This window comes from Rhodovibrio sodomensis, assembly GCF_016583645.1.
Classification (GTDB): domain Bacteria; phylum Pseudomonadota; class Alphaproteobacteria; order Kiloniellales; family Rhodovibrionaceae; genus Rhodovibrio; species Rhodovibrio sodomensis.
In genome coordinates this window covers 1-84,374 of the sequence record NZ_NRRL01000009.1, presented here as the reverse complement: position 1 = coordinate 84,374, position 84,374 = coordinate 1, and the positions used below count along the sequence as shown (strand labels likewise).

The following is an 84,374-nucleotide window of genomic DNA, read 5'->3' as shown; positions in this document are numbered from 1 at the left end:
GGATGGACAGCCCCTCGGCGCCGCGTCGCGGCGCCATGCAGGGGGACGATCCGGTCCTGCGCGGGGTGGTGGAGATGGACGAAACCTACGTTGGCGGCGACCCGCGCCCCCGGAACACCGGCGACGATGATGCCGGTGACGACAGCGCGTCTGGCAGGGGCGGCGGATCGCGCCCGAAAGGGCGTGGAACGGCAAAGCCGCTGCTACTGACCGCCGTCGAGCTCGGCGGCTCGGTCCATGCCCGCCGCATCAAAAGCCATCGTACAGACGCGATCGCACCCGCCTGGCGGGCCTGGATCGATCCGACGGCACAACTGATGATGGATGCTTTGCCGGCCTACCGGCGGATCGGCCAGGCGCATCCGAGCCATCTGACGGTCAACCATTCCAAGCGCCAGTACGCCCGGACCGACGTTGACAGCGGCGAGCGCGTTCACGTCAACACGGCGGAGTCGTATCACGCGTTGTTGCGGCGCATGGTCGTGGGCGTGCATCACTGGATCAGTGGGAAACACCTCGACCGCTATGCCGCGCAAGCGGCGCACGCGTGGGATCACCGGACGCGTGATGCGGCGACGCTGATGTCGCTGCTTGCGCGACCGGCAGAGCCGCTGCCGTTCCGGGCACTGACGACATGACGGAGTTAGCTATCCACCGCACCGACCTGCTGCCAACGGCGATGAACCCCGGCAAGGAAGCCGCCGTGCGCGACTTGCTACGCGTGTGGCGCCGGGCGGCGCGGGCCGTCGCCGCCGACCAGTGGGTGCGCTTTTTCCGCGACGGCCGGTTCCAGAAGAACATCCCGGCGGCCCAGGAGGCCGCCGTGCCCGGCGTGGCCGGCGCCAAGGCGGAAATCGGTGCCCAGCGGATCCAGATGGTGCGCTATCAGGTCGTCGGCACGCTGACGTCGTTCCTCTCCAACCGCCAGAACGACTTCGCCGAGATCGTGGGGCGGCACGAGAAGTTCGACGATCGCACGAAGCACATGCTTCGGGTTGTGAACAAGGCGCAAGCCTCGTTCGACCGCCGTCGCGAGATCGCTATGCCCGACACCGGCGAGCCGGTCCCCGACGACGTCCGCGATCTGGCGCGCCGGATCATGAAGCACGTGCTGAAGCAGCATCGCAAGCCGTCATTCAAGCGCGCCAACATGGTCGTCGACCGCCGCCAGGCGACGCTGGCCGACGCGGCGAGCGCGTCGGCGTTCCCGCTCTGGCTACGCCTGGGCACGCTGGATAAGGGGCGACGCATCGAGATCCCACTCAGCACCTACCCGTACTTCGATGAACGGAAGGGCCAGCGCTGCCAGACAGTCCAGATCAACGAGAGCGACGACGGCACGCTCCGGGTCGGCGTGATCACGGACGTCGCGGAGCCTTTCGCCGAGGCGCGCGCGACCTACACGCCGTTGCGCGACAACCTTTCGATCGACTTCGGCCTGTCGACCTTGATCTCCACCGACGCGGGCGACCTGATGGGCCGCGACGCGCTGCGCCATCTGGAAAATCTCGACAAGCGCATTTCCACGATCGCCCGGCACCGGCAGAAGGCCGGCCTTAAGGTCCGCTCGCCCCGGTATAACCGCGCGGTACGCCAGCTGCGGGGCTGGCTGAAGACCGAGATCAACCGGATCCTGAACCGGATCGTGCTGCTGCGAAAGCCGGCGCATCTGACCGTGGAACGGCTGGACTTCCGGCATCCCGGCCTGTCGAAGCGGATGAACCGGATCCTGACCAACTGCGGTCGCGCGGCGTTCCGGGCCAAGCTGCAGGACCTGGGAGAACGCTACGGCGTGACGCACACCGAAGTGCACGCCGCCTACAGCTCGCAAAGCTGTTCACACTGCGGCTGGGTCCAGAAGAAGAACCGCCGCAGCCAATCGGAATTCCGGTGCCGCTGCTGCGGCACTCGGATGCATGCCGACGTCAACGCGGCGCGGAACCTGGGGGCACGACGTTCGTGTTCCGTGATGGGGAACCCGCGCCGAAGCCGGCGTGCCGTCCTCGACGAAGCGCTCAGGCGCTTTGCCGAGCGAAAGCCGTGTCGACCGCCGCCGGCGGCGTCGCGGCGACCCCCTGGGCGGGGCTCCAGGGGTGACCCGGATCGACCTGAACCTCAGGTCGGTTTGGGGATCATGTTGCCGAGCGCGCAGCCACAAGATCTCGTGGCTGCAAGCGCAAAGCAATAATGCCCAACCCGGCAGCTGTGCGCGGCCATGAGTACCCGTCACGGTCTCGGTCGCGGGCGACGGGGACAGCCCGACCGGCGCCCAGCGCTGGCGATACCGAGACCCTAGGCCGGGAGACCCTCATGACGCAGATCGCGTTCGATCACCGATTCCCCTCCGCGCTCGCCAAGCGCCTGCGCCAGCGCCTGAAGCACCGCGGCGTCGAGCTGAAGCAGACCGAAGTCCTCGAGGATATCGCCGGCGCGCTTGGCTGGCGATCCGACGCCCTGATGCATGCCCTCAAGACCCAGACGCCCGCCAAGGCAGAAAGCCCGGCCGGCGCGAGCGGGGATACCAGCGCGAAGGACAACGCGGGCCGATCTCCGGAGGTCGAGAAAACGCTCGAGGTGCTACTGCGCGCGTGCCCGGAAAACACCGCCCGCGAGGTCGTGGACCGCCTACTTGTCGACGGCTGGGAGCTCGGGATCGGCGACGACCTCCAGTTCTGGCGGAAAACCCTGGTGCCGGATGACGCACAAGGCCCCGAGGTCGAGGTGGTTCTGACTTTCGGAGAGCGCCTCGCCGTGGGGGACCCCTCCGAGGCCAAGTGGGAGTTGATCGAACAGGTCTGGTGGAGCGGCGATAGCACGGCCCAGACCTGGGCGAACAACACCCTGGATGAAGCTCTGAAGATGGCCTCGGGCGTCGCCGACCGTGCGCAGCGGACGCGCGGACGTGGCCGCGCCAAACTGTCGGACAACGCCACGCCACCGGGCTTCTACAGCCGCGGCATCCTCGATCACGACGGCGAGCAGCACGCCGGCGTGGTCTATGGCACGCCCGTGCGCACCGACGATGGCAGCATTCTGCTTGAGGAGAACTTCGTGATCCTCGATCTCGCACCGGACGACAAGTCCGCGCCCGAGCGCGGACGCTGGCTGCTGATCATCGGCAACCAGCAGCATCAAAGCGACGAACTCACGCAGCTTGAGCCGCTTCTGGCCGAGTTCCTGCGCGAGGAGTGGGGCCACTAGGCAGGTGTGAGGCGGGCGGCCGTGTAGCCCGACATCGGGCCGGACACCGGCCGCCCGCCACCTGCGTTACTGGCCGGTCATGCGCTCCGCCAGACCGTCCTGCATCCAGGTTGTCATGGCGCGGCCCTCGGCATTGCGACGGGCATCGCGCCACGCCTGGGACTCAAGCCGCGCATCGAGCCGCTGCATCAGCTGCCGGGCCGCGCGGCTGCCCGAGGCCGAGGCAAGGCTGGCCCAGTAGTGCGCGGTCTTGTAGCTGCGGGCGACACCGCGGCCGTCCGCCGCCCGGCGGGCGCGGCTCAGCAGGTCGCGCGTCGAGGGATCCGCAAGACTGGCCGCGCTCTCCCGACCGTCATCGGGCGCATCGTCGCGGACCTGTTCCTGCGCCTTCAGGATGTCGCCGGCCGACAGGCGCCGCTCCAGCGTATCGGCGATCGCCATGCCGTCGGTGCGGCCGCCGCGCTGGGCGCGCAACGCGTAACGGTACGCCGGCAGGTTCATGTCCTCCTGGGCGAGCGCCTCCGCGAGCACGGCCGCCGCCTCGCCGTCGCCGTTCCGGGCCATCGGCCCCAGGAGCTGCCGTCCGGTCGCGAGATCACGCGGGGCGCCGACGCCCGTCACGAGCGCCCGGCCGACACGCTTCTGGACCGCCGGGTTCGATGGCGATTCGCCGCCCAGGACCGCTTTCAGCGTCTTCGGGCTGACGGGGCGGGTATCGGTGACGGCCGCGCTCCCCGCGGTCGACTGAAGGGCGGCGAAGGTGCTCTGCGGCGTCTCGAAAAGCTCCTCGGTCAACCAGATCGGTTGTTCGGGCTGAATTCGGACCGTCACGCGATCGCCGCCGCGGAAGAGATCGGCGGTCGCCCGGGAGAGCTGCTTGGCGAAGCGGGCGACATCGGGTCCCGGGTCGCGCTGCCCGCCATCGGATAGACCGGCCATGACGCCCTGCCGGACCTTGAGCTCGATGTCGTCGGGACCCTGGGTGTTGCGCTGGATCATCGGCTGCAGGCGCTCGACAAGCCCCTGGTCGGTGAAGCTCATACTCGCGCGCGAGAGCTTCGCCTTCGGCTGCGGATCATCCAGCGGACCGTCATCGCCGCCCTGCAGCCAGAGGTAGGCGAGGTCCGCGGTGAAGCTGAGCCGCCCGGCGTTCGCCAGCTGCGTGGTCATGTCGATGCGCGCGCTCGATGTCGGGAAGCTGTAGTTCACGTCCGCGTCGACCGTATCGACCGTGACCGTGTCGTAGCCGAGCGTGCGGAGCTGGCCAGCAGCCTGCTCGGGAAGGCAGGCGAGGGGCACCTGCACATCGCTGATCCGCAAGCTGCCGCGCGTGGCCGCGCCAAGCTCGCCACCCAGGCTGGATACCCGTGCGGCTGTGATGGTGCAGGCGCCGGAGCGCGCATACGGCAGCTCCGGGGTCAGGGTCACGTCCGTGATCACCAGGTCCTCGCTCACGGTGTCGGTGCGGATCGCGTCGTATGTCAGGGGGACCGCGGACCGAACGAAGGCGAGCGCGAAGCGGACGAAGCCCTCCTGCGCGCTCGCGATCACCTCGCTCGCCTGCCGATTCGTGGACGCCGGCGTTGTCGGCTGGGCGTTCGCCTGCTGGACGCCCGCCACCGTCCAGGCAAGCACGAGTGCCGCTGCGCCCAGACGCGCGATTGTCTGCGCCATCAAGCCTCCTCTGCGGTTGGTGTTCGCCCTGGCCGAGTTCGCGTGAGCCCCCACCTTGTCGACCAGGGCTGTTCGGAAAAGCGTGATTGCGCCGCGAGGCTAACGCGAGGCGAGTGGTGTGCCCAGACACGAGCGACAGCTATCCTGGCCGCAGCAGCGCGTGCATAAACGGGCCTCGCATCTCGCCCGCTCTGCGCTTACGCTGCTGTGAACACTTCAAGAACGATCGGATGTGATGACCAACGTCGAGCTGGCCAGCGGCAATAGCCCCTTCGACAGCCTCAACCAGGCGCAGCGCGAGGCCGTGGAGCATGGTCTCGATCAGGTTCAGCAGGGCCGCCTGCCAGGCCCCGTGCTGATCATCGCGGGTGCGGGATCCGGCAAGACACGCACGCTGACCGCGCGGGTCGCGCGATTGATCTTGGCCGGCGCCGATCCGAACCGCATCCTGATGATGACCTTCACCCGGCGCGCGGCCGCGGAGATGACCCGGCGCGCGCTCGGGATCGTCTCCGATGCGCTGGGCACGAGCGCGAGCACGCGCGAGCTGTCCTGGAGCGGGACGTTCCACGCGATCGCCCAGCGGCTGCTGCGCTTGCACGCCGAGCAGATCGGGCTCTCGCAGGACTTTAGCGTGCTCGATCGCTCAGATGCCGAGGACCTCATGAACGTGGTCCGGGAGGACCTTGAATTCTCGAAGAGTGAGAAGCGGTTCCCGAAGAAGGGGCAGTGCCTTGCGATCTATTCCCACACGATCAACGCGCGCCAGCCGCTGCAGGCTGTCCTGGACGACCATTTCCCGCAGTACGCCGAGTGGGCGGATGAGCTGAAGCAGCTGTTCCGGGCCTACGTCGAGGCCAAGCAGGATCGCGACCTGCTGGATTACGACGACCTACTGCTCTACTGGGCGGACATGATGCACGCCGAGGGTGTCGGGGCCGAGGTGCGGAAGCGCTTCGATTACGTCCTGGTCGACGAGTACCAGGACACGAACGTGGTCCAGGCCGACATCCTGCGCGGTCTCGCGCCCAACGGGGACGGCCTCACGGTGGTCGGCGACGACGCGCAATCGATCTACTCGTTCAGGGCAGCAACGATCCGCAACATCCTGGATTTTCCGCAAATGTTCGATCCGCCGGCGCGGGTCATCGCGCTCGAGGAGAACTACCGCTCGACCCAGCCGATCCTGGATGCGTCGAACCACGTTATCGCCCAGTCGAGCCAGCGGTACGCCAAGCAGTTGTTCTCGCGCCGGGAGAGCAGCGACCTGCCGAAGATGGTGACGACGCGCGACGAGCAGAGCCAGGTCGACTACGTGGTGGAGCGCGTCATGGCCAACCGCGAGGCCGGGATCGACCTGCGCGAACAGGCCGTGCTGGTGCGCGCCGGCTATCACTCGGGGGCGCTGGAGATCGAGCTCGCGCGCCGCAACATCCCGTTCGTCAAGTACGGCGGCCTGAAGTTCATGGAAGCCGCGCACATCAAGGACGTCATCTCCCTGCTGCGCTGGGCCGAGAACATCCGCGATCAGGTGGCGGGCTTCCGGGTGTTGCAGCTGCTGCCCGGCATCGGTCCCGGAAACGCCCGGCGGGCGTTCGCTCAGATCGAACGCGCCCAGAACCCGGTGGCGGCGATGGCTGGCTACAAGCCGCCGAAGGGGGCACAGGCCGAATGGCAGCCGCTGGTCGAGGTCATGGGCCAGCTGCGTGACCGTCAAACCGACTGGACCGACCAGCCAGGTCTCGGGCGCCGCTGGTATGGCCGGTACATCGAGCGGCTGCACGAGAACCCGCGGGCGCGCATGAACGATCTCGAGCAGATGGAGCGGATCGCACAGACCTACCCAAACCGGGCCCGATTCCTGAGCGAGGTGGCGCTCGATCCACCGGACACCTCCGGCGACGAGGCCGGCGAGCCGCTGATCGACGACGACTGGCTGATCATCTCCACGATCCACTCGTCCAAGGGCCAGGAGTACCAGGCCGTCTATGTCCTGAACGTGGTGGACGGGTGCATCCCCTCGGACATGGCGACGGGCTCGGACGAGGGCGTCGAGGAGGAGCGGCGGCTTCTCTACGTCGCGATGACGCGGGCAAAGGACCAGTTGCACCTGATCCAGCCGCAGCGATTCTACCGCCACAATCAGCCGCGCCACGGTGACGGCCATGTCGTGTCGCCGACGAGCCGCTTCCTGCCGCCGGATGTGCTGGATAATTTCGAGCAAGTGGGCTACGGCGCGCCGGCCGGCCAGGGCGATGCGCCGGCGACCGGCACCGAGCGCGTCGATCTGAAAAGCCGGATGCGCGGGATGTGGGACTAGGGCTCACCCGGGCGCCGGAACTGACCCCAGCCGGCGGATCTCGACCGGCTGGCCGGCCGTGTACTCGATCGTGAACGCGCCCGTGTGGTCGAAGGCCCAGATGTCGACGAAGGTCACGCCGCGGGCCTCCGAGATGCCTTCCGCCATGGCGGCCAGCTCGCTGTCCGAGGCCCGCCCCATCACCTCGAGCAGATAGCCCATTCGATCGTCCTGTGCGGGCTTGTGCAGCTTCGGGGAGACCGCGAAGAGACGGGCGATGCGGGTCTGCACCATTTTGACCCGGCCCTTTGTGCGCTCCTTGAAACCGACCCCGATGTGGTGGACCTGCACCTCGCGGCGAACCATGTCCTCGGCGTGCCAGGTTTCGCTCGACAGCGGGCGAGGTTCTTCGGCATCCGGATCGAAGAAGACCGGGTCCTCGGGAGCCGGTTCGCGGCCGAACTTGGCCCGGAACAGACGGAGCTGCTGGTCGAGCAAGTTCGCCGCGTCAGGCGTCATCGGTATGCGATCGGAGGGCATGCGCGGTTTCCAGGGAGGTGGGTTACCTTTTGACGTTCCTGCTACATCCGCCGATATGTACGGTCGTCCCAACTAGCTATACAGGCCTCGACAGAAAAAGCGACCTCAAAATCCAGCGACCAATCGTGTAGTATCGCGTCCCCCTTCACGCTAGCAGCAGGGACAGGGTCCTCGATGCGGATAATGCCGGGCGAAAAGATCGCAGGGATAAGGGTTTCCCGGATCAAGGCGGCGCTTCGGGAGAGCAGGCGCTACATCACGAGCGCGGAGCTCGGATACCGCCTGGGCCTGCTGGAGCCGAGCTTGAGCCGCGTTTGCGGCGAGCTGGCCGATCGGGGGATCATCCAGTTCGACGAGACCTACGTTGGGGTGGATCAGTGGGAGATCGGCCCCGCCGGGCAGCGCCTACTGGCAAGCCCGATCCAGAAGCCGATGAGCCGCGATCAGGCGCGCGATCTGCTCGCCCAGACGATTGAACGCGGTCAGGCGATCAACGCCGATGCCGGACTCGCTTTCCGGGTGACGGAGATCGTTGTGTTCGGCAGCTACATCACGAACGCCGAGGATCTCGGTGATCTCGACATCGGCGTGCGGCTGGACCGGCGCCGCAATCCCGCCGGTCGCGACCTCATGGAGGAAGCCAGCGCTCGCGCGCCGGCGAGCCTGGGTCCGTTCCGGCATGGCTGGGGTCAGCAGGAGGTCTTGAAGGCGCTCACCGTCGATGAGAAGCGTGTCTCGCTGCACGGGATCGACGAGGTCGAGCGGATGGGCGCGCGCCATCAGGTCGTGTACGGGCTCGATCCGGTGACTGGGAGCGAGAACAAGCTGCCGGGTGACGTGCGTTGCCCGACACCCGAGCAAGGGGTGGGGAACGACGGCGGGGGTGCTGCCGCCGCGCGGTCCAATGCTTGCACGGATCCGGCGCCGCCGCCCTACGATCCGGCGGCTGCGCCGCGGAGACCGCGGCGGATCGCGGCAAGCGCGCGCCGGGACTCGCGCGCCAGCGAGTCTGAGATCGCCGTCCAGCACGCCTGGGCGAACGGACTTACGCCCGAGGAAATCATCGAGCAGCAGCACATCGAGCATCAGAGCCCGCGCTCTCTGCGTGATCTGATCGCTGCGCTCTACGCCTGGCACGACGACCCCGATCGCAGCGTGTTGCCGCCCAATTGCTCGCACGTCTGCGACGACGCCTGGTGGGACCCCGCGATTGACGGGCTCCGGCTCCAGGACGGACGTGCATGGCCGATCCAGAAGCAGCTGGGGCGCGCGGGGTATCGCTGGCCCCGCGACTGTCGGGAGATCGGGCGGCCGCGTAATCTCGAGACCCTGGATCAGGCGATCGCCCGGGTGCTCGGTGACGCGGCGGATCGTGTCTGCGTGCGGGTCCGGGCGGAGCCGCCGGCCGCCAAGGGCGCGAACTGGCGTCTCGACTTCGAGGTCCGCGAGGATAGCAACGAAGGGATCCTGTTCGCGACCAACCGGAGAGCGCCGAACGGCCGCCTGACCTATGCGCAGGCTGTCAACGACGCCTGGAAGGAGCTTGGCGCATCGCTCAACAAGGGGCTGGTTGATTGGTGCGAGCGCCTGCATGCCGCGCTCGACGGTACGCCGTTTCTGATGCGCCACTGGGTCGACGGCGACCGCCTGGCGGCCGCACGAGACGACGGACCGATCCCCACCGGCGCGCTGCGCACCGCAGTCCTCTACCAGGGCCTCCGGAACGCCGTGACGCTTTACCCGAACGTCTTGAAGAAGGTGTGCGCCGGTGAAGTGCTGGCGGCGATCGCGCCCGTGACGGGCGTGGGCGTGCGTTTCCTGGCGTTGCGACCGGAGACCAGGGTCGAGGACAGCCTGAACCCTGGCGTCGGGCACGCCGCGCTATCGATTTGCCTGGAGCCCGACCTACAGTCCTGGCGCGCGCGTCTGCCCGAGCGCTTCCTTGCCATCGGTGACCTCAAGATCGTGATCACGCTGGATCCCGAGGATCTCCGCAAGGAGGTCGGACAGAAGGGCGCGAACCGGTCGGGTGGCAAGGCACCACCGTCGTCGGTTACTTGAAGTTCGCCGCCGCCGCGCCGGCCCTGATATCGAGGGTAGCCTTGTGCGCAAGGCGCATGACGACGATGCTCTCCAGGCGCGCAAACGCCGGCTGGAAGGAAGCTTGAGGATCGTGCGTTGGCTTGCAGCCGGCGCCTGGCTGTAGGCGTTGGGCGTCTTCTTTTCACTGATCGCAAGCGTGAGCGGGTCAGCGGAAACCCATACGCTGAACCAGGATATCTTCCTGCACCTGGGCAGCGGCATCGTATACGCACTACTGATGGCCGGCGGGTTTGCGGTTTTCCGACTCATCCTGCCGGGCCCGAGGCACAAGGGCGCGGCCAGGGACGCCGCCGTGGTGTTTGATCAACCCGACACCGAGTCGGCGGGTGCGCATCCGCCAGACCCCGAAACCGGTGCCAGGCCTGGGTCAGCTGCCGCGATGTCGGGAGATCAGGGGGGTCCAGTGGAAATGATCCGCGCCGTGTCACCCGGCGATGCGGACCTGTGTGAGCAACGCCTCCAGCCGGAGATGTCCCTGGAAGAGAGGATCTCGGCCGTCGTCCAGCTATACGATGAGGTCTCGGCGCCGGCGCGTGAGAAGGAACTGACCTATGTTGAGTTGCGCGAAAACGGCGGACTCAAGAACCTGGACGCTTACCACCTCGACGCGCTGTTCGAGGGGTATCGGGTTGCATCGAAGGTCGATCCGACAGCCAAGCAGCGCCTGTTCACGGTTGTCGATCAGGACGGCCACGCCGCGGTCGACGCGTTCTACCGGACGCACGAGGCCGCCGGCCTGGCGGGTGTCCGTCGGATACTGGGGTTGCATGGCACCTGACCCGCGCCCCTTGGACCGGTCGAGTAGTGAAATCCAGGACCTGGAAACACGGTAAACAAGGCGTTACTTTCGGTGCTTGGTTCTGCGAATACAGGACAGGCGTTGATCTTCTTTCTTGCTGGTTGTAGGAAAGTCGACGCTGCAATCTCACCGACGCGACTTCGGTAGCTATCCAGGGCGCGGCTGGGCGGGTTGGGAGTCTGGTTGATCATCGAGCGGGGAAGATGGGGTCCATGAACGATCGGGTGCTGGGCTACTGGGAGGCAATTGAGCTCGCGAAGCCTTCGAAGATCCAGGGCGGGGACGCGCCTTTCTGGCCCGAGCACCGAACGCGTCCCGTTGCCTTCCAGCGCGATGTCAGTGATGATGGTGAGCTGCCCTGGAACGACCCCGAGACACCGGCGCCGCAGAGTGGCCGGGAAATCCTGAGCACCGTCTTCGTGGGTGTTTATGACCTGAGGGCCTATCTCGACGCTGCGGGTGAGGACGAGTCCGGCCGCCAAAAGTCCGCCGACATCTACGCGACAGTATCCTTCATGGCGACGGGCGACGGCCGGATGCTGCCGCACTCCCTGCAGATCTCAGCAACGCCCTGGGCTCTTGGCCTATTGCAGCGGGAGGGCGCCGGGTCGCTGGACTCCGAGGGATGGGTCGGACTTGAGGCCGGTATCCGAGACACCATCCAATCGCGCTGGGCCGGGCGCCATCTCAGCGTCCGCGATCTTCACGGCATCCAGCGCACGGTGAGCGAGGAGTCCGGTGGGACGCTCGCGTTCAAACCCTGGTTCCGTATCCAGGCCCGGGAGCGTCGGGTCCCGTCCGAGCTCTCGCTGGATGAATGGATGTCGGCGTTGCTGGAATGGGACGACGATCTCGAGCAGCTATTCACCTCCCGCATGTACCCTGACCTGAAACAGGCCCGCGGCATCCAGAAGCATCCTGCCTTGCAGGAGTACCTCAGCTCCGGGACCGTCCCCTTGCAGGCCGATGCGGTGCATGATCGCCATGCGGTGTTCCAGGGTCTGAACCCGGATGAGATGCCGCTCGGCACCTGGCCGTCGCCCGGCCACCGGGCCCTGAACCTCGCCCAACGCTTCGCGCTCGCACGCACGCGGCGCGACCTGGCGGATGGCGGGCTGTTCGCGGTCAACGGACCGCCCGGCACCGGCAAGACGACGATGATCCGGGAGTTGGCCGCCGATCTGATCGTGCAGCGCGCACAGGCGATGGTGCGGATCGGCGATCCCGAGGCGGCTTTGCGCGAGGGCGTGCCCGAGGAGATCGCGGGTTACGAGCTGATTGTCTGCACGCACTCGAACAAGGCCGCGCAGCGGGTCAGCACCGAGCTACCCCGGCTGAGCGAAGTCGATCCCTACTGGCACGATCGGATCGGGCTCTTCCGCCAGACGACACCTCAGGTCGTCCGAAGCTATCAACGCAGCGCCGAGATCGACCTGCAGGGGCTGTTCGGGACACTCGCCCTGCCGCTCGGCAACCTCAAGATGCGGCAGGCATGTTGTGATGGGCTGTGGCCGGATCCCAGGCGGCTGCGGGAAGAGAACCTCTGGAGCCTCGGTCGCCTTCTTCACCATGACTTGGAAGATGTGGAGCCGCCGGCGGTGGCTGACTGGCCAACGGCGTGCCGGCGTTTTCGCGAGGCGGTGGCGCGGGCTGAGCGCGAGCGCGCCGCGGCTGTGCAGGCCTATCGCGTGCCACACCAGGAGCACAGGCTGCGGCTCCTGCGCGAGCGGGATGAGCAGGGGCCGATTGGTCTGATGGCCAAGCTGGAGCGGCTGGAGAAGCCCGACAGCGACCCGGATGCGCTGGCGCGTGAGATTCGGCAGCTCGAGGAGAGGCTGCTGGCCCAGCAGGAAGCGGTCCGTTCCCGGGTGATCGAGGCGCGCAAGGGGGCGGCGCAAGAAGTCCGTGAGATCGCCGCTGAAAAGCGCGCTCTGACCCCGGAAGGCGGACGCGAGGAGCGGATGCGATGGCAGGATGCAGGAACCCGGCTCGCGAGCGCCCAAGGCAGGCTGGGGGCGCTGGAATCCTTGGAGACCCATCTGATCCGCTCGTACCGCTATCTGCTCGGCCTCGGGGGGGGGCGTGCGCTTTCCAAAGACGATCAGAGCCACATCGCGACGTTGCGGGAGTTACTTGATCCGGAGTCTCAAGCTGCAGCAGACCGACTGCGCAGCCTGCGCCAGCAGCACATCGACGCGCAGTCTGAGTGGTCGGCCTATACGCGGGCGCATGCTGAACTGAGCGAGGCAATCGACGTTCAGCGGCGGGAGGTTCGCAAGGAAATCCGGGACATCGAGGCGCATCTTGAGGAGCGGCGCAAGGCGGCCCGGGAGCGTTTCGGTGAGAATGCGGTCGATGCGGAGCAGTGGGACGCCGGCGGCCCCGATCTCGAGCGCCTTTCGCCTTGGGTTGGAGAGACGGCGACCGACGGCAATCCGGGGGGCCTGCAGGCGGCGCGGGCCGAGGTGTTCCTGGCTGCCTTGGCGCTGCATGAAGCCTTCGCGGTGGCCGGCCGGAAGGCGTTACGGCGCAAGCTGAGTGCCTTCTTCGCCATGCTGCGTCGGGACACCGGCTGGCGGGAACAACACGGCCATCAAGGGGGTCCGGCCGATCTCTGGCGGGCGTTCTTCCTGGTCGTTCCGGTGGTGTCCACGACCTTTCATTCGGTCCGGAAGCTGTTCGCGGGCGTGGGCTCTCAGGAGTTCGGGTGGACGGTTGTTGATGAGGCAGGTCAGGCCGAGCCGCAGTCCGCGGTCGGCGCGATGCTGCGGTCCCGGCGTGCCGTGATCCTGGGCGACCCGATGCAGTTGGAGCCGATCCTGGATCTTCCGGACGCCGTCGCCGATCGGATCGCGACGCGGCTTCACGATACTCCGGCCTGGGACCCGCGGAGGCAGTCGGTTCAGACGCTTGCCGACCGGCGCTGTCCTGTGGGGAGCAAGATCGAGACCGGATCGATGCACGGTCAGCGGGTCGGCTGTCCGTTGCGTGTTCATTGGCGATGCGACGAGCCGATGGTGTCGATCTCGGCCGGCCTCGCCTACGGCGACCTGATGGTGAAGGGCACAATCGAGCGCGCCGACGTGGCGCTGCCACAAAGCGGATGGCTGCATGTGCCGCGGACAGGCCCGGCAGATCAGGGCCATTTCGTCGCCGACGAGATGCCGGCGCTCATACACCTGCTGGACCAGATCGACCGGGCCGGACTGAGTGTATACGTGATCACGCCGTACCGGGATGTGGTGGCCGGTCTTAACCGGACTCTTCGGCCGACAGCGCATGCACGACTTTTGACCGAGGGCCGTGTTGGGACCGTCCACACTTTCCAGGGTCGCGAAGAGGACGTGGTGATTATCGTGCTGGGCGGGACCGGCTCGATGAAGGCGCGCGAGTTCACCCACGAGAAGCCGAACTTCCTGAACGTCGCGGTGACCCGCGCGCGTCGGCGATTGTACGTGATCGGCGACCGTGACAGCTGGGGCAAGCTGCCCTTCTATAAAGTGCTGGCCCAGCAGCTGCCAGAGCCGGAGGCCGGCGCCGCCGCATGAGATGGAGAGAGGCCTAGGACCGGTCGTGCCGGCCGCTGCCGGCCGGTCGTCCGGTGCGACGGCATCGCCGACATGCAGGCGGTAGGCCGGTCCCGGCGAAGGCGGCCCGGGTGCCGCGGATCAGGCGCTCATTGGCTCGCTGTCTTCGTGCGTGGTCTTCCCGGCATCGATCCGGCTGGTGCGCACCCGGCGATTGATGATGAACGGCTGGCGCTCGGCATTGGTCCGGCGGACCTCGGTTGCGCGCTCGCGCCAGACCTCGAAGACCTGGGCCAGGTCCTTCACCACGGCTTGCTCCTCCGGGAAGCGGGTCGTAACCTCCCGCGAGGCCGCGCGGCTCATGAACTCGCTCATGTGACGCGTCTCAGCGTCATAAGGGTTGTTGCGCCGGAGCACCTGGCAGAGGTGCCGGCGCAGCTCGCCGGCGGCCAGCTCGGGATCGTCGTGACGCGGGACATGACGGAAGATGCCGCGGCCGGGCTCGACGCGCAGGCGGGCCGTCTCGTGGCCGATTTCCTTCACCACCCGGTCCGGCACCCGCCAGCTCTCGCCGTCCCAGCGCAGGTTCATCCGGCCGCGCTCGGCGATCTCGGCGGACAGCGCCTGGATCGCGTCGACGTCTTCGAACGCCGGCGTCTTGCCCCGGCGCATTTCCAGCTTCAGCGGCGCCCAACGATGGCCGTCGAAGACCCGCGGCTGGATGGCGCCGTCCTGGGTGCGGTTGAGCCGGATGTCGCCGTGCACGCCCAGGTCATGGGGGCTCACGTGCCCGATCGTGTTGACGCCGGCCTGCACGGTCAGGGTTTTACGGTCGGGCCGGGTGCCAAGCTGGGAGAGCTGCAGCTCGGTGCGAAGCTGCTCGGCGCCGGCAAGGAACTCGTTGTGCGCCTCGGCGATCGGAATCCGCAGAGCCGGATCGGTTTGCGCGGTGTGGGCGACCCGCACGTGCTCGCGCACCCGGGAGATCTCCTTCCAGACACCACGGTAGAGCTCCATCGACTCGCGTGGGTCGGGCGGGATCTCACCTTCGGCGATCCCCATCATCGTGCACAGGCGCGTCAGGCCGGCGTGGCGGATCGCCTCCGGGCTGCGGCGGTCGGGCAGGGAGGTGGCCGTGTGCTGGCGGCCCTCGTCGACGAGGTGTGCTGCGTGGGGGCCGTCGACGGTGCGGCCGGCACGATGGGCGAGCACGGCCTCGACCAGGCTCAGACCCTCGCGCATGCCCTGCAGGCGCGGATCGTTGGGTGCGGCCTCCAGGGTGGCCTGCGTGCGCTCGCGCATCGCCCGCAGCGCGCGCGTGGAGTGGTTCTGCAGCTTGCGGGCGACCTCGGCCGGATCGTGCGCCTCGCGCGCGGAGTCGTCCTGGATGTCGAAGAGGTGGTCGTGGTGTGGCCGGCCCTCGGGGAGAACGATGCCGTGCTCCTGCTCGAGGTAGGCGTTCATCTCCTCGTCCCTGAGCCCATTGCCCTGGCCGGTGCGCACCCGCTCGTGCAGCGATCGCTTGGGCTGGCCGGCGGTTTCGTGCAGGTAGTCGGCGTCCGGCCGGACCTCCTTCAGGATGTCGGTGAAGGTCGGCGTGCGATCCTCGAGCTCGCCGGTCTCGTATTTCCGCTCCGGCTCTTTCAGCGTTTGCTCGTCGGCGAACTCGATCGGCAGGTAAAGCGCCGGGTCCTGGTGGACCATCTCCTTGAAGCGGGCGACCGATCCGCCCGGATCGATCAGGGTATGATCCCGCTTGCCCTCCGCGGCGGCGGAGCCGTGCCGGAGCACCCGCAGCATCGTCAGCGGATCCATATCGGCACGGGCGAGGACGGTCGTCTGGGTGGCGGAGAGCGGCGGCCGGTCCATCAGGATCTTCGCGGTCGCCACCAGGTTCGGCACGTCACCGTTCTGGAAGGCCGCGAAAGCAGCCTCGGTCTGGCCGGCGGTGATACCGGCACGCTTGGCGGCCGGCGACATGTCGCCGACGGCCACGGACACGTTGTCATCGCCATACACTGCCTGAAGACGCTGGGTCAGGATGATCGCATCCTCGGGGCGCGAGGTGACGAACAGCGTTTGCTTGCGCCCCGCGCTGCCATGCGCCTCGTGCAGCTGGACGAGGGTTTCGGCCGCCTCGTTGCCGAGATCGAAGCGCAGGGAGCCGTTCTCCGAGCGCGGCAGCAGGCTCTTTTTCTGGCTGTGCACCGCGCGCGTCGGGACGAGTGCCTTGTCGGCGAGGCCCTGCTCGAAGGACAGGCGGCCGATCTCGACCGGCGTGCGCGGGCCGGCGAAAGCGGAGGAGAAGTCACGGCCATCCGTACGCGATGGCACGTCGGAGATACCGATCACGCTGGTATCGGGGTTGGCCTGACAGAGACGCTGCAGCGCCTTTCGGCCGTATGCCGTGGCGGCCCACGGCGCGTGTCCGACCACAATCGCGCCGATCCCGTCCGGGATGTCGCCCTCGACGAGGGAGCGCCAGCCCCGCACTTCCGTTGCCGCCTGGTCCTGAGGCGAGAGATGTCCGCCGAGGTCCGCGCGGTCTTCTCGATCGATCACGAGCACGCGGCCTGGCGCGCTGATGGCGAGCCCTTCGATCAGATCCGCGTAGCCGCGGCCGGCGGGCACGAAGACGAGCCCATTGTCGCCGCTGGCGACGCGATTGGCGATCCGGTTGCGCAGCTCGTCGCGCAGCGAGAGGGGCTCGGTCATGACGGGTTCAGCTCCCTGGTCGGGCGGTGGCGATCAGATCGCCGGTGTTCAGGTTGGAGGTCTCTGCGCGCACGATTGCGACGTCGTCGACCGGGCCGGATTGCTCGGACACCAGCATCACGCAGGCGCGGCCGTCCTCGATCTCGGGGGCGACCAGCGCCAGCTCGCCGGCCGAGACGGCCGCCGAGGCCATCTCCAGCGGGATCAGGCCGATCGTGACCGACATCTCGCCGTCCAGATGCTCGCAGACGGCGTCGACGTGCGGCTTGAGCCAGGTCGTGAGTGCGTCGATCGGCAAGGAGGAGGCGCCGACCGGGGTGATCTCCAGGCTGCGACGGGTGCCGGCGACGGTGTGGACGGTGGTGGTCATCTCGGTTCCTTCTCGTTCCTGAGCCATATCAGGAACTTGGGGTCGTTTTCTTGATCCGGCGAATGATCAGGCGCAGGAGGCGTACCCCTCGCCATCGAGGGCGCGATCGGATCGCCGGACGGCCATTTCCATCAAGGCCTCTCGCAGAGTGATCTCCTCACCCTGGGCGCGAAGCTCGCGTTGCTCAACGACGGCAGCCACCACATCGCGATAGGCTTCCGCCTCGGCCTTGGTGAAGCCGACGATATGCTTGTCGGCCTTCATAGCGAGGCTGGCGCGCAGGAAGGAGTTCTCGCGCATATGGTTGACGAGCATGTCCTCGATCTTCTCGCTGGCCCTGTAAGGGGTGAGGCCGACCGGCTTTCCGTCGTCCTCGCGGCTGAAGTTCAGGCCGCGCAGAGTCCCCTCGCCGGGCAGCGCGAAGAAGACGTCCTTGGTGCCCGGGCGGCGTTCCTCGGGGATCGACAGGTACTCGTCGAGCGACATCGCGTCCGAGGCCTTCGCTTTCGGATCGGTCTCGGCGTTCGCCTTGATCTTTCGGGCGATCGAGACGTTGTACTCCCGCGCGGCGTCCTCGCTCTGGGCGCGCTCCAGCTCGGAGGCGCGCTTGTAGATCTTGGCGTCGATCGCCTCCTGCATGCCGGCGGCGGCGAGAAAGGCGGCGGGTGTCTCGGCCTTGCGGCCGGGCCCAATCATGCTCTCGCGGTAGATCTCGAAGACCTTCTGGCGCACCTCGGCGTTCTCGGGATCGAAGCCGATCTGCGCCTGCAGGCCGGTCTTGCTATCGAGCACCCGGCGCGCTTCCTGGCGCTGGCTGTCGATCGCCTCCCAGTCAGGGGTATTCTGACCCAGGTGCTCGAGGTAGCCTTTGAGCGCTGCCTCGCGCTCCACGAAGCGGTAATCGACACCCTCGGCCTCGTCGTTGTCGTAGCCCTGGTGCTGGCGCACCGACAGGTAGCGCTCGCCGACCCGGATCCGATCATGGCCGGCGTGCCGGCCGCGGTCGATGTCGTCCTGGGTCAACTCGGCGAGCTCGACCGTACTGACGTGCTTGCCCGCCTCGTCCTTGATCGAGAGGATGTGGGTGTCGTGGCGGACGCAGTCGGCCGCGTAGCCGCCCACGCAGTGGCTGAGGGCATCGCCCTCGGCCTGCAGCTCCGCCTGGGTTACGAGCGGCGTGACGGTCCAGCCCTCGGGCGTGGTGAAGGACGCGCTGAGCGCGCCCCAGCGGAGTTCCTGCTCTTCGGCCTGGCCGCGGGAGACGGCGTCGTCGATCCGGGGGAGGGAGCGGTGCCAACGGTCGCTCGCCTGCAGGATCTTGGAGAGCGACTTGTCGCCGAGCGCGCCCGCGGATGTCATCGATCGCTGATCGTTACGCAGGGCCTCCTGCATGATCGACCGCGCGCTGCACTGGTCATCCGCCCAGTCGAGGCCGGCTTCGCTCATCCGACGGGCGACCTCGGGCAGAATGACCTGTTTCTCGATCCGGCTGAGCATATCCCGCGCGCCGACGAGCCGGCGTTCCGAGGCTGCCAACGCGCTCGCGAACTCGACCCATTTGCCGCCGGATGACTTGATGATCGCCTCCTCGCTGCGGCCGACCTGCCGGCTTACGGTCTTCGCCGAGCCGGTCGCGGCGTGGAAGGCGGCCCACTCAGCGCGCGCGTGCGGGGTCCAGTTGCCGGGTACCTTGGTCAGGGCGCTGAGCACCTCGCCAGGATTGTGCGAGGCATGGCGCCCGGCGCGCTGCCAGTGAACGCCTTGCAGGCGCTTGAGAGCGGACTCCGGGCAGCGGAGCGCCGTTGCCAGGACTGGCGCCAGCGGCTCCCCCGCGTCGATTGCGCGGGAAACGTCGGACCCGAGCTTCTTGCCGGACATTGCGCCGAACAGAAGCGGGTAGGCGCGCGCGGCCTGCTGGCGGCGCTTGGCCTTTTCGGGCTCGCCGTCACCGACCAGCCAGTTGTATCGCTTGGTCCCCATGATGCCCGTCTGATGAAGGATCTTCAGGGCGTCCGGGTCGAGATAGCTGTTGAAGCGCATCAGGCTGGCGCCGAGCCGCTTGCGCTCGAACGAACTCTGGATCTTGTGGAAAGCGATCTTCGACTTGTTCACCGCCGCCATGCGGTCGTTGTAGCGATCGCGATTGAGGTTAACGTCATGGGCGCCCAGCCGCATCTCGGCGTAGACGTGATGCGCCATCTCGCTGGCGAACCGGGTGCCGGAGGCGCTGTGCGCGGAGAGTGAGGCGCCCTTGTCGCGCCGGGTCGGGGCGCGCTGCGCGGCCGCTTTGCGCAGGTAGGCTTCGTTCGCCCGCAGCGACGGCTCGGCATCGTCCCCCAGCTCGAATCGGCCGAAGCCGACGCATCCATCGTCGGCCTGCCAGAACAGATGGACGAGCTTCTGGCCGTGATCCGTCGTGCTGATCGCGAGCATCGCCTCGGACACGCCTTCCGTTTCCGGACTTGGCGGGAAGACCACATGTCGGCTGTGGGCCCGGGCGTGCGCGAAACCCTCGGCGGCACCCTGGACGGTGACCTCGTCCACCTCGCCGAAGCGACGGAGGAGATCGCCGACGAAGTCGTAGGTCTCGGGGCTATAGGCGGTGGCGTAGGAGTTCTCGCTCATCGCGCCACCTCCTGCGCGATCGCCCGCTCGCTCAGCAGGTCCTTTTGGGTATCCGTGATGAGGTCCCAGAGCGTGACCTGGTCGATGTCCCGTGCCTCTCCGACGCCGTGGGTGAGGTGCAGGACCTTCAGCGTGAGGTGCTGGTCGGCATCTTCGGCCTCGGCGTACCAGGACTCAGGCCGACCCAGGACAACCGTGATCTCGGAAGGCCCGGCGCGGCGCACGCGCTCCCGGACGATGCCGGAGAAAAGCTGCCCGAGCCGGCTTGCGCCGTCGAACGTCGCACCATTGCGCTGGAAGGTGATGTCGATTGGGTAGGCCGGGGCGCCGTCGCCCTCCGCCATGTGGATCTCGGCGGGTGCCGAGACGACCACGTCCCCGTCACAAAGGACTTCGAAGTGGGCCTGCACGCGTCTTGCTCCGGATCAACGGGTCGAACACGACAGGGAATTGGTGGCCTCTGGATCGTCGCGCACCCGAATACCGTGAGAAAAGCGCGAACGCAGACCTGCCAGCCTGGACCGGCAGCCTTGTCGACCCGGACGCGCGCCGTCTACGCGGCGTCTTTGCTGTCTGAAGGCCGCTTGATGTAAGCGCGCCGCGCGTGCTCGCTGCAGTAGGGACGCCCCTCTTCGGCCGGCTCGCCGCAGAAGTGGAAGTCGGAGTCTCCGGGATCGCCGATCGGCCAGGCGCACGCGCGGGTAGCGCCGTCCGAGCGGGTCCGGCGCTCGATCTCGGTCGCGCGCCGCGTACCGGAATTGCGCCCGTCGCCAGCCGTTGTACGCTCAACGGGCTGGGTAGCGTTCGAACGTGTGTCGCGGCGATCACCCGTGCTCGGGGTTCCTGGTGTCGAGCTGTTGGCAGCATGAGTCCGGTTGCCCGATGACGCGGAGGCACGGACACCGTGCCGCGCGCTCGGGCTACCGGACGGCTGAGCACGGCCCGAAGATTGGGGTTGTGCGGTTGAGGATCCGTAACGGGCGGACTGGTTGGTAGATGAGGAGTGCGTTGGTGACTGGGGTGACGTCGCGGCTGGTGACGCCGCGTCGCTCGCCCCCGGTGCGGAGGTTTGGGATGGCGATGCGGCGGCGGGCTTCTGCGCGCCCTGTTGTGATGAATGGGAGCCCGTGGACGCCGACTTACTCGCCGCGACGGCCGACTTCTTGGCCGCGGTGGCCGGCGACGCGCCTGTGTTCGTCTTGCCGGCGCGCGCAGAGCACCGTGGCCTCTTCGTCTCACCTTCCGCGCGGTGGATGATCGGCGACGCGCGACCCGGTAACTTCAGGCGATGCGCCTTGCCGATGACCGAGTTCTTGCTGATGCCAAGCTCGCTGCCGATCTGCGAGGCCGACGCGCCCTCTTGCCACCGCTGCTTCAGGACTTCGATCTGCTCGTCGGTCCAGGCCATGTTCCCCTTCCCATTTCGTGAGTGCCGTGTCCTGTAGATCACTGCAGCGAACGGCAAGCGGCGGACGCGACACCGCCCAGGGACCCCTCGGGCGCACGCCTTTGATCGCCCAGCGACGCCCGTTGCGGCCACCTCAAGCGGCCGCGGTGTGCAGCGGGAGTGTGGCGCGCGTATGGCGGTGCACGTGCTGCGGCAGTCAGGCGGTACCGCGGGGTCGGCCGATCTGCCGCACCGTCAGGATAAGCATTTGAGCCGCGTGGCCCAACCGGGATCCGGGGTTGGTGCGACCGATCTCTTCGAGATCGTTCACCAGCCCCTCGACGGATCCAGGGTTTGCTTTCGCCGCAGCGATCATGCGGCTCTGCAGACCGTACACGGGGTCTTGCTCCGCGCGGGCGGCACGGTTCCGAGTGAGCTTCGCCTGCACTTCTTCACCCGTGAGGCCCGCGAACTCGGGGGCGACATCCAGGTTGCCGACACCGGCCTCCGAGGTCTGCTGGCTGGATTCCAGCGGTTGACCGCTTGCTAACTGCATTGCTTGCCTCATCGGCAGGTTTTAACGGGTATGTTCCTGGACGCATGCCCAAGCGCGGGCGGTCTGGAGATAATGCTTACAGGCCATAGCTGAAGGGGTTCCGGCGTTGTTACATCGCAACCCGGTCCGAAATGCTCCTGCCATCGACCGTAAGCGCCTCGATTATGTCGGTCAGTGCGCCTAGCGGCCGGACCCGCGATGTCCCGCATACGCTACGCTTCGACTGTAAAAAGATCGTATAGGGCGGCATGGAGTACACTCTCAGCGACCGCCGGCGCAGTGGACCATGACGAATTTCCAGGCTAAGGTCGCGCTGTGATGGGGGCGTCAGCGAAGGGATGTGGTGATAGATGACTGGGTTTTTGTATGTCTTGGCCGGGATCGTGGCGCTGGTAGGCCTGTTTGGGACGATCGGCGTTTGGCCAGAAAGCAGCCGGGCGCCAGCTATTCAGTATGCAATCCCCCTGGGCCTGCTGCTGAATTCGGCCATCATGGCCGGGATCCTTGCGGGTCTTGGGCTTCTCATAGAGCACGTCGCTGCTATTCGGGGGCGCCTTTCTGCTGGCGCCGGCTCGACCGGGACAGCGGCCTCGGCCGCCACCCACTTGAGTCGTGCGCCTGGCGGCGAGCAAACTGGACGGCTGGAGCCGTCTCTCGCCCGCGCTAGCCAGACCACGCACGAGGATGGCGTGATGTTCAGCGCCGAGGACGTCGATGGCCGCGGTATGACCGCGGATGGAAGGTGCCAGGTCTTCGAGACCTATCAGGTTCGCCAGCGCGAGGACGGATGTTGGTGGATCGAGACGCGTGATGGCGAACTTCACCCAGAGTTCAAGGACGGCTTCACGAACCTTGGGCAAGCCAAGCGCTCTGCGTCGGGCCGGCTGTAGGCCGCAAGCGCGCGGATGCGGTTGGCGAGCTCTGGGATCAGGCGGCGTTCGCGACCCGTGCGGACGCCTGCCAGTTCCCGAAACCCGTCTTCGCGATCATTCCCTGGCGGTGCATGCGCTTGAGTGCGGCCAGGGCGCGGCAGCGCGCGTCTGAATCTGGAAGTGGGTCGATGATCTCGCGGGTGGTGTGAACGCGCCCGTCGCGCAGAATCGCCTTAACGCGGGCAACTGGATCCGCGCTGTCGGCCCGCGTTGTCGATGGCTTGCCGGGCGCGAGGCGCGGTGCGCGAGCGAGCAAGTTGTGCGTCACCCGCTCGATCGGGCCTAGGCTCGCCGTGTGCCGCATGATGTAACCTCCTGGCACCCGTCATGAGCGCCCCACATCACAAGTGGAGCGGTGAGCATACCAGGTCAAGGCTGGCCTGAAGTTCGAAGCCTGCTAGCCACTTTTCAGGAGGGTATTTGATCTAGCCGATCAGGATCAGGGCCAGGATCAGGATGAGGGTCATGGCCACCGCGCAAGCCCAGTGAGCGATCTTGTGCCGCCGCTGTGCCCGGAGGTTGCGTTCGAAGCGAGATTGTCCGCAGTGATCGACGTCGGTCCACGTCTCATGACATCCGTTGCAGCGCCAGGCACGGGTCTCCGGGAGCCAGACCTGATCGAGCTCGCTGGCGAAGCAACCCTTTCGGCCGCACAGCCCGAGACGCCGTCGCCATCTCGGCCGTGTCGTTGGCGCGGCGGAGCGAGGCCGATCAAGGTCATTCACAGCCTTGGCCGTTGGCGGCCGGCGAAGACGGGTTCTTACCGATTGCAGCTCGCGCGTGACCCGGCGATCCTTATCGTGGTGCTGCATGCTCGGACCTCAGACCCCGTAAGACTGCACCAGCGAGCCGGCGATCAGGTACCAGCCGTCGACCATGACGAAGAAGATCAGCTTGAAGGGCAGGGAGATCATCACCGGCGGCAGCATCATCATGCCCATCGCCATCAAGATCGAGGCGACGGTCATGTCGATGATCAGAAACGGTAGGAACAAGAGGAAGCCGATCTCGAACGCGCGCTTCAGCTCGGAGATCATAAAGGCCGGGATCAGGGCGCGCATCGGCGTGTCCTGCGGGTCCTCGGTCAACTCGACCTTTGCCATGTCCATGAACAGCCGCAGGTCCTGCTCGCGCACGTGACCGAGCATGAACGTCCGCACCGGGGCCGAGGCGGCGTCGAGGGCCTCCATCTCGTCGATCTGCTGATCCACCAGCGGCACCACGGCCTCGTCGTACACCTGCTCCAGGGTGGGCATCATGATGAACAGGGTCAGGAACAGCGCCAGGCTGATCAGCACCGAGTTGGGCGGCGTCTGCTGGATGCCCAGCGCCGAGCGCAGGAACGACAGCACCACCACGATCCGGGTGAACGAGGTCACCATCACAAGGATCGAGGGCGCCAGCGACAGCACGGTCACCAGCGCGATCAGCTGGATCATGGTGGAGGCCGTACTGGCCCCACCCTCGCCGCCAAAGTCGAGACTGAGCGACTGCGCCATCGCGGGATCTGCAACCAGGGCTGCAAGCGCTGCAGCGAACACCGCTAGGGTACTTGCGATCCCGCTTGTGCGCTCGTTCTGGCTGAGTTGCCGGCTGGGGAGTTTGGGAAGGCACGCTAGCCTGCGAAGGCGCCCGGTCATGCGGGGTTGTCTGCTTTCGGCTCGAGGTCTGGTGAGCCGCAGCCTGAGGCCTTTATGCTTAATGTGCCGTAAAGGACGGTGGCGATGACCGTAATCCTCGCCACGCCATCAGCCGGACGCTCTCTGTGCCGTGTGCACCTGCTTCGGGATCGCGCGAGGGAGCGGGGGCGTTCCGCCCATTCGAGCGCACCTCGTCATAGGGAAGGAGGTTACGGGCGATGGATATGGGCATTCGGTTGTGGCACCAAAATGATGGTGATTTGAACGTATCAGGACCGTATTTACTCTCGGCCATGAACGACTGGCGCGGCCGAATACAAGCTCTGTGGCGATTATGTCGGCACAGGGTCAGAACATGAAAAAAGCCCCACTTCCAAAGCTGAGAAGGTAAGAGCGGTCTACACTTGGCCCGGTAAACTGGTTATGCTGGTTGCAGTGGGGCTTCTCTGTGCAGCCGATCGGGGTGGAGAGCAATACGTTGAGCCGGAACCGACCGTACGCTTCAAGCGGCGTGCAGGCGCTGGAGCGCTTGGCCGACACCGATGACGTGACCCAGCTCACAGCGGTGCGTGACGAACTCCTGCACCGCAAGACCGATCGCGCCCGGCGACTGCGCGCTCGGGTTGATGCCCGGATCAGCAAGGTGCGGAAGCAACGCCCGGCCGGCACCACGAGCCAGGCAAGCGACACGACGGACACCAATCAGGAAGGACGGGCCTCCGTGAGTGAACAGCAGAGCGAAGAGCAGGCTCAGAAACGGGGTTCCGGCGGAGCGCCTAGCGTGATCCCGCGTGTGGAGGAAGGGCTCAGTTCGGAGGCGGCGAGGTCCGCGATCGAGAAGCTGCGGATGAGCCTGCTTGACATCTCCAACAAGAACAGCCTGGTGCGGATGCGCCACTCGGACAAGTCGAAGACTCATGCTCGGGTGATCGACGAACTCCCCGACGAACTGCTGTCGCGCCTCGAGAATGACCGCAAGCTGACCTTCAAGGCGCTGCCGCCGCCTCCTGACGTGCCGGAGGACGAGAAGACCGACGCCTTCCTGATGGCGCTGGAGGAGGCCCGGCAGGCCGATCCGACCTACCGGGAGGCGGTCGCGAAGCTGGACGATGATCGCCTGGAATCGAAAAAGGGGCAGGAGATCGAGCGCCGCCTGAAAGACCGGGTGCGTGAGCAGCTCGGCCTTGGTCCGCGGCCCCACACGGACGTCATGTCGATCGGGGAGTACGCGCGCTCTCGGGGCTTCGAGCCCAGCTACGATCTTCCGGAGCCGGATCCCACGGGCAATCCCGCGCACCATGAGGACGACGAGATTCAGACGCTGATGCTGCCGGAGGCGATGCAGCGCAGCCTATCCGGCGTGCTGGAGCAGGCGAAGTCCGCGCTGCGCGAGATGGGCACGAACACCCTCTATGTCGCGCTCGGCTTTCTGGAGTGGTACGAGAGCTCGGACTCGAGCACCAAGCTGCACGCCCCGCTCTTGCTTCACCCGGTCGAGATCACGAAGGAGCTGGTCGCCGGCGAGTACCGCTTCTCGATCCAGTCGACTGGCGAGGAAACCGAAGTCAACCTGACGATCTCGGAGCGGCTGGCCCGCGACTTCAATCTTCGTCTGCCGGAGTACGAGGAGGGGGACACGCCGGAGAGCTACTTCGCGAAGGTCGAGGAGCACTTCGGACCCAAGCAGCCACGCTGGCGCGTCCGTCGCTTTGTCACCGTCGGGCATTTCTCCTTCTCGCGATTGGTCATGTTCCGTGACCTCGACCCGGCGAACTGGCCGGAAGGCCAGGAGATGCACACGCATGCGGGCGTCGCGGCCCTGCTGGGCGGCACGAACGTCGAAGGGGGAACGTCGGCCGAGCCCTATCCGATCGACGATCCGCAGATCGCGAAGAAGATCCCGATGCTGATCGCCGACGCCGATTCCTCTCAGATGTCCGCGATCGTCGACGTTATGGACGGGCAGAATCTCGCAATCGAGGGGCCGCCCGGCACCGGCAAGTCGCAGACGATCACCAACATCATCGGCGCGGCGATGGGGCAGGGAAAGCGTGTCCTGTTCATCGCCGAGAAGATGGCGGCACTGCAGGTCGTGAAGTCCCGTCTCGACGCGGCCGGCCTGGGCGAGTTCGCGCTCGAGATGCACTCGACCAAGGCACGCAAGCAAGACGTCCTGCAAGGTCTGTCGGACCGCCTGGAGGTCCAGGGGCGGGAGCGGGCGCCCGAGCGCCTGGAAGAGGCCCGCGAGACCCTGTGGCAGCTGAAGGAGCAGCTGACCAACTACGTCGATCTGCTGAACAAGCGCTACGGCAAGCTCGGCATGACGATCCAGGAAATTCTCTGGGCCGAGCAGCGCACGCGCGACGAGGCTGATCTACCGGATGGCCTGGGCGACGCGCGCATCCAGGACGCCGAAGAGGTGACGGCCTACGCGATGGATGAGGCCAAGGGTCACCTGCGCGTGATCGAGGACCACGTCGCCGACTTCGTCCAGGCGTATGGCGCGCTTCAGCAGCACCCCTGGTACGGTGTCGACAAGCCGGATATCAGCCCGTTCGAGCGGGACAGCCTGATCCGCGCGTTTTCCGAGTGGCGCAAGGCCGCCGAAGCGCTCGACGCGCTTCTCGCGACCATGGGCGGTCGCCCCACGACCCGCGGCGACGTTCAGCGCCTGCTGGCGGCCCGCGACGCCTATCCGGAGGCGCCCGATCTTCCGCGCGTGCTGGCGCAGCTCGTGGACCCTGCGGACGTCGATCGGCTGTCGGACCTTCTGGACGCCCTGGATCGCTGGGAAACGGCACAGACGTCTCTGCGCGAGGAGTGCGGGGACCCCGAAGCCCTGGCCGATCAGCAGGAGGAGCTCGCGCACGTCGGTCAAGCGGCGCGGCGCCTGGATCTCGAAGACCAGGCCCTCGGCGCGTTGCCAGACCTGATCGAGCAGGAGCGCATGGCGGCCGGGCGATGGCGCGAGCTGGTTGAACTGGCGGACCAGCTGATCGGGGCCGTCGGCCTCGAAGGGACGGCTACCGTGCGGCGCATCGCGCCGTTGGTCCGCGCAGGCCGGATCCTGAACGAGACGGACCGGCGGCTGCTCCTGCTACGGACCTCTCATCTGGTCGATGAAGGGGCAGCCGAGGATCTGGCGCGCGGCCGGCGCAAGCGCGACGAGTTGCTGGGGCGCAAGCAGGAGATCGAGCGGTTCGTCCGGGTGCCCGTGACCCGCGATGGTGCTGCGGCTGAAATGCGCCGCCACGCGGCACCCCTGAAAAAGACCGGACTGTTCGCGGGCCTCGCGTCCGACGTTCGTGCGGCCAAGCGCTATTACCGGGAGCTCGGACAGGAGCGCCGAACGCCCAACCGAGGTCAGATGGCGAGCCGGCTCGAAGACGCCGCCCGCCTCCTGGAGGATATCGACACCTTCGCGAGCGACCAGATTCTGAAGGAGATCTGCGGCTCGCGTTTCGAAGGCCTGGAGACGGACTTCGACGCGCTCCAGGGGGTCAACGCGTTTGCGAGCCGGGTTGGCCGCGATCTTGGCGGCATGGACGCTGAGACGCGAACCGTGCGCAAGCTGTTGCTGCGCGGGGACATCGAAGATCTCGATACGCTGATCGGCTTCGCCCGCGAACCGCGCTTCTCCGAATTGGCCCAGGCGTTCGATGGGATCGGCGCCAGCGGGGAGACGCCGCTTGCCGACCTGGCCGACCGCCTGGATGCCCGTGCTTCGGAGATCGAGGCACTGAAAGAGCGCGCCGATCGCCTCGGGCTTTCCGAGAACGCGCAGATCGAGGCGATTCCGAGCATGCTCGAGGCCACCGAGACGCTCAGCGAGGCGCGCGATGCCGTTGCGCGCAGCACGGACGCGCACGCACTCCTGGCGGCGGCGGGCGAGCAGGAGAGGTGCGCGCCGTCGGCCGAACGCGGCGCCTTGCGGGTGGCCGTTGAGGCTGCGCGCACGCTGCATGCGACCGATCTGCCCGAGCAGACCCGGGCCCATCTGTTCGCGCCCGATTACGCCGAGCGTCGTGACCGCCTGATCGAGCAGACGGATCAGGCGGCCGAGCGGCTGCATGGCTACGACAGCGCCTGGACGGAAGCAGCTTCCGCGGGCGATCTCAACAGCGCCGCCTTCCTTCAGGGCGCGCCCAACGACGTTGCGGCCGCCGAGGTCGCGGCACGGATCGCGCGGGCCGAGGACAATCCGGGCACCCTGCAGGGCTGGGCGACCTATGTAAGTGCGCGACACGGCGTGTACCGCGCCGGCCTCGGGGACGTCCTGGAGGCCTACGATGCCGCGGGTGCGCGCTACGCGAACCTGGAAGTGGCCTATGAAAGGGCCCTCTACCGCAGCCTGGCGCATGGCGCCTACAGCCAGCACCCTGAGCTTAATCGATTCTCCGGCCTCAGCCAGGAGGAGGCGCGGCGCCGGTTCAAGCAGACCGATAAGGAGATCATTCAGCTGGAGCGCCAGGCGTTGCGGGCGCAGCTCAGTCAGGCCCAGATCCCGCGCGGCAACGCCGAAGGCAGGGTCAAGGACAAGACGGAGCTCGGGCTGATCAAGTCGATGCTCCAGGTCAAGAAGCCGCGGACGCCGCTGCGCGATCTGCTCGACCGTTCCGGCCGTGCGATCCAGCAGATGAAGCCGTGCTTCATGATGAGCCCGCTGTCGGTTGCTCAGTACCTGAAGCCAGGGCAGTGCGAGTTCGACCTCGTGGTGATCGACGAGGCATCGCAGATGAAGCCGGAGGATGCGATCGGCGGTCTTGTCCGCGCCGGGCAGATCGTCGTGGTGGGGGATCCCAAGCAGCTGCCACCAACCTCGTTCTTCGACCGGATCGGTGCGGATAACAACGACGACGAAGACGAGGACACCGAGGCCGCGAACGTCGAGAGCATCCTCGGAATGGCGATGCACTGCTGGCACCCCTACCGTCGTCTGCTCTGGCACTACCGTTCCCGCCACGGGTCGCTGATCGCGTTCTCGAACGAGAAGTTCTACGACCGCGAACTCATCGTGTTCCCGGCCCCGATCAAGGATAACCCGGAATACGGCGTGCGACTGGAGCGCGTGGAGGGGCGCTGCCGGCGCGGCGGCACCAACACGATCGAGGCGCAACAGGTCGCCGAGGTCGCGATGGAATTCATGCGGCGGGAGGCGCAAAAGCCCGAAGAGGCGATGCGATCGCTGGGCGTCGTCGCGATGAACCGCTCCCAGACCGAGCTGATCCTCGACGAGATCAATCGCCTGCTTCAGCGCACCCCGGAGGCATACGGCTACACCGAGGCCATGGATAGCCGGGCCGGCGGCCTGGAGAGCTTCTTCGTCAAGAACCTCGAGAACGTGCAGGGCGACGAGCGCGACGTGATCTTCATCTCCGTGACCTACGGACCGGATCCTGACTCAGGCCTGGTCAAGCAGCATTTCGGGCCGATCAACACGGACCTGGGATGGCGTCGATTGAACGTGCTGTTCACCCGCGCCAAGCAGCAGATCAGGGTGTTCAGCTCAATGACCGCGGCCGATGTGAAGGTCAGCGATCCGAACGTCAAACGTGGCCGCCGGGCGCTGCACGACTACCTCGAGTATGCCGCGCACGGTCGACTGCATGGCGGCTCCGCTAGCGGTGCCGCGCCCGACAACGACTTCGAGCGGTTTGTGAAGAACAGGCTCGAAGCGCGCGGTTTCGACGTAGACTGCCAGGTCGGCGTGGCCGGTTACTTCCTGGACCTGGCGGTATCGCACCCCGCCTTCCCGGATGGCTACATCTGCGGGGTCGAGTGTGACGGTGCGACCTATCATTCCGCCCATTCGGCGCGCGACCGGGATCGTCTGCGACAGGAGGTGCTGGAGAACCTCGGCTGGAACATCTTCCGGGTGTGGTCAACGGACTGGTTTGCCGACCCCGACACCGAGACCGATAGGATGGAGCGGCACCTGCGCGAACTCCTGCGCCAGCAGGCCCCGGTCACCAAGCAAGACGGGGATGCCAATGTCGTCGGGCTGTTCCGCGATCAGCAGGCCGGACAGGGCGGCAGCTAGGCCCGGAGTGCCGTCAGCAAGACTGACTTGCCGGCCTTGAGCGAGACCCGGGTTCGCATCAAGGTCGGCGCGCCGGTTTGAGCTGGAAGGCATGGCGTGGAATGCGTGGAATGGCCCGAGGGTGCCGGTGACACGCGGTGCCACGACCTGATGGCGCTGTCTTGCGTTCGCAGCTTGCGCCTGACGGACGCTCGGCATCCGCGGTCGCTTTCGAAATTGACCCGAATGTCAGCACTGGCATATCCGGGGCCGGTTATTGGCACAACGGCGATGCGACCGATACTGGTTGATCGCTGGTATCAATTGTAAGCTGGAGGCCAGCGCTTAACTATGAGTGACAAGATCAAGCGATGCGGGGACTGCAAGACGCCGGTAAAAAAGTTCAAGACGATCGCGAAAGAAGGCTCGTCCAGGGTTAGCGAATGCCCCTCTTGTGGACATAGATACAGCCTTTTCTTCATGTCCCCGACCAGCATGCCAATGCTTCTGGAAGATCTGGGAAAACCGAAGGAGGAGGCGGGAACGTCGCGGCAGGCCGGCGGGCGCCAGGGCGATGGTTCGGAATCATGGGGCGAGGAATCTGCTGACCGCGAGGCCCGGCGTCACGACTCCGAGACTGCGGTTTCCGAGCTTGCCTCGGGGGTAAGTAGGGATGCTACTCCGGACCCTGAGACGGACGAGAGCGCCTCTTCGACCGTCGCGAGCGAACCCCATGAGCAGGAAGCCGATTCAATGACGCGAGAGACCACCGCCGCGACCACATCCCTTGTCGTGGCTGAACCAGATCCGATCAATGTCGCCGCAGGGCAGCGGCTGAAGGAAGCGCGCAAGCTGCAGGGCCTGTCGCAGCAGAAGCTTGCTCAGCGCCTCGGGATCACGTTCCAGCAGATCCAGAAGTACGAGCGTGGCGCGAACCGGATGACCGCCGATCGCATGTTCAATCTGTCCCGTGTCCTCCAGGTCCCGGTCAGCTATTTCTTCCAGGACTTCGAGCAGCCCGACACCGACCATCTCAGCCTGTCCTCCCGCGAGCTAGACCTCGTGACCGACTACCGGGTTCTCACCGACGCCGAACGGGACCGGGTGTTCCAGCTGGTGCGCGCGATCCGCAATAGCCGTGCGCAGGCGGACGAGGCAGTTGGTCAGGGCGGTTTGCCGGAAGGTAGCACCCCAAAGCCGGCACTGAGCGCCGCGGGTGACTAGAGACAGGCGACGCGCGGTGCCTCAGTCGAGGTATCCCGTGATCTCAGCCTCGACGAGGCGTTCGGACTGGCTGGACGGTTCGTCGCGCAGCTGAGTCAGGAACTCCTGAAACGTTGGCGCGACCGGGTAGAACGGCTCGGCGCCGTCCGCCGTCGCGGAATGGTCCAGGTAAACAACGCCCGGCATGGATTCCTCGAATCCGTCCCCGAAGTCCAGGCAGAGCAGGTTCTGGCGGAGGTCGCGTGCGAACGGGATCAGGCCGCGGCCGTTTTGCTCGGGCGCGTGGCGCCGGAGGGTGCGCTTCAGCTCGACCAGCTGCTGGCGCATCGCCAACGGTGCGTCTTGGGGACCGCAGAACATCAGCATGGACTATCCGCTGCGCGGTCTCGGAGTCCGGCCACGACCACACCGGAAAGCTCGGCCGAACCGGCACCGCGCCCTGGATCTCGGGGATGGCCTCCTTGAAGTCCGCTGGCAGGGTTATGCCGTAGCCTGATTCGATGCGGGAGAGCAGCTCGCGCGCCGCCGTCGCGCCGGACAGGCGGTTGAAGGTGAAGACGTCTCGCCAGCTGTGGCCTGCGATCGTGCGGATCTCGAGCATTTAATTGAAAATCCAGGAATCTGTGGGATGGGCTTGATCCATCAGATCAGCAGATAGGTGAGGTAGGCGCCGTAGGTGGCCAAGAGCACGGCGCCCTCGCGACGGCTGATCCTGAGGCCGGTCATGGCGATCGGGACCAGCACGAGCGCCGCGGCGGCCATCAGGCCGACGTCGACCAGCGACAGGTCGGCCGGGGTGGTGATCGGTGCAACGACCCCGGTGGCGCCCAGGATTAGCAGCAGGTTGTAGATGTTGCTGCCCAGCACGTTGCCGAGTGCGACGGCCGCATGGCCGCGCAGTGCGGCGATGATGCCGGCGGTCAGCTCAGGCAGGGACGTGCCGATCGCGACGACGGTCAGGCCGATCACGGCGTCCGACATGCCGAGGCTGCTGGCGAGCCAGATGGCACCGCTGACCAGCCAGTTCGCGCCCAGCAGGGTCAGGGCGAGGCCCGCGGCGGTGAGCCCGAGCGCGGCCATGAGCCCCATGGTCGGGGTGTTTTGCTCAACCTCCTGGGCTTCGAGCGTATGGACCTCGCTCGCGGGGTCCGGATCGCGGGTCTCGGCGCGGTAGGCGACGATCAGGTAGGCCGCGAGCGCGAGGAGAAAGCCGATGCCGACCCCACGCCCGATCCCGTCGAGCCCGAGCAGGGCGAAGCTTGCGAGCGCGGTTGCGATCAGCATCGCGCCGGCGTCGCGCTTGAGGCTGGCCAGGTTCACGGCGATCGGTGCGACCAGTGCGGTAGTCCCCAGGATCAGCAGAACGTTAGCGATGTTGGAGCCGACCACGTTGCCGACCGCCAGTCCCGGTGCGCCGGACAGCGCGGCCTTGATGCTGGTGACGAGTTCCGGGGCGGAGGTGCCCAGGCCGACCAGGACCAGGCCGATCAAGAGCGGTGAGACGCCGAGGCGGTTCGCGGCCGCGACGGCACCGCGCACGAGGATCTCGCCCCCGGCGACGAGGACGATCAGGCCGAGGCCAAGTTCGATGAGCGGCGGCATCTGGTTACCTGGGATAGGGGGTGGTCGGTGAGGAGAACGTGGGGTCGCTGGGCTGGATCGGGTGCGCCGAGCAAGCCCACGCGCTAACACGCCGGACAGCGGGCGATCGGGAGTTTGGGATAGGAGTCAGCCGCAGGCGGCCTCGGCAGGCGTGCCGTGGGGCCAAAGGAGGGATCGGGCGGTCTGTATCGCCCGCTCCGGAGCTCCCATCAAGTCCTCCGTGTCCCAGGCCGGCACGTCATCACGTTTCGCGCCTTCGTTAGACGATGGATGTTGTCGGCTGTTGCGCGCTGCGCCTCGCGCCCGGCGGTATCGAGGCGGTCGGTGAAGGGTCTGGGGTATCCGCGCGCAAGGCAGGGCGAGAGGTCCATGCGATCCGAAACCGAGCAGGGAATTACGGTCTTCGGATGTGGTAGCAAGAGGCGGCGGCCGACCGCACCCCGGGCGACAGGATGTCGGTTTGCTTATCGGTTGGGTTGCGGCGGGGTTGGCTATATTCTGGGTGGCAGGGAAGAGCCGGTTCGGGGGAGACGTATGCGCCGCCAGACATTGATCGTGGACTCCGCTTTCGCCGCACACGAGGCGCGGACGCGGGCCGCGCGGGAGGGCCGGCACGGCCTTCAGGTCATGTCGATCGAGCAGGTCGCGGCGCGGCTGGCCGGCGGCTTTGCCCAGCCGATCCCACGAGAATTCCTGCAGGAAGTGGTGCAGGACATCGTCCAGACGGAGGATATGGAGGACCTCTCCCCGATCCAGGGCTTGCCCGGCATGGCCCGGGCGGTGACGACGACCCTGATGCGTGCCTGGGACGCGGCGATCGATCCTGAGGAAGACGACGCGCCGAGGTTGGAGGCGCTTGGGCTGGTCCAAAGAGAGGTCATCCAGCGCCTGAGGCCGTCGATGGCGACCCCTTTGCTGCTCGTCGAGGCGGCGGTCCGGCGCGCGCACCATGCCCCGGCTGTCCTGGGCGACGTGGAGGTGCACGCCGTCCCGGACATCGCGCCCGTGTGGCTGCGTCTCATCTCGGCCCTGCGCGAGCACGTCGACGTGGCCTGGCGGCCGCACAGCCGTCCGGTCCCGGAGTGGCTGGTGCATGCAGGCATCGATGCCGAGGATCGGGTCGTCCATAGCCCCGAGGTGCGTGGCGCCAGCTGCGCCAACCCACGCCACGAGGCGATCGAAGCGATGCGCTGGGCGCGGCAGTTGATCGCGGAGGGCCGGGCAGCGCCGCAGGAGATCGCGATCGCCGCGGCGAGCACCGCCGAGTTCGATGCGCACCTGATGGCGATGAGCCGGGACGCCAGCATCCCGATCCACTTCGCCCATGGGCGTCCGGTGGTGTCGCGGCCGGAAGGCCAGTTGTGCGCCGCCCTGGCGGAGGTCGTGCTGAACGGCGTCACCCAGGACCGCGTCCGCCGCCTCGTGCCGCTTCTGCGCAGCCAGTGCGGCCGCCTGCAGGGCCTGCCGGCAGGCTGGACGCGGGTGCTGCCGCGCGACGCGCCCCTGACCTCCTACGAGCTCTGGTCCCGACACCTGGGTCAGGTGGAAGACTGGCCGGAAGATGTCGACTTCTCGGAGCCGCTGCTGGCGGTGATCGAAGAGGTCGTGAAGGGGCCGGAGCATGCTCAGGAGATCGGCAACGCCCTGCTGACCGGTGTTAGCCGCTCGATCTGGCGTCAGGCGCTGACCGACGGGCCGCCGCATGCGCTCGACGTGACGCTGCAGGGGCTCCGGCTGGCCGACGACATCGATCCCTCGGCGGCGATCGTCTGGGGCCCGGCGGCCAGCGTGGCTGGCGCGCCGCGCGCTCGCATGCGGCTCCTGGGTCTCACCAGCCGGTCATGGCCGCGGACCGAGGCCGAGGACCCGCTGCTGCCGAACCATATCGTGCCGCAGGACCGCCTCGACCCGGTTCCGGTGCCGATGCGCGACCGGCGCGACTTCCGGGCGCTGATCGACGGCGCCGAGCGGGAGGTCGTGCTGTCGCACAGCCGGCGCGATGCCGACGGCCGGCAGCTCGGGACGAGCCCGCTCTGGCCCGAAGGGCTGGAACCGGCCTACCTCGAGCGCTCGCGGATCGCCCGGCATGTGATGAGCGAGTCGGACCGGCTGCTGGCGCGCCGGCAGGAGTTCGGCCACACGGCGCTTGCCGCGAGCACGCGGAGCTGCTGGATCGACTGGCACACGGAGCAGGTCACCGCGCACGATGGGCTGATCCGCGCGAACCATCCGCTGATCGCCGAGCGGCTGGATCGGCCCCAGTCGACAGGCGCCCTGCAGCGCCTGATCCGAGATCCGATCGGCTACGTCTGGGCGGATGTGCTGGGCTGGCGCGAGCCCAGCGAGGACGAGGAGCCGATCACGCTCGACGCGCTCCAGTTCGGCTCGCTCGTGCACGGCGTCTTCGAGGAGGCAACACGGCGCCTTGAGGCCGCCCCCGGGATCGCCCGGGCCTCTGAAGACGAGATCCGCGCAGCGGCCCGCGCGGCGGCGGAGGCGGTTGCGGAAGCGTGGGAGTACAGCATGCCGGTGCCGCCACGGCTGATCTGGCGGCGCCTGCTGCGGCGCGCCGAGGAGGCGGTCCCAGACGGCTTCCTGGCCGAGTTCGGTCAGGACGGTTCGGGCGCGCTTCCCGACCAGCGCAGCCTGGCCGAGGTCCCGTTCGGCCAGGCCGGTTGGCAAAGCGCGCGGCAGATCGATCAGGACCTGCCGTGGGAAGTCGATCAGCCGGTGACGATCCCGGGCACCTCGCTACTGATCACCGGTCGGATCGACCGGCTGGACATCGCTGGCGACACCAGCGCGGCCGCGGTTGTCGACTACAAGACCGGCAAGAACCCGCCGGTGAAGAAACCCCCGCAGCTGCGGGGTGGCCGCGAGCTGCAGCGGTGCCTCTACGCCTTCACCGTGAAGTCGCTGCTGGGCGGCATTCCGGTCGATGCCCGGCTGGTGTTCCCGCTGGGCGGCCGGGTGGTGCCGCTGGAGGATCCGGAGGCGACGCTGGAGCAGCTGGCGCAGTACCTGCAGCTGGGCCGCGACCAGCTGCTCGCCGGCAACGCGATCCCGGGCGAGGGCACCGAGGACGACTTCAACGACATGAGCTTCGCGCTGCCGGGCGATGCGAAGGATCGCTACTTCCGGCAGAAGCGCGCGCACTTCAACGCACGGCATGGCTCATTGGCGGATGTCTGGGGGATGCAGTGACCGACACCCTGATCGATCAGGAGGCGCGCACGCGCGCGCTCACGGATGCGTCCAGCACGCTGCTGGTGGAGGCCGGTGCCGGCACCGGCAAGACAGCGATCATGGCGGGTCGCCTGGTCAAGTTGCTGGCGGACGGGACCGATCCCGAGAACATCGCTGCGATCACCTTCACCGAGCTGGCGGCCGGCGAGCTGCAGCAGCGCGTCGCGCGGTTCGTCGACCGGGTGATCGCAGGCGACATGCCGGTGCAGATCGCCTCGGCCTTCCCGGGCGGGCCGAGTGCGCAACAGGTCGCGGCGCTACGCGAGGCGCGGGGAAAGCTGGACCGCCTGACCTGCACCACGATCCACGGCTGGTGCAAGCAGATGATCGGGCCCTATCCGGTGGAAACCGGAATGGATCCGGGCGCCAAGATGATCGACCCGGCGAACGCGGACTTGATCTTCCAAGACATCAAGGAACGCTGGCTGCGCGAGCACCTGTCCGGCGCCGCGGCGGAAGATGGGGAGAGTGCTGGCGACGACTTGCTGGCCCAGATGCTGCTTGCCGACCCGGATCATGCTCTTCGCAAGATCGACGAGGCGGCCGACCAGTTGCGTGGAAACCGCACGGCCGGCGCGCCGGCGGCTGAGTTGACTCGCGCGGACCTTGCCGATCTCGAGGCGGCCGTCGATGAGTTCGTCGAGCTGGCCGGCCGCGCCAGCGAGCCCAGTGTCGATCAGATCGCCGAGGAGTTCGGCGCACTCCGCGACAGCCTGATCGCCGCGCTGCAGTCGGGTCCCGACGCGGCCGGGCTGCTCGCGTGTGCGGAGCCGATGCGGATCTCGCGGATGCTTCAGGGCAAGGTCGCGCTCAAGAAGTGGGACAAGAAGGGCGTCTACGTGAAGGCGGCTTCGGGCCGCGGTGCCTCGAAGGCCGAGGCGGAACGGCTGAACGATGAGGCCCAAGCCGCCTACGATCGTGTCAGCGGGGCCCTGGAGGCGTTCGCCGAGAAGGCGGCCCGGGTGCTCAACCACCGTTTCATGCAGGCGATGCAGACGCTGGTCGAGCGCTATGAGGCGTACAAGAGCGACGCCGCGCTGATGGACTTCGACGACCTCCTGTTCGGCGCGCGTGCTCTGCTGCGCGATCACCCGGAGGTCCGCGACGCCCTTGCGCGACGCTACCGGGTCGTTCTCGTCGACGAGTTCCAGGACACGGATCCCGTCCAGGCGGAGATCCTGTGGCGGCTCTGCGAGGCGGAACCGCGGCAGCCGGCGGACAGGCCCTGGACCGACCGCCAGCCGGAGCCCGGTCGGTTGTTCCTGGTCGGCGATCCAAAGCAGGCGATCTACCGTTTTCGCGGCGCCGACGTCGGCTGCTACATGCAGGCGCGGTCGGCACTCCATGCGAGCGCCGGCGATCAGGTCTCGATCCAGGCCAACTTCCGCTCGCAGCAGGGCCTGATCGAGTGGGTCAACGGGACGTTCGACGCGGCGCTGTCCGCCGAGGACCAGCCGGGTTTCGAGGCGCTCTCCTGGACCAAGGCTGACGGCAGCAACGAGGCGCGGGTGCGGGCGCTCGACGTGCCGGTCGAGGCGAGCAATCCCGACAAGGGGTCAAGCGTCGACGACATGCGCCGGGCCGAGGCGGCGTCGATCGCCGATCTCTGCCGCAGGCTGGTCGACAGCTACACGGTCCTGGATGAGGACGCGACCGGGGGCGAGCGGCCTTGCCGGCCGGGCGACATTGCCCTGATCGCGCCGGCGGGCACGTCGCTGTGGATTTACGAGAGCGCGCTCGAGAACGCGGGCCTGCCGATCGCGACGCAGGCCGGCAAAGGGGCCTTCCGGCGGCAGGAGATTCTGGACCTGATCGCGGTCACCCGCACGCTCGCGGACACGCGGGACACGCTGGCGCTGGGCGCGCTGCTGCGTGGTCCGCTGGTGGGGGCGACAGAGGAGCAGCTGCTGGACTGCGTCGCGGCGCTGCCGCGCGATCCCGACCGCCCGGACCGGATCCCGGTGCTGAACCTCAACGCGGACCCCGACGTGCTGCCCAACGAGACCGTCAAGCACGTCTTGCATGTCTTGCGCGGCTTGCGGAAGCGGGCGGCCTACGTGACCCCGTTCGAGCTGCTGGCCGAGGCGGTCGAGGAGCTGCGGGTGCGGCCGATCCTGGAGCAGCGCCATCCGCGGTCAGCCGAGCGCGCGCTGTCGAACGTCGACCTGTTCCTGGAGCTGGCGCGCCCTTACGCGGTGCGCGGGCTGAAGGCGTTCGCGAGCGACATGCGCAAGAAGTGGGAGGCGAGCACAAGCCAGGCCGAGGGCCGCCCGGACGCCCAGGAGCAGGCGGTGCAGGTGATCACGATGCACTCGGCCAAGGGCCTGGAGTGGCCGGTGGTGATCCCGGTGAACGCGATGGGCGAGCCGATGGGCCAGAACGGTCCGCAGCTGCGCCGCAGCGATAACACCCTGCATCTGCACCTGACCAAGACGGGGCCGCGGACGGAGGCGCATGAGGCGGCGAAGGCGGAGAACGAGGCGGCGGTCGCGGCCGAGCGCGCCCGGCTCTGGTATGTGACCTGCACCCGGGCGAAGCAGCTTCTGGTGCTGCCGCGGTTGGAGGCGCCGGTGGCCGACGGCGCCTGGATCAACCTGGTCGACCTGGGGCTGCCAGAGCTGGACGCGCTCGATCCCCAGCAGTGGCCGTCCGAGGTCGGGTCGCGGGAGACTGCGGAGCGAAATGAGCAGGACGCAGCGACCTTCGCGGCCGAGGCCGGGCGGGTGGCGTGCGCGCATCCGGTGATCCGCCGGCGCACGCCGAGCCGGCACGAGGCGGAGCAAGGCGACGCGGCGGGTTCGAGCGTGGCTGACGCGCCGCAGGTCTTCGCCGAGATCGATGGGCCGACGGTGGCCGGTGCGGGCGTCGCGGGCTCGCCGACCCGCGGGCTGGTCATTCACAAGCTGCTGGAGGAGGTGCTGACCGGCGAGCTGGACGAGGCGGACGTGGAGTGCAGGGCCGGCGTGCTGCTGCAGGAGCTGGGCGTGGATCCGGCGCCGGACCCGGCGGACGGGCCCTGCGGCCGGGAGATGGCCGAGGTGGTAGCGCGCGCGCTGGCGCTGGGGGAGGTCGCGTCACGGCGATCCCAGCTGATCCCGGAGACGACGGTTCAGGCGAGCACGGTTTCGGATGCCGGCGAGGAGATCGTGAGCGGCCTTGCGGACGCCGTATCGGTCGACCCGAGCGGGGCGATCGAGGCGGTGATCGACTGGAAGTCGGACGTGGCAGCGGATCCGGGCCAGCGGACGCGGTATCGCGAGCAGATGCGCGACTATCTGAAGGCGCTGGGCTGCGAGACCGGACTGCTGGTCTATGTCACGGACGGGACCGTGGAGCGGGTGACGCCCGCCTGAGCGGGTACGGGCGCGCGTGGCAGGAAAAGGAAAGGGGCGGCCGCTGAGGGCCACCCGTCTTTAGCCGGCGACCGCGCGAAGGGTCACGCGACCCGGCGGCTCGCGGCGTGCTGGTTCATGCGCGCGGTCGCAAGCGCACGCTCGATCCCGCCCAGGCTGTCGGCGGCTGCCTCGACATCGACGCTCAGGGAGGCGGCCTCCGCGGCGTTGGCGTCCATCAGCTGCTGGATGTGTCCGCGGATCTCGTGGCCCTTGGTGGTGCAGGCCAGGTAGGTGGCGCGGCGATCGTGGTCGGCGCGCTGCTGGGTCAGGTAGCCGAGCTCGACGAGCTTCTTGACGTTGTAGGAGACGTTCGAGCCCTGGTAGCAGCCCCGGTGGGTCAGGTCGCCGACGGTCATCTGCTCGCCGCCCAGGTTGAACAGGATCATGGCCTGGACCGCGTTGAGGTCACGGATGCCCAGGCGGTCCAGCTCGTCCTTGATGGTCTCGAGGAACTGGCGGTGGAGGCGCTCGATGCGCTGGATGGTCTCGATGTAGGCGGTGCTCATGGCGGTCCTTGTCGTCCGGATTGGTCTGTGGGTGATGGTGGGCGCGGTGCGGGGCCCACTATCTGGGATTTGGGGTGAAAAAACGGTTATTGCCGCGCGTATACGGTCGATATCATGTGTTGAGGCCGGACGACTCTCGGTGGCTATCCGCACTAGCGTGCGGATCGGCCTCCGATAAGCGCCGCTACAGACCACTTTCCGGCGCTCCGACAATCACATTTTGAAGAATGCCCCAATTCCCCGGTGCCTGCAGCGGGACGACCAAAGCGAGCAATGCTCGTAATCCCGGATCGTGCTGCCCGGGAATCTCGGTCGATATCGAGGGCCTGTTTCGAAACGACTTGCTCTGCTGAGATCAGCCTAGAACTGGAAGTATTTGAGCCGACGCATCCGACTGATGTTCATCGTTGCTTGACGAAATTCGATGAGACTTGATTATTGAACTCTTTTGGGTCATACCAGAAACATCCAACACACGAACCCTTATATTCTTTCGGACCGATCCATTGACTTACAGAATAACCGAGTTGGGTCGCATCAAAACGTTGTCCGGTTTGCTTGCAGACCTTACAGTGCTGGCGCTTCGCGTCATTGGCTGGCTTACTGAGAGGTTGAAAGGCCTCCTTCTCTGCGCCGACGTCGACATCTTTCCTGCCATCTTTGTGATCAATCTCACATTTTCTAGAGTGTGTAGCCAAAATACGGCAGACTTCCTTTCGATAGGCCTCGTACACTTCCTTTGGAATTGATCCTGAAACTGCGCTTTTCCGAAAACCAACCAATTGAATATGAGAGATGCGTCCGCGCTTCTTTTCCCGATGGATATTGAAGTACCTACCTAAGCTACCGTCGGTCCTAGCCCAATCTGCGCCATTACCAAATTGCATATCGGGATCAAGCTCGTCTACGGAAACACACCGAGAGTAGCCAGTGCTCCAGCATACGTCGGCGATCTCAAGAAAGCGCCGCGGGGCCGTTCCCTTCGTGAACTTCTCTATATCTATGTTTTGCCAATTCATGCCGCAGGCCGTTGTGTCGCCATCTCAAGAGTGCGGCGCTTCTTGATATCGGCCTTCAGTTGGGCGACACGCTGGGTGTCGCCGGACACCCGCGCCTGCGCGAAATCGGTAAACAATGGGTCAAGGTCACAACCGATAAAGTTGCGACGGGCTGCTGCTGCGGCCACTGCAGTTGTGCCGGAGCCCAGGTAAGGATCTAGGACAGTGTCTCCCGGGTTCGTGTGAATGGCTACCAATTCTGCAAATAATTGGGTCGGCTTTTGGGTTGTGTGAGCTCGATCTTTCCCATGGTAAATTGGACGCATTGTCTGCAACGCGTGTTGGCGCTTGCGTTGATCCCTAGATCTGCTATCCAGAGTGCTCTTGGAAAACCAAATCGGCGGGAGCGGTCCGGTGTCTGGAAGGCTTTCGGAGATCAGCGCGGCGCTGGACCGGCTATCGGTTCACGAGCTTCAACAGCTCGTGGCCACGGCGCAGTCGCGCCTGGAGCGGCGTGAGACCGAGGCGCTGCTGGAGGAACGTAGCGGCCTGGAGAAGCACTGCTGCCACTGCGGCTCGACGGCCGTCCGGCGGTGGGGCAAGACCCGCACACAGCTCCAACGGTGGCGCTGCAGCGATTGCGGCAAGACGTTCAGCAGCGCGACCGGCACGCTGGTGGAGCGGGTGCATCGCCGTGACGGGATGGCGGCAGTCGCGAAGGACATGATGGCCCGACAGCCGCAGCCTTGCCGTGCCCTCGCGGCTGCCCTCGGGGTCGACAAGATGACGGTCTGGCGCTGGCGGACCAGGCTTCTCGCCGCCCTCGGCGACGTCGGCCAATCGGGACTGAAGGGCATCGTCGAAGCGGACGAGACGTACTTCCGGGAGTCCCGGAAAGGCTCGCGGGAATGGGTCCGCCACCAGCGGGCGCCGTCGCGCCATCCCAAGCCGCCGCGCCTGCGGTGGCGGGACTACGATAGGCAGGGCATCCCGCTGCCGCGCGGCCTTTCCCGTTGGCAGATCCCGGTCCTTGTGACGCGCGACCGCGGCGGCGCGACGGCCGCCAATCGGCTGCGGTCGACCCGTTTGCGGGAGATCGCCCAATCGCTGACGCCGCGTCTGGCACGCGATGCGATGCTCTGCACGGATGCCGCCGGCGTGTACCGGACCTACGCCAATCGCACCGGGCGCGCGATCGAGCAGGTCAACACGAGCCTGAACCAGCGCGTGCGCGCCAATGGCGTCTATCACATCCAGAACGTCAACGCCTTCCATGCCCGGTTCAAGGAGTTCATGCAGCCGTTCCGCGGACCCGCCACGAAGTACCTCGACGGCTACGTCGCCTGGATGCTGATGCGCGATGCGAACGCGCAATCGTCCGACGGCGCCAATCCGATCTTCGTGCGTGCCCTATGACCTCACTACCGGTCGTGGGTCAGCAGCGCGCCAACACGCTTTGTAGACAATGCGAAATTGGATGCCTGAAAATCCCATTGTGATACGTTGCATTAAAGGTGCTATTGGAGCCTTTCACGCCCAATACAGCAATTTCTCGGGAGTTCGTCAGATAGTTGCGTGATGAATTGATTGGCACCGGGTTCGTTTTTACCCACTCTATAAAGCGAATTTGCTTAAAGCCGGCGTTGGCCATGATGTCGCGAAGAATTGACAGCTTCCAAAGGTCAAACCAAATAATGCAAACACCACCCTGGCGAAGCACTCGATAAAACGCCTTTACAGACGTGTCGAGGTCTCCGACAGTGAATTCGTGATCCCAGGCGCCGAAGTCCATGGACATCGCGAACCGGCTCTCCCCGTCGACCACTGACGAAAAGCCAGTCTCTCGACTGATGACATAGGGTGGGTCAGTCAGAACAAGATCGATCGTTTTGTCTTCTAGAGACTGAAGCAGTTGCTGACAGGGAGTGTTCTCGATCCTGATTGTCGGCTTCGTTGGAGACGTTTGCCCTGAAGAACGGGCGTGCTCAAATTTCGGCATGACAGGACCTCGACGACCGTAATCAGGATCAGACAATGAGGGAAATAGGGTCAGGGCAGGCGGGCGCAACGGTCACCAGAAGCGAAAGACGGTGGCGATACGAGTTTTACGGTTGGCCTGTGTGCGTAATGGGCGGAAACGCCTGAGAGCGGGGGCTTCGCCAGCAAGCGCGCAAGAGGTCATGCGGGCCAATGAATCAGCGACCGTGTCGATCTGTTTCTGTGATAGGAAATTCGGTAACGGTGTTGTGTCGTCGTGCCAAAAGTCGCGAGTGCGACCCATCTCCGGCTCATGAACAACCGAAACGCCGGGAGATGGATGTGTTTGGCGACCTGTTCGAAGCGCTGCGCCTAAAGGAGCCGACCGAACCGTCGGCGACCGATACCGAAGCGGACGCGGCTGGCCCCAGCATTCCTGACGTCGCGCTTGATGTGGGTCAGGTTGACTCGACCGGCGGCGACCTCGGCGATCGCTTCCATGTGGAGCCGCACGGCCCGGCGGCCAGCCAGAGCTCCATGGACGAGGCATACGTCCTTGGCAGTGAGATCGACGCCGAGGGGCTCATGCGCGAGGTTCTCCAGAACACGCTGGACGCGGTGCTGGACCCGGCGCAGCCCGCGCGCCTGCGCGTGCAACTGATCGACCTGGATCCTGCGCTGGTGCGCCGCTTGGTCGCCGGACGCATGGCTCACTGGCATGCGTCCGACATCCCGCTCGAAGAGATGCTCGCCGGCCCGGTCCGCACCCTGGTCCTGGAGGACTTCAATACGCGCGGCCTCGAGGGCGAGATTGAGACCTCGCAGACCCGCCACAGCGCGTTCGTGAACTTCTGGCGCCGGTTCGGCGACAGCACGAAGAAGAACGGGGAGGGCGGTAGCCACGGGATTGGCGGGCGCATGGCGCTGGCCGGCGCCAGTTATGGCCGGCTGTTCTTCGGCCTGACCGAGCGTGCTGAGGACGGCCGTGTGGCGCTGATGGGCCAGGGGCACCTCAAGTCACACAAGCTCAGCGATGACCCAGAGGCCCCGGAGTACACGAAGTACGCGATCTTCGCCGAGGAAATCGAAGTCCGCGGCCACGCTGCGATCTGCCATCCCTTCAAGGGCGCGCAGGCCAGGGAGATCGGCCGGAGCCTCGGGATGTCCCGGCAGCCGGGCGAGACCGGCTTTTCGATCGCGCTGCCCTTCGTGAAAGACCGGATCACGATCGCCGCGCTGCGGACCGCCCTGCTCCGGAACTTCTACTACCAGATCGCCGCCGGCAAGCTGATCGTCGACTTCCCGGACGAGACCGTCGATGCCAGCAACATCCGGCAGGTCATCGTCTCCAGCAGCGAGGCGTCCGACCGGCTCGGATACCTGTCACTCGCACTGGCCGAGCAGGCCGGCGACATCCCGACCTTCCAGGCGAACACGGGAAAGACCCCGCTGGATGAGTCGGCGTTCGGCGCCGCGGAGGCCGCCGCGATGCGCCAGATCTGGGAGGAGGGGCGTCCGTTCAGGGCGTGGATACCGTTCAACTACCAGCGCAGCGACCTGCCGGGCTGGCAGAACGGCTGGATCAAGGTCCTGATGCGCCAGGTCGAGGAGAACGAGGCCCCTGGGGCGGCCTTCTTCCGCCAGGGCTGCATGCTGAGCAAATACCGCGTGCCGATCCGCCAGAGCGTCGTGATCGTTGAGGCGATGCCGGGCGCGGCGTCGGCGTTCTTCGCCAACGCGGAGCCGCCGGCCCATGACGCATGGAGCCGCTCCCTGCTGGATGACAAGCGCGTCTTCAAGAACATCGATGGGCGGCTGCGCACGATGCGTCACTGCGCGCCGGACATCGAGGCGATCTGCGCGCCCGAGGACAGCGCAGGGGTGATCCGCTCCGTGTTCGACGCGGTGTTCGCCGCGCCGGAGATGGACCGCGTGCGCTCCTCGCGAAGCCAGCCGAAGGCTATCGACGCCAAGCGCGACGGCAAGCGTGACGCGCGCACCAACCAGAACCCGGATCACGACTTCGGCGAGGAAGAGGAGGTCGAGGCGGGCGGTGGCACGCCCCTCGTGCGCGCGATCTCCATGAAGGTCCTGGAGGATGGCTTCGTATTGCGACTGCGCGATCCGAGCGTGCTGCTGACCTCGGCCGGCAAGCTTGAGCTCAAGGTTGCCTACGCGACGCGCAAAGGGAACGCCTTCAAGCGGCACAGCCCACTGGACTTCTCGTTCGCGCCCAAGGCCCGCCGGCCGGTGTCCTATTCGGTCCGCGGCGCAGTGGTCGAGGTCGAGGCAGCCAACCTGCTGAGCCTGGAGCTCACAGGGGCGGAGTTCACCCTGGAAGCACGTGGTTACGATCCGCGCCGCGACCTGGAGATCAACCTGATCGATGTCGAGGCCCGCGAGGCCGCGCAGTCCGGAGACGCCTGAAATGCCCTCGGATACGCTCGAACGAAAGCTCCCGTCCAAGCGCGCGCTGCGCGTGAGCCGGGCCAAGCCGATTCCCAACCGGCGGATCGAAGTGAATACCCGGGTGGGCCGCGACGGCCGCGCCGAGGTCCAGATCGCTGGCTGCGAGATGGACATGGCGGCCTTCGGGGAGGACGCTCTGGTTTACCTTGAGGCGAGCCGTGCCCGCACGTCGAGCTTCGAGCGCATAGAGCTTGGATCAGCAGATCGCTTCCAGGCGCCCACCGGATGGATCCGACTCGGCGAGTTCGAGAGCGACGTCGACGTGCGCTTCCGTTTCCTCGTCATGAACAACTCGACCTACCGGATCCTGGCAGCGGCCGACGGCATCCGTATTCGCTCGGACGCTGAGGGCGAGCGGAACTCGGGCAACCTGATCACCCTCCGGCGTGACCCGAACATGGGCGAGGAACTGTTGCGAGCTGAAGTGCACCCGTGCAACGGCGCCCTGATCTTCGTCAACGCGCGCATCCCGGACCTGGATCGCCGGCTGAACGCGGACGCGGTCTTTTACGCGGCCGTGATGCATGGCGCGCTCCTACAGATCGTGACGGACGTCGTGCTTCGCGGCGAGGAGCTTCAGATCGACCCGGAGATCACTGAACAATGGCGCAAGCTCCTGGCCGAGTGTGGCGTCGACGCCAGCGAGTGCGAGGAATTCGTCAGTGGTGAACGTGGTCTGGAGACGCGCGAGGTCCGTGACTGGATCGAGACTGCGGCCGGACGGGTGATCTCCCGGGGCCGGTTCGTTTCAACCGCTCTACATGCAGCGAGCAAGCAGAAGGAAGCCGCGGAATGACCGCCCAGACCACCACCAAGAGCGGGCCGATCTCCCGGTTCACGACGGAGGGCCTGAACGAGTTCCACGGCTGGGTCGCGGCCGGTGGGCATGCGCCGGCGCCGACATGGCTTCTGTTCGACCGCGCATACGCGACCCCGGTCGATCTCGCCGGCCAGCCGGTCGAGATCTCCGCCCACAAGCTCGGCACCCGTAAGAACATGGCCGAGAGGGTGTGCGACGCCCTGGGCGCGGACATGGTTCGCCTTCGGCTGGCCGACGTCGAGCTGTGGTCGTGGCTCAGTCTGTTCTTCCACCGCGACCTGTTCGTCCTCACCGGTGAGAGCGGGCCGGCTGGCGCCGTGCAGCGCCACGTCCTCGATCCGGGCCGCGGCGGCCGCCACGTCGTGCAGTCGGCCGCGGAGTTCTACGCCCGGTACGGGGAAGAGGCCCGGTATCTGCTCGGCGGCGCGCCGGCGAAGATCACGCGCGCGGAGTACGAGATCGCCAAACGCCGCGGCGATCTCTCGTACCTGCGGTCGATCGAGGTGATCCGCCTGATCAACGGGCTTTACGGCAAGACCAACGGCCAGACGTTCAGCATGGGCAACGCGATCGCCTCGCTGTCGCCGGATGTCCCTGGCCTGAACCGCCTCATCACGACCCTGACCAGCCTGGACACGAACTTCGCGATCGGCCTGATGCCCTACGACATGCTGGCGGAGCTGCTCGGGCCGGAGTTCGACGATCTGAAGCGCAACATGGAAATCCGCGAGGAGAAGCGCGGCCGCAAGAGCCGGGACTGGCGCCCACGCATCCGGGACCTGATTGACGCCGACTACCTGCGCACGGGCATGGAGGTCTGGCACAAGGACAACCCTGACTCTCGGGGTACACTGACGCGTGGTGGTAAGGTCAACTACCAGAACGAGGTCCTGGCCGCTCACCGGTTTGCCGGGCTGTTCACTGGCAGCGACGTCAACAACGTCTACAACGTGCTGGTGGTCGAGCCCGGCGAGCTCCTCGGGAATGTGCGCGCCATTTGCGAGGCATCGATTTCGGCGGAGAAGGATGGGGCCTGACCTGTTCTGTGGCGATCAGGCCGAGCGCCGCGCGCCGGCGGCAGGGATCGAGTTTGTTCCAGCAGGATAGGCGCCGGATGCGTCCCCGGACCGCTTGATCTTCGCTGTCGCAGCGGACCTTCTCAGCCGCCTGTCCGGCGGCCGACGGCTTCGTGGATCAGCTCCACGCTGACCCGATCTTCTCAGCGGCCTGTCCGGCGGCCGACGTTCGTCGCCGTCATGACGATCTCCTGTCTCACTTCTCAGCCGCCTGTCCGGCGGCCGACCAGATGGAGCGCTTCGACGACGACGGCCGCGACTTCTCAGCCGCCTGTCCGGCGGCCGACGGTTCTGGCCGTAGGTCTCGGTTTTGTGGAACCTTCTCAGCCGCCTGTCCGGCGGCCGACCACGCTCTCCCTGCGAATCCTATCCTCGAAAACTTCTCAGCCGCCTGTCCGGCGGCCGACTGCCGACCGACACGGCGCTGCGGATTTTCCAGCTTCTCAGCCGCCTGTCCGGCGGCCGACTGCTGCTCGTGCGCGGCGATGACCTCGGCGATCTTCTCAGCCGCCTGTCCGGCGGCCGACTCTGCCAGCGTGTCCGCGCGCTTCTTCTGCCGCTTCTCAGCCGCCTGTCCGGCGGCCGACGGGAGGTGAAGATCAGCGATCCGGCGGATGTGCTTCTCAGCCGCCTGTCCGGCGGCCGACCGGGCGCGACGTATTTCCACTCGCTCACTATCTCTTCTCAGCCGCCTGTCCGGCGGCCGACCTCGACTCCCGCCTCCTCGAGCGCTTCGCACACTTCTCAGCCGCCTGTCCGGCGGCCGACGGGTCTTTTTGAATACTTGTCTGGGATATATCAGTAGCCTAGCAGCTAGAAACGTACTCCTGGCTTCGTTTTTCGGTCTGACGCGTAAGTCATTGCTTTTTCCAAGAACGCTGACCGACCCTTTCGCACGAAGGGTCGGCCAGCGTCGTGCGGTTAGATCTCAGGAACGGCGATGCAGGCGTCTGCGCGCGACAACCCGTATGTGTTCAGCAGGCCCTCAGCTGGCGCCTCACGGACCTCCCGCCTGATCACGAGCGAGAACGGGTTGTCCGTTGAGCGAGAGCGCATTGGAACGAAGATTTTCGGTCCGAGCTTCCGATCATCCCGGTTCTTCTGTGCGAGCCGCCCGCAGCGAGCCCTCACGATCTCCTCGGACGCGCGCTCGAGGCCCCTCGCTTTCGCACGCCTGGCATAGCGCCGCTCCTCGCGATCGATCGCCGCGGGCGTCAGCTGGTCGGCCGCGCGGTCGCGGGTGTAGACCGCGAACTCGGTGTCGTCGTCGATCTCGACCTCTCTGACACGGGGCCGCTTGATCATCCCCGTCTCAACCAGCCGGCCAATGCGATGGTCAGCGAGGAACGCATCAAGATGCGCTTCTTCGCGCCCGAAGACCCGCACGAGCCCCAGGCAGTCAGCGAGGTCCTTGATGCGCCCGTCATCGGCCGTTTCGATGAGAGTCATGCGGGGCAGGCTGCCGGCAATGCGCTGATCGTCCGCCTTCACGGCGGTGTTCCAGCCGTGAAGGGCGGCGAAAACGCCCTGCGCCAGCGCAGGGCTGTTCTCGTCAATCAGCAGCTTGGCCTGCCGGCTGTATCGGATATCGGCATAGCAGGAAAACATGATCTACTCCTTCCCGCCGAAGACGCCGCCGCGAACCAGGTTGGCGACAACATAATGCGCGTCGCCAAAGGCGGGCTCGCTCGGAGCCGCCTGCTCCATGCCAGTGAGCATGCGCTCCTGAAAGCCCTTCTTGGTCAGGAAGTCGTACAGGCAGCCGCCCGCCGGGCTGCGCAGCGCGATCGCACGGGTCGTCTGCGCCGCGTAGGGATCGGCGGCGACAGCGCCGAAGTCCTCGTGGCCGTGCCACTCGTCCACGCAGCGTATGGCGTTTCCGATCTTCTGCGGATGGAAGGTGGCCTGCCGTACGCGGCGGCCGCGGTGGTCGACCTCGATGGACGAGAGCACCTTGCCGGCGCCGTTCTTGCTGCCGCGCCGGCGCTGGATCGCGTCTGCGGCCTCGCCGGAAAGGTACTCCTCGCTCGGGAAGATCTCGCTGCCCTCGGGCAGGGAGCCCACGGTCATGATCTCCACCGAGACAACTGGCCCGTTGCCGGAAAAGGCCGCGGCGACGCGGTCCACCAGGCTTATGAAATCGCCGTCGCACGCCTGGGAGATGTCGTCGACGCCGGGGAAGGTCTCCTGCTCGATCTCGTCGGGCTTCGCCGTGAGCAGGACCTGATCGCCTTCCATCACGTAGACCTTCTTGTCGGTCATGATCAGGAGGTTGCGCCACATCCAGCGCGCGTTGACGAGGTTCCACAGGTACCGCGCGGCCAGCTCCGAGAAGCCGCCCTTGGCGGCGTAGCTCGAAACGAAGTCGGACAGGTTGGCGATCGCCTCGCTGTCGTCCGACGCGTGCGCCTTCATGGCGTTCGGCAGGAACTGCACGGCCGCCTTGACCGCCAGGCGGTCGCAGCCGGCCGGAAGGGTGGCGCGGTCGACCGTCTGCAGGTTCGCCTGCTTGATGTCGTGCTTGCCGAAAGCCTTCTCGCTCATGTAGTTGCCGATCGTCCCGCGGACGGAGATCTCCTGGACCTCCGCCGGCACGAGGGCACTGCGGTTGAGCGCGCCATCGATGATGATATCGGCGCCCTGTGTGGCGCCAAAGAACAGGCCCTCGCCGGTCTGGATGGACCGTGCGAACGCGAGCATGCTTGCATGGAGCTTCTTCATGCGGGGATCCCTTCGCTAGAAATGGCCGCGAACGAACGGCCGGTTAGATGGATGACGGCCGTGTCCGGATGACTGGACCATGACCAGAAGGCGGGTAGCGCCGCTGGGCCGTTCGCCGACCGAGAGACTTTCCGGGAAGACCGGGCCTCAGCGACGCTGACGATGCCTTCAGCGAAAACGTGCGGCGTGGTAGGGCAGCGGGTGCCGGAGCGGGTAGTGGCGTCCTCGAGGGGCTCAAGGCACTGGTAGCCCACGGACACCGGCAGAAGCGCCTGGAACTCGCCATCTTCGGAGAAGCTGTAGGCCGACTGCCAGCGCTCCTGGTCGTCCTTCTGCAGCGCGAAGACGTCGAGCAGGGCATCCAGGGGGTCGCGTGCGATGGCAAGCGCGCGGTCGAGAATATCGCCGCGGTCGAGGATCAGGTGCCCCGGAGCTAGCGCGCGCAGCGCTTTCCCGAGATCGTCGAATTCCCGGACCCGAACTTCCGGTCGCTTGCCGACAGCCTGCATCACGCTACCCGCGAAGCGCAGACCGGGCAGGGCATCCTGAATCTGGCTGGTGAGCCAGGCATCTTCAGGATCGAGCATCAGCAGGGTCGCGCGCATGCGTCCGCGCGTGCGCTCGACCGCTTCCGTCGGTTCCGCTTTGCTGTCCGCTTTGGGCTTAGGCCGGCCGGGATGAACCTGCAGATCGTGGACGACGATCGCGAATGGTGCGTTGGCTGCGGGGGTGCCGCAGCGGTTGGTGAGTGCATCGACGAGCCCGGCGATCGCCGTCATCGACGGAAATCCCGTCGCGATATAGGCGCCGTCGAGAGCAACAGTCGGGCAATCGAAAGGCCCGATAGAGAACCCCTTCATCGGATAAACGTCTCCTCGACGAGCTGCTCGGCAGCGTCACTGAGATCGCGCAGCAGCGAGTCGTTGCGGGAAGCGGCGCCTGCAAAGCGCCGGTCGGCACGGGCCAGTGCGTCGGCCATCGCGGTCGACATTTCCTGAGCGATCTGGGCGCGCTCCGCCGGCGACCAGGATCCGGTCTCGCCGGCCACAATGCGACGCACCCAGGCAGGACCATGGAACGCCTCGTCGTTGAGCGCGGTGTGGGTCGAGCAGAAGTCCTGGAAATCACGCAGATTCTCGATGAGCTGCGCCGCCATCGATCGCGCGTGGTATTCGAGAGCGCTTCGGATGTCGCGATTGCTGTACGCGTCGTCTGGTGTGCTCAAAAACGGGTGAACCAGGCTCGCGTAGTTCGTCACACACTCTTCGTCGCGAAGCATGGAAGCGGTGAAGAAGGGCGCGCCGTGTGCGACAGCCTTGAGCTTGCGCCAGTGCTGGCTCGTGTTGATCGGACGGTAGGCGGCGTCGATCCTTCGGATCTTGCCGCCCTCATAGCTGGCGTGTAGCCCGGCGTTCTGTGGTTTCGAGGAAAGCGTGGCGTCATGGTCCTTGATCCATTGCTTGCCCGCCCGGCGCTCGCGCAGGCGCTGCGGAACTTCGGTGAAGAGGGCGGCGGAGGGCGTCGGGGTGACCTGGAGGTAGCCACCGCCGTGCGGAACGAAGACGCACTTCATTCTGTCGCCGTCGATCGCCGAGACCTCGCCAAGCCCAACCAGGCGACGCTGCAAATACACGGAGGAAGCGGCCTCGAGCCCCTTCGTGTTTGCGCCGAGGCTGCCGAAGGCGCGGAAGAGCGCGCCGTCCGTATCCGCGAGGAGCTCGATGACGTGGGCCGCCTCGCCACCCTCTATCTCAACTCGGGCCATCAGGACCTTGGCAACCCGAGTGAGTTCCGCATTGCCGCAGAACGTCATGCGGATCCGAGCGTCGGTCGTCAACGCGCTAGCGTAGCGCCCGTCACCGGTGCCGACCAGGCCAAGCCCGAGCGCGGAGGGCATCTTGCCGTCAATCTTGCTCGTCTTGGGTTCGAGATATTTGGGGGCGAGCGCTCCCATTGACTGAACCGCGGAAATCCACCTGGCGGCAGTCACGGTCGACAGGAACGCGCGCGCAGCCTCTTGCGAAGTCAAATCGTCCCAGGTCTTCGGGACCTTCTTGCCCTTCTCGCCCGAAGTGTCCCCCTCCTGCTTATGGGGCGCGCTCGCTGTAGCGGGTTTCTTCGCTCCGCCGGTGCTGTTGAGCAGGACGGTGCAATAGGCAACCACATCCTGTTGGGCGACCTGCAGCGGACGATCCTGGGCGCGCAACGCCATGACCGCGGCCGGCACATGCGCTAGCGCCTGTTGCTCGGTGGTCTTTTTGCCGGTGTCTTCGGAGATCTGGATGGCCAGATCCCGGTGGAGGGTGTCGGGGTTGAACTTCATGGGGTCCTCTGCTTGCTCGCAGAGGATGTGGTATCGCCTTTACGGTCATGGCCACGGGACGACCGTAAAAAAGTGCCTACGGGTCAGCGAGTACGGTCGGCGCCGAGAAGCCAGTCGTGCTCGATACGGGTGTGCCGCTGACCGGGTAGGTCAAACGACAGAAGTGCCTGAGAGAACCGTTCATCCCGGCAGTTCCGGAAAAGGCCGCGCAAACGGGCGATCGAGCTCTGAATGCAGATGTCGATCAGCGGGAATACGTCGCGTTCGGGCGCGCCGCGCCACGGCTCAACGTCGGCGGCAAAGCTTCCGTCCACAGGGTGGCAGCCGGTGTCATCGACAGCCCACCAGGTCGAGCGGGTGTTGTCCGGGAGCATGTAGTAGGTGGTGGATGCTTCGGACCGGCGGAAGCGGCGGTTGATCGGGAGCCAGGTCGCGAATGGCGCACTGGGGTCGGTCACGAACCTGATGCCGCCCGACGAGGGGTTCAGCAGGAAGTCGCGCAAGAGCTTGTGCTCTTTGCAGGAGAGTTCGTTGATCGGTTCGTCGGGCTCGGCCAGGCAGAGCGTTGCGTCAATCCCGCGTTCGAAGGCCGCGATGTCGACCAGATCGGGTAGCTTTACGGCGTCCAGAACCGGGGCCTGGATCCGGCTGGCGCGGACAGGTGTCTCCACGCCGGGATAGACCCAGAAGGGGGCTGTGTCCCCGCGCCAGTAGGCCATCGGCGCGGACAGCACAGCGAAGTTGGGCTTAGCAGGTGTCACGTCTCGGTGCCGTAGTACGCGGCCTGCGAGCTGGATCAGTGAGCGGATGGAGCTCGGCTCGGCGACCGCGTAGTCGAAGTCGTGGTCGCGACCGGTCTCCTCGACGGGTGTCGTTGCGACGATCGCCATGACGTGCTGTTTGCCGGAAGCGCGAGCTGCGTCCACCAGTCTGCGCATCCTGGGATGTTGGCGGATCTTGCCGTCCGGGTCGGAGCCTTTGCGCACCAGGAGCTCGTTCAGCAGCCGTTCGGTTTCGAACCGGATAACCCCGACCAGTCGGGCGTGATAGCAGGCAATGCCAATGACGGAATCGGAGACGCCCGTGCGCGTCACATACCGCGTGAAGGCGCGGGCAGAGCGCACATTGGAGAAGCGCACCACGCCGAGGGACACGCAGATACCATCGAGCTCGAAGTGGTGGCGTTCGTGCATTTGGCGGGCGCTGTCCAGCATGGCCCCGTAGGCTGCCTCTTCGCTCCGCTCATCCGGCTCGATCACCTCCATGCGGCGGCGCGATGGCTCTGCAGCGAGGCCGCCCGTGATCCGATCAGCGATCGTCCGGTGCATGGCGGCGAAAGTACTGCGATCGACGACCCTGAACTCGGAGAGGTCGGGATTGTCGTATATCCAGGCCGTCGTGACTTTGTCGGGGACCGCGTGCATGCGCGCGTAGGCGCTGTATCCTTGCGTGTATGCCTCGTGAAGGGCCTCCGCGACGGCCGGTGGGATCGTCGCCGAGGCGATGATGACGCGTCTGCCGAAGGCGCCGGCGAGCGCGACAAGGCGCAGGATCGCGGCGACGTCCTCGGGTTCGTAGCAATCGATCTCGTCCAGGATCAGATCGCTCGTGGCGACGCGGAGTGTGCGGTAGAGGTGTCCTCCGCGCCGGGCATCGGCGCAAGCCATCACCTGGTCCACCGTGGCCGCAACCACTGGGGTTCGGAGCAGCTTGTCGTTTCCGGTTTGGCCAGTGTCGGCGAGAGCTCGCTCGAGCTGGTGAGGGAGCTGTCGCTGCGGATCGTCCAGGGGGCGGCCTCCGAGCGCGGCCAATTCCGCCGCAGATGGTTCGTCGCTCTCGGGGCCGGCCATCGAAAGCGAGTCCTGTGCTCCCACGACAATGTCGTCGAAGACCTGCGGCTCGGCGCTGGTCCCGTGCTCTTCGGGTTGGTCCTGGCCGATCTCGTGAAGCCGTCGGCTGGCGAAGTCGCCGACGATCGTTGCAACGTCGTCGGGGGCAAAGCCGACATCGCGAACATACTCGGCACCCGATTGCAGGGTCAGGCTGCGCAACCCCAGACCCAGAAAGAAGCGACAACGGGGTGCGGCCGCAAGAAGTGCTGCGGGGCACCCCCGGGTTTTGCCACCGCCGGTGCGCACCAGAACGATCCCGAAGAACCCACCCGCTTTGGCATCGCACTCGAGTAGCCGCGTTACGGCATGGCCTTGCCAGCCAAAGCGGCCGCGCGCACTCGGCGCCGTCAGCGCATCCGGCACCCCATCCGCTGGCACCGCGGGGAATGCGTCCTGGGCGCGCCTGAGCATGCGGACAAAGCCGTTCGCTTCGCGGGAGACGGAGATCAGGTGGTTGCCAAGGCGCTCTCCCAGCTTGACCTGCCCGTCGATCTCCAGACTGTTCGCAGCGAGTTCATGGTCTTCGGCCTCCGCGACTTTTCGTGCGGAGGCGTGTTGATCGCCAAGCATCAGCGCAAGGCGCCCGTACGCATAGACGGTGAGGGAATCGAGCGCCCAATCATGTTGGAGTGCCGAGGCTAGCTGCCGAGCTTCCCGCTGAAGTGCGGAGCGGAGCTTCTCGCTATCGAAAAGCGAGCCGTACGGCGCGTGCTCGCACCCATGTGTTCCGAACTCGCTCCGGGATGCCGTTCTGACGTGCTGCGCCGCGGTGAACCGAACCTCGGATCGAGAGATCTCGGCTTCCAGGAGTCGGTGGTGGGTGGCGATCAGGAGCGTGATGGACGATGCGACCGGGTCCTCCACTCGCCATGCAATCCGAGTGAGCGAGCTGTCATCGACCAAGCGGTCGGCCTCTCGCGCAGCTTCCGCGTAGGCCTTTTGAAGCTGCCCCTTGCTCACCCCCGCGGACAGATCGGCTAGGAGGTGCTCGAGGCCGCCGGCCTGGCCCATCAGCGCCTGGAAAAACAACGTAGAGATCAGTTCGTGGCGAACTGGGTCCGCGAGAGGACGCTTGCCGCGGAGCTTCCACTGGAAGGCCGCGCTCGCTTTCCCAACGTCATGCAGCAGGGCCGCCAGAGACACAATACATCGGAGTTGCTCGAAGCCGGCGGTCTCAACGCGCGGCTGCGCCCCGAGTGACTGTGTCTGAACAGCGTATTGGCCGGAGCGATTAAAGCGGGCGCGGGAGCCGATGATGAAAGCGGGCTCGCGCATGCTGCGGCTGGCCACGAAGCAGGAGATTGAGGTGTTCCTGCTGGCGGTTTTTCGAAGCCGGTCGGAGATGACGCGTAGGGCTTCGCTCGAGGTATGGCCGGTCCAGGTCGCTGGCCCGACCCGTGGGAGATATCTGTCCAGAGTTTGCCGGACGCGCTTTCGCGCAACCTTCTTGGAGTGATCGACAAAGGTGACGATCATGGTTGGGCGCACTCCGCGATGATGTCGTCGATCGTTCGGAAGGTGCGCTCCATCAATTTCCTGTCGTCGAAGGCGCCGATGACGCGGCCGCGGAGATCCTTTTCCGACGCGTTTGGATTTCGGGTGGCAATATCGCATGCCAGGACAAGGACAAACGCGTCCTTGAAGCTATCAGCGATGTCGAAGACGAGGCCTCCGGCTCGCGAGCGCCCGTGCAGCACAGACAAAGCCGGCGGAATTCCGTAGGCCCAAAGCGCTACAGCAGCGATCCCGTAGGCCAGATAGTTTCCGTGATCGAGGAAAGCGTTGATGGTCTGGATGCGCTCAGGGAGATGCGACCGGTCGGACTCGCGCCCATGGACGCGTTTGAACCCTTTAATTCGATACCCGGAGGCGATCGCGTGGTAGATTGATTTGCAAAATGTCCCTTCGGCGCCCAGAAGTGAATCTGCGGTGTTGGTCGTCTTTATGGTCTTTCGGAAGCGATCTGCGGCGTCGTCGATCCAGTCGGGGTCAAAGCGATTGCTGTTTTTCTGAGCCAGCTTTTCCAGGGCTTCGATCCGTCTAAGCTGGATGATCTTGGCGGCCTCAAGTGAACGCCTCTCGTCCTGATAGATTGTCAGCCATTTTTGGAACCGGTCGGTAGGCCTGCTCAAATCCCCGAACGAAGCCATCAGGAGCGGCGTGGCACCGCTGCCGGTGGCAGCCAGCATCACGTTCTCTTCGCAGAGTTTCCGCATGGCGGCCTGGGTGATCGATGTTCCCTGGCCGAGCAGAAGCGCTGACAGGTTGGCATGCGGAACGTTGAAGGAGCGGATCAGGCTGTCATCGGCGACGTCGTAAACAACACGATCCTCGTCGACCCGGACGCGGCTGCGCTCGAGGTAGAGTAGTGACTGGCGATGGGTGTGGAGTAGGCGTGTGTCGGGCATATCGGTCCGGTGTCTGAGGTCGAGATCGGTAATATGGGTGCACCATCTGCGGGCCGGCTTCCGATTCCGGATGACAAAGGCTGTGTACGGTCTCCGCCGGCCGTTGCGACGCCTCAATACGGACATACCCTCTTTTTGTAGGGTCGCCGCACCATTACCCGGAAAGCTACTGAGGGGGCAAGCGGCCCTCTCTGCCATCCATCGGCCATAGCCGGATTGGCCGTTTGGCGCTCTTTCTCACCTGTGAATAAGACCTAGAGCGGCATTAGCTGGTTCGGGTGACTGATCAGGATTAAATGTCGAGGGCGCCCCTTCGGCCCATCTGACCCTTGAGCGGGCTTCCTTCGCGCCAAGAATTTGAAGGTTGTGGAAGCTCAGAGGGTTAGCCGCGACGCACATAAACGAAGGTGGGTACGGCCAATTTTAGGGCAAAGTCCACAAAACTGCGCCATATCCGCCCTCAAACACCCGTGAGCTGCCGGGCAGGCAGCTGAGAATCACATTGTCACGAGCACCAGACGCTCGACTGGGTGAGCTGCCGGGCAGGCAGCTGAGAATTACAACACGGACGCGGCGTCGCAGAACGCTGAGTGAGCTGCCGGGCAGGCAGCTGAGAATAGCCGCGGGGGCCGGGGGCGAGTTGCTCCTGCGTGAGCTGCCGGGCAGGCAGCTGAGAATACCACCCGGTCGCCAGATAGCGGGATTGGGTCGTGAGCTGCCGGGCAGGCAGCTGAGAATGAGCGGATACCAGGTCGAGCCGTCGTCTGTGTGTGAGCTGCCGGGCAGGCAGCTGAGAATTCGGTGTGGCGGGCGGCGCCCGCGGTGTCGCAGTGAGCTGCCGGGCAGGCAGCTGAGAATTCGGCCATCTGCCGTGGCAGGCCGGCCATCCAGTGAGCTGCCGGGCAGGCAGCTGAGAATAATGGGGACCTGGCAGCTCCTGATCGCACAGCGTGAGCTGCCGGGCAGGCAGCTGAGAATAGACAGCGCGCGCAGCTTGGCGCTGGACTGAAAGTGAGCTGCCGGGCAGGCAGCTGAGAATTACCACGTACTCAAGAGCCATCCCGGCGAGAGGTGAGCTGCCGGGCAGGCAGCTGAGAATATCATTGGGTCGCAAGCCAAAAGTCTTGGTAAGTGAGCTGCCGGGCAGGCAGCTGAGAATTGGCTGGCGCCCGATACCCTGCAGTTCATCGAGTGAGCTGCCGGGCAGGCAGCTGAGAATCGGCACCGTCCAGTCGCACGCGACCGCTGTCTGTGAGCTGCCGGGCAGGCAGCTGAGAATTCCCGTATCCGCGCCGTCGAGGCGAATGTCCAGTGAGCTGCCGGGCAGGCAGCTGAGGTGTCCCGGCTTTCTCGGAGGCTGTGGTGTTTGGACGATCAGGCCGCCATGGCGGCCTGATCGTCCAAATCGAAAAATTTCGCCTCGGCCTCCGCCGGCGGGATATGGCCAAGCGGTTCCAGCAGGCGCCGGTTGTTGAACCAGTCGACCCACTCCAGGGTCGTCAGTTCCAGCTGTTCCAGGCCGCGCCACGGACCCAGGCGGCGGATCACCTCCGTCTTGTACAGCCCGATCACGGTCTCCGCGAGGGCGTTGTCGTAGCTGTCGCCGACGCTGCCCACCGACGGCTGAATGCCCGCGTCCTGCAGCCGCTCGGTGTACTTGATCGAGACGTACTGAACGCCCCTGTCGCTGTGATGCACCAGCTGGCCGTTTGAGACCGGCTGACGGGCGTGCAGCGCCTGCTCCAGGGCATCCAGCACAAAGCCGGTCTCCGCGCTGTGCGAGGCTCGCCAGCCGACGATCCGCCGCGCGAACGCGTCGATCACGAAGGCCACGTAGGCGAAGCCGTGCCAGGTGGCCACGTAGGTGAAGTCGGAGAGCCACAAAGCGTTGGGCCGGGCCGGCTGAAAGTCCCGGTTCACGTGGTCGCGCGGGCACGGCTGAGCCTTGTCGCTCACCGTCGTCCGCTTGACCTTGCCGCGCACCGCGCCTTGCAGGTCCATCTCGTGCATCAGGCGTTCGACCGTGCAGCGAGCGACCTCGAAGCCATCCCGGCGAAGCTGCTGCCAGACCTTGCGCACACCGTAGACCTGGAAGTTCTCGTCCCAGACCCGGCGAATCTCCGTGCGCAGTCGCGCATCGCGTTGGATACGCGCCGGCGCCGTCGACGGCGCCGCCTGGCGGGCCGCGTGGAGACGGTAGGTCGACGGGGCGATCGGCAGCTGCCGGCAGATCGGCTCGACCCCGTAGACCGTGCGGTGATCGTCGATGAACGCGATCATGACTTGTTGCGGCGGTCGAGCTCCGCCTGAGCAAAATAAGCCGAAGCTTTGCGCAGGATCTCGTTCGCCCGCCGGAGCTCCTTGTTCTCCCGCTCCAGCTCCTTGAGGCGCTCCTGCTCATCGCTCGTCATGCCAGCGGCTGTTCCCTCATCACGCTCCGCCTGCCGCAGCCAGTTGCGCAGCGTCTCAGGGTTGCAGCCGAACTTCTCGGCGATCGAGGTGAGCGCCGCCCATCGTGAGGCGTACTCGCCCTCATGCTCGCGCACCATCCGAACGGCGCGCTCGCGTAGTTCCCGCGGATACGGCTTCCGGTTCGTCGTCTTTCCCATGGGCTCCAGTCTCCCAGACGTTGGAGCCTCCGGAAAGCTCGGGGCGGTTCAAGCTGAGAATTGTGCCGGCCGCTAGGGACGGCTCTCAAACTCGTGAGCTGCCGGGCAGGCAGCTGAGAATCGTCAAAGACGATGCCCGTGCGTCACGCCTTGGTGAGCTGCCGGGCAGGCAGCTGAGAATAGCGAATTGGGCGTTCGGGACCACGAATTCATGTGAGCTGCCGGGCAGGCAGCTGAGAAGGACGGCGGCACCTACCGCCCGTTCACAATGAGGTGGGCTGCCGGTCAGGCAGCTGAGAAGCGTTATAAGAAAGTTGAGAAACGCTTATAACCGTGGGCTGCCGGGCAGGCAGCTGAGAAGCTTCGCGTCCTTCTGATCTCTCTCTGTCCGCGGTGGGCTGCCGGGCAGGCAGCTGAGCAGTTGGCGCCCAGTCCGAGGAGCAACGATCTGCGGTGAGCTGCCGGGCAGGCAGCTGAGAAGTACTCGGTCACGTCGAAGGCTCGCGGGCGACTGTGAGCTGCCGGTCAGGTAGCTGAGAAGGGGATCGCCGTCCTGTGTGAGACCGACGCCCCGTGAGCTGCCGGGCAGGCAGTTGAGAAGATTCCGGCAACCGGTGAGCATCCGGATGAGCCGTGGGCTGCCGCGCAGGGAGCTGGGAAGAACGCGCGCCGACCCTCCAACTATACGCGGGCGTGGGCCGGCAGATGGGCGGCTGAGAGGATCTTTTTGAAGCCCTCGGCCAGGGCCATGGCGTTGGCCAATGGACAAGCGGATCGGAATACGACCGTTATCCATGTGATCCAGGCCGGTAGGTGGACTGTGGCAAAAGTCCGGCCGAACCTGATCAAGCGAGCGGGGCGCCGCCGCAGCAGGGATCGACGTTGTTGCCGCAGCTCAGGCACTGGACGTGGCCGTGAACCTCGACCATGCCGCGGTCGCTCAGACAGAGCGGGCAGCGCGGGTCGCGCGGACAACTGGCGCCCTCGACAGTGTGTTCGCGGCTCTGAGACTCCATGCGATCGGTCATGCCCTGAATATAGCGGCTCGCCTCGCTGGACGCGACATCGAGATCCAGGGCGGCGACCCGATTCCGGTCATCGGTGTCGGTATATCAGGTCGCGATTACCGCCACTCCACGCGCGACCTGCACGATTTGTTAACGCTTTCTGGTCAGAAGCTTATCAGTGGAATGGGGTGGGGGTCACTGCACTCTCAGATCGTGCATCGCGCCGCCGCGCAGGCGGCCAGGGCAAAGGACAGGTAGGATGCGTAAGATCATGGCTCTCGGGCTGGCCGCGCTGCTGCTGAGCGCGTGCGGCGAGGACAACGACCTGCTCGGCAAGTGGGAGCTCGACCGAGAGTCCACGACGGAGCGGATGAAGGGCAACATCATGGCCGCGTTCCTGGTCCCGGTGCTGAAGCGGCTCGACGAGAGCGGGCTGGAGTTCACCAAGGATAGCCTGATCGGGCCCGATGGCGCCGAGGCGGTCATCTACGATCGGATGGACGACGGCCGCATGCGCGTGACCCGCGTCGACCAGAACGGCCAGCCGCTCGGCCGCAGCCTCGTCCTCGACCCCTCCGACGACCGCATCGACATGCCGATCCCGATGGTGGGGCGGGTCACCTTCGTGCGCGGGTAAGCGCGCCGCGGACGGCCTACCGGGACGCAAAGCGCCGGGCGACGGTTTCCCGTCACCCGGCACGATCGCGCGGGATACGCCGCCGGCCGGGTTACGCGGCCTCGGGCGACTGCGTTCGCAGTCCCCACAGGATCCGGCGCATGAAGACGCGATCGAAGCCACACTCCTCGGCATCCAAGCCGGCTTCTTCTTCGTTGAAAACGAAGTCCTCGAGGTAGTCGGGATCGCACGTCACCGGGGACAGTGGCTGATCCTGTTCATCCACCGGCACTGTCGCCAGCCTGGGCTTGCACCATTCGCTTGATTCGATCATCGCCAGCGACCAGCTCCGGGTCTGCTCCGCGGCGTCACGGTCCTGTTCGCTCGCGGTCAGGGCAGGCAGGTACCAGCCGAGGGTCAGATAGCCCGGCTCATCTTCGGAGACGATCTCCGGCCGGGCTTGCGCCCCAAGGATCAGGATCGCGTTCTTGCTCATCATCCGGTGACGCGCGCCCCAGCTAGAGATCGCCACGTCGCTGTCCGGATGGACCGAGGCCGGATCGCCGTCCTCGACGGTGAAGACGTCGACCTCGCCGAGCTGCGGGTCGTTCAGGTGGAAGCTCGGTAGGCGCGGGTCACCTTCCGACAGCAACGCGTTCACGCTCCAGCCCGCGCTCCGGAACACGCCGTACCAGCGCGCGTCGAGATAGTCTGCGAGGCCGGAGAGCTCCGCTCCGTCTTCGCAGAGCTCATAGAGGCTATACGCGGAGACATCACACACCGGCTCTGGGGTCAGTCCGGCGGCGTCGGAATCGAACGGCTCCGTGAAGGTGGCTCCCCCTCCTTCGATGATCTCCCTCAGCCGTTTGCGTAAACGAGCCTCGTGGTCGCCATCAGCCGCGGCCTCCGCCTCTGACTCAGCCTCAGCCTCCAGGTCGATCTCGGCCAACTCCCGCTGATAGGCGTCCTGGCGCGCGGCGGCCTCGGGGTCGACCGCGTGATGGACGTGGAAGGCCGCGCACCGGGTGAGGTACTGCGCGGCACGGTGGTGGCCGAGGGCCTCGGTGATCAAACTCTGACCCCGGGAGATCAGGGTGGCCCCGACCTGGTGCGCCGGCTGCTCGTCCAGTAGCGCATCGATCTCGAGATCGAGCGCTCCGGTCTTCATGACCGAGGCGTAGCCGAAGATGCTCTCGAAGTCGTCGCGACCGCCCGCCTCGCGATCCAGCGCTTCGGCGTAGGTATCGATGCGCCGCTGGAACGGAACCATGATCCGGGCCGCTTCCTGCAGGCTCACCTCGGGCTCGGGTGGGGTGTTGGCGGCCAGGATCGACATGACGCCGCCCATACCCACCAGGGAGATGTCGTCGTCGTCATCCGCGTTCGTGTAACCGTAGGACATGACCGCGTGCCGGAAGAAGGCCGATGAGACCAGCGTGGGGCTCCCTGTGGCCGTCAGCGCGGCGATCCCGAGCTTGGCGAAGAGGGCGTCGACGAACTCTTTCTGCTGCTCAGGAGACATCGCGCTGACGTCAGGCAGCGAGTCCAACGCGCGCTTGATCTCTTGAATACGGTCCTGCATGCCGGCATCGGTTCCATAACGGTTGAAAATGGTTCTGCGACGGATGTGGGATCGGGGCGAAGAATTTGGGTCCAGATCGTCGTAATATCCGCGAGATACTCGTGCGCGAGCGGCGTCGACCGGGACGGCCAGCCGCGCGGACGCAGCCGCGTCCTCGATCCCGCCGGCGAATCGCATCGACATGCCGATCCCGATGGTGCGGCGTGTCACCTTCGTCCGCAGCTGACGCAACCCAGCTCTGGATCTAGGCGCGAAACGCCGGGCGCCGGGAAACCCCGCCGCCCGGCATCACGCAACGCAACACACAGCAAAGCCGGTCCAGCCGCATCCGGCCAGACCACCGCGTAACCCCGCGGCGCGGGGCTGGATCAGGCCCCCAGCGAGACAGCAGAGCCCTCCAGCTGCCGGTGTTATTCGCGCGACCGCCGGCTGCGCGCATCCTGTTGCTAGGCCGCGTGAGCCGGCTCCAACGGCCAGTCGCGCGCAAGCTTGTCGAGCATCTCTGCCCGCTCCCGGGCCACCCGGACCATGCGGCCCTGCCACTTCGGATGCGTGCTGGCCTCGCTCGGGTCCACGAAGGGGCGCGAGTCCATCCGGTTACCGGGCGAGGGATGCTGCATGCCGTAGTAGACCCGCTCATGGCTCAGGACGTCGTGCGCCACCAGATGCTCGACGGCGGCACGCGCCGGCTGACCCATCGGAAAAACGCGCGCGTTCGGCAGAGCCTGGAGCTCATCGGCGAGCAGCGTCTCGACCATCTGGCGCATCCATGGCGTCTTCATCATGCTCGCAGCGCCGCGATAGCCCTCGCGCTCGCCGTCACCGGCGTCCCTAGCCACCTTGAAGACGGGATAACGCAACGCCGAGGTCAGGTGCACGCGCATGCCGTGCCGGTCCAGCAGGCTCGCGGCATCGCGCACGCCCATTCGCCTCGGGATCTCCATGAAGTTCAGCATCCGCTCCAGCGGATCTCGGATGTCGCCCGCGAACGCACCGGCCATCTTCGCCTCGACAAGCGCCCGGGACGACGACATCCCACGCCGAAGGCCGCCGCGCAGCGAGCGCAACGCCTTGAGCGCCTGCGAATAGCCGGGCGTGAGGCCGACGAGAACGATCTCGGCCTGCGTGTTGAGCGGCTCGAAGGGCGCCCAGTGAACCTCCCAGTCGCCCTCGCGGTGCAGCAGCAGGCGATCGTAGCCAGGGGCCAGCAGCCTGGCGGGTTCCACCTCGCGGACGGCCTTGAGGAATGACGCCTTCTGTGTATCGTTGATCTGCATGTCGGTCGATCCTGTATGAAATAGGGTCAGGAGGTCTGCTCGCGGAGCGCCAGCGTGACGGCGTGGCCGATCAGAGCGGCCGGGTCGGGCGCCTCCAGGTAGTCCGCCGCACGACCGAGCGTGTCGACATCCGCGCCGAACGCACCCTTGCGCACATCTTCGAAGTGCCGGGGAACCGAGGACTCCTCGAGCTCGTCGGTTAGCTGGGCGACGATCCGGGCGAACTCGCGCCGGCTGCGCGTCTGCAGCAGGTCCTGGTGGAGCTGGCGCCGCCGCTGGTCCGGACTCGGCCAAGGCACGAAGGCCCGCCGGCTGGTCAGCCACTTGTAGGCGTCCTCGGGACGGTAATAGGGCTCATCGCCGGCGCCGCCGGTCGGTTTCAGCTCGCCCCGGCTCACCGCGTTGCGCACGCTGCGCTCCGAGACCTGGCCGATGGCCGCGATCATTCCGACCGTCAGGGCGCCGCCGAAGTCCTCGAAGTCGCCCGCGCTACCGGGGCACTCGAGGTGCAGGATGTGCGCCCGCGCGTCGGCCGCCAGGCGGACCTGCTTGAGCATGTCGGCCTTCACCGGCTCGCCGGCGTTGTTGATCGGCGGTAGCGCCTCGACGTAGCAGATGATGTCCTGCAGATCCGCCGCGTCGAAATTGGCCGCGCGTGGTGAGCCGGGCTGGAAGGCGAAGTCCCGGGCGGCCAACAGCTGGCTGGTAATCTCCGCCCGCGTCGGATCGACCTCCGACACCTCGCTGTCGAACGCCGGCAACGCCCCGGTCCGGTCGCTGCTCTTCTGCGCCAGCTGCGCGACCGCCAGGATCACATGGCGCATCTCGTTGTGGATCTCCGTGTCCTCGATCATGATGTGGCTCCATAATGTGATTATGTGACGCATATCGACACACTGTTGGTGTGGCGTCAAGGAGAAAAATGAATGTGTGACGCATATACGCACACTCCCTGCCACGCGTGACGGCGAGGCAGCCCGGGCACGGACGGGGGCGGTCAGTGTGCAGGCGGATTGAAGATGCTAGGCTGCCGGGCATTGCGGGGCTCCACCGCAGGAACTGGTGAAGGCGCACTGCGGGGCGTGTGTGCGCTTGCTAGGGGGATGGTCGACGTGCTGCCGCTCTTCCGATTCCAGATGGGATCGCAGAACAGCTACTTTCCCGAGGCGCGGGCCGACCGCGTGGTGGTCAAGCATCTGCCGATCGACTTCCGGACGCGCTACGAGGCGGGGGAGGTCGGGGCGTTACGCGCAGAGTTCCGCCGGATCTTCCAGGCCCGCTTCCCACACGTCGCCGAGCTGCTCACCGAGGGCTGGGCAACCCGGTATATCAACGATGCGCTGCGCTTCTGCGATACCGAACGGATGCGGGTGATTACCGCCTACAAGAGCGACCTGTTCTGGGCGGAAACAGGGTCCCCGCCGCGCACCTGGAAGACCGTGACCGAAGGCGAGGGCGAGGCGCAGGTGACGTTTGAGCTGGCCGCGCGCGATCTCTCCCCAACCTGGCGCAACGCCCTGCCGGACGGTCGGCGGTTGGTCGATGCCCTGCACCCCAGGGCCCGAAACTCGCTGGGCTGGAATCGCGCCGAGATCGGGCAGGCGAGCCAGGAATACGCCGCGTATCTCGATGCGGCCATTCGCGGCGACAGCCTTCAGCCCTGGCACAGCAAACCCGACTGGATCGAGGCCGATGCTCAGGAGTACCGGCGGCCGGCCCGGCCCAGGACCGGCACCACTCTGCAGGACCGGATCCTCGACTACCTCGACGAGCGCAAGCTCGAAGTGAGCGCGATCCGCAACGGCGACACGGCCGGCCTGGTCTACGCGATCACCACCGAGCAGCACCCGGAGTGGATCAAGATCGGCTACACGATCGGCGAGAGCGCCGAGGCGCGCCGTGACACACTACAGCAGGGCAATCCGTTCAATCTCAAGATCCTGCACACCGAGCCCTCGGACGTGGCACGGTTCGCCGAGCGCCTGGCGCACGAGGCCCTGCAGAACGAGAGGCGGGGCGAAAGCGAGTGGTTCAAGATCACCCCGCAAAAGGCCCGGGAAGCGATGTGGCAGGGGGCGAGTGCCACGCAGACAGCACTCAAGACCCTCCCCGAGACGCAATCCGGCGAGGGTCAGGCGGGGAACAAGCAGTCGATCTCCGCGTGACGACGGGAACCGACGACCGCTCCGCTGGTGATTGCAGCGGCCCGCGGGTTGTTGATCGCGGCTGGTTCAGGGACGCTGGTGGGTCTGTGTGTCACTCGGGAGGATGGCCGGGATTTGGGGAGCAATGCGCACTGGGTTGAGGCCAGGCGGTCAACCACCCCGATGTTTTTGACCAGTCGGTTCCGGGCTACTCGCCCACGTTGCGCAACGCCAGGGTGATTGCGGTGCCGACGAAGGCAGCCCGGTCGGGCGCGTGCAGGTGAGCCGCAACCCCTCGCAGCAGCATGACGTCATCTGTAAAGTAGCGTCCGCTGCGGACGGACTCCAGATCACCCGGATCGTCCCAGGCGCTGTCGTCGATCATGTTTGTATCCGATCAGGAAGAAAGGGGATCTCGGCGTACCGTTCATGCGCCGGTCGCCGACATCAATTCGGCCCGTCCAGGAGGGCATGCAAAAAGTTTCGGAGCGATTGACGGGCGTATGCATTCGGTCGATACAGGCGGACAGCGCGGGTGCGCCCTTGCCGCTCGGCGTCCGAGCCGCGGAACAATCGCGCGAGGCGCGCATGTCAAACTGGCGAAAGAAGCTCGACGACCTGGCCGGCGGAAGCCTGGACTTCTTCAATCTCGCCGTGGCCCTGATCCTCTTCGGCCTCGGATCCCTGGCCGTCGCCGGCATGCTGGCGGTGGTCGCCCGGGAACAGGGTCTGCCAGGCTATGTCGGTTTGCTGGTGGTGATCGCTGGATGGGTCGTCTTTGTCCTATACCGCCGCAACGCGAAGGACGGGTGACGCGCCGACCAGCCGCGGCCGAGAAGCCCATGATCGCCCGGCAGCCGTCGCTCAGATCACCGGTGCGCCGGCCTCCGCGACCCGCTCGTCATCGTGTCCACTCATCTCGGCTTCCGAAAGGCCGTCCAGCCAGGCGGCCAGCCGGTCCGCGGCCGCCATCTGCTGGGCCGGCGGCAACGCCTGTAAGCGAGTCATCTGGGCGGCCAGTCCGGTCGACGGCCGATCGGGGCGATGCGGCGGCTCGGCGATCGCCACCTCGCGCGTCAGCGTCGCTGGAGGGTTGGTGTCGGCCACCGCGACGTAGAGCGCGTTGGAAAGACCGGTCAGCCCCGTCGCCGCCAGGTGCGAGGCCGCGTCGCGTAATGCGCGGGGCGCGTGGAAGGGGCTCGTCACCAGGGTCATGCCGTGACAGGCCATGCCGTTGAAGGTCGTCGCCGCCCGGGCGATCTCCTCGCGCGTTTTGGTCGCCTGCTCGTCCAGGATCACGCGATCGACAAGATGCGCGCGCAAGCCCGTGAGGTCGGCGTCCGCCAGCGCCTGGAAGTCGGCCAGCAGCCCCCAGCGCGACCAGAGCAGATCGATCGCCCAGGCTGCCTCGCTGTAGCCATCGGCCGCACTCGCGCCGGAGCCCACCACCATCGTCCGCACACCGAGTTGCGACGCGGCCAGGATCGCCCGCGGCAGTCGGCCCATCCGATAGGGCGGCTCACCCCACATGACTGTCGCCCAGCCGGGCGCGTGCAGGTGATAGCCGTGGACGAGGATGCCTGGACCGTTGCGCATAGCGTGCTCTCCGGCGTTGATTGACGTGTCTGCCTCGGAGGTGGCAGCGCAGATCGGCCGATGTCGGGTTTGGAGCGAGGGTCCGGTTGCGAAGAACCCATCCAGACGAAAAACGGCCGGACACGCGCTCTAGCGGGCTGGAGCCCCGGAAAATGCGGGCACATCTGTGCCTTTCGTCACACGGCCGGGTGAAGGCCGTTCCGATGCGCACGGGAGGCTGCTAAGGAAAGCGGACCGCCGCTTTTCGGGGAGAGTTGCTGTGTCGAATGTCGTGGAACTCAATCAATACCGCCGGCCGGCCGGACCGCTGCCGACGGGACATCTCGACCCCTGTCAGGTCATCGGGGATGAAGAACGGCCGGCTGAGAGCATCGCCCGGGCCTCCCAGCAAGCGACCAGCGAGCTGACGCGCGTCGCCCGCGATGCCGGCGAACTCGCAGAGAACGCCACCTCCGCCCGGCAGGCGTGTCAGGAGATCGCCGCAGCAGGCCGACTTCTGGGGGACGCGATCGACCGGCTGCGCGCGATGCCAGCCCAGATCCGCGACGCCGCGCTGTCCTGAGGCGGGCTGGACCGAATCAGCCGGACGCGTGGAGCGACGGGCTCAGCCCCCAGGACCGCGACCAGGATGCGGCCGTCGCCGCGGCGGCTTGTTCGACCCGGTAGGCGTCCAGGTCGATGCGATAGTGATACTCGTAGTCCCAGGTTCCGTCGAACCACTGCTCGTGGGTGATCTTGTAGAGCCGGAAGCCGGCGCGCAGGATCGCGTTCTGGGAGGCATGGTTGCCGCGGCGATGGGAGCAGGAGGACCAGCGATAGCCTGTCTGCTCGATCGCCCAAGAGAGCCGCGTCTCGTGGAACAGACGCGCGAGCCCGTGTCCGCGATGGGCGGGCGCGATCCAGGTGCCGCCGAAGATCACCGTGTCGGCCTGGTCGGGATCGCGCTTGGCGTAGGTCATGCCGGCCGGCCGATGGCCTGCCATCAGTGCCCAGGTCGCGCCGCTGTCCGGAGCGGCCATGCGCCGCCAGGTGTCGGGATCGTAGTGGCGCTCGATCTCGAAGTCGCCACCCATCAGGCTCGGGGCGTCGGCGAGTGCGGCCAGGCGGAGGCTGCGGAAAATCGACCAGTCATCGCGTGTCAGCTGCCGCATCCGGTAGGTCGGACGGGGCCGCGCGGTAAGGGCAGGCACAAGCTGCAGCATGATGTTGTCTCCACCACAACGGGTCGGGCCGGCGCTGACGCCAGTCCTCCTGGAACGCCGGGGGATGTGGTGGCGTCCGGAAGGGCGTGTCGTGCAAGCTTGGCGCGGTGGACGGGCGACACCGTCCGTCGGCTGATCGCGGCCAGGCGCCGGTCGGGTTCAGACGACCTCGAAATGCGCCATCATTCCAGAAGCCGCGTGCTCCAGCATGTGGCAGTGCAGTGCCCACTTGCCCGGATTGTCGGCGACGAAGGCCAGGGTCAGCCGCTCGCCGCGCGGCACCAGCTCGGTGTCCCGCCACGGTTCGGCCCGCACCGACTGGCCGTTGCGGGCGATCACCCGGAAATGATGCCCATGAAGATGCATGGCATGGGCAAAGGCCGTGTCGTTGTGGATGGTCAGGTGCACCGTCCGGCCCAGCGCGACCGTCCCGAGTGAGGTGCCCAGAGTGCCGATCTCGCCGTTGAAGGCCCAGAACTGTCCCGCGTCCGCGAGGGCGCGCATGCTCTGCATCTGTCCCTGGTAGCGTGCCTGACGCATCCCGCCCATCGCGCCGCCCTCCATCACGAGATCGATGACATGGCCGTCGAGCGGGTTGGGTTCGGGGAGCGGGTTTGCGGGCAGCGCCAGTTTGCTGGTGGGCGCGCGCTCCCGCAGCGGCGTGTCCGCGTAGTCGAGGTGGGCGGCCAGCATCGCCTGGCCGGTCGACACTTCGTGGATCTGGGCGGAGCTGCCGTCCGGGCCGTTGCAGTCAAGCAGCAGATCGGCGCGCTGGCCGGGGGCGAGCGCGATCTCCGCGCCGAGCAGCTCCTCGGGGGCGACGGGCTGGCCGTCCAGCGCGAGCAGCGTGACGTCGTGGCCCGGGAAGGCGAAGGTCATCGGGCGGGCGTTCGCCGTGTTGCACATCCGCACCCGGGCGCGCTCGCCGCGGCGCAGCTGGAAGCGCGGGCGGATCTCGCCGTTGACCGTCAGCATGTTGCCGAACCGGCCACCGTGGCTGCGGTCGCCGAGCGATCCGAAGCTGTCGGTGTCGAGCAGTCCCTGCGGTGTCACCCGCCAGTCGTCGACCACGAGAAGGATTTCCCGGTCGACCGGCAGTGGATCCCGCTCGTCCACGATCAGCAGGCCGTAGAGACCGCGCGCGACCTGCTCGGAGCTCTGGTAGTGCGGGTGGTACCAGAACGTTCCGGCATCCGGTGCAGTGATCTCGTAATCGAAGGTCTCGCCAGGGGCCGTGGGGCTCTGGGTGAGGCCCGGCACACCGTCCATGGCGTTCCGCAGTCTCAGACCGTGGCAATGCAGTGTGGTGGCCTGCGATAGCCCGTTGGTCAGGCGAACGCGGAACGGCTGGCCCTGATCGACCCGGATGATCGGACCCGGGATGCTGGCGTTGTAGGCCCACAGGGTGCTTTCGCCGTACTCGGGGCCGGCGAGCTGGCGCGATATCGGCCCGGGACTCAGGTCCCAGTGCGGAATCCCTGCCCGCGCGGCGGCGCGCAGCGGAGCCGGCAGGGCCGCGGAAGCGGCGAGGGCGCCCGCGCCCGTCAGGAACCGGCGGCGGGTTGTCCCGGGGGAGCGCTGGATCATGCGGATGTCCTTCATTGGCGTGCGCGGGCCGATATGGCCGTTCGGCGGACTTGGCGGCGCACGCGAGTAGCTTGTCTGCCGGAAATGGGTTCGCGGCGGATGCCCGGCACAGGTGTCAGGCCGTCACCAAATCCGTACGCGACCCCATCCGCGGACGGAGACCCAGATGTCGCGAGAGACCCTCAGGCGCATCCGCAGTGCCTGGCTGCTGCGCCAGCCCTTCCAGCCCGGTGATCCCGAGCACGATCACCTGTTCGCCCTCGCCGAGATCGCGGAGCGCGGCAACGAAGTCCGGCTGAAGGTGCCGGCGTGGGTGCCGACGCTCGCGCTCAACGCGGAGGTGGCGCAACGCTACGCCGCCGGCGTGCCGATCAGCGAGCGGTTCTTCGCCGGCTACGGCAGCCCCGGGCTGCTCTCCGTCTCTGCGGGGTTGTTCCTGTGGGAGCCGGGCTGCAGCGAGTACCCGCGCGGACGCATGCTGCTGCTGGAGCGCGACGCGGACGCGCCGATCTACCCTGGGCATCTGACCGAGCCCGCCGGGCGAATGGGGGAATTGCCGCACCTGACCATCGAGGAGGAGATGAACCAGGAACTCCTCCTGGTCGCGAGCGGCCCCGACCCGGTCACCGGCGCCTGGTGTCAGCGCCCGCTACTGCTGGCGACGAGCTATGAGACCGGCCTGGACCCGTCTGCGATCGCGCGCAAACGCGCGCAGGTGGCCGAGCGGGCGGGTGATCTGCGGGCCGAACTGATCGACGCCGAGAAGTGCCTCGAGCGCGATCCGCTCGTGGTGTCGTTGGCGCCGCGGGCGGCCGATGCGGAGCATCACCGAACCGTCGTGGTGACGATCGAGGGCGCCGAGGTCACGCGTTTCCAGGCGCTTGTGTTCGTCCAGCCGGAACTGCGGTGCGTCGAGATCCGCCGGTCGGGTGAACTGGTCCTGCCGGCATGGGTGGAGCGCCTGACCGCGATCGACGGCGAAGCCTTCGGCCGCCGGGTGGCGCGCCTCAGCCTGGAGGCGCTCGGGCAGGCGCAATCCTGCCTGACCCCCTCGATCGGCGCCTATCGTCGCCTGCACACCCGGCCCGTGCTTCGGGTGGTGACGTCAGCGAGTTGAGCGGACGCGGGGTAGGGCGGGAAGTCCCGGCATCGGAACCGGCAGATACCCGGCCTCGCGCGCGTCGAACTCCGCGTCGATCCAGCCGATCGCCGGCATCCGGTCGTTGATGACGCTGTCCAGCAGCTCTGGATCGTTGCTGTCGTAGGGGCTGTCAGCCGATACAGGGGCTGGGTCCGCGGCGCCGTGGTATTCTGGACGCCGTAGCAGCATCAGGCACCAGTCGCGGGGATCGGCCTTATCGCCGGCGTCGATCTCCTCGGGAAGCGGCGGCAGGTACCAGCCCAGCACCGCGGCATTGGCGGCGTTGAAACGAGCGGGCAGACGCAGGTTTCCGGTCTGCGGTCGGTCCGGCAGCAAAAGCGTGCCGTCAGCCGTGATGTCGCGGTAGAGACGCCCCCAGCGATCCCGGGCCTCGGTGGAATCCGGATGGAGGTCCATCAGCTTGTGGTCGGGGATCGCGTAGACCGCTGTCGCCGGCAACGGCTTGCCAACCCACAACGCGGGGGCGTCGGGGGCGAGGTCGCCGCCGAAATGGGTATAGGACCAGCCGAGGCGACCGAAAAAGGCGCCCCAGATAGCGCCGTGCCAGACGCGGTAGGCGTCGAAGGCAGAGCTGTCGCCACTGCCGGGGAGATGGGTTGTCTTCATGGCCCGTCCATGTGTCGATCCCGCCAGCAGGCAATCTAGCCGGAGCTGGTGAAGGAGTGGTTGAGGCGCGCGGTTTCGCCGGAGCGCGCCCGCGAAGAGTCTGATGTGCCCCCAGGTTCGGGGGTATGGCCGCGGCGGATCGCGAGCTCGATTAGTTCCGAACCCGTCAGGCGCCGCCGACCGTCCACGATCCACTCCTGACCGCTCGGCACCACGCAGTAGTCGCGCCGGCGCAGGTAGGTCGCGGCGGCCTCCGCCGGCGCTTCCTCGGGTCGGGTGACGCCGTTGCGCGCGATGAACGCCTCGATCGCACGGTCAGCGCCCGGCGAGCGCGGGGGTTCGGTGCGCTTGGCCCGACGCGGCTGGCCACGCCGGGGTTTCCGCGGCATGGCGCGGGTCGTTGTCTCCGCCGCGCCGCCCTTGGTCTGGCGGTAAGGGCAGCCGGCGGATCCTTGGTGGCGGCTGAGCTGCAGCCGGTGCGCCTCGCTGTAGATCGAGGAGACGCTGCGCGACAGCTGCTGGGCGATCTGCTCGGGGGTGTGGGTGCGGCCGTAGGTTTTCCGAAGGAAGTCCCGCTCGGCGTCCGTGAAGGGGCGGGGTGCCGTGGGCTGGTGCAGGCCGAGGGCGCGCGCCTTCGATGCCACCGCCGGCTTGCTGCGCGCGAGGGTCCTGGCGATCTCGGTGACCGGCACGGCGCGCGCGAAGTCCTGGCGCAGCCGGGTGAGGTCGGCCTCGGTCCACGGCCGGGGCGCCCGGCTCACGGCGGGGCCGAGCTTCTTGATCCGGTCCCGGACGGCGATGCTCGAGCGCCCGCGAAAGTGTGCGGCGATCGCGGTATAGGTGAGACCGCTACGGGCCAGCCTTTCCAGCAGGCGCAGCTCGGTGGTCGTCCAGGGTCTCGGGCCGCGACGCAAGCCCAGCCGGTAGGCTTTGTCGGTGATCGAGCTGCGGCTTCGCCCGAGGCGATGCGCGATCTCCCCGAGCGGCGTCTCGGTCGGGTAAAGAGTGCGCAGCTGGCTCAACTCCTCGCGGGTCCAATCGGTTTTCATGCGTAAGCTCTCGGCCGAAGCGCGGCCCTGTAGTCCTTGTTGACCCGGCCTAGCTCGGGGCTGCCTCGTTGGTGGGCCCGCCGCCACCACCGCCGGCGGCCGCAGGCCAGGCAGCGCCAGCGCTGAACAGCCTCGCGCTCCCAGTTGTGATCGCAGTCGTCGCGCCCGCGCCGACTCTCGCACCAGTGCCCTCGGCATTCGTGCTGGCGCTTACGGTCGGCGCGTTCCGACCGGCTGGCGGCCTCGGAGATTACCGCTTCGATACGGTTCGGCAGGGCGATGTGGGCCTGACGGTAGGACAGGACCGGGCGGTCGGCGGTTGGGCGGCCGGCGAGCCGCCGCACGCCGGCCACGTCTCGGTGTTCCACGACGCGCTCGGAGCGCTCCGCGAGCAGCGTGCAGAAGACCGCGAGGATCGACAGGGCAGCGGGGCCGGTGCCGCGCAGGCCGGCAAGGTTATGTGCGCTGCTGATGTTCTCGGGCGTGACACCGGGGTGCATCTCGATGTTGGTGCATCTCATGTCCTGCTCGATCCGCTGCCCGCTCGGCGAGCTCAAGTAAGCCTGCAGACCTGCCTCTGGATCGATGCCCGCGGACTTCGCGTGGTACGCGCGGGCCTCGTCGATCAGGTAGTCGACGGTGATGCCCAGCTTCCGGGCGACGGGATCGTCGGGGATGCGCAGGCCAAAATCGAAGCGCACCGATCCAGGGCTCATTGCGACCGCGCCGGTGCGCCCCATGGCCTCGGGGTCGACAAGGATGACGTCCAGCCGAAAGCCCTGGACATCGTGCGGCGCCGCCAGCAGGCCGAAGCGCCCGGGGTTGCCTTCGAAAACGCCGCTCTGGAGCTCTATCCACATCCGCTCTTGGGGCATGCGGAAGCCGGTCTCCGCATCGAGCGCGCCCAGCGGCATCGGCTGTCCGGCCACGGCGCGCGCGAGATCCGGGTCCAGCCGGTAGCGCGCGCTGGCGCGGAGATCGCGCAGCAGACGCTTGCGCACCGCGCCGCTCACCGCGGCGGTAGAGCCCATGTAGCCAAGCAGGCGCGGGCGATCGAGCGCGTTGAGGAACAGGTCGGCTAGGGTGGCCGTCATCGCGCACGCTCCGGGTGTGGGGCGGCGATGCAGCGGGCGGGTGCGAGCATGGCTGACCTCCAGGCAGCGGCGCGCGATGGCGCGCCTCACCCTTCAGGCTAGGTCGGCGTCGCGCACTCCCAATCCGGCGATGTGCCAAAAGTCACAGAGCTGGCGCACATTGCGTCTGAAAGGCCTCAATTCCCTTCGGGCCCGTGGGGAAAGAGATCCCAAGGCGTCACGATGCCGACCACCTTGCCGTCGGCGTGGCCGTTCGAAGTGATCAGGAAGGCGAAGGTCCTGTACCCGCGCGCGGCGTTCTCGATGAAGCGGCGCTGGAGATCGAGGTAGCTGATGCTCTTGCGCGCCCAGTCGACATGAACGTCGCCTTCGTGCTGCATCACGTCGGCGAGCGTTGCCGCCTCCAACTCGACCACGCCGATCTCGCCAGCTTCCCGCTCCAGCCACTTCGCCACACCAACCTGCGTCATCAGCCGGGCGCGGCCGTCGGCCCACACCGGAACCTGACTGAAGTCTTGCTGATGCATGTATGAAAGGACCGGGCTCAGCATATCCGTTGGCTGAAAAACCTTCGGTGGATCACCCGCGAGCGCGATCCGGGGGTTGCCTTCCAGATCACGCACGATCTCCTCGAGGCGGCGGACCACCAGGTAAGCGGGTTCAGCGAAGCAGGTGCTCCCTCCGGACTCGCCGTGGGCCCGCAGGTTGCGGAGGGTCCAGCAATCGTTGAGGAATTGCTCTTGGTAACGCGTCAGCACCCCGGCTTGACGGGCAGACGCGAGACGCTGGCCGACCGAGGGCCCCTCGAAGCGCGGTTTGAGAAACGCTTCTAGCCGTTTGATGAACGCGTCAAACTCTGCGCCGTGACGCACGTCGCTCTGACTCGTCATACCACCTCCACCGCGTAGCCGCTGCATCTCTGATAGCGCGCTTCGCCACTGCAAGAAAGTCGCTTAAGTGCGACAGTTTGCAAGATAAATGGGGCCAGGAGGAGATCGAGGCGTTCTCCCGGGTCGGCTCAGGCCGCGTTCGTGAGTTTGACGCGCTCAGTGTGGAGCGGACCGATCAGCGGGGCCAGCATGTCGACGTAGCGCGGATCCGCCGCGAACACCGCACCCACGGTCGCCTGGCAGACGCCGTCGGTCAGCTTCTTCCAATCGTCGCGCTTGCCGGCGGCGACGGCCTGGAACTCGGCGACGCCCTCCAGGAAGATGCGCTTGCGCTCGGCGTCATCCGGGTGGATGTCCGCCAGCAGGCGCCGGGTCGCGAGCGCGAACATGGAGGCCGGCTGGACCTGGTGGCCGGACTTCTCCAGCCCGTCGACCAGGATCGTGCCGGCCAGGCAGATCGCGAACACCGTCGAGACGGCAACGTCCCGGTCGGCGAAATCGAGGTCATTCTTCACCATCGACTGCCCGATCAGGTGGGTCAGCACCGTCGTGGCGGCCTCGGGCAGATGCCCTTCCACGTCGGGTCCGACCTCATTCGCGAGATCGACGAGGCGCATAGAGAACGGCGCGGTCGTGTCCGGGACGGACACCTGCCCGCCGCCGGGCAGGGAGATCATGCCGGAGCCGAAGGTCTTGATGCCCTTAGCGAGCAGGGACTGAAACATGGGGCGCTCCTCGGAGTTGCCTGGGCCTGTCTGTCGCGAACATGGGGGCAATGGCGGTGGATTGGCCGTTATTTCGGACACGAGAAGCGTATTGGACCCATTTCCGGATCGTTGAATACGGTCGGGAAGGGTGTCCGAATGCGAAACGAGAATGGCTGGCGGCCGAGCAAGATCGACTGGCAGCCGGATGGCAGCTGGCGCATCCGATCAACTGGCGTGGGCGCGGGCAGCCTGCTCACCGCGACGCTGCAGCAGGCCGCGCTGATCCCGCTGGTGCGCCGGCATGTCCGCGGCGACGTGGCGGATATCGGGGCCGGCGAGGCCCCCTTCTACGGCGGTTACCGCGATCAGGCCCTTTCGATCGTGTGTGTCGACTGGGGGCAATCGCTGCACGACGTCGGCCGTCACAGCGATCACCTGGCCGACCTCAACGTCGCACTCCCGCTCGACAGCGAGAGTGTCGACGCTGCGTTGATGAGCTCGGTCCTGGAACACATCGCCGAGCCGAAACGGCTGCTGTCAGAGGTCGCGCGGGTCCTGCGTACAGGCGGGGCGCTGGTCCTGGAGGTGCCCTTCCTCTACTGGCTGCACGAGGAGCCGCACGACTACCACCGCTACACCTGCCATGCCCTCAAGCACATGGCCGAGCAGGCAGGGCTCGAGGTCGAGGCACTCGAAGCCTACGGCCACGCACCGGCGGTGCTGGTCGATATCCAGAGCAAGCTGGCGATCACCTTGATCGACGGCGCTGTCGGGCGCGCTCCGCGCCGGGTGCGCGGCGTCATGAGGCGGGTCGGGCACGGTGTCGTGCGACTGTATCAGCGTCTGGCGCTGGCGGCGTTCAATCTCCCCTGGGTCAGGCGGGCGCTGCAGGGGTCCCGGCTGCAGGCGTCCTTCCCGCTCGGCTACGTCGCGGTACTGCGCCGGAAGGCCGCGGCATGAGCGGGGGACCGGATTTCGACCTGATCTTCGTCGCGGACCTGCGCTTTCCCGGCGGGACATCGACAGCCATCGCCCACGAGATCCGGGCGGCGCACGCCGCCGGTTACTCGGTCGGCCTCTACCAGGTGAACGCGCCGCTGTTCGGTAGCAAGCCGCGTCCGGTGCATCCCCACGTGCAGGCGGAGATCACGCGCGGGCGCGCCACAGAGATCCCGGAGCGTGCCACCGCCGAGGCCCGGCTGCTGGTCGTGCATAACCCCTACATTCTGGCGCGCGCACCGCGCGTCAGGCCGAACCTGCGCGCCGAGCGCCGCGTGATGGTCGCGCACCAGCCGCCGGCCGACCGCCAGGGCCGCTGGTACTATGACGCCTGGCGGATCGACGCGATCGCGCGGGAGGCTTTCGGCGGGGCGTTCGTCTGGGCGCCGATTTCGCCGGCCTGCCGGGACAGCTTCGATCGCGCCGGCGTCGACTTGCCGCGGCTGCGCGAGAACTGGCTGAACCTGATCTTCGTCGACGATTGGGGCGCGGCACGCTTGGAGCTTCGGGGGAACCGCCCCCGGATCGGGCGGCACAGCCGGGCGGAGTGGCAGAAGTGGCCGGATACCCGTGAGCAGATCCTGACGGCCTACCCCGAGACCGATGCCGTCGACGTCCGGTTGCTGGGTGTTGGCGATGATCTGCTGGGCCGGATTGGCCGTCAGCCGGCGAACTGGACGACCTGGAGGTTCAACGAGATCGGGGTCGCGGACTTCCTGAGCGAGCTCGACTTCTTCGTCTATTACCATCACAGCAGCTGGGTGGAGGCCTTCGGCCGGACGATCGCTGAGGCCGCGGCGGCGGGCTGTGTCTGTGTGTTGCCGCCGCATTTCCGCCGGACTTTTGGTGACGCGGCCGTCTATGCCGAGTTGCCGCACGCTCAGGCGGTGGTGGCGACGCTTGCCAGCGACCCGGATGCGTTTCGCCGCCAGTCGGCCGTGGGGCGCGCGGCGATCGACCGTGACTTCGGTCCGCGCGTCTATCAGGACCGGCTTGCCCGCATCCTCGAGGCGCCGGACCTGTCTTGTCTGTCCGAGACCCCGGTCATGCCGGGGCCGGTGCGGATGCGCGCAGCCGTGTTGCGCCATCTGTTCCCGATCCAGCAGCGACTGGATCTCCTGCGGCGACGCGCCCGCAACTTCCTGGGTCGGCATAAGCGCAGGGTGGGGCGCCTGGTGGCGCTCTGGGCCGAGAAGAAGGCCGCGCGACACAGCTGACAGTGCGCCGGGATAACCACGGGCGGGCTTGAAACACCGCCGGCTGATCGGCAGGTTCCCGAGGTCGCGATAGCGGGGGCTTTGGCGAGGGCTGCGGGCTGGATGCCCTGGGGAAACCCGTGATTCCGGAGCGCGGCCACTCCTGACCGTGCGTGGACCTTGTAGCGGTGCGCGGACCGGTGCGCGTGGCCAGATAGCACGATGTGCAGACCGGGATCAGCAGCCAGATCACCAGATCTAGGGGAGCTGGCATTGAAGGATCTTTTCACACCGGAAGGGCGGCGCGGTCGACTGAGTTATTTCGGCTGGATGATCGGGATTACCCTTGTCTTCCAGTTCGTGGGGGCAATTCTCGGCGGCCTGGTCGAGATGGTACAACCCACGGATCCCTACGCGCCGCCTCGGACGGGCGTGAGCCAGGGCGTGAACGCCGGCATGGCGCTGGGCGCGCTGATCGGGATCTGGCCCGCGTTCTGCGTCGCAATTCAGCGGCTCCATGACCTTGGCCACCAGGGTGCCTGGGTTCTGGTCTCGTTTGTCCCGGTCGCGAACCTCTTCCTCGGCCTGTATCTGCTGTTCGCGCCCGGCCAGGTTGCTGGGAACCAGTACGGCCCGCCGCCTGGCGGCAACAAGGATGTTGAAGGCATCCGTCAGAGCGAGGCCGGGCAGTCACGGCCGGGCAAGAAGCAGCCGGTGCGTGGGACGCGCAACGAGATGTCGCCTACCGATAAGCCGGGGGCCAGTGGCAAGCCGAACCCGGGCGCGCGTGACGCCGAACCCGGCCGCGACGCGCGCTTTGAGGATGCGTCGGATGACCCGCCGAAGGGGCAAGCCAGCTCCCCGTCCGGCGAAACCGTCCTGGGTCGGAAGCTTCGTGAGGAGCGCGAGGCGCGCGGGGAGCCGCAACAGGCCGATCAGGCAAGGTCTGGCGAGGCGTCCAAGGAGGCTGCAGCCTCCGCCGAACCGGAGACCGAGCTCGGTCGGAAGCTGCGGCTCGAGCGAGAGGCCAAGGAGGCGGACCGTCGGACAGCGGATGGTGAGGGCGAACCGCAACCGAAGCCATCGGGTGGGATTGAACGCGACTGGCAGGGTATCGAGCGCTATTCGCCCTCGGCCCGTCAGGCCCGGCAGCGAGTCGCCGAGCAAGCCCCGCGCCGGCTTGACGCTTTCATGCAGGAAGCGATCGAGTGCGAGGACAAGGACTACGGCCGGGTTGCCGATGAGGTCCTGGCGCGCCCCGTCACCGAGGTCGAGGGGATGCCCGGTGAGTACGCCGCGGAGGTGTATCTCGATCTACAGCAGCTCGACGAGGATCTGGCCGAGGAACTCCGTTCCAGGGTCCGTCGTATCGGCCCGGACGCGGACGTCGATCTGCTTGCGGCCGACATCCTTGCGGAGAACTGGGAGCGGCACGACGGCGGTCCGTTGCGTAACGCCTTTGTCCACCAAGATGGGCGGCTGCAGAACCTCGACAGCTATAGTCTTGTCGAAAGCGATGCGGGCCTGTCGGTTGTGCGGCGTGGCGATGCCTGGCGGCCGTCCGACCCGCTGCATTTCCTGGTGATCGACGCGGAGGGGCGGCCGGCGATGAACCGCGAGTACCGGACCGATCAGATCGCTGGTAAGGCGCTGCGTTGGATGAAGTATCAGCAGCGCAGCGAGCAGAAGCAAGCGAGCGGATAACCCGAGCGGCACCGGCGGCCCCGGTGGCTGGTACGCCGGGACCGCCGAGCTGGCTCATGGGACAATGAGCGGGACCGACTGGACTTCCGGTGGCGGCGGGGCTGTCGTGCCGCCGGCTGGGCTGAGTTTCACCTCGGTACGGACTTCGGGCGGGTCGGTGCGACCTCCTCGGCGGGCATACCGGCATCCGAAGCGGCTGCACCGAGGGCCGCGAGGCCGCCGGCCACCTGGAGGATGCCGATCACCAGGCGGTGCTCAGCCATGCGCTCGCCCTTCCGCCGTGCGGCTCTGAAAAGCTTCCGTGCGGCCTCGGCAGTGTCGGCATTGCCCTGCTCGATGGTCTCGCGTGCGATCCGGGTCTGTGCCTCAGCCATGGTCGGCGGGTCGAGGTGGTCCGCGATCATGAAGGCGTCCCGCTGGGCCTCGTAGACAGAGCGTGCCGTGGCCTCGAGCGCGGCCCAGCGACCGAGCGCGCGGGCATCGGCATGACCCGCGAGCTCAGACGCGCCTTTAGCCACGGCGTCGTCGAGGCGGGCGGCGAGCGTCTCGGTCGCGCTGGCGTACCCGCGTAGTGGAGGAAGGCCGTGCACCAGGAGGTCGCCGTAAACGGTCGTGACCTCCTTGCTCGTCGCCACGTCGGCCATGGCGCCCGGCTGCGTGGACAGCACTTCGCCCAGCCGGCGGATCGTTGGGGTGAGCCCGCGCTTGCGGCCCGCCACGTAGACCCGCTCCTTGTCGGCGACGTCGTGTCCCCGGTAGCCGCGGTCGACGTACACCCGCTCGGCCGCGATCCCGCTCATCGCCTCAGCCTGGGCCAGCGTCTCCGCTGGCGTGTGGCCGTCGTAGGGATTGCCCTCGAACGCCGTCGCCGCGACGACGAAGTCCTCGCGGTTGGTCGCCGCGAGGCCCACTTTGCAGCCGAACCCGTAGGGCGTGCGCGCCTTGCTCTTGGCGATGCAGGCGACCTCCGGCGCGTGCAGGGCGTACAGCTTGTTCTTGTCCTTCGGCTGCTGGGCGAGCAGGCGCTCCACCAGCCCGAGCAGCCGGTCGAACCGCGCCTGTAGGGTCTCGTTGCCGGCGATCTTGCGGCCAACGTCGCGATAGACCCGGCCGAGGTAGGTGCGCAGCCGCTGCAGCTCGCGCTTCATCCGGCGGTACTGCCGGGCGTGGGCGTAGCGACCGGATTTGATCGCCGCGGTCTTGGCCAGGCGCCTGGCCGCCTGGTGCAGCGTGATGCCGGCGCGTTTGGCCTGCCGGACCAGCACCTCTAGGGCCTTGTGGTACAACCGGCTGTCGGTCGGATGGGCGACCGCTTTTGGCTGCACGGTGGTGTCCACGCTCAGCCGCTGCAGGCTGCTCGACTTCACGACACCGGTGTCGACCCCCAGGCGTACCGTCTCGGCCAGCAACCTCTCCAGGCCCCTGGCTATCCGCAAATCAGTGTGGGCGCCTGCTCGGTTATCCGCGATGATCCAACTTATCGCGGCCAACGCCCAAACAGTTTTGACGAATGCCGACGCTACGCCCGCTTAAGGGGCGCCGCGATGACTCACGAGCCCCCTACTTTACCTAATTTTGCGCACTTGCGCCGCAGTGGCGAGAAGCCCACGGTCTGTTCAATAACAGATCGGGTAAGTGCCGTCCATGGATCGTCGCACAGTCCTCCAAATCGTCGCGACGACGTTGGCGGCCACAGGTCTCGGGTGCACGTGCGCACGGGCCGGTTTTCCGGGGCTGCCTCAGCAAGATACCGAGACCAGATGGGTCGACCCGTCCGACAGGCCGGAGCGCGATGACAAGTCCGCTTCGCCGGAGGCGCCGGCCGATCGGGATGAGGGGCTGGAGGCCGGCCTCCGCGATCTCAAGGTCTGCGCGCTCACCAGCGGCCAAGCGGGGCGTCTGGCTCGCACCAAGGGGTTCTCTCGGGCCAGCGGGATCCCCCAGCTCGACGGGACCCTCAACTCCGAGCCGCCGGTGTTGCGCGACCTGTTCGGCGTCGATCCCGGTTTTGCCTTCTTCAACGATGGCCGTGCCATCAACGCCTACGCCATGCCCCAGAACATCCTGCGCCGGCGCGGGGATGGCACCGTCGTCTTCGGCCGGAACCTGCTCCGCACCGAGATCGCGAAGGCCAGCCAGCTGATGCGGGGCCCGAATGCCTGGGCCACTGCCGTCATCGGCATCTTCGCCCACGAATGGGGGCATATCCGTCAGTTCTCGGACGTCGGTCAGCTCGACAAGCCGCTGATGGAACTCCACGCTGACTACCTCGCCGGCTGGTACCTGGGAACCAAGAGTTCCTACGGCAGCAGCTTGGACATCGCCGGCATCGCCCGGAGCCTTTACGAGAAGGGCGACAGCAACTTCAACTCGCCGCCGGATCACGGTCGCCCGATCCAGCGCGTCAAGTCGATGGAGGCCGGGTTTCTCCTAGGGCGGCGGCGCGCCCCTGTCTCGGACGCTTTCCGGGCAGGCCTCGACGCCCTGAGTTAGACTGGCCAGAGCCAGACCCGAGCCAGACTGGGAAGCCGCGATGCACGATCCTGCCCGGATACACGCCCGCTCGGCGCACCCCATGCGCCCGCTGATGCGCCCACTATGGGCCGCCGCCCTGTTCGCCAGTGTAGGTGTCTTCCAGCCGGCGCACGCCGATTACGAAGCCGGAGCTCAGGCCTTCGACAGCGGATCCTACGAACGCGCGATCTCCGAGTGGCGCGCGGCGGCACGCGGCGGCGACGTGAAGGCGCTTGCCCGCCTGGGCCGGCTCTATGAGGACGGGTTCGGCGCGCCGCAGAATTTCGTGCGCGCCTACATGTTCTACGCGCTCGCCGCCGCCCGCGGCGACAGAGACGCGGTTGAGGCGCGCAACGCGGTGGGCGCACGCATGACGGCCGATCAGATCGCCGAGGCGCAGGCGAAGGCGGCAGCCTGGCGCGAGGGCCTCGCGGAAGATTCGCGCGCGCCCGCCGATGCTCCATCGCGCAGCGACAGGACGTCCGCAACGGCCGCCGCCGGCACCTTCACGGGCGATCCGTGCAACGACGTGATGATCGTCGCGCGGGAGATTGCGCAAAACTTCCCGACCATCGCCAGCGACGCCGAGGCCGGGTCCCGTGCCGCGAGCAAACCGAAGAGTGACTATTACCTGTCGCGCGCGACGAGCTGCAGACTCGGGAAGGCGCGCGGCCAGCCCGGTGACGATCCGATTTTACGCAGGAAGGCGAGTTACGAGTGCTCCTGGAGATTTCCCACGCCCCGGGAGGCCTTCGATGTTTTCCAGCCACTCGTGGACAGCCTTAAATCCTGCGCGCCCCTGTCGCTGTCCTTCGTCGACGAGGCATCCGACGTGCGCGACCGCGGGCTCTTCGTGACCAACTACAAGGGGCACACCTACAGGTCTAATCCTCTGGAAGTCGTCATCGAGGTCGGTGCTTACGGCCGGAAAATGACCGACCGTAACACCAGGACCGACGATTTTAGCAAGCTCACGCTGCGCGTTGAGAATGCCGAGTAGGCACGCCGGCCTGCTCCGATCTCCGCGTGCATTCGCGGCCTCACGCCATGCGCGGGGGCGCTGGCGCGTATGGCGGGTGGCGGCGAGCTCGGGCTCGACAGCCAGGTCCGGCGCGTCCGGCAGGATTCGGGCGGTGCCGTCGTGCGGGTCGAGATTCAGTCGGTAGCGCTCTCACCGGGCTGGGCGTCGGGTTGCTGCAGAGCCCTTGAGCTCCCGGCCGTACGCGTCGAACAAGGTGTGATTGACGGGCGGAACCATCTCGGCGATGCAGCGTGTCCGTAGTGGCTGGCCCGGACCTTGGGGCGGGTGACGGCGAAGTTGACGGTGACGATATCTGGGGTCGCGACTTCGGCCTGCGACAGGGCCTTGGTCCGCGCATGGATGCGAGCAAGCAGCTGGGGGTCCAGGCGGAGCGGTTCCTGCGCCAGTACCAACGCACCAGCGTCGAGGAGCTGCTTCAGGTCCATGAAACGGCGAACGATCTCTCGCCCGACCGGCGTGCGCGCCGGCAAGCTCTCGGCAGCCCGGATGATCGAGCTGTTGGCTGCCGGCTCGTCCCCGGTGGAGGCGGACGCATTGGTCGTCGCAGACACGCGGGCGATCATCAGGGCGGCGATGGCCAACGTCTCGGTCAGCTTGTTGGGCCACGGGGTCATGTTTAGCCTGGATTTTGCACGCAGCTGCTTGATGCCGTCTGGTAGCCGCCGCGAGCCGTTCGCGTAAGGGTCTTGGCGGGGTATTGTACGATGTGGATGTGGTGTTTTTCGTGTCTCGATTCAGGCCGGCGGC

Annotated in this window: 63 protein-coding genes, 1 pseudogene, 2 CRISPR repeat arrays and 1 other annotated feature; of the genes and pseudogenes, 26 read left to right on the top strand and 38 right to left on the bottom strand. The window is 66.8% G+C overall.

Annotation, left to right across the window (positions count from 1 at the left end; all coding sequences use genetic code 11):
- The 3 genes from CKO28_RS06405 to CKO28_RS06395 form a co-directional block, all read left to right on the top strand.
- Positions 1 to 638: IS1595 family transposase (locus CKO28_RS06405; protein ID WP_200339798.1), on the top strand; the 638-nt coding region annotated here is incomplete at its 5' end.
- Complete coding sequence (locus tag CKO28_RS06400; RefSeq protein ID WP_200339797.1) at positions 635 to 2,188, top strand: zinc ribbon domain-containing protein; 1,554 nt, start codon at positions 635 to 637, stop codon at positions 2,186 to 2,188. The genes CKO28_RS06405 and CKO28_RS06400, both read left to right, overlap by 4 nt.
- Before the next feature lie 122 nt (positions 2,189 to 2,310).
- Positions 2,311 to 3,201 (top strand): hypothetical protein, encoded by an 891-nt coding sequence (locus tag CKO28_RS06395; RefSeq protein WP_200339796.1) that lies wholly within the window; start codon positions 2,311 to 2,313, stop codon positions 3,199 to 3,201.
- Positions 3,202 to 3,267: 66 nt separating this feature from the next.
- Here CKO28_RS06395 and CKO28_RS06390 read toward each other — a convergent pair whose 3' ends face one another.
- Entirely contained in the window at positions 3,268 to 4,875 is a 1,608-nt protein-coding gene (locus CKO28_RS06390; RefSeq protein WP_200339795.1) for an aq_1923 C-terminal domain, read from the bottom strand.
- Between the two features lie 235 nt (positions 4,876 to 5,110).
- Here CKO28_RS06390 and CKO28_RS06385 point away from each other — a divergent pair, with 235 nt between their 5' ends.
- Entirely contained in the window at positions 5,111 to 7,195 is a 2,085-nt protein-coding gene (locus CKO28_RS06385) for an ATP-dependent helicase (protein WP_200339794.1), read from the top strand.
- Positions 7,196 to 7,198: 3 nt separating this feature from the next.
- On the opposite strand, the gene CKO28_RS06380 is transcribed toward CKO28_RS06385, so the two are convergent.
- Positions 7,199 to 7,714: a hypothetical protein gene (locus tag CKO28_RS06380; protein ID WP_200339793.1), complete on the bottom strand. Its 516-nt coding sequence runs from the start codon at positions 7,712 to 7,714 to the stop codon at positions 7,199 to 7,201.
- Positions 7,715 to 7,897: 183 nt separating this feature from the next.
- On the opposite strand from CKO28_RS06380, the gene CKO28_RS06375 reads away from it, so the two are divergent.
- From CKO28_RS06375 to CKO28_RS06365, 3 genes are all read left to right on the top strand, one after another.
- Positions 7,898 to 9,775: a hypothetical protein gene (locus tag CKO28_RS06375; RefSeq protein WP_200339792.1), complete on the top strand. Its 1,878-nt coding sequence runs from the start codon at positions 7,898 to 7,900 to the stop codon at positions 9,773 to 9,775.
- A 148-nt stretch (positions 9,776 to 9,923) separates the two neighbouring features.
- Positions 9,924 to 10,595 (top strand): hypothetical protein, encoded by a 672-nt coding sequence (locus CKO28_RS06370; protein WP_200339791.1) that lies wholly within the window; start codon positions 9,924 to 9,926, stop codon positions 10,593 to 10,595.
- A gap of 233 nt (positions 10,596 to 10,828) precedes the next feature.
- Positions 10,829 to 14,164 carry a DEAD/DEAH box helicase gene (locus tag CKO28_RS06365; RefSeq protein WP_200339790.1) on the top strand — a complete coding sequence of 1,112 codons (3,336 nt, stop codon included), beginning with the start codon at positions 10,829 to 10,831 and terminating at the stop codon, positions 14,162 to 14,164.
- Positions 14,165 to 14,284: 120 nt separating this feature from the next.
- On the opposite strand, the gene CKO28_RS06360 is transcribed toward CKO28_RS06365, so the two are convergent.
- From CKO28_RS06360 to CKO28_RS06335, 6 genes are all read right to left on the bottom strand, one after another.
- A complete protein-coding gene (locus CKO28_RS06360; RefSeq protein ID WP_200339789.1) occupies positions 14,285 to 16,858 on the bottom strand; it encodes a hypothetical protein in 2,574 nt (857 codons plus the stop codon).
- Positions 16,859 to 16,865: 7 nt separating this feature from the next.
- Positions 16,866 to 17,228 (bottom strand): hypothetical protein, encoded by a 363-nt coding sequence (locus tag CKO28_RS06355; protein ID WP_200339788.1) that lies wholly within the window; start codon positions 17,226 to 17,228, stop codon positions 16,866 to 16,868.
- 66 nt (positions 17,229 to 17,294) lie between these two features.
- Entirely contained in the window at positions 17,295 to 19,853 is a 2,559-nt protein-coding gene (locus CKO28_RS06350; RefSeq protein ID WP_200339787.1) for a PcfJ domain-containing protein, read from the bottom strand.
- A complete protein-coding gene (locus CKO28_RS06345; RefSeq protein ID WP_207168753.1) occupies positions 19,850 to 20,197 on the bottom strand; it encodes a hypothetical protein in 348 nt (115 codons plus the stop codon). The genes CKO28_RS06350 and CKO28_RS06345 overlap by 4 nt, the downstream gene beginning before the upstream one ends.
- A 209-nt stretch (positions 20,198 to 20,406) precedes the next feature.
- Positions 20,407 to 21,261: a GcrA family cell cycle regulator gene (locus tag CKO28_RS06340; RefSeq protein WP_200339785.1), complete on the bottom strand. Its 855-nt coding sequence runs from the start codon at positions 21,259 to 21,261 to the stop codon at positions 20,407 to 20,409.
- Positions 21,262 to 21,457: 196 nt separating this feature from the next.
- A complete protein-coding gene (locus CKO28_RS06335) occupies positions 21,458 to 21,796 on the bottom strand; it encodes a hypothetical protein (protein WP_200339784.1) in 339 nt (112 codons plus the stop codon).
- A gap of 350 nt (positions 21,797 to 22,146) precedes the next feature.
- On the opposite strand from CKO28_RS06335, the gene CKO28_RS06330 reads away from it, so the two are divergent.
- Positions 22,147 to 22,686, top strand: a complete 540-nt coding sequence (locus CKO28_RS06330; protein ID WP_200339783.1) for a hypothetical protein — start codon at positions 22,147 to 22,149, stop codon at positions 22,684 to 22,686.
- A 37-nt stretch (positions 22,687 to 22,723) separates the two neighbouring features.
- Here the strand turns inward: CKO28_RS06330 and CKO28_RS06325 are convergent, their stop codons facing one another.
- Both CKO28_RS06325 and fliP read right to left on the bottom strand, forming a co-directional pair.
- Positions 22,724 to 23,032, bottom strand: coding sequence for a hypothetical protein (locus CKO28_RS06325; protein WP_200339782.1), 309 nt, complete (start codon positions 23,030 to 23,032; stop codon positions 22,724 to 22,726).
- Between the two features lie 517 nt (positions 23,033 to 23,549).
- Positions 23,550 to 24,287, bottom strand: coding sequence for a flagellar type III secretion system pore protein FliP (gene fliP, locus CKO28_RS06320; RefSeq protein ID WP_338050060.1), 738 nt, complete (start codon positions 24,285 to 24,287; stop codon positions 23,550 to 23,552).
- Positions 24,288 to 24,846: 559 nt separating this feature from the next.
- Between fliP and CKO28_RS06315 the strand changes: the two genes are divergently transcribed.
- On the top strand, positions 24,847 to 30,408 hold the full coding sequence (locus tag CKO28_RS06315) for a DUF4011 domain-containing protein (protein ID WP_200339780.1): 5,562 nt from the start codon (positions 24,847 to 24,849) through the stop codon (positions 30,406 to 30,408).
- A gap of 330 nt (positions 30,409 to 30,738) precedes the next feature.
- Positions 30,739 to 31,611 carry a helix-turn-helix domain-containing protein gene (locus tag CKO28_RS28290; protein ID WP_242480372.1) on the top strand — a complete coding sequence of 291 codons (873 nt, stop codon included), beginning with the start codon at positions 30,739 to 30,741 and terminating at the stop codon, positions 31,609 to 31,611.
- A 21-nt stretch (positions 31,612 to 31,632) separates the two neighbouring features.
- Here the strand turns inward: CKO28_RS28290 and CKO28_RS06305 are convergent, their stop codons facing one another.
- Together CKO28_RS06305 and CKO28_RS06300 are read right to left on the bottom strand one after the other, a co-directional pair.
- On the bottom strand, positions 31,633 to 31,977 hold the full coding sequence (locus CKO28_RS06305) for an SMI1/KNR4 family protein (protein WP_200339779.1): 345 nt from the start codon (positions 31,975 to 31,977) through the stop codon (positions 31,633 to 31,635).
- A gap of 276 nt (positions 31,978 to 32,253) precedes the next feature.
- Positions 32,254 to 33,213 carry a calcium/sodium antiporter gene (locus CKO28_RS06300; RefSeq protein ID WP_200339778.1) on the bottom strand — a complete coding sequence of 320 codons (960 nt, stop codon included), beginning with the start codon at positions 33,211 to 33,213 and terminating at the stop codon, positions 32,254 to 32,256.
- Between the two features lie 534 nt (positions 33,214 to 33,747).
- On the opposite strand from CKO28_RS06300, the gene CKO28_RS06295 reads away from it, so the two are divergent.
- Both CKO28_RS06295 and CKO28_RS06290 read left to right on the top strand, forming a co-directional pair.
- Positions 33,748 to 36,417, top strand: coding sequence for a PD-(D/E)XK nuclease family protein (locus CKO28_RS06295; RefSeq protein ID WP_200339777.1), 2,670 nt, complete (start codon positions 33,748 to 33,750; stop codon positions 36,415 to 36,417).
- Entirely contained in the window at positions 36,414 to 39,812 is a 3,399-nt protein-coding gene (locus tag CKO28_RS06290) for a UvrD-helicase domain-containing protein (protein ID WP_200339776.1), read from the top strand. Before CKO28_RS06295 ends, CKO28_RS06290 begins: the two co-directional genes overlap by 4 nt.
- Before the next feature lie 83 nt (positions 39,813 to 39,895).
- Here the strand turns inward: CKO28_RS06290 and CKO28_RS06285 are convergent, their stop codons facing one another.
- The 3 genes from CKO28_RS06285 to CKO28_RS29265 form a co-directional block, all read right to left on the bottom strand.
- Positions 39,896 to 40,360 carry a MarR family winged helix-turn-helix transcriptional regulator gene (locus CKO28_RS06285; protein WP_200339775.1) on the bottom strand — a complete coding sequence of 155 codons (465 nt, stop codon included), beginning with the start codon at positions 40,358 to 40,360 and terminating at the stop codon, positions 39,896 to 39,898.
- Positions 40,361 to 40,761: 401 nt separating this feature from the next.
- The gene (locus CKO28_RS06280) at positions 40,762 to 41,379 is read right to left on the bottom strand and encodes a hypothetical protein (protein ID WP_200339774.1); all 618 of its coding nucleotides are present in this window, start codon (positions 41,377 to 41,379) and stop codon (positions 40,762 to 40,764) included.
- Positions 41,376 to 41,735 carry a DNA methyltransferase gene (locus CKO28_RS29265; protein ID WP_367575738.1) on the bottom strand — a complete coding sequence of 120 codons (360 nt, stop codon included), beginning with the start codon at positions 41,733 to 41,735 and terminating at the stop codon, positions 41,376 to 41,378. Before CKO28_RS29265 ends, CKO28_RS06280 begins: the two co-directional genes overlap by 4 nt.
- Before the next feature lie 37 nt (positions 41,736 to 41,772).
- Here CKO28_RS29265 and CKO28_RS28285 point away from each other — a divergent pair, with 37 nt between their 5' ends.
- Complete coding sequence (locus tag CKO28_RS28285) at positions 41,773 to 42,774, top strand: IS1595 family transposase (protein WP_200339772.1); 1,002 nt, start codon at positions 41,773 to 41,775, stop codon at positions 42,772 to 42,774.
- 19 nt (positions 42,775 to 42,793) lie between these two features.
- On the opposite strand, the gene CKO28_RS06265 is transcribed toward CKO28_RS28285, so the two are convergent.
- Positions 42,794 to 43,357, bottom strand: coding sequence for a DNA methyltransferase (locus tag CKO28_RS06265; RefSeq protein WP_200339771.1), 564 nt, complete (start codon positions 43,355 to 43,357; stop codon positions 42,794 to 42,796).
- 314 nt (positions 43,358 to 43,671) lie between these two features.
- Between CKO28_RS06265 and CKO28_RS06260 the strand changes: the two genes are divergently transcribed.
- From CKO28_RS06260 to CKO28_RS06250, 3 genes are read left to right on the top strand one after another with little or no spacing between them, the layout of a single operon-like run.
- Complete coding sequence (locus CKO28_RS06260) at positions 43,672 to 45,762, top strand: hypothetical protein (RefSeq protein WP_200339770.1); 2,091 nt, start codon at positions 43,672 to 43,674, stop codon at positions 45,760 to 45,762.
- A gap of 1 nt (position 45,763) precedes the next feature.
- On the top strand, positions 45,764 to 46,600 hold the full coding sequence (locus tag CKO28_RS06255; RefSeq protein ID WP_200339769.1) for a hypothetical protein: 837 nt from the start codon (positions 45,764 to 45,766) through the stop codon (positions 46,598 to 46,600).
- Positions 46,597 to 47,661 carry a hypothetical protein gene (locus tag CKO28_RS06250; protein WP_200339768.1) on the top strand — a complete coding sequence of 355 codons (1,065 nt, stop codon included), beginning with the start codon at positions 46,597 to 46,599 and terminating at the stop codon, positions 47,659 to 47,661. Before CKO28_RS06255 ends, CKO28_RS06250 begins: the two co-directional genes overlap by 4 nt.
- 118 nt (positions 47,662 to 47,779) lie before the next feature.
- Positions 47,780 to 48,468: direct repeats of the CRISPR family, unit length 28 nt; unit sequence CTTCTCAGCCGCCTGTCCGGCGGCCGAC.
- A gap of 153 nt (positions 48,469 to 48,621) precedes the next feature.
- Here the strand turns inward: CKO28_RS06250 and cas6f are convergent.
- From cas6f to CKO28_RS06210, 8 genes are all read right to left on the bottom strand, one after another.
- Positions 48,622 to 49,308 (bottom strand): type I-F CRISPR-associated endoribonuclease Cas6/Csy4, encoded by a 687-nt coding sequence (gene cas6f, locus CKO28_RS06245; RefSeq protein ID WP_200339767.1) that lies wholly within the window; start codon positions 49,306 to 49,308, stop codon positions 48,622 to 48,624.
- Between the two features lie 3 nt (positions 49,309 to 49,311).
- Complete coding sequence (csy3, locus tag CKO28_RS06240) at positions 49,312 to 50,421, bottom strand: type I-F CRISPR-associated protein Csy3 (RefSeq protein ID WP_200339766.1); 1,110 nt, start codon at positions 50,419 to 50,421, stop codon at positions 49,312 to 49,314.
- Positions 50,418 to 51,281, bottom strand: coding sequence for a type I-F CRISPR-associated protein Csy2 (locus CKO28_RS06235; protein WP_200339765.1), 864 nt, complete (start codon positions 51,279 to 51,281; stop codon positions 50,418 to 50,420). Before CKO28_RS06235 ends, csy3 begins: the two co-directional genes overlap by 4 nt.
- The gene (locus tag CKO28_RS06230; protein WP_200339764.1) at positions 51,278 to 52,744 is read right to left on the bottom strand and encodes a hypothetical protein; all 1,467 of its coding nucleotides are present in this window, start codon (positions 52,742 to 52,744) and stop codon (positions 51,278 to 51,280) included. Before CKO28_RS06230 ends, CKO28_RS06235 begins: the two co-directional genes overlap by 4 nt.
- An 83-nt stretch (positions 52,745 to 52,827) precedes the next feature.
- Positions 52,828 to 56,112 carry an HD domain-containing protein gene (locus tag CKO28_RS06225; protein WP_200339763.1) on the bottom strand — a complete coding sequence of 1,095 codons (3,285 nt, stop codon included), beginning with the start codon at positions 56,110 to 56,112 and terminating at the stop codon, positions 52,828 to 52,830.
- Positions 56,109 to 57,044 (bottom strand): type I-F CRISPR-associated endonuclease Cas1f, encoded by a 936-nt coding sequence (gene cas1f / locus CKO28_RS06220; protein ID WP_200339762.1) that lies wholly within the window; start codon positions 57,042 to 57,044, stop codon positions 56,109 to 56,111. The genes CKO28_RS06225 and cas1f overlap by 4 nt, the downstream gene beginning before the upstream one ends.
- Before the next feature lie 470 nt (positions 57,045 to 57,514).
- Positions 57,515 to 58,383: a CRISPR direct-repeat array (repeat unit 28 nt; unit sequence GTGAGCTGCCGGGCAGGCAGCTGAGAAT).
- A 35-nt stretch (positions 58,384 to 58,418) separates the two neighbouring features.
- Positions 58,419 to 59,653, bottom strand: a protein-coding gene (locus CKO28_RS06215; protein ID WP_200339761.1) for an IS3 family transposase whose coding sequence is annotated in 2 segments (ribosomal slippage) — positions 58,419 to 59,359 and positions 59,359 to 59,653 — 1,236 coding nt in all. Because the reading frame shifts where the segments join, the coding sequence is not laid out codon by codon here.
- Positions 59,250 to 59,366, bottom strand: a sequence feature (AL1L pseudoknot). Its footprint overlaps the gene before it by 117 nt.
- An 845-nt stretch (positions 59,654 to 60,498) precedes the next feature.
- On the bottom strand, positions 60,499 to 60,669 hold the full coding sequence (locus CKO28_RS06210) for a hypothetical protein (protein WP_200339760.1): 171 nt from the start codon (positions 60,667 to 60,669) through the stop codon (positions 60,499 to 60,501).
- Between the two features lie 250 nt (positions 60,670 to 60,919).
- On the opposite strand from CKO28_RS06210, the gene CKO28_RS06205 reads away from it, so the two are divergent.
- Positions 60,920 to 61,297, top strand: coding sequence for a hypothetical protein (locus CKO28_RS06205; RefSeq protein WP_200339759.1), 378 nt, complete (start codon positions 60,920 to 60,922; stop codon positions 61,295 to 61,297).
- Between the two features lie 91 nt (positions 61,298 to 61,388).
- Here the strand turns inward: CKO28_RS06205 and CKO28_RS06200 are convergent, their stop codons facing one another.
- From CKO28_RS06200 to CKO28_RS06190, 3 genes are all read right to left on the bottom strand, one after another.
- Positions 61,389 to 63,068: a hypothetical protein gene (locus CKO28_RS06200; protein ID WP_200339758.1), complete on the bottom strand. Its 1,680-nt coding sequence runs from the start codon at positions 63,066 to 63,068 to the stop codon at positions 61,389 to 61,391.
- A gap of 236 nt (positions 63,069 to 63,304) precedes the next feature.
- On the bottom strand, positions 63,305 to 64,135 hold the full coding sequence (locus CKO28_RS06195; protein ID WP_200339757.1) for a hypothetical protein: 831 nt from the start codon (positions 64,133 to 64,135) through the stop codon (positions 63,305 to 63,307).
- 26 nt (positions 64,136 to 64,161) lie between these two features.
- On the bottom strand, positions 64,162 to 64,989 hold the full coding sequence (locus tag CKO28_RS06190) for a hypothetical protein (RefSeq protein ID WP_200339756.1): 828 nt from the start codon (positions 64,987 to 64,989) through the stop codon (positions 64,162 to 64,164).
- Positions 64,990 to 65,247: 258 nt separating this feature from the next.
- Here CKO28_RS06190 and CKO28_RS06185 point away from each other — a divergent pair, with 258 nt between their 5' ends.
- Positions 65,248 to 66,300, top strand: a complete 1,053-nt coding sequence (locus CKO28_RS06185) for a GIY-YIG nuclease family protein (protein WP_200339755.1) — start codon at positions 65,248 to 65,250, stop codon at positions 66,298 to 66,300.
- Between the two features lie 187 nt (positions 66,301 to 66,487).
- On the opposite strand, the gene CKO28_RS06180 is transcribed toward CKO28_RS06185, so the two are convergent.
- Positions 66,488 to 66,664 carry a hypothetical protein gene (locus tag CKO28_RS06180; RefSeq protein WP_200339754.1) on the bottom strand — a complete coding sequence of 59 codons (177 nt, stop codon included), beginning with the start codon at positions 66,662 to 66,664 and terminating at the stop codon, positions 66,488 to 66,490.
- Positions 66,665 to 66,750: 86 nt separating this feature from the next.
- Here CKO28_RS06180 and CKO28_RS06175 point away from each other — a divergent pair, with 86 nt between their 5' ends.
- Positions 66,751 to 67,092: a hypothetical protein gene (locus tag CKO28_RS06175; protein ID WP_200339753.1), complete on the top strand. Its 342-nt coding sequence runs from the start codon at positions 66,751 to 66,753 to the stop codon at positions 67,090 to 67,092.
- A gap of 51 nt (positions 67,093 to 67,143) precedes the next feature.
- On the opposite strand, the gene CKO28_RS06170 is transcribed toward CKO28_RS06175, so the two are convergent.
- Positions 67,144 to 67,875 (bottom strand): ElyC/SanA/YdcF family protein, encoded by a 732-nt coding sequence (locus tag CKO28_RS06170; RefSeq protein ID WP_200339752.1) that lies wholly within the window; start codon positions 67,873 to 67,875, stop codon positions 67,144 to 67,146.
- 259 nt (positions 67,876 to 68,134) lie between these two features.
- Here CKO28_RS06170 and CKO28_RS06165 point away from each other — a divergent pair, with 259 nt between their 5' ends.
- A complete protein-coding gene (locus CKO28_RS06165) occupies positions 68,135 to 68,437 on the top strand; it encodes a hypothetical protein (protein ID WP_200339751.1) in 303 nt (100 codons plus the stop codon).
- 16 nt (positions 68,438 to 68,453) lie between these two features.
- Here CKO28_RS06165 and CKO28_RS06160 read toward each other — a convergent pair whose 3' ends face one another.
- Positions 68,454 to 69,077 carry a GNAT family N-acetyltransferase gene (locus CKO28_RS06160; protein ID WP_200339750.1) on the bottom strand — a complete coding sequence of 208 codons (624 nt, stop codon included), beginning with the start codon at positions 69,075 to 69,077 and terminating at the stop codon, positions 68,454 to 68,456.
- Positions 69,078 to 69,236: 159 nt separating this feature from the next.
- Positions 69,237 to 70,664, bottom strand: coding sequence for a multicopper oxidase family protein (locus CKO28_RS06155; RefSeq protein WP_200339749.1), 1,428 nt, complete (start codon positions 70,662 to 70,664; stop codon positions 69,237 to 69,239).
- A gap of 166 nt (positions 70,665 to 70,830) precedes the next feature.
- On the opposite strand from CKO28_RS06155, the gene CKO28_RS06150 reads away from it, so the two are divergent.
- On the top strand, positions 70,831 to 71,781 hold the full coding sequence (locus CKO28_RS06150) for an NUDIX hydrolase (RefSeq protein WP_200339748.1): 951 nt from the start codon (positions 70,831 to 70,833) through the stop codon (positions 71,779 to 71,781).
- On the opposite strand, the gene CKO28_RS06145 is transcribed toward CKO28_RS06150, so the two are convergent.
- The 5 genes from CKO28_RS06145 to CKO28_RS06125 all read right to left on the bottom strand — a co-directional run bounded on the left by CKO28_RS06145 (position 71,770) and on the right by CKO28_RS06125 (position 76,190).
- A complete protein-coding gene (locus CKO28_RS06145; RefSeq protein ID WP_200339747.1) occupies positions 71,770 to 72,432 on the bottom strand; it encodes a hypothetical protein in 663 nt (220 codons plus the stop codon). The genes CKO28_RS06150 and CKO28_RS06145 overlap by 12 nt on opposite strands.
- A 35-nt stretch (positions 72,433 to 72,467) precedes the next feature.
- A complete protein-coding gene (locus CKO28_RS06140) occupies positions 72,468 to 73,481 on the bottom strand; it encodes an SANT/Myb-like DNA-binding domain-containing protein (protein ID WP_200339746.1) in 1,014 nt (337 codons plus the stop codon).
- Positions 73,478 to 74,575: a hypothetical protein gene (locus CKO28_RS06135; protein WP_200339745.1), complete on the bottom strand. Its 1,098-nt coding sequence runs from the start codon at positions 74,573 to 74,575 to the stop codon at positions 73,478 to 73,480. The genes CKO28_RS06140 and CKO28_RS06135 overlap by 4 nt, the downstream gene beginning before the upstream one ends.
- A gap of 176 nt (positions 74,576 to 74,751) precedes the next feature.
- Positions 74,752 to 75,465: a hypothetical protein gene (locus tag CKO28_RS06130; protein ID WP_200339744.1), complete on the bottom strand. Its 714-nt coding sequence runs from the start codon at positions 75,463 to 75,465 to the stop codon at positions 74,752 to 74,754.
- Between the two features lie 128 nt (positions 75,466 to 75,593).
- Positions 75,594 to 76,190 (bottom strand): hypothetical protein, encoded by a 597-nt coding sequence (locus tag CKO28_RS06125; protein WP_200339743.1) that lies wholly within the window; start codon positions 76,188 to 76,190, stop codon positions 75,594 to 75,596.
- 138 nt (positions 76,191 to 76,328) lie between these two features.
- Here CKO28_RS06125 and CKO28_RS06120 point away from each other — a divergent pair, with 138 nt between their 5' ends.
- From CKO28_RS06120 to CKO28_RS06110, 3 genes are all read left to right on the top strand, one after another.
- On the top strand, positions 76,329 to 77,132 hold the full coding sequence (locus tag CKO28_RS06120) for a class I SAM-dependent methyltransferase (protein ID WP_200339742.1): 804 nt from the start codon (positions 76,329 to 76,331) through the stop codon (positions 77,130 to 77,132).
- Positions 77,129 to 78,388 carry a glycosyltransferase family protein gene (locus tag CKO28_RS06115; protein ID WP_200339741.1) on the top strand — a complete coding sequence of 420 codons (1,260 nt, stop codon included), beginning with the start codon at positions 77,129 to 77,131 and terminating at the stop codon, positions 78,386 to 78,388. The genes CKO28_RS06120 and CKO28_RS06115 overlap by 4 nt, the downstream gene beginning before the upstream one ends.
- 252 nt (positions 78,389 to 78,640) lie before the next feature.
- A complete protein-coding gene (locus CKO28_RS06110; RefSeq protein ID WP_200339740.1) occupies positions 78,641 to 80,071 on the top strand; it encodes a DUF805 domain-containing protein in 1,431 nt (476 codons plus the stop codon).
- 677 nt (positions 80,072 to 80,748) lie between these two features.
- Here the strand turns inward: CKO28_RS06110 and CKO28_RS28280 are convergent.
- Positions 80,749 to 81,492: pseudogene (locus CKO28_RS28280) on the bottom strand (transposase family protein); the annotation flags it as partial.
- 223 nt (positions 81,493 to 81,715) lie between these two features.
- On the opposite strand from CKO28_RS28280, the gene CKO28_RS06100 reads away from it, so the two are divergent.
- Positions 81,716 to 82,564: a M48 family metalloprotease gene (locus CKO28_RS06100; protein ID WP_200339738.1), complete on the top strand. Its 849-nt coding sequence runs from the start codon at positions 81,716 to 81,718 to the stop codon at positions 82,562 to 82,564.
- A gap of 40 nt (positions 82,565 to 82,604) precedes the next feature.
- A complete protein-coding gene (locus CKO28_RS06095) occupies positions 82,605 to 83,585 on the top strand; it encodes a tetratricopeptide repeat protein (protein WP_200339737.1) in 981 nt (326 codons plus the stop codon).
- A 155-nt stretch (positions 83,586 to 83,740) separates the two neighbouring features.
- On the opposite strand, the gene CKO28_RS06090 is transcribed toward CKO28_RS06095, so the two are convergent.
- Positions 83,741 to 84,241 (bottom strand): hypothetical protein, encoded by a 501-nt coding sequence (locus tag CKO28_RS06090; RefSeq protein ID WP_200339736.1) that lies wholly within the window; start codon positions 84,239 to 84,241, stop codon positions 83,741 to 83,743.
- Positions 84,242 to 84,374: the final 133 nt, after the last annotated feature.

Bases quoted from the DNA above. Each gene is read 5' to 3' on its own strand.
- CKO28_RS06400 (WP_200339797.1), top strand. From the start codon at position 635: ATGACGGAGTTAGCTATCCACCGCACCGACCTGCTGCCAACGGCGATG.
- CKO28_RS06395 (WP_200339796.1), top strand. From the start codon at position 2,311: ATGACGCAGATCGCGTTCGATCACCGATTCCCCTCCGCGCTCGCCAAG.
- CKO28_RS06390 (WP_200339795.1), bottom strand. From the start codon at position 4,875: ATGGCGCAGACAATCGCGCGTCTGGGCGCAGCGGCACTCGTGCTTGCC.
- CKO28_RS06385 (WP_200339794.1), top strand. From the start codon at position 5,111: ATGACCAACGTCGAGCTGGCCAGCGGCAATAGCCCCTTCGACAGCCTC.
- CKO28_RS06380 (WP_200339793.1), bottom strand. From the start codon at position 7,714: ATGCCCTCCGATCGCATACCGATGACGCCTGACGCGGCGAACTTGCTC.
- CKO28_RS06375 (WP_200339792.1), top strand. From the start codon at position 7,898: ATGCCGGGCGAAAAGATCGCAGGGATAAGGGTTTCCCGGATCAAGGCG.
- CKO28_RS06365 (WP_200339790.1), top strand. From the start codon at position 10,829: ATGAACGATCGGGTGCTGGGCTACTGGGAGGCAATTGAGCTCGCGAAG.
- CKO28_RS06360 (WP_200339789.1), bottom strand. From the start codon at position 16,858: ATGACCGAGCCCCTCTCGCTGCGCGACGAGCTGCGCAACCGGATCGCC.
- CKO28_RS06355 (WP_200339788.1), bottom strand. From the start codon at position 17,228: ATGACCACCACCGTCCACACCGTCGCCGGCACCCGTCGCAGCCTGGAG.
- CKO28_RS06350 (WP_200339787.1), bottom strand. From the start codon at position 19,853: ATGAGCGAGAACTCCTACGCCACCGCCTATAGCCCCGAGACCTACGAC.
- CKO28_RS06345 (WP_207168753.1), bottom strand. From the start codon at position 20,197: ATGGCGGAGGGCGACGGCGCCCCGGCCTACCCAATCGACATCACCTTC.
- CKO28_RS06340 (WP_200339785.1), bottom strand. From the start codon at position 21,261: ATGGCCTGGACCGACGAGCAGATCGAAGTCCTGAAGCAGCGGTGGCAA.
- CKO28_RS06335 (WP_200339784.1), bottom strand. From the start codon at position 21,796: ATGCAGTTAGCAAGCGGTCAACCGCTGGAATCCAGCCAGCAGACCTCG.
- CKO28_RS06330 (WP_200339783.1), top strand. From the start codon at position 22,147: ATGACTGGGTTTTTGTATGTCTTGGCCGGGATCGTGGCGCTGGTAGGC.
- CKO28_RS06325 (WP_200339782.1), bottom strand. From the start codon at position 23,032: ATGCGGCACACGGCGAGCCTAGGCCCGATCGAGCGGGTGACGCACAAC.
- CKO28_RS28290 (WP_242480372.1), top strand. From the start codon at position 30,739: ATGAGTGACAAGATCAAGCGATGCGGGGACTGCAAGACGCCGGTAAAA.
- CKO28_RS06305 (WP_200339779.1), bottom strand. From the start codon at position 31,977: ATGCTGATGTTCTGCGGTCCCCAAGACGCACCGTTGGCGATGCGCCAG.
- CKO28_RS06300 (WP_200339778.1), bottom strand. From the start codon at position 33,213: ATGCCGCCGCTCATCGAACTTGGCCTCGGCCTGATCGTCCTCGTCGCC.
- CKO28_RS06295 (WP_200339777.1), top strand. From the start codon at position 33,748: ATGCGCCGCCAGACATTGATCGTGGACTCCGCTTTCGCCGCACACGAG.
- CKO28_RS06285 (WP_200339775.1), bottom strand. From the start codon at position 40,360: ATGAGCACCGCCTACATCGAGACCATCCAGCGCATCGAGCGCCTCCAC.
- CKO28_RS06280 (WP_200339774.1), bottom strand. From the start codon at position 41,379: ATGAATTGGCAAAACATAGATATAGAGAAGTTCACGAAGGGAACGGCC.
- CKO28_RS06265 (WP_200339771.1), bottom strand. From the start codon at position 43,357: ATGCCGAAATTTGAGCACGCCCGTTCTTCAGGGCAAACGTCTCCAACG.
- CKO28_RS06260 (WP_200339770.1), top strand. From the start codon at position 43,672: ATGGATGTGTTTGGCGACCTGTTCGAAGCGCTGCGCCTAAAGGAGCCG.
- CKO28_RS06255 (WP_200339769.1), top strand. From the start codon at position 45,764: ATGCCCTCGGATACGCTCGAACGAAAGCTCCCGTCCAAGCGCGCGCTG.
- CKO28_RS06250 (WP_200339768.1), top strand. From the start codon at position 46,597: ATGACCGCCCAGACCACCACCAAGAGCGGGCCGATCTCCCGGTTCACG.
- cas6f (WP_200339767.1), bottom strand. From the start codon at position 49,308: ATGTTTTCCTGCTATGCCGATATCCGATACAGCCGGCAGGCCAAGCTG.
- csy3 (WP_200339766.1), bottom strand. From the start codon at position 50,421: ATGAAGAAGCTCCATGCAAGCATGCTCGCGTTCGCACGGTCCATCCAG.
- CKO28_RS06235 (WP_200339765.1), bottom strand. From the start codon at position 51,281: ATGAAGGGGTTCTCTATCGGGCCTTTCGATTGCCCGACTGTTGCTCTC.
- CKO28_RS06230 (WP_200339764.1), bottom strand. From the start codon at position 52,744: ATGAAGTTCAACCCCGACACCCTCCACCGGGATCTGGCCATCCAGATC.
- CKO28_RS06225 (WP_200339763.1), bottom strand. From the start codon at position 56,112: ATGATCGTCACCTTTGTCGATCACTCCAAGAAGGTTGCGCGAAAGCGC.
- cas1f (WP_200339762.1), bottom strand. From the start codon at position 57,044: ATGCCCGACACACGCCTACTCCACACCCATCGCCAGTCACTACTCTAC.
- CKO28_RS06210 (WP_200339760.1), bottom strand. From the start codon at position 60,669: ATGGAGTCTCAGAGCCGCGAACACACTGTCGAGGGCGCCAGTTGTCCG.
- CKO28_RS06205 (WP_200339759.1), top strand. From the start codon at position 60,920: ATGCGTAAGATCATGGCTCTCGGGCTGGCCGCGCTGCTGCTGAGCGCG.
- CKO28_RS06195 (WP_200339757.1), bottom strand. From the start codon at position 64,135: ATGCAGATCAACGATACACAGAAGGCGTCATTCCTCAAGGCCGTCCGC.
- CKO28_RS06190 (WP_200339756.1), bottom strand. From the start codon at position 64,989: ATGATCGAGGACACGGAGATCCACAACGAGATGCGCCATGTGATCCTG.
- CKO28_RS06180 (WP_200339754.1), bottom strand. From the start codon at position 66,664: ATGATCGACGACAGCGCCTGGGACGATCCGGGTGATCTGGAGTCCGTC.
- CKO28_RS06175 (WP_200339753.1), top strand. From the start codon at position 66,751: ATGCAAAAAGTTTCGGAGCGATTGACGGGCGTATGCATTCGGTCGATA.
- CKO28_RS06170 (WP_200339752.1), bottom strand. From the start codon at position 67,875: ATGCGCAACGGTCCAGGCATCCTCGTCCACGGCTATCACCTGCACGCG.
- CKO28_RS06160 (WP_200339750.1), bottom strand. From the start codon at position 69,077: ATGCTGCAGCTTGTGCCTGCCCTTACCGCGCGGCCCCGTCCGACCTAC.
- CKO28_RS06155 (WP_200339749.1), bottom strand. From the start codon at position 70,664: ATGATCCAGCGCTCCCCCGGGACAACCCGCCGCCGGTTCCTGACGGGC.
- CKO28_RS06150 (WP_200339748.1), top strand. From the start codon at position 70,831: ATGTCGCGAGAGACCCTCAGGCGCATCCGCAGTGCCTGGCTGCTGCGC.
- CKO28_RS06145 (WP_200339747.1), bottom strand. From the start codon at position 72,432: ATGAAGACAACCCATCTCCCCGGCAGTGGCGACAGCTCTGCCTTCGAC.
- CKO28_RS06140 (WP_200339746.1), bottom strand. From the start codon at position 73,481: ATGAAAACCGATTGGACCCGCGAGGAGTTGAGCCAGCTGCGCACTCTT.
- CKO28_RS06135 (WP_200339745.1), bottom strand. From the start codon at position 74,575: ATGACGGCCACCCTAGCCGACCTGTTCCTCAACGCGCTCGATCGCCCG.
- CKO28_RS06130 (WP_200339744.1), bottom strand. From the start codon at position 75,465: ATGACGAGTCAGAGCGACGTGCGTCACGGCGCAGAGTTTGACGCGTTC.
- CKO28_RS06125 (WP_200339743.1), bottom strand. From the start codon at position 76,190: ATGTTTCAGTCCCTGCTCGCTAAGGGCATCAAGACCTTCGGCTCCGGC.
- CKO28_RS06120 (WP_200339742.1), top strand. From the start codon at position 76,329: ATGCGAAACGAGAATGGCTGGCGGCCGAGCAAGATCGACTGGCAGCCG.
- CKO28_RS06115 (WP_200339741.1), top strand. From the start codon at position 77,129: ATGAGCGGGGGACCGGATTTCGACCTGATCTTCGTCGCGGACCTGCGC.
- CKO28_RS06100 (WP_200339738.1), top strand. From the start codon at position 81,716: ATGGATCGTCGCACAGTCCTCCAAATCGTCGCGACGACGTTGGCGGCC.
- CKO28_RS06095 (WP_200339737.1), top strand. From the start codon at position 82,605: ATGCACGATCCTGCCCGGATACACGCCCGCTCGGCGCACCCCATGCGC.
- CKO28_RS06090 (WP_200339736.1), bottom strand. From the start codon at position 84,241: ATGACCCCGTGGCCCAACAAGCTGACCGAGACGTTGGCCATCGCCGCC.